This is a genomic window from Affinundibacterium nitidum (genome assembly GCF_014284155.1).
In the GTDB taxonomy this organism is placed as follows: Bacteria; Pseudomonadota; Gammaproteobacteria; order Burkholderiales; family Burkholderiaceae_D; genus Undibacterium; species Undibacterium nitidum.
In genome coordinates, this window is record NZ_JACOFZ010000001.1 from 762,545 (window position 1) to 877,887 (window position 115,343).

The window sequence follows — 115,343 nt, forward strand, 5'->3', positions numbered from 1 at the left end:
GAGCTTTTCAACATCTTAGACTGAATACGCCATGCCTCGTGTCGATTTTCATAGTCAGGTCAACGACAAATATAACTACACCTGCCGTCTTGTGCGCAAGGCACGGGCGGCGAACTGCCAAATCATTATATTCGATTCTAAATTGATCGAGCTTTTCAACATCTTAGACTGAATACGCCATGCCTCGTGTCGATTTTCATAGTCAGGTCAACGACAAATATAACTACACCTGCCGTCTTGTGCGCAAGGCACGGGCGGCGAACTGCCAAATCATTATTCTTGTCAAAGACGAAGATCAGCTCCGTCTACTTGATGAGGAGCTTTGGCAATTTTCCACGACCGACTTCTTACCTCATGTCAGCTTGAATGATGCACTAGCTCCAGTCACGCCGATTCTGCTGACTACGCATTTATCGAATGCGATTCCACATCGAGATCTTTTGATCAATTTACGCAATGAAGTCCCCGATAGCTTTGAACAGTTTAATCGCGTTATCGAAATCGTCTCAAGTGACACCGAAGATGCACAAGCGGGCCGTCAACGCTTTAAACAATATCAACAAAGCGGCGTCCAACCAACACATACTGTAGCAAGCACAACATGAACGATCAAATTGACTCTAGCATTCCTGTTTTGACCGAGGTCATCCTGCCACCTGGCGCGGAGCCTGTGACTCCAAAGAAAGTCACACCACCGACAACGATTCCAGCAAATACTCTCCGCACACCTGCACCCATTACACTTGCGCCGCAAGCTTTAATCCGTGAGAACACGTCGGATGGACTAGCGAGCCCAAAATCTTCTGAAGGCGATGCCACGCTGGCACCCGAACCGGGTAGTGACGATTGGAACTTGTTGGAACAGACCGTGCGCGAAAATGTGTTAAAGCAAGTACTCTCGCGTATCGATTTCGTACTCGAACACCGTGTCAGCGATAGCCTTGCTGATGTCTTGCAAAATGCGGTTGATCAGCTTGCAGATGATATCCGTGCAGGATTAAAACAGAGCATCGAAGAAGTGGTAACACGCGCAGTCAATCAAGAATTAGCGAAAGTTAAAGGGACACGATAACTATTTACGAGAAACTCGAACTGAGAGTTCGGGCGCTTTCTCGTCGAACGCAATGCGAGTCGTAAATTTAGCGCGCTTCATTGGAAAGCGTGAATGAAAATGGCGTACGTTACCCGACCCTGAAATGGCGCGCCGTACAAATTGGTAATATGCTTCCATATCAACCACATGTATCACCAAGAAATAGTCGATCTCGCCAGAGACAAAATAACACTGCATGACCTCAGGTTCATGACTCATGCATGCTTCAAAGTCACGCATATGTTCATCCGATTGGTTCGCCAATGAAATTTCAAGGAAAGCTAACATGCCATACCCAATTGAAAACGGATCGACCATTGAGACATCGGCACTAATCACACCAGCATCGCGCAGTGCCTTAATACGGCGCAAGCAAGTTGGCTGTGAAATATGTAATTTTTCTGCGAGAACACGCGTGGGCGTTTGATTATCTTTTTGTAAAAGATTAAGAAGCTTACGATCGATCTTATCGAGAGTGTGGAATTTCGCCATGGGTAATCTAACGCGATTGACTTTGAGTGAGCGCTGTTCGGGATGAAAAAAACAGACCAAAGCATAAGCAAAAATCAGCCTCCCGTCCATCCATAAAAAAAGCCCGGACACGCCGGGCTTTTCTGAATTCATCCAGTTTATTTCAAGCTTAACACCCACTTAACTAGTGTTTTGGCTTCAGCTTCGCTCACTTGCGCATTGGCTGGCATTGGAACGGCACCCCATGCGCCACTACCGCCTTTGAGTACTTTTTGTACTAACTTAGCCTCTGCAGTCTTATCACTTGCATACTTCTTCGCCACTTCTTTAAAGCCTGGACCAACGACTTTATTTTCAACACTATGGCAAGTTAAGCAGTTCTTTGACTTAGCAAGATCAGCGTTTGCCATTGCTGCTCCGGAAAAACTCATAGCGACTAATGCTAAAACGAGGGATTTTTTCATTGCGTTCTCCAAGTAAGTTTGCGATAACCTATTCTAGCGCCTTTCTTTCCATAAACCAATCAATTCCAGCCATTAAAGCCTTCATTTGATTACTTTAATCTGGGTCACCGCCCGTCAGAGAGCGGTTGACCACTGCTTGAATTGTCCCTATGATGAAGTGACAGAGTGCTGAAACTAATTTAGCGCAAAATCACTCCGACTTTACGTCCACTTAACACTTCCGACTTGCGATGATACTCATTATTATTTTAGTTTTGATCTACGGTTTAAAGTTCGCCGAAATTGGCTTTATGGAGCAAATTTCTTGGTGGTGGGTGAATGGATTTGCTTTCCTCGCTTTTCTTTGGTTCGAATTTATCGAACGTGCGCTAGGTCTCGACAAGAAGACGGAAGATATTTTGCACGAAAAGATGAAAAAAGAGAGATTAAAACGCGAGTTCAAGAGAAAATAGTTGGCCGCTCAGATATTCCATATCAATGCCATCCGACAATAAGCCATCCCGAAAACGCAAACGATGTCCATAGAAACCCGCCAGCTTCGCTATTTTGTGGCGGTCGCTGAAGAACTTCATTTCGGACAAGCAGCTCGGCGCTTGCACATGACTCAGCCACCCTTGTCCCAAGCAATTCAAGGCTTGGAAGCGCAACTCGGTGTCGAGTTGTTCCATCGCACCACACGTCAGATCAGCCTCACCCCCGCTGGCATTGCTTTACTACCTGAAGCAAAACGCTTACTGTTACAGACCGAATCTTTACCTTTATTGGCGCAACGCGCAGCAGCGGGTCAGCTAGGCCAACTAAAACTCGCCTTTGTCTCGATCGCTGATTACAGTGTACTGCCACCAAGTTTGCAGCAATTCCGTTCTGCTTATCCCCAAGTCCAAATAGAGCTGCAAGAAGCGACTTCAGATGTGCAGCTGCTAGCCTTGGAAAAGGGGCTCATCGATGTAGGCTTGTTGATCCCCCCTATTCCGGACAATTTGAGTACGATCATCACCTATCGTCGCTTACGCATCGAACCATTAATACTGGCAATTGCAGAGCATAGACGGAAACGCAAATCTGCCAGCCAGCTCAGTAGCTATAAAGATTTGCCATTAGTACTATTTCCCCGCAAAATTGCGCCTGCTTTTCATGACTGCATTTTGAGTTGCTTTCAGCAGCAAGGCTTGACCCCCAAGATCTCTCAAGAAGCGATACAGATGCAAACGATTATTGCACTGGTATCGGCGGATATGGGGATAGCCTTGGTGCCGCAATCGGTATCGAACCTCAAACGACCTGGTGTGTACTATCAGAACTTGAGCGACATCGACGCAGCAGTCGAAATCGGTGTTGCTTGGCGCAAGGATAACAACTCACCTGTACTCCAGGCTTTTTTGAATTTACTAGAAGAACAATGACATGTTAGAACATCCTAATTTTAACCCGGTAGCCTTGGATCTCGGCTTTATCAAAATTCACTGGTATGGCATCATGTACTTAGTCGCATTCGCGCAGTTCATGCTACTGGGCCGTTTGCGCCTGCGTTTGCCACATGTTAGCGCCCTTGGTTGGACCAAAGAGCATATCGATGACATGCTGTTTTATGGAGTCCTGGGTGTAGTGATTGGCGGTCGTCTCGGGGAAGTATTTTTCTACAATGCGTCATATTATCTAGCGCATCCTATTGAGATTCCGATGATCTGGCGCGGCGGTATGTCTTTCCATGGTGGATTTCTCGGTGTACTAGCGGCCATGTACCTTTGGTCACGCAAAGCAAAACTTTCGCTGCCTGTAGTTTATGATTTTATTGCGCCACTTGTGCCGCTTGGGTATGCAGCAGGCCGTATGGGGAATTTCATTAATCATGAACTCCCTGGTCGCATCGCCTCCTCTGACTTACCGTGGGCCATGATTTGGCCTGGTGTGCCTTACCCTGTGCATCCATCGCCACTGTACCAAGCCTTAGTCGATGGTGTTTTAGTCGCAATTATCATGTGGTGGTTTGCATCCAAGCGACGTCCCACGCTGGCAGTGGGTGCTTTGTATGTCACGCTGTATGGCTGCGCCCGCTTCTTCACCGAATATTTCCGTACGCCCGACTATGAAGTCGATATCTTGGGTATCACGATTTCTGCCGGTCAAATGTTGTCATTCCCCATGATCGTGGTGGGAATCATATTGATGGTTTTTGCGTATCGCGGAAGCTTTGAACCGAAAGCTGTGACCCCTAATCCAGCACCGAGTGCCAACAACAAAAAAAGCAAAAAGAAAAAAGCCTAAATCGGCTGAACAAAATCAAAAAAAATGCGCAAGGCAAAGCCGAGCGCAATAAACAAAGTGGAGACTGTTTTGGAAAATATTCGCTGCGATATCGAAGGCGTGATCGCTCACGTCACAATTTCAAATCCTGGAAAGTTGAATGCCTTAAACATGGCAATGTGGAATGCGCTCACCCAGCATTTCATCGAACTCAATGCAAGAGATGATCTGCGTTGCATCATTATTCGTGGCGCCGATAAACATTTTGCTGCAGGCGCTGATGTAGAAGAATTCAGCACTGTGCGCAATACACTCGCCGACGGCATGAAGTACCACAACCAAACTGTCGCGGCCGCGCTTAAAGCGATTAGTGAATGCCAACATCCTGTCGTAGCTGCAATTCAAGGCGTCTGCGTCGGCGGTGGATTGGAGATAGCCATTTCTAGTGATATTCGAATTGCTGATCCAGCGTCACGTTTCGGCATCCCTATCAATAAGCTAGGATTCCCTCTGGCCCCTAAAGAGTTACAAAGTCTACTCGGATTAGTCGGTCGTGCCACAGCACTCGAAATCTTGCTCGAAGGACGAATTCTAAACGCCATCGAAGCCAAACAAAAAGGTTTAGTGCACCGTCTCTCGGATGATGTTCATGCTGAAGCATTAGAAACCGCAAAACGTATTGCAGAGGGTGCCCCATTAGCAGCTCGTCTCAACAAGAAATTTATCCGTCGCTTGAGCTTCGTACCTGAGCGTTTGAACGACGATGAGCAATTAGAAGCCTTTTCTTTCTTAAATACTCGAGACTATCAAGAAGGTGTACTCGGTTTTCTTGCTAAAAAAGTACCAGAGTTCACTGGAACATAAATCGCTCTTCTTCACATCAGATGACCATGAACGCCAATCTCTATGCGCTATTTGCACAAGGTTTTCCGTCCGATCAATCGCGCTGCTGCATTGAAACTTTAGACCAAGCTTACTACTCATATCGCGATATAGAACGGGCCTCCGCCAAAATCGCGAATCTGCTGAGCAGTCTCAATCTCAGTCCTGGCGCGAGAATCGCTGTGCAGGTGGAGAAGTCACCCGAGGCATTGATCTTATATCTCGCAACACTGCGAGCGGGTTACGTCTTTCTGCCTTTAAACACCGCCTATCAACGACAAGAGATTCAATATTTTATTGAAGATGCAGAACCAGAAGTGGTTGTTTGCTCTCCTAAACATTTCGGCTGGGTATCTCAACTTGCTTTTCAAGCTGATACCAAATTTGTATTCACCTTAGATGCGACTTCAGCAGGCGCCAATCGCGGCAGCTTACTCGACCGTGCTACTCCTATGTCCGATGAGTTTGAAACCGTACATCGTGACTCGCACGATCTAGCAGCAATTCTGTACACCTCGGGAACCACTGGACGCAGCAAAGGGGCGATGCTTAGTCATGGCAATCTTTATTCCAATGCGAAAGTCTTGCATCGCGCTTGGGCTTGGCAAGAAAATGACGTCTTGATTCATGCTCTCCCTCTGTTTCACGTGCATGGTTTATTTGTTGCATCGCATGCGGTTTTGATGAGTGGTGCCCGCATGATTTTTCTGGCCAAATTCGACGCTGAACGAGTAATTCAAGAGTTACCACGCGCGACCGTGATGATGGGTGTTCCGACCTACTATGTACGCTTGCTGCAAGAAGCTCATTTAAATCGGCAAATTTGCCAATCAATGCGTCTCTTCATTTCAGGCTCAGCCCCGCTACTTTCTGAAACGTTTCATGCTTTTGCCGAGCGCACTGGCCATACTATTTTGGAGCGTTACGGCATGAGTGAGACAACCATGTTGGTATCGAATCCCTATCTCGGAAGACGCAAAGCAGGTACGGTAGGCATGGCTTTAGAAGGTATTTCGGTTCGAGTGGTTGACGAACATGGCAAAGCTTGTCGGCAAGGAGAAATCGGCGGCATCGAAGTGCATGGTCCCAATGTTTTTCAAGGCTATTGGCGTATGCCGGAAAAGACGGCAGAAGAATTTACCTTAGATGGCTATTTCCGCACGGGTGATGTCGGTAGATTTGATGAAGAAGGCTATCTCAGCATCGTCGGCCGCAGCAAAGATCTGATTATCTCGGGCGGCTACAATGTGTATCCGAAAGAGATCGAATCTATCATCGATGACATGCCTGAAGTGGACGAATGCGCGGTAATTGGAATCCCACATGCGGACTTTGGAGAAGCCGTGTGCGCTGTCGTGGTCTTGAAGCGATTTGAGACGCTAGACGGTGCAAGTATTATTCAGCGCTTAAAGTCACAGATTGCTAACTTCAAGGTACCGAAGCAAATACACATCGTGACTGAGTTACCACGCAACGCTATGGGTAAAGTGCAAAAAAATCTCTTGCGTCAACAGTATTCGACCTCGATCTAAAGCCAAGCTAACTGAGTAGCTTAAGGACGGCTTTCCATTCTTCTGCTGTGACAGGAGTAATCGAGAGCCTACTCCCTTTTTGCAACACCACCATACTCGCCAATTGTGGCAGCGTACGCATTTCTGTCAAGCTCAATAACTTCGTTTTACGTACACCTTTCACATCGACCAAGATCCAACGTGGATTCTCTCTGGTCGCTTTAGGATCAAAGTATTTACTCTTTTCATCGAATTGAGTTTCGTCAGGATATGGAGTACTGGCGACTTCCGCAATTCCTGCAATTCCTGGCTCGGCACAACTTGAATGGTAAAACAAGACTCCATCGCCGACCTGCATTTGATCTCGCATAAAATTACGCGCTTGGTAATTGCGTACGCCAAACCAAGGTGCTGCGCCGATACGAATCGCATCGTCGATACTGACATCATCGGGTTCGGATTTCATCAACCAATACTTCATATCTGCGCTTCCTTTTCGTGATCCAACTCAATCTCGATGCCTACACCGGTTTGACTTGTGAGCATGCCGTGTATTGCTTTAGTTTACACATTGCTTGCAATCGTTTCTTTGCGTCTTCATTGCCTTGTTTGATTGCTCGTTCGTACCATTGAACTGCAAGCTCCAAATCTTTAGGCTGTTTATATAGAGCCTTCTCAGCGATTAAACCAAGATCATATTGTGCTCGAACATAGGATTTATCCGCGCTCTTCTTCAAATAAGCATACCCTTTTTCAAGATCTTTTATCCCACCCAATTGACCGGTTAAATAGCTCATACCAGCGTGTCGCAATGCCACAGGTTCTCCAGCAACAGCACCTCTTTCATAATACTCCAGCGCTTTTAGTGGGTCTTTTTTCACGCCACTTCCACGCTCATACAGATAACCAAGATTATTGAGGGCCTGTTTCTCGCCACTATCCACTGCTTTTTGAGTCCATTCAAAAGCAAGTTTTTCATCTTTTTTTACACCACGTCCCATAAGAAAATCATTGGCCACGCCAAAATACATACGCGTTTTCCCCCGCTCTGCTGCCTTCAAACGATATTGATGAGCGAGTTCGGGATTCTCCAAACCTGTCTTCGGGTCTGCATATAAATCGGCCAAATGCGCAATCGCATCAAGATGGTCGGTTTGTGCAGCAGCCAACCAAGCAGACTCTGCATTTTTAAAACTCTGAACTTTATTATCGCGTCCAAAATAAGCGTCTTCACCGGCCAAAAATAAACGATCTGCATTGGTCTCTTTTGGCTTTTCTGTTTTGCCACCGACACTTTGCGAGAACGGAGAAGACTGCACCGATGGTGAATGTGTTTTCTCATTTCCGCAGCCTCGAACAATCGACAACAAGACAAAAATAACAAAGAACCAAATGCCTCCATACTGCGAAAACGAAGAAGGCTCTTTTTCAGGCTTAGTATTGACTGCCTTCGCGGCTTCTGGAACGATTTTTAGTTCGTCTGCACGTTCGCGCCAAGCTTGCAGGTTGGTCCAACTTGTCACGAGATTTAACCAATTAGGAAAAGAACTGGTCATGTGATGGATAAATTGTATATGCTCACGCAAAAAATGTTTATCCGGTAAAGTCGCTGCCCTTGCGCGACGAATCAACTGAACTTGTCGATCGGCTAGCCCACGTTCCTGCTGATTAAACATGCTCATTTCGACCAAGGCATGTTCCAAATAATATCCGAGCTCACCAAAACGTAACAAACGACTCTTATCTTCATTCCACTTAAAAGATTTGACTGTCGCACCAAACAAGTTGCCATTTCCTGGTTGCCAACCTTGCGCCACATGATTGGCCATCAGCCACTCAAATAGATCTGCCGCTTCAACATTGATTAGTCGGTCATCATCCAAGGCTTGCCGCAACAAGGGAACGAGATCGGCATTTTCATCATTTAAGGTCTGAATCTTCTGCAAGACCTCTTCCATTACCTGTTTCGCCACATCGATCGGTGCCGACAATTGTGGCAAGTCCTCAACCGCAACTTTGGTCGCGGCCTTATCAATATGAGCAGCATTTGTAATTGCGAGCTCACTCGAATTTTCTGTTGCGGCTGTCTCACCATCCAATGACATCAAAGACTGAGACTGTGTATGCTCACCCTTAAATTCTTGTTCTGGCTCCTCAAGACTCAGACTCATCAAAGCAGGTGCGCTGCCATTCGTTTGTTCAACACTACCCTGCAATATCGGGGAAGAGACAATATGTTCTGAAGGTACATCCTGATTTTTCGACGGGATTGTTTCATCAACGATAGGAGCATCATCAGCTTTTGTGCCTGACAATGGGGCTTCTGGAGCAACTACCACAGGCAGATCATGGGATTCAGACTCTTGCAAGGCAAGCCAATCACGATGACGAGCCCAGCTCAAAGCATACTCGTATGATTCTCGTAAATCTTGAAAACCGGTCAGATCGTTTTCCTGATCAATTTGTTTTAATGCCTTGGCATAGGCGCGCTTAATCGTGCGCTCGTCTGCACTTTGTTCAAGTCGCTGGTCAATAAAAAAAGAAGGTAGATCCTGCATCTCTTGCATATACTCCGTGCCTTGCATCACTCGTCGCCTTATTCTGTAAAGTCAGGATGCAAAACGACATCACGTTCAATTTCATCAAGAATCTCAGAAAATTTCTTCTGTGCAGGGGTAATCAATTTCACATTCTGAGTTTCGACAACGCGTTCGAACTCTGCAATTTGCGCCGTCAACCAAGCGCGAGAATCGCCTTTCAGTTGTTGGTAGACACGATCTGCACGGGCCATCAAAGTTCGATTTTCTAAAGTGTCACGCGGGTGCATCTTAATTTTTTCAAGTTCAGTAAAGCGTGCCGCGATCTGTTCGTCACTTAACAAACCAGGATTGCCTTGAATCACCATAGCATGTTTCTTTTGAGTTCGTAACACCGTTGCTTGCACCTCAAGCAAACCATTCACATCATAAGTAAAACGAAGGTCAACCCCATTCTCCTCACTTGGCAACGGATCTAACGGGAATTCCATTTTCCCTAGAAAAATATTGTCTTTAACGAGGCGTGACTCGCCTTGAAAAATATTAAAGATCAATTTATCTTGCTTATCTTCGAGGGGGAAATATCGTTTCACTCGGCTCACCGGCACAGTGCTATTGCGCTCGATGATGGGAGAGAAATGTCCACCAACGCTCTTGTTATCCGACAGCATGATGGTCGTGTCAACGCCCAAAGAATAAGGTGCAACATCAGTCATCACCACCTCGTCGAGTGCTGCGTCTTTCATTTTCAAACCCGCTTGCACCGCGGCCCCCATCGCTACCACTTCATCGGGGTTTATTTCACTTTGAGGGAACCGACCAAACATCATTGTCACCAATCGTTTAACGATAGGCATGCGAGTTGCACCGCCCGCCAGTACAATACTATCGAGCTGATTACTGCGTAGATTTGTGTCGCGCAAAGCGCGTTCAACAGGCTCACGTAAACGTTTGATCAACGGTGCTGTAATTTTACTGAGCAATTCTTCGTTAAACTCTAATTGTAAAAGCTGATCCGTGGTTTGCACTTCCATCAAGGTTCTGTCAGACGATGTCAAATCACGTTTTGCTTTCTCAGCGGCGGCAAATAACTGCTGCATAAAACGTGCATCATTCTTAATTTTGGATGGAAATTGATGTTTATCGATAAAGGCGTCGACCATCACCTTGGTGATATCTTCCCCTCCCAAATAATTATCGCCAGCCGAAGCGCGCACTTCCATCACACCATCAAACATCTCGAGAATTGAAACGTCGAAAGTACCGCCACCCAAATCGAACACTAAAAATTTGCACTCATCACTAAATTGATGCATACCATAAGCTAAGGCCGCTGCTGTTGGCTCATTCACCAAACGATCAACTTTTAAGTTAGCCAATTGCCCCGCCACCTTGGTCGCTTTGCGTTGCGCATCAGAAAAATAAGCAGGAACAGTAATCACAGCTTCCGTCACTGTTTCGCCAAGGAAGGCTTCAGCATCGGCTTTAAGGCTCTTCAAAACAAAGGAGGACAATTCTTCAGCGCGAAATTCACGATCACCGAGGCGAATTTTCTTATCACTTCCCATGTAACGTTTGAATACTGCAGCGGTTCGTTCAGGATGCGTTTGCAAACGCTCACGTGCGGCTCGCCCCACTAGGATACTGCCATCTTCATCGAGACTGACGCACGAAGGTGTCAATATCTCACCTAAACTATTTGGAATTAACTGCGCCTTCCCATCTCGCCAAATTGCCACCAAACTATTTGTAGTTCCTAAATCGATCCCGATGATCATGCTTCAACTCTCCAAAAGCACAAAAACACACCCCCAAATTAAGGGCGAAAGCCATGAAAACTTCTCTCAAGTAACGAAAGAAAATGATCATGGCATTGTAGGGGGATTCGGAAAAATTGACAATTTTTACATGCGAGTGCGCGCACAAGGGAATCGGTTTGAAAGCGATAAAGCAAAATTTTGTTTGATAGAAAATAGGTCAAAGAGACTAACAAAAAACAAATTTGTTCGCCAAATCCATCAAAAACCCCGGTTGAAAATAGGCCCAAAGCGCGATAATCAGAGACAGTAAGAAAGCGAGAATGAGTGCTATTTCTTTTGAAATTTTCATTTACTGGTTCCCATCACCTTCTTTGCCACTAGCGCAGCTAAACAGTGGAAGCTGTTGACTGTTCACGCTCAATCGCCTTCTCATCAATCGGTAAATTGATCAGTGTCGCGAATAAACCGAGACCAATTACGATGATCCATACAGCATCATAGTTGCCGTTCTTGGTGTACATATAGCCGCCCAACCAGGCGCCAATAAAACTTCCGAGTTGGTGTGAAAAGAATACGAAGCCCGATAACATCGACAAATACTTCACGCCGAAAATACCTGCGATCACACCATTCGTTAATGGTACGGTGGAGAGCCACAATAAACCCATTGCGGCTGCGAAGACGTACACACTATATTGGCTCAATGGTGCCAGAATAAATAAGGCGATCACGATACTACGTGAGAGATAAATCGACGATAGCAAATAACGCTTAGGGAACATACCTCCCAGTTTGCCTGCAAAATACGAACCGAAAATATTGAATAAGCCAATCAGTGATAAAGCAATCACCGCAACTGAAGGATCGACAATTCCTTTGTCTTTCAAATACGCTGGCATATTCACACCAATAAAGACGAGTTGGAATCCACATACAAAATAACCTGCTAACAGCAGCAAGAACGGCTTATGACCAAAGGCCTCGCGCACAGCCTCCATCGTGCTTTGTTGAGGACCAGTGGCTGCGACTACGGGTGGTTCGCGAAGGCGCCAAGCCATCGGCAACATGAACGCGAGAATAACGATCGCCAAAACATACAGAGCGTTTTGCCATCCTGCATGTTGAATCAATTGTTGATCGACCGGCATCATCACAAACTGACCAAAAGAACTGGCCGCCGAAGACATCCCAAAAGCCCAGGAACGTTTGGCCTCAGGTGCGGTGCGACCGATAATTCCGCTGACTGCGCCAAACGTAGTACAAGCCAAGGCAGCGCCAATCAACAAGCCGGATCCGCCAATAAATAAAACCGGCTGCGTTGCCATGGCCATCCAAATCAAGCCCAAAGCATATAAAACTGCACCCAGCACGATAACTTTGGCCGTGCCTAGCTTATCTGCTGCCATACCAGCAAATGGGCCAAACACTCCCCACATCAGATTTTGGACAGCAATCGCCATCGAAAATGTTTCACGTGTCCAGTTGTTGCCTTGCGAGATAGGTTGTAACCAAAAGCCGAATCCATGACGGACACCCATGGCCAAGGTCAGCACGCAGCCAGTCGCGAGTAAAACAGTTTTCAGATCAGGCGCAGTGCGAATAGAGGTGGTCGACATAAAAAATCCAACATTAATATATCTTCAAAGTGTAGCCGAAATCCTCAACTGAGGTTAGCGAAGTCAAAATTTTTGATACTTATGCTTGTCTTTTTCACTAAACCTCGATCACTTGAGACAACACTTATCACTGGCGCGATATCAAGAACTGGCGCTCACGTTCAACGAAACTTTCGAGCTGCGGAAAGAACTCAAAGAATAAAGCACTTAACTGGGTATAGTGCAATTCCAAGTCTTGTAAACCATCTCTCAATAAATGACCATTTCGACTCAAACGATGAGACATGCGTTGAATCGCGATTTGTACACCCTCAAATTCTGTATATGAACTAATCCAGTCTTGCTCCACCATTTTTGGCGCAGCATATTGCAGGTTATCGGGAAAGAATTCAGATCTTTGCATTAAACCTGCATAAAAGCTCTGAACAAAATGCTCAAATTGTTGATCCGAATAATGATGCCAATGCTTAGCCAACACATGATCATAGAAAACATCGAGCAATATGCCTGCATATCGTCGACGGCCATCTTGAAAAAGTCTGCGCGCTTCTAAATTGAGTACATGCGCATCGGTGAAGCTATCAACTTTACGATGAAGGACGATCTCGCGTTGTACTTCAAGCCCCAAATGCGTATCTTGCCCGGGCTTGACAAAGTCTCCAAGCAAAGCACCAAACTGAGCGTCAGCACTTTGCCTCGCCAGGTAAATATGGGCTAGATAATTCATCTTTTCGTCGTAAACTAAAACTTGATTGATGCAAGCAAAGGTTAATCGAAATTAGCGCTAAAAATAAAAAAGCACTCATCACCTTCGCGACGAGTGCTTCTTTATCTGAATAAGTTCCCACCTGTGCCGCTGGCCGGCATCCTGAACCTGGCGGTTCAAGTTGGTCAAGGTCAGTTCAAATCGGGTTCATCGGACATAAGCGACGCTCACGCCATTGAACAATTTCCTCAGCCTATGCACATAAATGGTTCAAGGAATATATGGCCTGGCGAACACGGTAGGAGACTGTAGTTTACTCCTTTCCCAGAAAAAACTCATCATTTTTTCAAGGCGGATTGATTGTTTTAAGTAATGTGAACCGAATTTAAAATAGATTCTCTTGTGGGGTCAGTGCTTGATCAATAACATCATTCATGCCTTGAATTTTTTGCTTCACTTCACCCAAGCTAAGGCCAGACATGGGGCCATCATGCGATTTGGTTGATAATAAATCTGCCGCCATACTTAAAGCCGCCATCACTGCGATACGGTCTGTGCCTTTAATTTTGGATTGATCGCGAATACCACACATTTTTCCATCGAGATAAGACGCCGCTTCCTGCAAAGCTCGATCTTCCCCTTCTTTACAGGCAAGCTTATAAGTCTGCCCCATGATGCTAACGTCAATCTGTATCGATTTTGCTTCGCTCATGCTGCATCCTTTCCATCATCTTCAGGCAGTTGTGCCAAAATTGCTTCAACTCGTCCATGTGCCTCTTGCACACGTTCACGCAATTCTTTGTTTTCCGACGCCAATTCCACCGCCGTACGACGCAATGCCGCGTTTTCTGAGCGTAGCGTTTGTGTCAGTTCCGCGAGGCGGCTGACTTTATCAGCGAGCTGTTCAAATTCAGAAATCATCTTCACACTTCTTCTCAAAATCGATGTGGTCGACACGGTCGACGTGAATTACTAACTTCCCTTTCAACTCTCCAGCACGTAATTGCCTTAGGTTTACGGCTAGGCGCGGCTCCTAAATTGCTTGAGCTTGCGCTGGAAGGGCCTTCATTATAAAGGGGAATTTCAGAGAATAACACGCCTTCCGGCTTTAGGACCTGTTAACATTTAAATCGGGAGTGCGAATGCGGAAAAACGGGCACAGGGCTAGGGATCAAGGCGCTCTGCAGTGCGAGCACTGTAGGGGACTTGCAACAACGCCATGCCATCGTTTTACCCTTTCTCGAAGAGTTCAAGCCGAAACGCACGATGCACAGCGTTGTAGCTATTGCCAAGGCACCAACCGCGGCGGCGAACTATGCCTTTCCATCCCACCCGCACCTATCGATTCAAACAGTGACAGGCCTTAATTGAGGGCTTTGATCTTCCAGCCATGTTTATATCCAGACAAACAACATCATAATCTCACACAGGCATTTGCAGTGCCAAACTACCATCTGCCAAAATCAAAGCTGATCGCACCACCCGATTCGGATAAATAGCAGCAACCGCTTGTCGATAGGTCTGCATTTGCTGCTGGTATTCGACACGTTCTGATTCCAACAAGCGACGTTTGTAATCGAGCACCCACACTTCATCGGCGCATTTGCTCGCTTGACTCTGAAACACCACTAAACGATCAAGGCGCATAAGTACCCCTTCATGCATGATATCCATCTCATTGCGCGCAAAACTATGTTGAGTCGCATCGTAGAAATGCGCCAACTCGGTATTTTGTAAAATACTTAAGGCTTGTTCACGAACAGTTTTAGCAATACTTAATGCGCACGGCAACCAATTAGAAATGACCTCGGCATGAGGAACGGCATTCGCCCACGACTTTCCAACACGCGGCAATTGCGTAAGACGCTCCATCAATGCGTGTAATGCAACGCCCTCCACTTGCTCATCCGACATTGGCGCTACCAGCTCTGGAAAAGGAAGACTCAAATCTGGGGGCGTGAACAATTGCATTACGAAAGTCTGTGCTGGCGCAAGACTTTGATTTGGTGCCTGCACTTGGAATACAGTTTCAGGCAAATGGGCGAATCGTTGATACCAACTGCCCTCTGCCACCCCAGGAAGCGTTGCATCTTGCGATGCCTTTTTGTCGCTGGCAATGCCGCTCACAAGCAAAATTTCCTTGGCGCGAGTTACCGCCACATAAAGTAAGTTCCAATTTTCTTGGGCTGCTTGAATTGCCTCTGCTTGAAATAAGGCATCACGCGCGGCACCGCGTTCATTGGTTTTACCAAATACAGAAAAATGTTTTTGCTCACCCGCTTTCAAGGGCCAAGCACATAAAACGCCCACGCTATCTTTGCTCGCCTCACTGTGATTGCAATCTAACATCACCACAACTTTCGCTTCCAAGCCCTTGGCACTGTGAATTGTTAAAATTTGCACGGCATCGAGACCGCTCGCGACGTTCGATTCGTCTGGCGATTCTGTTTCAGCACCTTTGTCGTACTCGTTCAAACTGGCAATAAACTTCGGCAAGCTCGGGTAACGTCCTCCGTCAAGATTCAAAGCCAACTCGGTAAATGCCGTGAGATTACCGATTAACTGCTCGCGTTCCCCAAAGGAGACAGATTGCGCATAGCGCGCCACAAGATCACCTTGATGCAAGATGCGATCAATCAAATCATGTACCGGCAAATCATGAGCCGCTTGCATCCAATGTTGCAGCAGTCGATAGGCTCGCACAAAAACACTGTCATTCGCCGCTTCTTGTTCAGCGATACGCTGCAGACGTTTCCACCATTGACCATCTTCCCCTTGTGCTAAAACAATCAAGTCTTGATCTTGAGCTGAGAACATTGGTGACTTCAGCACATGCGCCAAGGAGCGATTATCGCCAGGTGTCATCAAAAAATTGAGCAAGGCTGTTAGGTCAGAAATTTCTAAGGTCTGAAGCAAACCACCACGGCGATTCGAGACAAAGGGTATTCCCGCTTCACGCAGTGCACGCTCGTAGGAGCTTAAATGACTACGTCGACGGACCAATAACATGACTTCGGACCAAGCCAAGTCTCTTCCTGCAGAGCGTTCACGCTGACGCAAGTCGAGTAAGCTATACGCAACTTGCTGTCCCTCTTGATAGCGACGCAAATCCTCTTCCTCTTCATCGGCAGCTATCAGAGGATCACGTAAAGGAAATGGACTCTTCTCGGTTGCCTTCGAGCTAGTTTCTCCATCCTCGGTAAGCGCATTTTCCTCTTGCATAGCATCAGGGCTAGCACCGATCTGAATGGTATCTAACGCATGCTGAATCAAAGGCAAGCGAAATACTTCGCCAGCCTTATTCGATAAGGTTGTTTGCGGCGAATACATACCATTACCTTGCATCGCTTGATTCAATACTTCCACCACGCGGGGCGCATTGCGACGTGTTTGATTGGTCTTGAGGATCGCCGCCCCCTGTTGCGCAAGTAACTCTTGCGCGGCAAGAAAGACTCGTGGATCAGCACGACGAAAACGATAAATAGATTGTTTTGGGTCACCCACAACGAATACCGATGGTCGTTCATGATCGGCCCCATAGGCATCTAACCATGCGCTCACGATATTCCATTGCAGGGGATTGGTATCCTGAAACTCATCGAGCAAAATGTGTTTATAGCGAGAGTCCAATCGTCCCAATAGATAAGCAGCATATTCTTCATTTCGCAACAAACGATAAGCTTGCCATTCCAAGTCGGCGAAATCTAACATACGCTGTGAAGACTTCAACTCTTGATAACATTCCAAATAATATTGTCCAACCCGGAACAAAGCCTGATTCACGCGTAAAACGTCAAGCTCCTGGCTACGGCGTGAATATTCTTTTAGTGCTTCCGCGATTGCATTGCATTCGTCATCGAATGCATGTTCGTTATTGGCGCCCATCCATGCCTCAATCGCTTTCAGCAACTCCTTGGTATGGCGATTTTTACGATAACTACCGTCGTTCGCATAAAATTCTGTTGCAAGTGCTTCGAAATGAGAAGGTTCTATTTGCCCTCGTTGGCGTGAAATTTCTCTAGCTGTCGTCAGCGCTGTTTCTATCTTCTGCGCACGCGTTTGATTGATCTTGCTACCCTTACCTAAACAAGCGGCGATCTGTGCGATTCGCTCAAGCAAAGTTTCATTTGACCACAACTGCAAACGCGCATCACGTTCACCATCCTCACCCATCAAACCGCGAAGCTGAGATAACGGCAGTTCTGGGTCGACCGCGTTACCATCTTCACAGCTCACCGCCCACCATTCAGCCCGTTTTTCAAGAAAAGCATCTAGCATATTTTGGGTATTGAAATCACCCAAAGTTTCAAATAGGTAGCGTAATTCGCGTTTGATTTGGCCTCGTTCCGAGACCTGTTCATGTTCATTCTCATCGACTTGTACGCCTAAGCCTAGCATCATTTGACCCCAAGCTTCTCTTTGCAAGCCACTAGTCGACTCCAGCAAAGAAAAACCATGCGGCACACCTGACGCCAGCGGTGCCAGTTGCAATAAGCGTCCGAACCAGCTATGGAAAGTATCCATCGCCAATCCTTGAGGATGACTCAAAAGATTTTCGTATAGCGTCCGTGCCCTTGGCAGGGCTTTACTCAACTCTTGCTCCGCAACCCCGCGTTCAAGCAAAATTACTCGCGCGTGATCTTCATCAGCGAGGGCTAATTCTCGTAGCAATTCCATCAACCGATGACGCATTTCTTGCGCCGCCTTACGGGTAAAGGTGATGGCTAACAATTCTGATGGCTCGGCGCCAGCCAATAGCAATCGTAGCATGCGAGCTACCAGCAACCAGGTTTTTCCACTACCAGCGCAGGCTTCGACCACCACCGATTGATAAGGATCACAGGCTGCCTGCGTAAAACTCGTCGCATCGACGGCGTGACCATTACACTCATATGCTTGTGCTTGCATTACCAAGCTCCCTTACGGCACAAGCCGCGCATTTCACAATACTGACAGGCACTTTCCACGCCATTTGCAGGCAATGCGTGGCCCCGTTGAATTGCGTGCATATTCGTTTCTATCGTTTTCTTCAACTCATTCTTCCATTGTTGATAGTTACCCGCTTCCACATCACCTGTCTTATCTTTTTCCAACTCCAAGGCAACATAGTTGGCGGTATCGACGGGGTCAAGATATTGTTTCTCATCGTTTTTATTTTCAGAGGGTATGACCGGTAATAACAAACCGTAAAACGCCAGTTGGTGATCTTCGAAACTCTTAACGCGTTTATCCAAAGATCGCTTATTCTTAGTCTTGTAATCGAGGACAGCTAACTCTTGATCACCGTTATCTAAAAGTCGTTGATCAATACGATCCAAACGACCTCGCAGCAAAATTTCGCCCTCGCCCCAACTCAGTTTTTGTTCCGCCCAAACTTCACCAAAGATGTACTGCCATCCATCCGCCTCACGTTGATTAGCCCAATCGACATAAGCAGGAATCACCTTCTCCCAGCGCATACTGTAGCCAAGTGCCGCGGGACTGTGCTTTAACACGCGCTTAAACCAGGTCGCCGAAATATCGCGCAAAATACTCACACGATCGGCTTGCAAGGCGATTTGATGTTGCGTTAAGTGATCATGATAATTTTTGAGAATCGCATGCAACCAATCGCCATAGTCTCGCTTTTCAGGCATATCGTTCAATTCATCAAGCGCTGCCAATTTCAGCATACGGCTAGCGAAGAATTGGTACGGACATGCAATCAAACTACTAAGCCCGCTCGCCGACAAAGTTTGTGGCAATAACTCGGCAGCCGTTGGCAAAGGCTGAGCGACAGGCGTATAACTCAAGTGTCGAGCCGTGAGCTCTTGTTTTTTAAGATGTAATTGGGGCTCACCACGGCGCGCTAAATCTAAGTTAATTTGCTCAATCCAAGGACTGACCGCATTCAACTCGCCATTATTTTGCGACTGCCACGACAAGACTACTTCATCATTGGTGAGTAAGACTTCTGCGAAGTCTCGCAACTGCTGCAATTGACGTTCTTCACGACTGACCAAACCACACTCGCGCCGAACCGCATTGGTGAAGAATAATGTTTCTTGCGGCTTTGATGGAAGATGTCGGGCATCGCCACCGATCAAATAAACGGCATCGAATCGTCGTAACCGCGCCCCATTCAATGGCAACATCAACACTCGTTGATCATGATGAGAAAACTTGAACGCCGTGTTCTCCATTTGTAGCTGAATAAAGGCACGCCACTCGCTAAAATTAAACTGTAAGGTGATCGATTCGCATTCACTGGCCAATGCCTGCAACATCTGTATCAACTGAGCACCGGCTATATCGCTTTGCAAATTACCTAGCAAGCCAAGTTCTTCAAAGGTTTGCAGACTCAGGCTTGTCCAATCCTTGAGATTACGTCGCGATGCTGAAGCGCTAGCGCCATAGCTATGGGCTAAGCGTGCGATTTTTGCGATCCATTGACGTGCTGCTGGGTGCGTTTCTAACGCTGACAAAACCGCATCCCAAGCACCGACCACATTATGCCGACGCAACACTAACTCGATCTCCATTACCAAATCGGCTTTATCGGCTTCGGCCAAAACTTTGCCATCCGTCGCAATCAGATCAGATTCAAACACACTGAGGAAGGGAGACTTCAGAAAATCTAATAACACTAAGCTGTCAGCACGCGTCGCGACCACATCAAACCAAGAAGCAACACCAGCAGCAGCACGTGTGGTCGACAATTTCCAGCCAGTTTCATCGGCAACAAAAACACCAGCGCGCTCGAGCAAAGCACGTAAACGACGCGAAACGACTCGATCTTGCGCAATCACAGCGATTTCCTGCTTACCTGCCTGCAACCACTCGATTATCGTTTGCGCCGCCTGCACCGCTTCATCTTCGAGGCTAGCTGCATCACATAAACGTAGGCGTGACCAGCAAAATTCTGGAGATACAGAATTCGAATCCGTCGATCTCGAACTCAATTTTTCATCCGTAGGTTCACCCGTAATCCTCGGCCAAGCACTGAGCACCTGCCTCGGCAAGGCCTTAGCATTCCAATCAATACTCATCACGTGTACGGTTCTTTTATAGGCTTGCAGAAAAGCCTCTTCCATCGCATTTGGCATGGTCGGGGAGATCCAAAACAACTCTTCCTCCGCCTGTGCCGCAATCACCAACATTTTCTGTAAAAGTTGCACGTTATGATCATGTTGATCTAGCTGCCCCTGCCACAATGTCCAGACCAATTGACTCTCATCTGAAACCATTTTTTGGACTGGCAAGGGTAACTGTGCAAGCGCTTGTTGCCAGGTATCGACCATTTTTTCTGGCGAAATCGTGCCGTTCGCATCGAGTACCTTTGGCAACCAAACTTGCGTCAGTTCATCAGACAAATTTAAGAGTGTTTGCGCCAAGGGCAGTAAATCGGTGTTACTGCGCGCACCAAATAGTTTTTTTAACCATTCGTGCTGACGTAATTCACCATATAAGCTCATCAGTCGTTGACTGTCTCCCGAGACGTTCACCGCCAATGGAGCCTGCTGACCAGTCCAGGCGAACATGGTCAAAATGCGTGGTGGAATGAAATGCGTGCCTATTGCCTGCTGTAGTGCCTTCAAAAAAACTTGAGCATGTTCAAAGGTCGGTACAACGACGCGCAAATGCGCGTAGTCATGAACGATTCGAGAATTGGTTGTCGACTCATCTGCTGGAGCAAACAAATCAGCTTGCATACGCTTAGCTGTGGCCTGCGCGATCGCATTCTTATTTGCTTTTTCAAGGAAGGCAGAGGCAACTTGCTGCCAGAAACTGGCCGAAACGGGAATTAACTGCAAAGTTCTTGTCATGAGTTTATCTTTTTATAGCCACGATCTTAGCGATATTGGTGCTCGAACACTTTTAAGATATTCCTAAAGTAGCCATGAATTAAGCCAAATGAGGTATCAGATGCTGACGATCTTGCATTTTAAGTCAGCCACGCGACATTAGGCGTCGCGGGTGGCGAAAAATCAGGTTTTACGCCACTTTTTAAAAAATAGGGTATGATTTCTCCAAGATAGTTCAAAAATCGTTAAATTCACCGGTACATTCATTAAAATTACAAATGAAAACTAGGGCTAACGAGAACAAATTGAGCGAACAAATCGCTTGAATTTAAAGAGAACATCCCCACTTTCTGGAAACACCTAATTTTACTCACCTCCTTCTCATCAATTGATGCGATAGAGATTAACCACAATAACGAGAACTTCATGAGCGACAATATCATTTATGTAAGCGATGCTTCTTTCGAAGCGGATGTATTGAAATCCGACAAACCAGTCTTGGTTGACTTCTGGGCAGAATGGTGCGGCCCTTGCAAAATGATCGCTCCAATTTTGGAAGACGTGGCTAAAGAATATGCTGGCAAAATTGTGATCGCCAAGATGGACGTTGACGCCAACCAAGCTGTACCTGCGAAATTTGGTATCCGTGGTATCCCAACTTTGATTTTGTTCAAAGATGGCGCCGCGGCTGCACAAAAAGTGGGTGCTTTAGCAAAAGGTCAATTGACTGCTTTTATTGACGCTAACGTTTAATTCAAAAAACGTTCGTATTGAATCAGACGTTTTGCCGGAAACTACATGTAAAAGCAGCGCGAGCTACCCTCAACATGAGAGATTCCGGCAAATATCAGTCCCAAAGCGGTAAAAGTCTGCAGTCTATCGCCTGAAATACAAAGTTTTTGTAGAAAATCACTAAAGTTTTGTTTTACAATAGCGAAACTAATTGCATCTCACTCATCGTCATTAAAGATGAATTATCGTTTGCAGTAGTCAATTTAAAATAAGCTTAGAAACCTAGAGACATTATTACGAAATACTTCTTGGTCTAAATCTGAGAAGAGTTCATAATCATTTGTAGTTCATTTCTTTTTTTCACCTCTGTTCACTCCCCCACCTCACATTCCCATCTCGGGACACTCACAACTATGCATTTATCTGAATTAAAGGCCTTACACGTCTCTGCGTTGTTAGAAATGGCCATCGGACTCGATATCGATAATGCTGCGCGTATGCGTAAGCAAGAATTGATGTTTGCGATCTTGAAAAAACGCGCCAAAGCTGGCGAACAAATTTTCGGCGACGGCGCCCTCGAAGTTTTGCCTGATGGCTTTGGCTTCTTGCGCTCACCTGATGCGAGCTACATGGCATCAACTGACGACATCTATATTTCGCCATCACAGATCCGCCGATTCAATTTGCATACGGGTGATTCGATCGAAGGTGAAGTACGTACACCCAAAGATGGTGAACGTTATTTCGCTTTGGTCAAAGTGGACAAGGTTAATGGCGAACCGCCAGAAATGTCTAAGCACCGCATTCTGTTTGAAAACTTAACGCCACTGCACCCAAGCAAGCTCCTACACTTAGAGCGCGATATGCGCGGTGAAGAAAACACGACAGGCCGTATCATCGATTTGATCGCCCCTATCGGTAAAGGTCAACGTGGATTGTTAGTGGCATCACCAAAATCGGGTAAGTCCGTGATGTTGCAGCACATCGCTCACGCGATTACGACTAATCACCCTGACGTCACGATGATCGTCTTGTTGATTGACGAACGCCCAGAAGAAGTTACCGAGATGCAGCGTTCCGTGCGTGGTGAAGTTGTGGCTTCGACGTTTGATGAACCAGCAACCCGTCACGTACAAGTGGCTGAAATGGTCTTGGAAAAAGCCAAGCGTTTAGTCGAAATGAAAAAAGACGTGGTGATCTTGTTAGACTCCATCACCCGTTTGGCACGTGCGTACAACACGGTTATTCCAGCATCCGGCAAAGTCTTGACCGGTGGTGTTGACGCGAATGCTTTGCAACGCCCAAAACGCTTCTTCGGTGCGGCACGTAATGTCGAAGAAGGTGGCTCCTTAACGATTATCGCAACAGCTCTGATCGAAACTGGTAGCCGTATGGATGACGTGATCTACGAAGAATTCAAAGGCACCGGTAACATGGAAGTGCATTTGGAACGTCGCCTCGCAGAGAAACGTACCTACCCAGCGATCAACCTCAACAAGTCTGGCACACGCCGTGAAGAATTGTTGATTAAACCTGATCAACTGCAAAAAATCTGGATCTTGCGCAAGCTCTTGTATAGCATGGACGAGATCGAAGCGATGGAGTTCATCCTCGACAAAATGAAGGCCACCAAAAACAACGCAGAGTTCTTTGAAATGATGCGTCGCGGCGGGTAATTCAATTATTCGTTGTTGGTGAACTTCAAATGAAAAGCCAGACCATGTGTCTGGCTTTTTTGTATATGCGATCTGATTTTGATTTTTTTGTAGGTGCGACTAGCGCAGCGTAATCACACGTATGTGAGTCGATACAGGCCATAGCTTGGATAAAACAAAAAAACCTATTCGAATACACACATTTACAAATGCAGTGACTTCCCAAATATTTCATGCGTGCGATTACGCTGCACGAATCGGACTGATGAGCTTAATTCGCCTTCGGCGGCTCAATATACTTTATTCCATACTCAGCGAATGACTCTCTATTTGAGGGTGGAGATTGTGGCTGACACCCACCGCTAAATGTGAACGGATAACCAGACTCACTCAACCTGAGCCATTTTCTTTCAGCAGAAAAAACCTTATAAGAAAGAACTAGCTCACCGTTTTTTTCATCAACATATCGCCACTGTGCTGATCGCATTCTCATCCAGTCGTTGTCAATATTTTCTCGAATAACCTTTTCCAAATAGACCGTCCGTCCAATAGCTGTTTTCTTATCAAAATGTACCGTCGAATTTTCTGCACACAGTTTATCAAACTGCCATTTCCCGATAATTTCGTCGACCAATGGCAATGGAAGCAGTATGAAAAAGATCGCTATCGCAATGAAAAACTGCGACATCGGTCTTGCAATTTTTGGGGTTACATAAATAATGATGCTAAAGACAATCGTCAACCAGAACCCAAATATAAAAACCAAAAACAATCCACTCATACAGCTCCTGTGCTTTAGAGACCAACCATCTATTTTAGCCGGTAGGTGCGATTAGCGCAGCGTAATCGCACGTATGTAAAAGTCGATACAGGCCACAGTTTGGATAAAACATAAAACCAATTCAAATACACACAAATTAAAAATTCTGTGATTTACCCAATATTTCATACGTGCGATTATGCTGCGTTAATCGCAGCTACTTTACTGACGAGACTGTTTAGTCTCGATATTGAATTTGTTGGCATAATTTCGTTTGACCTTAGTTGAATATAAGTTTCGATTTTTCTTTACCCTTTAGCAAAGTGGGGCAAGAGACGCTTGAAGGAGCATTTAACAAAGTTCTGCTCTGCTCAAACTGTCCATACACAAAAACTGTATAGTTGAATATCACTTCACCTGTTTTTGCTGATAGCACTTTAACTTCACTTTTTCCAAGGCGAACCTCGTCAGGCATCATTTCGTTCACGTATCTCAACCGATATTTCACCTCTTTTGATTCATCGACTGGCTTAAAGACATAGTCTGGCTCATAGTATCCAGGTTCTTTTCGGACGCCGTAGACATCAAATTTTTCACCTTTTTCATTTTCATAACGCACGAAGCCGACTTTACCCAAGAAGAAAGGTGATCTGTAACCTTGTGGGTCTTTGCTATCCGCCAACCAACCTTGATCTGGTAAGACCTTCCCATTGACGTTTAAGCCCCCGTACTTTTGACAATACCCTTAAAAAACAAAATATCCCCAAATATTGGAAGAAAACCAAAGCAATGTGACGCCAACTATACTCACTAGATAAATCAAGAACTTACGCATCAACATTTCCTTTGATAGCTTTTCAAGCGACACCTTGTACGTGTATTCGCCAATTGTAAAAACAGCAATTTAACACAATCTCATGAAACTCCAAAAAATGGATTCACCCATAAAAAAACCGAACCCACAGGTTCGGTTTTTCGTTGAGGTCAACTCAAGCAAACCAACTACATCTTCCAACCACCGCCAACGGCTTTATACACATTGACAATCGCTGACAAATGGGCGCGTTTCGCATCGATGATTGCCGTCTCTGCCGCCAATAGATCACGCTGTGCGTTGAGCACTTCGAGGTAGCTGCTGTAGCCATTTTGGTAGCGCAACTCAGATAAGCGTAATGCCTCTTTCAATGCACTCACGCGGCGTTGTGATGCCGCTTCGATCTGTTGGTTGGCTTCGCTTGTCGCTAATGCATCGTGCACGTCTTTGAATGCGCCCTGCACGCTTTGTACGTATTGTCCTAAGGCGATACGTTTGCGGGCTTCAGCACCTTCAACTAATGAGCCCACTGCACCAGCGCGGAAGATGGGTTGTACCAAACTACTACCAACATTCCACAACAATGAACTTGGGCTGAACAAATCTGATAAATCACGCGACTCGCGTCCTAAGCCAGTGGTTAATTTCAAGCTCGGGAAGTAAGACGATTTTGCTTGCCCGATATCGGCATTTGCCGCGATCAAATTTTGTTCGGCGGCGATCAAATCCGGGCGACGGTTAAGCAAGTCTGATGGTAATTCAGCTGGCATACTCATTTGCTTGTACAGCGCATCAATACTCGCACCGCGTGCAATATCGGTGGTGGTGATCGCTTTTGCGGAACGCCCCAACAATACTGCCAAAGCAGATTCGACATTACTCAAAGCTAGCTTCGCTTGTGTTTGTGAGATTTCACTTGCGGCTAATTCCGCTTCCGCAAGACGTAAATCCGCTTCGCCAATGGAGCCAGCAGTAAAACGCTTTTGTTGCAATCGAAGATTCTCTTGACGTGTTTTCAAACTCGCATCTGCTAAAGATAATTGCGAATCGAAAGCACGTAGAGAAAAGTAGGTTTGTGCAACGTTCGCTATCAAACTCGTTTGCACCACACCGCGACTGCCCTCTTGCGCCAATAAGCGTGCTTTGGCCGCTTCATCGGCGCGACTGAGTTTACCGAACAAATCCAACTCATATCCAGCACTCAAACCAAATTGAAAGTCTTTGGCAAAGGGGGCAGCGCCGGCTGGCAACTTCCCTGAGTTTTCGCTAGTACGCGAACGCGTCGCGACCAGGTTTGCATCAACAGTAGGAAAACGATTTGATAAGGCGATGCCTGCAGTCGCTTTTGCGTCATCGATCCGTGCAATCGCAATCTGCAAATCTTGATTGTTCGCTAGGGCCTCTTCTAACAATTGATTGAGTACCGGGTCGTTAAACGACTTCCACCAACTCAACCATTGCACGGCTTCTGTACTTGCATTTGCGTTTGCGTTCGAATCAAGCGATTTGGCCGAAAGCGATTTCGGCACATCGAGATTTGGACGCTTGTAGTCTGGCCCAACAGCGCAAGCACTGAGCAAAGTCGCGCCCATCAGTGCCACAACAATCGCGCGTGGAGCATTAGTAAAGCGCATCATGATTTCACCTCATTATTGCTGTCAGTCGCCGCTTCATTTTTGTGCTCGACGTTTTTAGATGGACTCTTAGTTGGTCCCTTAAACGGACTGTCGTATGGATCATTGGCATATTGATGTTCTGGATGATCAAAATCCGTATCTAAAGTCTTGAAGCGACGGTCGTAGATTAATTTGAAGAATAAAGGCACCAAGAAGATCGCCAAGAATGTTGCGGCGATCATGCCACCCAAAACGCCAGTTCCCAAAGATTGACGAGCTGCTGCACCTGCACCGTGCGAGAACGCCAATGGCACCACACCCAAAATGAATGCGAGCGACGTCATCAAGATGGGACGGAAACGCAAGCGTGCTGCTTCTAAGGCTGCTGCTACTGGCGCATAACCCTCATGCACTTTCATGACCGCAAACTCGACGATCAGAATCGCATTCTTGGCCGACAAGCCTAGCAAGGTAACGAGACCAATTTGGAAATACACGTCGTTATTGAAGTGGCGCAAATACACCGCGAGCAAAGCGCCGAAGATACCGAATGGCATCGCCAACAATACCGAGAATGGCAAAGACCATTTTTCATACTGGGCAGCGAGGATCAAGAAAATCATCAAGACACCAGCACCCAGTGCCAAACCGCCCGCATTACTGCTCCGTTTTTCTTGGAAAGAGGCACCGCCCCAGTCATAGGTAACATCGGCTGGCAACACCGCTTTTGCCGCGCGCTCCATTGCCGCGATCGCTTGACCAGAACTAAAGCCTGGTTTCGCATCGCCGAGCAATTTAATCGCTGGTAGAGCGTTAAAACGTGGCACCGAGTCTGGACCAGTAATGAACTTGACCGATGCAAATGCACGAATCGGTATCATTTGCCCGCTCGTTGAACGCACATACAAGTTACCAATGTCTTCAGGCTTAGCACGATACTGCCCTTCAGCCTGCAATTGCACCGTATACACGCGACCATTTTTATTGAAGTCGTTGATGTAATAACTACCGAGAGTTGCAGCGAGCGTGTTGTAGACATCCGATAACACGACGCCCATAGAGCGCGCTTTTTCATTATCGACGTCAACAAAAAGTTGTGGCGAATTCGCTTGCCACAGGGTTTTCACACCAGCTAATTCTGGTTGTTTATTGGCTTCTGCGATCAATGCAGGCAGCAAACCGGCCAAACGTTTAACGCCGCCCTCGCCTTTATTTTGCAAATAAAATTCAAAGCCACCCGTCTGGCCCAAGCCTTGAATCGCTGGTGGGCTAAAGAACAAAGGCAAACCTTCTTTGATATTGCCCGTGCGCATAAACGCTTCACCGACCAATTCTTTCGCTGATTTATCGCGCTCGTCCCAAGGACGCAATGGGAAGAACATGGTAGCAGCCGAAGATTTCAAACCGCCGCCACCGAGGAAGTCTAAGCCGATCAAAGCAAAACGGGTGTCGATATTTTTATTGCCTTCGAGTGCGCTTTCCATTTGTTTCACCATCATATTCGTGCGTTCAAGCGAAGCGCCTTCAGGCAAGATCGCGGCACCGATGAAGTAGCCTTGATCTTCATCAGGCACCAAACCACCTGGCACGGTATTCCACAGCAAACCAGCCAAGGCGATCATGCCTGCGAACAAACTCACCCCTAACACTGCGCGCTTCAAGAAGAAAGTAACACCGGAGGTATAACGTTTGGTCAAACGGGCAAACGCATGATTAAACCAAGTGAAGAAACGATTGTGATTCTCTGCGCCGGGTTTTAACAAGATCGCGCACAATGCAGGAGTCAAAGTCAATGCCACGACACCAGACAAAATCACTGCAATCGAAATCGTCACCGAGAATTGGCGATACAACTCACCTGCCAAACCACCCAAGAATGCGATAGGGCCGAAGGCAGCTACCAGTACCAATACAATCGCAATGACTGGGCCTGTCACTTCATTCATCGCCTCGATTGCAGCCTCTTTGGGTGACATGCCTTCTTCATTCATCAAACGCTCAACGTTTTCCAAAACCACGATGGCATCATCAACCACGATACCAATTGCCAGTACCATACCGAACAAGGTTAAGGTGTTAATGCTATAGCCGAGTAGATGCAAACCCGCCATGGTACCGATTAACGATACAGGCACTGCAAGCGTCGGAATAATCGTTGCGCGCCAGCTTTGCAAGAAGACGTACACGACGATAAATACCAAGACCATCGCTTCTGCAAGAGTTTTCAACACTTCAGCGATAGACTCAGTTACAAACGGTGTGGTGTCATATGGCGTCGCGTAAGTCATCCCTTCAGGGAATTTCGCCTTCAACTCTTGCATGGTTTTTTCAACCGCTTTTCGTGTATCTAAAGCGTTGGCACCTGTCTGCAAGAAGATACCTATGTTGGCTGATGGATGACCGTTGATACGACCGTAGAGGTTGTAATCTTTCGAGCCAAGTTCAACCCGCGCTACATCTTTCAAACGTATGGTGCTACCGCCTTTTGCAGCCTTCACGATGATGTTTTCAAACTCAGTTGGCTCCAACAAACGGCCACGCGCCGTTACCGTCATCGTCAGCTCTTCAGTGTTGTTCGGTGGTGCGCCAATCTTACCGGCGGCATATTGCGCATTTTGTTCGCCGACCGCACTGGCAATATCGTTGACGGTAATACCTAATTGCGCCATGCGATCAGGACGCATCCAAATACGCATCGCATAATCCTTGGCACCAAACACTTGCACATTGGTCGTACCCGGAATACGTTTGATCGCATCCAACACGTTTTGGGTCACATAGTTCGACAAGAACAAACTGTCGTAACGATTATCTTCTGAATAAATCGCAGAGACCACTAAGAAGTTCGACGAACTCTTGGACACTGTTACACCTTGGCGACGCACTTCTTGCGGTAATTTCGCTTCAGCTTGTCGCACGCGATTGTTGACGTTGACCGCTGCAATATCTAAGTTCGTCCCCACTTCAAAAGTGATGTTGATAGAGACACGGCCATCGGCAGATGAAACCGAATCCATGTACAACATATTTTCGACACCGTTGATTTGCTCTTCGATCGGCGCTGCAACCGTGCGCTCTAATACTTCAGCCGATGCGCCTGGATAAAATGCCACCACGTTGACGACCGGTGGTGAGATATCTGGATAACGTGAGATGGGCAAGATGCGCAATGCAGCCAGCCCGGCGATGACGATAATCAACGACAACACAGTCGCGAAAATCGGTCGATTAATAAAAAATTTGGAAAACATGAGATGTCCTTAATTCTGTCTATTCAGGGCGAGTTCTAGTGACACAATTAGTGCGCACTTTTAGCCGCTGAAGCCGCTGCTGGATTTGCGCTCGGTGCGGCAGCTTTGGCGCCTGCGCTTCCCAATGGAACTGGCGTTACTGTCATCCCCGGATCATGGGCCTTAATGAAACCATCGACTAACACGCGCTCACCTGATTGCAGGCCTTTCGTTACCACCCACTCACCACGAGACCAACCATCCAATTCCACTGGATGTGGCACGAGTTTATTATCTGGGCTCACCGCGAACACCATCTTGCCCATTGGGCTATCGATCACTGCGCGCTGTGGTACCGATATCGCACTGCTGCGGCTACCACCTTGCAACATGACGCGAACAAATTGACCAGGACGCAAAGCGCCATCTGGGTTCGCGATCTCTGCACGGGCATCAAAACCACCGGTGTTGGGGTTCACTTTTTCGCTGGTGAAAATCATCTTGCCGGCAGTCGGGAAAATGCTGCCATCGGCTTGCTTTACATGCACTTCAAAAGCAAGGCTGCCGTTATTGCTTCGTTTGCCTGGCAGTTTTAGTTTGCCGTTGGCGACATCAGCATTCATCTTCAAGAAATCAGCTTCAGTCACACTAAAGTTCACATACAGTGGATCTGTTTGAACGATGGTCGTCAACAAACTATCAGATGGCGTCACCAAGCTGCCATTTGGTTTAGCCGCAATGCCAGTGACACCAGAGATTGGCGCCACTACTCGCGTGTAACTCAAATTGAGCTTGGCTTCATTGACTTGTGCTCGTACTTGTTTGTAGTTCGCTTCGGCCATTTCCAAATTCGACTTGGCGTCGTCATATTCGCGCTGACTAATCGCTTTTTCTGCAGCCAAGGGCGCTAATCGAGCAAACTCACGTTTCGCTTGATTGAGCTTTGCCTCAGCAACACCTGCCGCTGCTTCTGCTGAGGCTAATTGTGTTTGATAGCTACCTGGATCAATTTGAAATAAAACTTGGCCAGCTTTGACCTTTGCGCCTTCTTCGTAAACACGTTTCTCTAAGATCCCGCTAATACGTGCGCGAACTTCGGTTTCGCGAATACCCGCGGTCTGACCTACATATTCGTAATCGATCGGCAGATCACGGGCCTGTACAGTCACCACACTAACCTCTGGTGGCGGAATGCCGTTGGGCCCGCCTTGGGCCCCTGCCCCTTGTTTCCCGCACGCACTGATCAACAAAACAGGCGCGCACAATAACAAACTTGTCGCCAAAACACTGATTTTTGGCTTCAACATACTGTAACTCTCACTAAAAACATGTTTCTTATCCATAAGCGTGCGCATATTTACCTCTTTAAATGATGATCGTAGTCTGCTATTATATACATACACGAATGTTTGTATAGTTCTTGCGTAAAAAATTTCTTAAAATGAATTTTTTAAGTGATTTTTTATTAATCTGAAATAAGCTTGCTCTAATTACTGGATGTACATGAAGCGCGGCGAATGTAACAATACTGGCCGTCACAATGAATAAGGCAACAAAATCAATCGACAGACTTAACATTTCCACAAGAACTCAAAACGAGTCTCGTCGATGAGGAGTAACACTATGGTCAGAAAAACGAAAGAAGATACCCAGCAAACCTATGATGCCCTGCTCGATGCAGCGGAAATCGTGTTTTGTGAAAAAGGGGTTTCCAATACTACGCTCAATGATGTCGCTAGTGCCGCGGGGATGACGCGTGGCGCTATTTACTGGCACTTCAAAGACAAAAAAGAATTATTCCACGCGCTTTGCGATCGAGCCTTCTTGCCGATTGAGATTCTTCTCAATGAAATTACCAGTACGCCGATTGAAGATCCGATGGCGGCTATTCGTCAACTGTACGTCCATTTTATTCAACAAGCAACTGGCAACCCTCGTCAGACTAAGGTCTTCGACATTATTTTTCATCGATGCGAAAAAACTGCTGAAATGGAAACCTTCATTGAAGAACGTGAAGGCAAACGAGAATGTTTATGCAAAGTACAAGAAATCTTTGAACTAGCGGTGGCACAAGGCGTTCTACCCATCGACACCGACACTTGGATAGCAGTGCAAATCACACATAGTTTTTTGATTGGACTGGTGCATGAATGGCTGATTGATACCAATGCCTACGATCTGGGTGCTCATGGCGAAGCGATGATTGACGTGATGCTAGCAGGCTTAAGCGCAAAGCCACCGCGCAAAAAAATCTAACCCGGTAACTTCCAATCAAAACGCACTGCCAATAGACGCAACACCACAGTCATGGCAATGCCGGCCAACACTGCGGGCAACTCTGTAAATTGCAGCAATGCCATTGCTAGGTAGGTCCAGCATCCGAGGAATGCACAAGTCGCATACAGTTGACCGCGCCGAAATACCATGGGAATCTCGTTACAGATCATATCGCGCAAAACACCGCCAAAGATGCCCGTAATGACTCCCATCATCACGCACACAAATAAAGGCATTTTCATTTCAAACGCTAAAGACGCACCACCGACACTAAAAAGGCCCAAGCCCAAGGCATCGGCATACACAATTACTTTCTCAGTGACCACCTGCCGTAACTGCCTGAAAAACGGTGACACCAAAAGACAAAATAGGAAGATGAGCGTCGGATATTCGTAGTTTTCTATCCAAAATAGAGGACGTCGATCAAGCAAGATATCGCGCACGGTGCCGCCACCAAATGCCGTAATGAAGGCAACCGTAAAAACCCCTACTAAGTCCATCTTTTTGCGCCGTGCCTCGACTAGACCTGAGCTAGCAAAGACAAAAACACCAATCACTTCAATCACATGCAACAAACTGCTCATATTGACGTGCATATTGCTAGACATGCAATTTCCCTTCTTTTTTTGCCAATGCTGGATCTCATTGAGCCCCAAATTAATGCATCGCTGCCATTTTATTGTATAATCTTGGGCTTGGTTGAATCTATTCAGTCAAAGTATTTTAACCCTGGCAAGTGATAAGCAATCGGGTCAAGAAGCAAGACGACCGACGAAGTGACTATTGGCTACCAATTTATTTTTGAGGCAAGCATGAAAGACGGTATCCACCCAAATTATCGTGAAGTTGTATTCCACGACGTATCTAACGATTTCAAATTTATCACACGTTCCACTATCGGCACGAAAGATAAGATCGAATTCGAAGGCAAAGAATATCCATTGGTAAAGATTGAGGTTTCTGCAGAATCTCATCCTTTCTACACTGGCAAACACAAAATCGTGGATACAGCTGGTCGCGTTGATAAATTCCGTAAGAAATTCGGCACTGTTGGTTCTAAAACAGCCGTTTCTGCGCAATAATTCGCAAATCGCTTACTATTTCTGCTAGTAGTCGAAAAAACGACTAAACAGCATATAAGCAGCAAATAGTTAGAGAAATACGCAACAGCAGTACGCGAAGTAAGAAAAAACAAGGCAGCTACGGCTGCCTTTTTTGTATCATCGAGTTTTATCGAAAAAAAATCTATGAAGCCAGTTCGCCTACCTGCCGCTGCGACTATCGCCTTACCCCGTTGGGCTATTCTCACCCTCTGCCTTTTATATATTTTGCCAGGCCTGATTGGCCGAGATCCGTGGAAGGGACCAGACGCTGCAAGCTTTGGGGTGATGTGGACCATGGCACATGGCAGTCTCAATGACTGGTTATGGCCACACGTGGTCGGTTTACCAATGCCAGAGGAAGGACCGCTCGCCTATTGGTTAGGCGCGCTTTGCATCAAGATCTTTGGCGGAATCATTGGTGATCCGATGGCTGCACGCATCTCGACCGGCTTAGCTTTCTTGCTCGGCGCAATTTCCGTTTGGTACACAACGTATTTACTCGGTCGACGTACTGAAGCGCAACCACTCAAGCTTCCATTTGGCGGGCAACCGGAGCCAAAAGATTTTGGCCGGACACTGGCTGATGGTGCCTTACTGTTTTATCTGGGATGTTTAGGCTTACTCATTCCAAGTCATATGACCAGTGCGGGTCCACTGTTCATCGCTTTAATTGCTTACGCTATTTATCAAGCAGCGCGTTACTTTGAGCATCCTAAGAAACTCACTGCGCTCAAACTAGGATTGATTTTAGGCCTACTGACGCTAACTCATGGCTGGGTAACACCTGCAGCGATGCTATTCACGTTATTGGTACTTTGCTTCTATCGCAAACAAAACCTATATCTCGGCTTGACAGTCATCACGACACCGGCAGCAACACTCCTCGTCATAGCATGGCTTATGTTTATCGAAAAGGTCCAGCCCTATAACAGTAGTCCCTATCAAGCTTGGATGGAATGGAACTACTTGCAAATCGCCAAACCGAGCTTGGACAATATCCTGCATTTCTTCAAATACGGGATTTGGTTCACATGGCCAGCATGGCCATTTGCGGCATGGGCGATTTACGCTTGGCGCAAACAAGAAAAAACCTTACACATCTCATTAGCCGCTGGTTTCGTCATATGCTTCACGATACTCGCCATGCTTAACCCGAACCGTGAAGAGAGTTACCTGCTCCCGTTACTACCTCCACTTGCCATCTTAGCGGCCTTCGGATTGCCGACAATGAAGCGCTCCGCAATCAACGCCGTTGATTGGTTTGCTGTAATGGTAATGACCGGTGCTGCTGGTTTATTTTGGTTTGCATGGATCGCCGCTCAAACTGGTTGGCCCATCAAAATCAGCCAAAAGGTTCTGAAGTGGGCACCTGGATATGTGCCTGAATTTAATGCATTTACGCTCATGATTGCTTTGGCAGTCACGGCGATCTGGTTCCGTATTGTGTACTGGCGCATTTCTCGCCAACCATCGGTGTTGTGGCGAGCGGTCGTGCTATCTACTGGCGGAGTAATCCTTGGCTGGTTCTTGCTGATGTCCCTGTGCTTGCCCTTAATCAATCATCGCGTTAGCTATTCCTTAGTAGCAAAAGATATGGCGCAGAAAATCAATATGCCTTATCGCTGCATTGATAGCAAACTCGGCCCAGCGCAACGAGCCTCTTTTGCATATTTTAGCCAAGTGCATTTCGCAGGATTTAACGAACAAAACTGCGATCTCTTACTCACTCAAGGCAACCGCAGTAAGGCGAAATCGAAGATTGTGACCGACCCCGACTTCCCCGGCAAATGGGAATTAATTTGGGAAGGACAGCGTGCAGCGGATAACGATGAGTTCTTTACCTTGTACAAAAAACGCGAAGCGAAAATAAGGGAGAGTAATGCTCAAACGGCACCGAGTAAAAACGATACTGACAATAAAGAAATAGAAGAAGGAAAAGAGTAAGGAAAGGCTAATGAGCGAGAGGAGAAAAAACGGTGAAATGCCCTGCCCAAATTTTAAGCACGCCGCTGTTTTGAACAAGGAAACCATAAAATATAACAGCAATTTCGCTAAGCCGCTTGCAAAAATCGCGGCACCCTGTCATAATTCTTCTCATGCGTTGCCGAGATGGCGGAACTGGTAGACGCACTGGACTCAAAATCCAGCGCCGCAAGGCGTGCCGGTTCGATTCCGGCTCTCGGCACCAAAAGTATTCAAGCCTCTTGAGAAATCAAGAGGCTTTTTGCTTTTACAGCACATAAATTGTGCTAGATCAGATAGATTCCCCCTCTCCCTCCCTTCCATTCGATTGTCATTCCCTCGTTTTTAATGGATACTATTGCTCCAAGGGAAGTTCTATAAGTAAGAGTATTTTCATTTTTACATCTCAAGAAACATCCACTCTTCCTTAATCAATTAAGGATGCTCCCCCATGCTGTATCGTTTTTTGCCTTTGGTTTTGGCAACACCGCTTATCAAGTTTCCGTAGTACGAATTTGTTTTAGTTTGTCGTTGATTTTTACAGGACCTGTGAATCACTATGGCTAATCCCTTCTTAAGTTCTAACGCGGCACCGATTTCTTTTACTGATCGTAAAATTCTCGTTCTTGATGATATGCCTGACATGCGCACCACCATGCGCAACCAGATGCAGGCCTTGGGCATTACCAATGTGAGCCTGGCATCCAATGTAAAAGAAGCGCTCAATTATTTGGCTCAACGTACTTATGATGTAATTCTGTGCGATTACTATCTTGGTGGCTCTACCGATGGCCAACAGTTTCTTGAGTATTTGCGCACCACCAACAAAATTAGCCGCGCCACACTGTTCATCATGATCACGGCGGAAACTGGTTTCAATAGTGTGATTACTGCAGCGGAATGCCTTCCCGACGACTATCTCTTGAAACCATTCACTGGTGAGACCCTAAAGATCCGCTTAGAACGACTACTGGAACGTAAAGCGCGGCTCGCGAATATCGACAGACTGCAAGACAAAGGCGACTGGCCTGCTATCATCAAAGCTTGCGACGATATCATTGCCAGCCGTGACAAGTACATGGTTGATGCAATGCGTATTAAAGGAAACGCACTACTCACCCTCGACAAAGTCGACGCCGCCATCAGCTTCTACCAAGATGCCATTAAAATGCGTGACATGCCTTGGGCTAAGCTTGGTTTGGCTCGAGCGTTAAAGAGTAAAGGGCAAGGACAACAAGCAGGACAACTATTAGAGGGAATTATTCAAGATAATCCTAAGCTCCTCGCCGCCTATGATCTGCTCGGCAAAATCCACACTGAATCCGGCGATAGCGAGAAAGCTTTGAACGTTCTTGATAATGCCTGCAAAATTGCGCCGCATTCCTTGGCACGCCAACGTTCGATCGCCAACCTTGCCGAAGAAACTGGTGACTACGCTCGCGTCGACAAAGCTCTCAGTGTCGTCGTCAAACAAACCAAAAATTCACCGCTACGTGACGCCAAGGACTTCGTTAAATTAACCAATGCCTTAACAGAAACAGGCGAACTTGAACGTGCGGTCGGTGTGATTAAGGATGCCAAAGAGAGTTTCAAAGAAGGCCCCGAAGTCAAACTTCTAGCGGCAGTTGAAGCAGTCACTCAACAAAAAGCAGGGAATAAAGATGCGGCACAGAAAGCCTTGATGGTTGCATTGGAACCGGACGAAAACAATCTAACGGAAGATACCAAACTCGCGATTGCCAATGCTTGCCTCGTCAACGGACGTAAAGATGAAGCCATGCAAATGCTTAAGTCAGTGGTACAAAACAATCCAGACTCGAGCAAACTGCAAGCGCAAATCGCGCATATCTTCAAAGATCATGGTGGTGCCGATGTGGCGAAACAACTAATCGATAGTTCGGTAAAAGAAGTGATCAACCTCAACAATGACGCGGTTCAGAAAGCGAAATCAGGTGCCTACGCCGAAGCGTCAGAAATGCTGACGGAGGCCGCATTGCGTCTACCCAACAATTTGCAGATTGTTTCAAATGCGTCCTTATCGATTTTAATGGACGTCTTCATGAATGGTTACGACAGCGCCAAAACGCAACAAGCGAAGCAGTTCCAGGAAGCGGTCACGGCGCAGAACAGTCAGTATCCGAAGCTCGCCGAGATCATGGCATTTCAAGTGAAGATTCAACAAAAATATAAGCAAGAGATGGCGTCCTAATTCATGGATAACACCAACGATAAGCAAGATTTATTTGCACATATTGCTGCTCTCACCATTCATGATGTCAAAAACAATTTGACACAATTGGCGAACGATGCAGAAACGCGTGGTGATCTCGCGAGCATGAAGGTCGCTCTGCATGCCTCTGAAACGCTGACTGGGCTTTTGTGTTTTTATCGTTCCGAAACGCATCATCTCGACTTACAAATCGATAGCCACGATCCTGTTGAAATGCTACAAGATTTGTTGGGCAACTTACCACACAGCTTACGCGACGAGTCGCGCATCCAAATTTCACTACACACCGATCACGCACCAGCGATCGCTTTCTATGACAAAACCTTGATCGAAATGGTACTGAACAATGCCTTACAAAATGCCTTACGCTTTGCGCGAAATAACATCGAGTTGGGTGTACGAACGCATGCCGACAAGATAGAGTTCTATGTTCAAGACGACGGTGATGGATATCCCCAAGCCGTATTAGACGACAAAGACGTCAACAGTCCAGTGAGCCGAAATGGCACAGGCTTAGGCCTACGCCTCGCACAACGCGTAGTTGGTATGCATGAGAGCTCTGGTCAGCACGGTGAGATAGTGCTTTCTAATTCGCCAGGCGCTCTATTCCAACTATTCTTGCCCTGAGCTATCCCAAGAGCGAAATTATCGATTATTTTAGGCGAGTAAGAATCTGTGTTAATGCCTTGGCGGCGCCGATTGGAATAGAGATGTCTTGAGGGCGCGCCACCTGTGGCTCACCTGAATTAATTCGAACTAAGGCGCCTTTCTGGGATGCTATCAAAGACGCGCCGAAACGTCGCGCACTGGGAATTGCAGTACCCGCGCCGATTTCCAATACAACCAAACGTTCGCTGCGCGCCGCCCATGTCAACAGAAAGTCTTGCGAACGCGCATAACGATCACCTTCAAAATCCCAATCTCCGAACATCAAAATATTCGGTCGCGCTAAACCTGCACAGATTGGACAAATCGGCAAATCAGACAACAACTGACAAGCGCGCTCATCTATCTCTGGGTGAAAATCTTTGGCCAACCACGCACTTTGACCGCATTGATTCATGCACTGTAAATAATGTATCGAGCCATGACACTCAGTGACATGATGATCGTCAAATCCAGATTTTTGAAACTGCCCATCGACATTACTAGTGAAGTGTCGCATACCAAGTGGCATTTTCGCAGATAGCGTCAGCAAACTTTGGAAACCAGCATGCGGCAGAGTTGCTCGATACAAGTTCAAACGGTGTCCATAGAATCCCCATGCCAAGCGTGGATGTTGTTTGAAAGCCTTAGGATTAGCTATTTCTACAAACGAGATTCCGAGCTCACCCAGAGCAGGGTAAGCACGCCAGAATCCATTCTCACCACGAAAATCTGGCAGACCAGAATCTATCCCTATCCCAGCTCCGGAAGTTACCAACACGGCATCAGCCTCGGCGATTAAATCAGCGGCAGCATCGAGCGCATATTCAATATCGGAATCCATGTTCTTCAGTAGGTGATTTATATCTCAATTCGTTGATAGATCCTATTGGTGCTAAGAGAGTTCATCGAATTCTAACAACATCCAAACGGGGCAAGCATTATGTCCAGTATTTCCTAGCGCTTGGTCAATATACCGAAACCCCATTTTCTGATACAGGGCTTGAGCAGCGAGCATATTGGGCAGAGTCTCAAGATAGCATTGTGTATAACCAAAAGAACGCGCCCTTTCGACGCATAAACGTACCAGTTTTTGGCCAATTCCCAATCCTCGGCAAGCGGGTCGTAAGTACATCTTCTGTAACTCACATAAGTGATCGCCTTCACCGGGCAAAGGGCCGAAGCCACAGCCTGCGATCACTTCACCTTCGAGCTCTGCCACGAAATAACTGGCGCGTGCTTGCTGCGCATAGTGTTCAGTCATGGTATCCAAAGAGGGATCTGCATAAGCGGAACCCACCCGCGGCGCATCCATCTCGATTAATACACTACGTATCACTTCCGCAATTTTGGCATTATCTGTGTGCCGAATTTCACGCAACTTCAGTGTCGCCAATGAAACCTCGTGTCGATTTGATGCATCCATACTTTTTAAGTCCACGACAAAATGGGGAAACAAGGTCTCAAAATAGAAAAGGTGAAGACAACTTCATCTTCACCTTTTGCATTGTTTTAAACCTCAGAGTTACTGCACAGGTACGTAATTCACTGGCACCCACACATAACCTTTACCTTCAGCACGAATATAGCCAAGACCCGGGAAGGACAAATGCGTCGCGCCTACCATATAGCCCTCTTTTGCCGCTTCTGCATAGGCTTTCTTACGTTGCGCTTTTGCTGCTTTGCTGTCGCTGTCAAAACCTATGGTCACCTCTGGGTTTTCAAACTGGACGGCAGCCACGTGCATTAAGTCACCCCACAAAATCAATTTTTGGCCTTTGCTTTCAGCCATGTAAATGCTGTGACCTGGCGTATGACCGCGCGCGGCGATTGCTTTTACACCTGGCACCAGTTCAGTATCGCCATCGAAAGTCTTGAACTTTCCTGCTTTCACATAGGGGTTCAGAGAAGCCATCGCACCTTGGAAACCACCTTTTCCATCAGCCGGTGCTTTGTCCATGTTCGCTTGGCTCAGCCAAAAATCTGCATCGTGTTTATCCGCGCGAATGATTGCATTCGGAAATGCCAACTGATCGCCATTCATTAAGCCGCCCACATGGTCGCCATGCATATGCGTGATATACACTTCATCGACTTGGTCTGGCGTGTAACCCGCTGCTTTCAAGCTATTAGCGAGGCGCCCTAAAGTTGGGCCAAACAAACCAGCAGCACCTGTATCGATCAATACCAGCTTACTGCCCGTATTAATCAAATAGCCATTCACTGAAGTTTGTAAAGGTGTGGTCAAATGATTCTTTGTCAGCGCCTTCAAAGTCTTGTCCGGCGTCGTATTCGTCAACAGTTTATCCACTGGCAACGCGACCGTACCATCAGACAAGGCTGTGACTTCGAAATCACCAAGCATCACGCGGTAATAGCCTGGCGCAGCGGCTTTCACCATCGGTGCGCCAGCATATGCAGGGGCGGTGCCGAGAGAACTCAATATACCAACCGTCAAGACCATCGCTGTTGCGCGCGGTGCGACTTTTGTAATAGATTCTAGGGTAGTACGAATACGAGATTTCATCACTGACGGTCTCCAAAAGTGAAATGAAAAAAGCTGAAACATGGCCCTAATAGCCAACAACTATTATGACGACATTTCAATTTTTCTGCTGCGTCACGCTTAATTTATCAATTTGCACAAAAAATAAGCAGAATGTCATTTCAATCTGATCGAAAATAACTGATAGTAGATCAATCAACTCACTCTTTATCTTGCACCGAGATCAACATGGCAATCAACAGCGTCAATACGATTAATAATCTATTTAAAAGCGACACCATAACGAGCAGCGCACCTGCAAATAAAGCGCTTGAGAACCTGTATGGTGTGAGTCCATCCACGTCCAGTACGACGACTAATGCGATTACGAATAGCTCTGGAAATAGCCTATCTAGCGCCGTGCAACAAGCCTTAGTCCAATTAAATGCTGGCAAAGATATTTCTGCTTTCTTTAACGACGATAATGGAAACCAATCGAGCAGCAATTTCAGCAATAACTTACTCGCTAGCTTACCGGGTATCAGCGGAGATACAAACGGCAATACGGCCAAAAATCAGGCAACAAGCACACCGATCAAATTAGATCCAAATAGCAGCAGCATCCAATTACAAAGTGCAATTCAAAAACTCATTACTCAACTCGACAATGGCAACAGCAGCAGTGAAGCAGCTGGCTTGGGAAGTTTGCAAACTGCATTCAACTCATTAGTGAGTAAGAGTGGTGGAGACCCAAGCGCGCAGAACCTGCAATCTTTCCTTAAACTGGTAGCAGTCAATATTCAGGGCAGCACATCAATTGGCAGTATCTTTAGCACGAGTGCTTAACATAGAGGACATGAATCCCCGTTCATCCTTTGGTGTTAATGCAAAGGGCTCACTAAGCAGTGAGCCCTTTTTCATTAGCGAAATCGTAGATTGAATTTTTGGCTTAGTTACCAAATAAATTTTTAAGTAAATCCGTCGCCTTGTTCTTCTTGTCTTCTTTCGGTTTCTGCTTTGGCCCCGCTTCACCGACGCCACCCAGAATCGAGGTAAAGGTTGACTTGTTTCTCAATTTCAGTTGCCAGTCGGGTTCCCATGCGATCTTCGGATCCGTAGGGCGAGGCGGATAGGCGAAATAGGACTCTGAACCGTAGGCAATCATCCGCAGCATACCCGTTCCTTGTTCACCAAAGATACCTTTAGGTACTTCGCATTTCGTTGTAGTTGCGGGTAAGATTACTCTCTCATTGATCCAATTATCAATGTCTTTATTCGATTGATAGTCCATCAAACCAAAACCAAAATCTGGTAACTCGCTTGATGTCCACAATACCATTTCACCACTGTCACGATCACCACCGCGTTCGCGGCCTGACATACCGCCCATCACAGCGATAAAGTAACCACGTGCTTGATTCAGGCTTTTCCATTCAAGACTGACACTCCCCTCTTTTTTTGTCTGCATTAATTCAATAGCCGGCATCAGATCTTGGGCTGCAGCCAACTCAAATTTGAAGGAATCTGGAATACCATTACCGACAAAATGATGAGTACCGACTAAAGATGCGTTCTCAGGTACTTTTCTATCGTCAACCTTATTTGGCCACGCTGGATGACCTGGCTCTGAGCGCGCGCCCTTGGTCGTCTTGCCGCGCATCACAAAAAATTTTGCATAGTCATCGATTGATGCAGTTGCGACATCGAGCGTGCGCGGTTGTCCTGCTCTCACCGTTTCACCACACCCCCAATATATCGAGATTTTTCCTTTCGGTTTTTCGTAGCTTGTTTCTCGCGGGCTTTCGTCCACTACCATAGGTGGTGTGGGTGCCGTTTTTTCTGGCACGGGTGCATTGAGTTGCAAACTTTCGCCCAATAACATGCTCGATGGCAACGTCTGTTTTGCTTCACTGAGCCCAGGGTTTTTCGAAGTATGTACGGAAATATCCAAAAATTTTCCCATGCCAAAACCCATATTATGGGTGCTACCAAAAATATTACCCCTATCATTCGGTGTCGCAGCGCCCTTCGCCATCCCCTTTAAGGCGCCAAAAAGCCCCCCTCCAGCCTGAGATCCTTGCATGGCAGCACCCATCATATTCATCCCGGGCATGTCACTTGTACTGGTAGCCGCATCGATATATGCCAACGCAATCGGCGGTTTTACCACTTGTACCATCGGCATCTCTTTCGCTGCTGTGCTTGGTTGCTTTACAGGATTTTTACTTTTACTTGCCGTCTGTGCCATCGCATTTAAATGCAATGCCCCAATTGAAATCAGCGCCACTGAAACTGTTCTTAATGCCAATTGCTTCGTTGAATCAAAACTCGTTACGTTCGATAACATCGTCATTGTTTGCTTCATTTCCCGCTCCTTCAAGATGAGATACAAGACTGCAACTGAATATTTCCGCTGGAATCATAGCCCAATTCAACATCAAAAAAGACATCCGCGTTCATCTCAAGACAAGATACAACAACTGGATTTATTAGACATCCTCCGCATTAATTGATCTAGCTCAAACCAAAACTGATAGGCACCACCTTTCCTTGACCTATAATGGGATTGCATGCTTATTTGCGCATTTACTCAAATAAGAAGAACTACCTTTACGTATTTTATCTAGGCAACAAATTTAAGGAGAAAGTCATGTTGAAATGCAATGTTGGCGGAATTGACCGCGTTTTACGTATTCTTGTCGGTCTTGCCTTGATCGGAGCAACCCTAATGGGCTGGATTAATGTGCTGGGGTGGATTGGCGTAGTGCCCTTGTTGACTGGTGTATTTGGCTTTTGCCCTGCGTACACTTTGCTGGGAATAAAGACTTGCAAAGTCAACTAAGTGTGAACCAAGAAAGTCTGCCGAACGTGTGCAAAGATTAGCGCGACATTACCAATGTCTGTCACCGTATCACTTTCACCACTTCAAAGTGAAACGCCAGACATGATGAAAGCGTTTTCGGCTCTCGCCCAAACCGGCAGAAAAGACGGCACGTTGGATAAAGAACCGAAAAAAATCATCACACATGCCTTAAGGATCGCGGCACATTGCGAAGGCTGAATTGCGAGTATCGGCTGGTATGCTATGGAACACCAGCTTACTGCAATTTTGCGCAGGTTCCATATTGATTTGAGGCTGAACTTCTTTGCTCGTTGGGCAGCGATGATGGTGCCCATCTATTTACGTCCACGAGTTGATGAACGGCTGCTAAAGAACACAGCTGATGACTAGCTACTATCATCTCGCCAGTACTATTTCATGGTAAGGTTATAGGATTGATTTGATGATCCTATTCTATGAAACTATCCGAGCTCGAACTGCAAACGGTACGTTCCGAATTTCCCGTTTTTGCACAACACAATCCAACGCTCTTTCTCGACAATGCGGGTGGCTCCCAAGTGTTGGGACGCGTCGCCAATCGCATCAGCACCTACCTATTAACGACCAGCGTGCAACTCGGTGCGAGTTACTCAACGTCACAACAAGCAAGTGAACGAGTGTTGCAAGCACGGCGTGACGTCGCGGAGCTAATTAATGCACCAGATGATCGCGAAGTGGTGATGGGCGGTTCGACTACGGGCTTAATGTTTCTATTGATTCAGGCGATTATGCCCAGCATTCAAGCAGGTGACGAAGTCATCATTACCAACACTGACCATGAAGCGAATATTGGTGCTTGGAAGCGATTACAAGCCGCTGGAGCCATCATCAAAGTCTGGGAAGTCAATCCGAATAACATGCTGTTAGAACTTTCTAGTTTGCAGCAATTGTTGAATTCGCGCACCAAGTGGGTGGCGATGACGCATGCCTCAAACGTCTTAGGTACGATTAATCCTGTCGCTGAAGTTGCTCGCGTTGCGCACGCGGTAGGTGCTCGCCTTTGTGTTGACGGTGTCGCATACGCGCCGCATCGTTTAGTCGACGTACAAGCAAGTGGCGCCGACATATACGTATTTAGTTTCTATAAAGTGTTTGGCCCACACTACGCAGTGCTGTGGGGCCACTTCGAACTTTTAGAGAAGCTCGCAGGCTTAAATCACTTTTTCATTGGGTCGGAAAATCTACCGTACAAACTTCAACCTGGTAACGTTAACTTTGAACTGTCTTATGGCTGCGCGGGTATTCGTGAGTATTTAATCGCTATCGGTGAAAGCTTTGGAGGCAAGGGCTCCACACGTGAACTCATGCAGCACGCATTTGATCGTTTTGAAGCACACGAAAATTCACTTGCAGAGCAATTGCTTTCATTCTTACGCAGTCGCCCTCAAGTTCGCATTATTGGTTTATCGGAAGTGGCGCAAGATGCATGCAAGCGTGTGCCAACGATAAGCTTTGTCGTCGAAGGAAAGGATTCCGAGAGTATCGTTCACCATATTGATCAATACGGCATCGGCATCCGCTACGGTGATTTTTACGCCAAGCATTTAATACATGCTTTAGACGTAGAAAAGCATGGTGGTGTGGTGAGGGTTTCAATCGCTCATTACAATTCCAGCCAAGAGATTGATCGTTTAATTGAACATCTGAGCGAGATCATTTAAGTATGCCATTTTCTCTCGACAATTTACTGGTGATAGGCATTTCCTCGCGGGCGCTTTTTGATTTAGAAGCAGAAGAAAAAATTTATCAAGAACAGGGCCTTGACGCTTATCGTCTCCATCAATTACAACATGAAAACGAAATTCTACGCCCTGGTGCTGGCTTCCCTTTGGTGAAAGCCCTGCTTCGTTTAAATCAAATGACACCTGGAAAACGTTTAGTCGAAGTCGTAATTATGTCGCGCAATTCATCGGAAACCTCATTGCGCATCTTTAATTCAATTGCACATTATGGTTTAGACATTAGCCGCGCTGCGCTGGCTGGAGGGGCACCACTGGCACCGTATCTCAAGGCCTTCAATGTCAGCCTATTCTTGTCATTACATGAAGATGATGTGCAGGCTGCCATCAACTCTGGGACGGCTGCAGCGATGCTATATCGCTCCCCCTTATCCGCTGCGGATCCCGAACAAATTCGTATCGCCTTTGACGGCGATGCGGTAATTTTCTCCGACGAAGCAGAACGTATCTATCAATCTGGTGGTATAGAGGCGTTTGAACAGCATGAACGTGAGAACGCAAAAAAACCGTTACCCGAAGGACCATTCGCCAGACTCTTACTTGCGATCTCCTATTTACAAAATAATTTCAAAACAGATGATCCAAATGCTTTGCCCCTACGAACAGCCTTGGTCACAGCACGTTCCTCGCCCGCGCATGAACGGGTAATTCGCACACTACGCGCGTGGGATATTCGTATCGACGAAACCTTCTTTATGGGTGGGGTTAGTAAAGCTGCAGTTTTGGCGGCATTCCAGCCCCATATGTTTTTTGATGATCAACATGGGCACTGCATTAGCGCAGCAGATGTGGTACCCACAGGGCGCGTACCCTACAAACAGTAAATAAGCAAAAAAAGGGATTGTATCTATGGACATTCGTGCAGACGACTTGAGTGGCGAAAAAATTGTCGCTCTGATTCAACTACATCTCAACAATATGGCATCCATATCACCTCCCGAGAGCTGTCATGCTCTTGCGATCGACTCACTGAGGCGTCCGAACATTCAAGTATGGAGTGCTTGGGAAGAAGATGACTTAATGGGATGCGGGGCATTGATGCGCCTCGACGATATGCATGGAGAAATCAAATCGATGCGCACAGCAGCGCAACATTTACAGAAAGGTGTCGGCGCGGCGATCCTAAAACACATCATCCAGGTAGCCCAAGAGCAAGGCCTGAAACGATTAAGTTTAGAAACCGGTTCGCAGGTCGAATTTATTCCAGCGCGAAAAATGTATGAAAAATTCGGCTTTATTGAATGCCCGCCTTTTGGCGACTACGTGCTTGATCCATTGAGCGTGTTTATGACAAAGACCCTGGAGTGATAATCCAAACTTCAATCGCAGACAAGTTACTGCGGATCATTGTTCATGCTAATTCGAAGCCGGTTGCAGTAGCGCCAACCGCCAATAACAGTTATGCAGTTTAGAACAACCACTATTGATTAATATATTTATAGTATACTTAAGCTTTTTTAAGCGAAGCCATCAAGAACGTACTAGTACATCCCAATGGTGGCTGGTCGCTCAACATGATCAAAGTTGCTCAAATTTTGCGCATAATAGCCCCCTATGCTGAATCTCAATGCCGCCGACGCCCTAATATTAGTCCAACAACATTGGCAAATCACTGGCCTTATTAGCGAACTTCCCTCTTATGCGGACCGTAACTTTAAGATTAGTAGCCCAGATGGCACCTATGTGTTCAAGATTGCGAATCCAAATTGGTCATATGCAGACCTCGATATAGAAAATGCAGCGCTTTTACATCTCGAGAAAACTTGTCCAGATCTGGCACTTCCTCAGGTCATAATCAGCCAACAAGGTTTGCATATCATCCCGTTACTGCTACCTACGTCGGACGATATCAGCATTGCAGAACCCAAAAACCAATTGTGTCACATGCGCTTGCTGACCTTCGTGGAAGGCGAAGTGTACGCCAAGGTCGCTCAAGACCCGACAGTCAATCTCCATGAGCTAGAGACGAGTTTAGGTGTCGCCATAGGCAAACTCGATCGTGGCCTCAAGGACTTTGAACATACTGCCATGAACCGCTTTGTCGATTGGAGCATTAGCAATCTTCCGACTCTCGAAAACGAAATTGAACATATTGAGGACCTGCATTTACGTCAACTCGTCGCTCACCATACGAAACATTTTGCGCAACATGAAGCGACATGGAAAAGCCAATTGCCCATGGCGGTTATTCATAATGATGCCAACGATTTCAACGTGATTGTTGCGCGCGAAGCGATGCCTATATCGCGTACTAACACAAACAAAGTCGAGGTCAATGCCATCATCGATTTTGGCGATATGTGCCGTCATTTGCGCGTGGTAGACCTCGCGATTACGATCGTCTATGCGTTACAACATGCGGACGAGCCGAAGCGCATTCAAGAATGTATCTTATCCATTTTACGCGGCTATCAAGCAGTTCATCCCTTAACGCAAGCTGAGCTGCTCGCCTTACCCGCTTTGATTTTGGCGCGACTCAGTCAAAGCGTACTGATGGCAACACGCGCCTATCGTAAGAACCCAGAAAATACTTACATCATGGTGTCGCAAGTGGGCGTCCGTCGCCTACTCAAACAATTTGACACCATGGGGCAAGCGCCATTGCAAGCACTAATCTTAAGCGTCCTCTGAAACCATTTACTGCATTACCAATTATGACTACCACTGCTCAAGCCATTCCTCAACGCAGCCCGCAAGAAATCATCGATTTACGCCGTCGCCATTTGAATCCGAGTCTGAGTATGTCGTATCGCGAGCCGATTAAAATGATACGTGGTGAAGGTGCTTATTTGTTCGACCAAGATGGTCACGCCTACTTAGATATGGTGAATAATGTTTGCCACGTTGGCCACTGCCATCCTGCAGTGGTGGCTGCTGGCCAAGCGCAGATGGCGCAGCTCAATACCAACACCCGCTATTTGCACGACAATATCGTTGAGTATGCAAAACGTTTAAGCGCGACAATGCCCACAGAACTTTCCGTCGTGTTTCTAACCAACTCGGGTACTGAAGCCAACGATCTCGCTTTACGCCTAGCAAGAACCTATACCAAAGCAAATGACATAATCGTGGTCGATCACGCCTATCATGGCAATTCGCCAACCATGATAGAACTGTCGCCGTATAAATTTGATGGTAAAGGTGGTCAAGGACGCCCTGCACATATACAAGTTGCTGAAATTCCTGATGACTATCGAGGCCGATTCCGTCGCGACGACCCCGAAGCTGGCGCCAAATACGCACACGATCTGCATCGCGCGATTGCTGCTATTCGCCAGCGCGGTGAAGCGCCTGCCGCATTTTTCTGCGAATCGATACTTGGGTGTGGTGGACAGGTGGTGTTACCTGAAGGCTATCTCAAGCATGCCTATGCCATCGCCCATGAGGCTGGCGCTGTTTGCATTGCAGACGAGGTACAGGTCGGTTTCGGGCGCGCTGGATCGCATTTCTGGGCCTTCGAAGATCAATGTGTGGTGCCAGACATTGTCACCATGGGAAAACCGATTTGCAACGGACATCCTATGGGGGCAGTAGTCACTCGTCCTGAAATTGCGCAAGCATTTATGAATGGCATGGAATACTTCAATACCTTTGCCGGCAACCCAGTTTCGTGCGCAATGGGCCTTGCGGTACTGGATGTGATCGAACAAGAAAAGCTGCAAGCCAACGCAGCATCAGTAGGAGAACATATCTTGCAAGGCTTGCGTGCCCTGCAGTCAGAGTTCAAGTTGATTGGCGATGTGCGTGGTACAGGTTTATTTATTGGTGTCGAACTGGTGAGAGATCACCATGCGCTCACACCTGCGACAGACGAAGCAAATGCCGTCATCGAATATCTCAAGGCACATCGTATCTTACTTTCGACAGACGGCCCTTATGACAATGTACTAAAGCTGAAACCGCCTATCGTGTTCAGCCATGAAAACGCAGAGGAATTCTTGCAGCGACTGCGAGAAGCGCTGACTACGCTTCAGTAATAAAAGCGATTAAACAGGATAACAGACCAAGTTGCGACCGCGATCAAAAACGTCAGCAGCACCGCCGCGCTACCAAAATCCTTAGCGTTTTTGGACAGCGCATGCCGTTCTAAGGAGACACGATCGACCACGGCCTCAATCGCCGAATTCAGCAGCTCCACGACCAGCACTAATACCAAGACCGCGATCATCATCAGCTTCTCAAAAGCAGAGACTGGCAAGAACAAAGCGACCACAATACCCAAAATTACTAGCACTAATTCTTGGCGAAAAGCATGCTCTTGTCGCCACGCAGCTCGCAGGCCATCAATGGAATAAAAGAAGGCCGAGAAAATACGTTTAATACCGCTTTTACTTTTGAATTCACTCACCGCCTGTTCACTCGTCTGCTGGAGTTCATTCACTTTAGGTTCTGTCACTTAGGTTTCCTTCAAATAAGAGAAATAGATTCTTCTTCATTTTATCAGCTTAAAAAAACATAAAGATGACATTACGGTTGCAATCAGGACAAACCGTGAGTACGCGCCGTCATCGCTGCCGCGAAAGATACTTAGGATTGTCTAAACATTAATTTTATGGCATTATTTACATCATTAAGATCAAACAACATTTACCCCACATTATGCGCATCCTCTTCAGTTGTCTGCTCACCTTCGCCCTAAGCGCATGTGTGACGGTTAAATCCATCTACCCAGAAACCGTAAAGCTCAATGAACAACAACAAAAGGCATTTAAGAGCTACGAAGATGTGAAAGGCAACAAAGCCTTCCTCGCTTCGGAAAATGGCGCCTACGCAACCTTCAGTAGTGACGTCGCAAACTCTGGACTGCTTCGCTATACGTTTTCCGAATGCCAGAAAAAAGCATCCGCACCGTGTCAAATAATTGGCTTGAATGGTACGGATTACCTCAAAGAATATGCCAAATTTTCTAACGCCTCGGCCAATGCAATTTCACGTATGAAAATACGTTCTGAACAATATCGTTTGGTCGAACAGCAAGATTGGTTGATGCCCGAACCCGATGGTCCAAGAATAATCGATGAAGGCGTTCATTTTGCTACGCCCACACAAGTCAAGGCTGCGAAAACCATCGATACTGCAAGCTTGGTTGAACTGATTAAGGCAGAGAAAATCGTCTTAATTCATGCAACCATGCTGGCCGACTCGGACTCCGAGACAATCCCAAATGCGCATGTGTTTGATAGTGCAGGCATTGTCTACGGCCAACAAAGTAATAAGCACCAGCTTGATGACTCAAGCATCAAGAATTTGGAAATCATCATGAGGAAAATCGCACCAGAAAAGAACCAAGCGATTGCTGTATTCTGTGCATCACCAGAGTGCTGGATGAGCTTAAATACCATTATGAGACTTCATGATTTGGGCTATACGAATTTGCATTGGTATCGAGGCGGGCTGACAGCATGGATGGTCGCTCAACTCCCAACTGTTAAAGCCGTTCCATTTGCAACAGTTTGGGCGAAACAATAGTCTTATTTTTCCACAAGCATCAACAATGTTTTTCATTTCTTGGGATTTAGTCTAAGCTCTCTCGGTAGAAGCCAATCAAGCTTGTTTTCGTTGGGAGAGCTGACATGAAAAACCGCTTAGAACGTCTCGAAGCCGTGCAGGCGATGGTACTCGAGATCGGTCGTCTCTCTTCACATACCTCCGATATACGTGAATTCATTCAAGCAATTCACCTTGCCTTGTCGCGCATCATGTATGCCGCCAACTTCTATATTGCTCTCTACGACAGAGATGAAAATGCCGTGCGCTTCGCCTATTTTGTCGACGAAGTCGATGACGCTCCCGACCCTGAAGAAAGATTCAAACTCGATGAATCAGGCTATTCATTTACGAAGTGGGTAATTCTAAATAAGAAAGAAATGATCGTCACTGCAGAAGAGGACGAACAACTCACTTCGCTACCAGAACTTAAGGGCGTCACTGGAACACGCTCTGAGCATTGGATGGGTTATCCTTTGATCGATCATCAGAAAGATTGCCTTGGTGCGATGGTGATTCAAAGTTATGATCAACGCCATCTCTACACACATGAAGATCAAGCACTGTTTCAATTGATCGCTGGGCATGTTTCAAACGCCTTACAACAGTTCCAAAGTGTTGATCGATTGGAGAAGGCAGTATCAGAAAGAACGGCGCTTCTAAAATATGAAATTAGTGAACGGCGACGCTCTGAACAAATCCAAAAAGCGCTCTACTCGATCGCTGAGCTATCATTCTCAGTTGCGGACGCGGATGAACTATATGGCAATATCCACGCCATCGTCGACAGCCTCATTACTGCAAAAAATTTCATGGTTGCGCTCTACCACGCAGAGACCGAGGAGATTAGCGTACAGTATTTCATCGATGAAAAAGATGAACTTCCGGCGATGCATCGCTTCCCCCTTGGCATGGGCATGACATCCTTCGTAATACATAGCGGAAAGGCTCAACTCATCGATCAATCTCGCTTACAAGATCTCATCGCACAAGGTGACATTAAACAGGTGCTCGGTGGCGCAGATACCCAAAGCTGGATAGGTGTTCCGATATTAATCAACGAGCTCATCTACGGTGTCATCATCGTTCAAAGCTATGATGCAAAAAATAAATATTCTGAGAATGATATGGAGTTACTGGTGTATGTCGCTAGCCATATCGCCGTGGCCATTGATCGATTAAATTCAGAACGCAATCTACTCGAAACCAAAGCAGACTTAGAACAGCAGAACAACGCACTCAATAGCGCGTTACTTGCCTTGCGTGAAGCTCAATCTGAGTTGGTTCGCAAGGAGAAAATGGCCTCACTCGGCGGGCTTGTCGCAGGCGTCGCCCATGAGATCAATACACCGCTCGGGATCTGTGTCACTGCCACAACGCATTTGATTGAAGAGCTTCGACTCACACGTCGCGATATTGATGCAGAAAAATTCGACGACCGCCATAGAGCTCAATTCCTCGACGTGCTTGAACAATCCTTGCGCATTTTGAATGCCAATACAAAACGTGCGGCCTCGTTAGTGAGAAGCTTCAAACAGGTTGCCGTTGACCAAACGTCGGACGACAAACGAGAGTTTTACTTAGAGTCTTATCTGAATGAAATCATGGTCTCACTACAACCAAAACTCAAAGGAAAAAACGTAGAAATTCATATTGATTGTCCCAACGACCTCAAGATTAACAGCCATCCAGGCGCGCTCTCACAGATCGTTACTAATTTTGTAGTCAATTCGCTCAACCATGGCTTCGAGCAAACTAAAGAGGGACAAATTCATTTACGTTTGCAGAGACTTGATAGTCACCTTCTTTTTGAATATGAAGACAATGGCAAAGGGATGGAACAAGAGGAGCTGGAAAAATTATTTGATCCGTTTTACACAACCAAACGAGGTCAAGGTGGTAGCGGCTTGGGGGCTCACATCGTCTTCAACTTAGTCACGGGCCTACTTCACGGTAGCATTAGAGCCTCAAGTCAGCCTGGAAAAGGTTTGCTCTACCAAATACGCATTCCGATCGAGACATGAGCAAATAAATCTAGTCTGGGAAGCGCTCGTTAATCTCGACGGCGCGATCGACATTTTGAACCAAGAGTTCCACAAATCTCGGATCAAGATGGCTACCACTGACATTCTTTAGATGAGCCACAACTTCGTCGATTGGCCACGCTGGTTTGTAACAGCGGCTATGCATCAATGCATCAAACACATCGGCCACTGCCACAATACGGGCATAAATATGAATTTCCTCCCCTGCCAAGCCTTGAGGATATCCGCTTCCATCGTATTTTTCGTGGTGTTGATGCGCGATGATCGATGCTGCTTTCAAAATTGGGCGATGCGAGCCATGCAGAATAGACATACCCACTTGCGGATGCAAACGCATAATGTCCCACTCCCCTGCATCGAGCTTGCCTGGCTTGAGCAAAACAGAATCTGGTGTGGCAATCTTCCCGATGTCATGCATAGGAGCAGCCTGTTTCAAGACGGCGGCTTCGTCAGCATCCATGCCTGAGGCAATCGCTAGCAAATGACAAACTTCCGCCATACGGCGAACATGATTACCAGCCTCGGGGGATCGTGATTCAACCACATCACCAAGACGCATAATTAACTCGCCTTGGGTATCGCTAATCTCTTGGTTCAATAGGATGTTATCGAACGCAATGGCAACACCTGATGAAAACACTTCCAGCAATTTCGAATCAATTTCGCTAACCTTATCCACTCCCTGCAACACCAACAATGAAGCTTTTCCGCTTTGATTCGGGAAGTAACCAACATAGGTATCGCCATATAAACGAGAGATACGGTTGACGGTTGCCTCATTTAAATGCCGCAATAGTTCGGAACTGAACAACTGATGATCGTCATCAAAATTTCCAATCTTTGCTAAGACCTCATAACGATTTTCACCAGAGACACCACTTGCTCCCCGTAAGCGCAGCAACATACTCTTTTCTAAGCGCAGTAAGGCAACGACTTGCTGCAGCAAGCCATTGGCAAAATCATGCATATTGCGTTGTTGGTATATGTGAGCGGAAGCCTCAATCACCCGTTCAAGACCTTCGCGATAAGTCACTTGAAAACGCCTAGCCTCTTCTACAGTAAAGATGTCGCGATAGGCGCGCAACGCAGCGAAAGTCGTAGTGAAAAGTTTGGTGCGATCTAATTCTGTTTTTTCTTTGTAGTCATTGATATCGTAGTCAACGATAACACTTTCCTCTGGGGCCTGGCCGGGTTGGCCTGTGCGAAGCACGATACGCGTAAATTGGTTTTTCAAGTCTTGGCGCATCCATCGCGCAACTTCGAGCCCAGCATCTTCTGTCTCCATCACAACATCGAGAAACACCAAAGCGATGTCAGGTTCGCGACTCAAAATTGCTTTCGCCTCTGGTCCACTATAGGCATCAAAGAACTGCAGCCCTCGTCCATCAAGTTCGAAGCGATGCAGTGTGAGTTTGGTGACATCATGTATATCAGGCTCATCATCCACCAAGAGAATTTTCCATGGTGAAGAACGAAACGAGGTTGACATCACAGCAGTATTAGTCATAGCGTACACTTCCCTAATTCTCAAAGAGTAAGGCAAAAGCAAACTGAAACCTGCAAATTAACGAGCGAAGCTTTTTGCATATTACACCCAAGCAATGATGCTGGGGTGAAATCATCAGAAATTTCCAGGGGAGACACAAACTAGAGTTTTTTCCCAACACATGCCAACTCTTTCCGATCTTTTGCTGCATATCTTTCTCATATTCCATAATAATCGGAGAAAAAAATCGATGACTAGAGTCGAATTCCTAGGCATTTGATTTCACAATGTGGTATAACATTGTTTAATTATTGCATTGCACCATCCACATCATGAAAAATGACGCTCCCGTAAGTGATAAAACTTCGATTCAAGTAATCGAGCGCATGGTCTCTTTGTTAGATGCGCTCTCTCGTTATCAAGACCCTGTCAGCCTGAAAGAGTTGGCAAGCGTGACAGGCTTACACCCTTCTACAACCCACCGTATTTTGAATGACCTAGTGATCACGCGATTTGTCGACCGTGCAGATACTGGCACCTATCGACTAGGTATGCGGCTGTTGGAATTAGGTAATATTGTCAAGAGCCGTCTGGATGTCCGTGAAGCGGCACTCGAATTCATGCGTAACTTACATCGCATTACAAACCAAACGATTAATCTCTCGGTAAGGCAAGGTGATGAAATTGTTTATATTGACCGTGCGTTTTCGGAACGTTCGGGCATGCAGGTTGTGCGCGCGATTGGTGGCCGTGCGCCCTTACATCTGACCTCTACTGGAAAGCTCTTTCTTTCCATCGATGAACCCAAAGCTTTGCGTGCCTATATCACCCGCACAGGCCTTGCTGGACACAACAAAAATTCGATTACCGATGTTTCCAAATTAGAGCGTGAGTTAGCCTCTGTGCGAGCCAACGGCTATGCCCGTGACAATGAAGAACTGGAACTTGGAGTGCGATGCATGGCAGCGGGCATACACGACGATACTGGAAAAATGATTGCAGGGCTATCGATTTCAGCACCTGCAGATCGGCTACAAGAGGCATGGCTTGGTGATTTGATGAGTACTGCGGCACAAATCTCAGCTGCACTTGGTTACGTCCCCAAAATCAGTAAATAGCCCCCCTGAAATACAAAAGGCTGCCATTGAAACAGGCAGCCTTTTATATTTGGTCGATCGCTATTTATTGTGCGACTCGCGCACCGATACGGTCAAATCGCGGCATGTAGTTGTTTTCATAATCAAGTGAGAACATCAGGCGACTGACGCGACCGGTAATCAACTCGCGTTTCACGAAATGAAAATAACGTGAATCGCGGCTGTTATCGCGATTATCACCGAGCATCACATACTGACCTTCTGGGATCGTCGTCGGTGCAAACGATTGTATGGACTGATAGACTTCAGGCATGACAATGATGTTGTGATGTAAGTCGCCAAGTGTTTCGGTGAAAACACGTTGGCTGAGTTCATATTTTGGTGTCAGATAATCACGTGGCACGTCAGGCACTTCTTGATAGTGTGCCTCGTCACCATTGATAATGAGCTTGCGATCGCGCATTTCTATCGTATCGCCAGGCAAGCCGATGACCCGCTTGACCAATCTAGTACCATCTTCCGGTGAGAAAAACGTGACGATGTCACCACGTTGAGGATTGCCCACTTGCTTAATAACGATATCGGTAAACGGTACACGAATATCATAAGCAATGCGATTAGCAATCACGCGATCTCCTTCAAGCAAATGCGGATACATCGAACTCGAAGGCACGACATACCAGTCAGCCAAGGCACTACGCATAAAAATCATGCCAAAAACTAAAATCAAGAATCCTTTGTTTTCACGCACCAATTGACGAATATGTAAAGTCATAACAAACCTTTATGAAAAAACTGCTAGCGATGCTTACCGAACCCAAGTTACGACAAAACTCCGCCAAACTTAACGTCGCACAGTATAGACAAAAAAAAGCCCCGATAGTTCGGGGCTTTTCTCTAAAACTACTCAAAAATTCAATTTCGGGGATGCAGCGCTAGGCGCCAATCCTGCAAATTCGACATCAATACTCAAGTATTGCGAGGACCGCCGTTGCAGCACCTACAACGCGATGCGCCCCACAATTGGATTTTCTTATTTAGCGTGCATCAGAGCTACAGTCGTATCTAACATACGGTTAGAGAAACCCCACTCATTGTCATACCAAGAAGATACTTTAACCAAACGACCGTTCACTTTAGTCAATGTTTCGTCGTAAGTAGAAGATGCCGGGTTGTGGTTGAAGTCAACAGACACCAACGGTGCTTTGTTGTAATCCAAAATGCCTTTCAAGGCACCTTCAGATGCTTCTTTCAATACTTTGTTGATTTCTTCGACTGTGGTGTCGCGCTTAGCGATGAAAGTCAAATCGACAACAGAAACATTGATGGTTGGTACGCGCATCGCGTAACCGTCCAATTTGCCATTCAACTCTGGCAATACCAAACCTACGGCTGCAGCTGCACCTGTTTTAGTTGGGATCATGCTCATGGTTGCAGAACGCGCACGGCGCAAGTCTTCGTGCATCACGTCTGTCAAAACTTGGTCATTCGTGTACGCGTGAATAGTCGTCATCAAACCACTTTCGATACCGATCGCATCGTTCAATGGTTTTGCTAATGGTGCTAAGCAGTTTGTTGTGCAAGATGCATTAGAGATAACGGTATCTGTTGCTTTCAACACGCCGTGGTTAACGCCATACACCACTGTTGCATCAACATCTTTACCGCCTGGTGCAGAAATGATGACTTTCTTCGCGCCGCCGGCCAAGTGGGCAGATGCTTTCTCTTTTGTTGTGAAGAAGCCTGTGCATTCCAACACAACGTCAACATTCAATTCACCCCAAGGGATATTCGCTGGATTACGTTCTGCGAATACTTTGATTTTGTCGCCATTAACGATCATTGTGTCACCTTCAACACTGACTGTGCCTGGGAACTTACCGTGGGCTGTGTCGTAACGTGTCAAATGCGCGTTAGATTCCGCGTTACCCAAATCGTTAATTGCAACGATTTGAATTTCATTCTTAAACTTACCACCTTCGTAATGTGCACGCAGGATGTTACGGCCGATACGGCCATAGCCGTTAATTGCAACGCGAATCGTCATGGTTCAATCTCCAAAAAGACAAACAGCAATAAAAAAATAAAACAAAAAAAATTCTGAACATCTGGCAACAAACCTGTTTTGACCTGCCACCACAGCTTACTTAAATCAACAACAGTTTATTGAAGTGCGTTCGGAAACGGCAAGGCATCTGCCGCCGCTAACAGCACACTTAAGTCATTCCAGCCATAACCGACTTCCGTCAGGTCTAAGCCGTCCCAGCTAAAATCTTGCTCGATGAGGATCTCACCACCGAGCTCTTCATAAAAGTTGCGTGCTGGAGAATTGCCATCAATCACCCAAATCACACAACCATGGCAACCCATCTCTTGTAAAGAACGAGCCGCCTTGTGCATCATGCGTTTTCCGATACCGCAACGCTGCCATTGTGGGCGGATATAAATCGCGTTGATTTCACCGTCCTTGCCTAACTTAGGTTCTGGCAATTTAATCACTGAGACGAAACCAATCACTTCGTCATCACTGATCGCGACGTACACACGCAAACTATCTTCTTTGGCAGGCAAGGCCTGCAAAATCGTCCGCCATTGCAACACATTTTCTTCCATCTGCATATTGTCCAAATAGGTATCTGGAATCATGCCGCGGTAAGTGGTACGCCAGGCTTCAATGCGAATTGCGGCAATGGCTTCGGCGTCTGCCAAATTCGCTTTTCGCAATTGAATTTCCTTAATCTTACTCATATTCGTTATCGACTTATTAGTTAACGTCAAGTTAAGCTCAGTTTGCCAACGTTTAAGCTAACACAGCTTTAACTGTGGCAACGACGTTGTCGACCGTGAAGCCAAAGTGCTTGAATAACACGCCTGCTGGAGCAGATTCACCGAAAGTATCGATACCGACAACCGCACCTTCCAAGCCCACATACTTATGCCAGAATGCTGTCACACCCGCTTCGATCGCCACACGTGGCAGGCCTTTACCCAAGACGCTTAATTGGTAAGCTTTGTCTTGACGATCAAACACATCAGTCGAAGGCATAGACACGACGCGTGCTGGAATACCTTGTGCGGCCAATTCTGCAGCGGACTTCACCGCCAATTCGATTTCAGAACCTGTCGCGATCAACACCACTTTCGCGTCAGCCGCATCTTGCAGAATATAACCACCACGCGCGATATCAGCGACTTGTTGCGCTGTACGCTCTTGGAATGGCAAATTTTGACGAGAGAAAATTAAAGTGGATGGGCCATCATTGCGTTTGATCGCTTCAGCCCATGCAACGGTGGATTCAGTCGTATCGCATGGACGCCAGTTATCCAAATTCGGAATCAAACGCATGCTAGAGATATGTTCAACGGATTGATGCGTAGGACCATCTTCACCCAAACCGATGGAGTCGTGCGTGAACACAAACAAACTACGAATCTTCATTAAGGCCGCCATACGAATCGCATTGCGGCTGTAATCAGAGAAGGTCAAAAAGGTTGCGCCGAATGGCAAATAACCACCATGTAAAGCGATACCGTTCATGATCGCGCTCATACCAAACTCACGCACGCCATAGTTGATATGATTACCCGCTTGGTTTGCACGTACCGCCACGCATTCTTTCCAATTCGTTAAATTCGAACCAGTCAAATCAGCAGAGCCGCCCAAGAATTCTGGCAGACTTGGTGCGAAAGCTTGAATTGCATTTTGACTGGCCTTACGTGTAGCAATTGTCTCTTTCTTCTCAACTACGTTTGCAACCGCTGCTTTGACAACATCGTCAAAGTTCGCTGGCAAGACACTATTCATACGACGTGTCAAATCAGCGGCTTTAGCTGGATAAGCTGCGGTATAAGCGGCAAACGTCGCATTCCATTCTGCTTCCGCTTTCGCGCCATCAGCTTTTGCATCCCATGCGCTATACACATCTGCTGGTACTTCAAATGGTGGATAGTTCCAATCGATATTCGCGCGCACGGCTGCAACTTCTTTGTCACCCAATGCGGCACCATGCACATTGTGTGTGCCTTCCATATTCGGAGAACCCTTACCAATTACAGTACGGCAGCAAATCAAGGTCGGCTTTTCAGAGGCTTTTGCAGCGATAATTGCTTGATTAACTGCTGCAACATTGTGTCCATCCACACCACGAATCACATTCCAACCATAGGCTTCAAAACGCGCAGGTGTGTCGTCGGTGAACCAGCCTTCGACATGGCCGTCGATGGAAATACCGTTGTCATCCCAGAATGCAGTTAATTTATTCAGCTTCCATGTACCAGCCAAAGAACAAGCTTCGTGCGAAATGCCTTCCATCAAACAGCCGTCGCCCATGAACACCCAAGTGCGGTGGTCGACGATGTTCGCGCCATCGACATTGAATTCCGCTGCCAATAATTTTTCGGCGAGCGCCATACCCACCGCGTTGGTGATACCTTGACCTAACGGTCCTGTGGTTGTTTCCACGCCTGGTGTGATATGCACTTCAGGATGACCCGCTGTTTTGGAATGCAACTGACGGAAGTTACTAATCTCAGACATAGGCAAGTCATAACCTGTCAAATGTAACAATGAGTAATGCAACATGGAGCCGTGGCCATTCGACAAAACGAAACGATCACGATTCACCCATTTTGGATTTGTTGGGTTATGACGATAGTGACCAGCCCACAAGGCAACTGCAATCTCTGCCATCCCCATTGGAGCGCCAGGATGACCAGAGTTGGCTTTTTGAACAGCGTCCATAGACAATGCGCGGATCGCATTGGCCATCTTAGAAGTGATTTCAGGCTGGAAAGTGGATGTCATAGCGGCAGAGAATAAAGTTAAGAAATCGGTTGTAGCAGTCGCTAATCGAATGAAACACTTCGAGCAGACCACGTTTCGGTGAAATGTTGCTCAAAATCATTCATTTAATTAACAAAGTCCGTTATTTTACCAGAGCAGCTCGCTGCAGAATACAATTGCGACTTTCGCATCATTTAAGAATAAAAATATGGAAGGCTTACATCTCACTGCCGACTGCTTCGAATGCCAAGCTAACGAGCTCCTTTTGACGAATCATCAACATTGCGCTCCTCTATTACGTAAAATCACGGAAGACGCCGGTCTGACCATCGTTGGAGAAAAGTTCTACCCCTTCGTTCATGAAGACGGTAAAGCAGCTGGATTCACGGGCACACTGCTTCTTGCAGAATCTCATATAGCCATCCATACATGGCCAGAAAAAGCAGCCGCAACCCTAGACGTTTATGTCTGTAATTTTGAAAATGATAATAGCGAGAAAGCCAGAACAATCGTTGACCTAATCATTCAACTACTTCAGCCCAAGCGGACATTGCGACAAGAATTACTGCGTGGTGTTCCAAGTGAAGTTCCTCAGACAAAAATAACTGAAAGACTGAGCCCTTTCACGTCGATGCAAACGGCGGCGACACAAAGCCTTGTCGCAAAACAAAGCGAATTTCAGCAAATTGAAATTGCTGAGACTCCAGAATTTGGCAAAATAATGCGCATCGACGGCGCCTTGATGACATCGGAAAAGGATGAGTTTTTCTATCACGAAGCACTGGTCCACCCGGCATCTATATGCATAGGAGGTCCAGAATCTGCGCTCATTATTGGCGGTGGGGATGGCGGATCAACTGAAGAGTTGTTGAAATATGATTCGATCAAGAACATTCTCTTATGTGAAATCGATGCCCAGGTTGTTGAGATCGCACGTCAACATTTATGTTCAATCCATCACAACGCATTCGATGATGGCAGAGTCAACATTCAGCATAGAGATGGCTTCGCATTTATCGAAGAATGCACGCAAAAATTCGACTTGATATTGCTGGATCTAACAGACCCGATCGCTCCAAACGGCAGCAATTTAGCGGAATCATGTTTCAGTGGCAATTTCTTCGACGCTTGCTATGAAAAGCTCAATGATGCTGGGGCACTTGTACTCCACTTGGGCAGCAGGTTTTATCATCCAAATCGATACCTTTCTAGCCTAGAGAAACTCAACGCTCGTTTCGACCTTGTGCGCCCCTATTCGGTATTTATACCTTTATATGGCGCTCTATGGGGGATGGCGGTCGCCCTCAAAGATGTTCGAAAATCCACCATTCAAGATCCACTCAACATGAGCGAAGACGAAATCAATCTTGCACTGCAACAGCACCAACTTAAAGCACTTCAGTACTACTCAGCGCAAACCCACGTTGCGATGTTCAGAATTTAGTTCAGGATGCGGCCGAATAAAAATTGATGCATAACAACGACAACGGTAAAACATTTAATTTAAGACCAATGTCTTGGTTATGCCTAAGTATTACAATCAAGCGCTTCAATATCGAGAAAAACAAAAAGGACGAAGTATGAGTCAACAATTCAAGCGCAGGGCATCAAAAACATTGCCCCTATTGTTGGTAACATCCGCAGCGGTGGTCAACCTAACTGGATGCGGAGATGACGAGCCTAACTCCAATCTTGCCACTGTTCGGGATGAATACAAAAGTCTCGAAGATTGTGTGCAAGATTGGGGTAGTAGCGTTCCTTGTGAGCCCCAAAAAGCTCCAGAAGGAAGCTCCTCGCTTTCGAACACTGGCAATACTAGTGGCAGTCATATCTATTCTGGGCACTACTTCGGCCCATCTTACTATGATGGCCATCGTGATGTCGCTCAACGCAGTTTTCTAGGCAGCAAATTTGATAGCTCAACCGCACACGTTAGCGATAGAGCGGTAAGTCGAAGCGTGACTCGCTCTGTGAGCAGAGGCGGCTTTGGCTCGAGCTCTCGCGGTTTCTCGGGCGGAGGTTAAGCATGATTCGTGAGTCTTTACAGCCACGAAAAGATTGGCAACAACAATTCGAAGATCTTGGTTTTTCATATCATTCGATTGATGGTCTATATTGGGATGAGCGTTATGCATATCGATTCAATGCCCAACAGATCGATGTTCTAGAACAAGCAACGATAGATTTACACCAAATGTGCTTGCAGGCCGTTGATCATGTTGTACGCCACGGGCAAATTGAAAAATTTGCGGTGCCACGTTCGTTCTGGTCCGAAGTTGAAGAGAGCTGGCGCGACAAAGAGTTCTCATTGTATGGCCGCTTCGATTTGAGTTGGAATGGCAGCGGTGCGCCGAAAATGTTGGAATACAATGCCGACACGCCAACGGGTTTAGTCGAATCTTCAGTCGCACAATGGTATTGGCTACAAGATGTTCATCCGAACGCCGATCAATTTAATTCCTTACACGAAAAATTAATCGAGCAATGGAAAAAATTTGATGGCAAAGGTGTCATACATTTCGCCTCCGCAGACAGTGAAGAGGATATAGGCAACCTTTCCTACCTAAGGGATACGGCTATCCAAGCTGGATTTGCAACCAAACAAAACTTGATCAGCGATATTGGTTGGGATGAGGCGAATGCCGAACTGGTCGACGCAAATGACACCAAAATCGAGAATCTTTTCAAGCTATATCCATGGGAATGGTTAAGTCGCGAGCAATTTGCAAATCATCTATTGTCTCGGCCCGCTCGCATTATTGAACCTGCATGGAAGATGATTTTATCGAATAAGGCCATTCTTCCAGTACTATGGGAGATGTTTCCAAATCATCCAAATTTACTTCCTGCATTCGCTGAGTCTTGGCGCATTAGTGGCAATTTCGTAAAAAAACCTCTACTTTCTCGCGAGGGTGAAAATATTTCGATATACGCCGATGGCGAAGTAATGCACACACCCGGCGAATATGGAGATGAGGGATACATTTACCAAGCATTTGCGCCACAACCGAAATTTGATGATGGCATTACGCCCGCCTACACTTCAATCGGCTCCTGGATTGTCGGCGACGAAGCCGCCGGTATCGGCATCCGCGAAGACGAAACTCTGATTACGAAAAATACGAGCCGTTTCGTTCCCCATTACTTTGTTGAATAACACACTCGACGAAATCAATAATTGAATCTATCAAGAGAGCACAACATGAATATGCAATTTTTTTCCGAAGGCTTAATCGCGTTTGCAAGTCACTTTGCTTCTTCACTTGCATTTTTATTTCTATTCATCGCGGTATATATCAGAATCACACCCTACAAAGAGATTGCCCTTATTCGCGAAGGCAATACCGCTGCCGCAGCAAGTCTTTCAGGAGCAGTTCTCGGCTACTGTGTTGCGCTTGCGTCGTCGGTTGCCCATAGCATTGACTTACTTGATATGTTGGTTTGGGGAAGTATCGCCTTGTTCGTTCAGCTTCTCGCTTTTTTCGCAACTCGACTCATGCTTCCAGATCTCATGAAAGACGTTCCTCAAAACAAACTCGCATCGGGAATTTTCTTGGGCGCTATCAGCCTTGGCATGGGAATACTCAATGCTGCTTGTCAAAGCTATTGAGATGCAATTGGAAAAATTATCCATCACATTATTTTTTTAAACTAAAGATATGCCACGTTTTTACTGCGCTTTGCCGCTCCATGTTGGTGCGACCATTGATCTGCCCGAAGAGATCGCCCATCACTTGTTCGTTTTACGCCTTCAAGTCGGAGACAAAATTGAACTATTTAATGGCGAAGGTGGTTCGTATGTATCTGTACTCAATGAGATAGGAAAAAAACGCGCAAATGCTGAAATTAAGCTGCATCTAACTCAAGAGTGCGAATTGCCTTTTGGCCTCAGTCTAGCTCAAGCGCTACCGGAAGGTTCGAAGATGGATTGGATTATCGAAAAAGCAGTTGAACTCGGCGTTGGGTCGATTCAACCCCTTGCTGCACAACGCAGTGTGGTCAAACTCAATGCGGAACGTGCTGAGAAGAAAGCACGCCACTGGCAAAGCATCATTACAGCTGCAAGCGAGCAATGTGGACGGAATCGAATAGCACAGCTTGGTGAGCTTATTGATGTACAAAAATGGTTGCAGCAGCAAGACATGCATAAGCGTATTTTATTGACACCCCGCGCAAATCAATCACTTGCGGACTGGGCACGTCACCATCCTCCACAAGCAGTCACCATTATGGTCGGGCCGGAAGGTGGATTTTCAGAGGCGGAAGAAGATTTTGCAGTTCAACATGGTGCGATGGCGCTCAGTATGGGCCCCCGAATTCTCCGCACTGAAACCGCTGGCCTAAGTGCCATCGCGATACTCAGTTCTGCTTGGGGTGGCATGTAAGAAATATTTCGAGCATCAGTTCGAATTGCACGGCAATGGTGCATCAATATCAGATTATTTCCGAATAAAAACAAATTACTTACTTTGTTACGAATCGAAACAATTAATTAACATATCTTGTTGCTTCCACTCCGCGTTCACCCGTGTAGTTCTGTGAGACATCGCTATAATGTTGAATAGTCTCTATCTTTAATCCACGCATACTCGACGGGTTCACAGTGAATTACATTGCTCAATCAAAAATTATTCTTAGTAGTCTCATCTTTGGCCTTGCACTAACTCTTAGCGCGTGTGGCGGTAATGCCGACACCAACGCGAAGACCTCATCAGTTGTTGCAATGAGCGGTCCACCAGCTGCAGCGCCAGCGAGTTCAATTGCAACTTTTACCGATCCTCGAAACAATTACTCAATTAAACGGACGGCCTCCAGTTTTACGTTGACCAATAGAGGATTCGCAGGTGGTGTAACGACATTATTGCCTAGCCAAACTACAGTCCAATTTTCAGACTTTTCCGTGAATCTTCTTATTGGAGATAAATCAAAAACAATTTCTGCTTCGACATTAAACAGCATCATCGAGCTCTATATTGCCTTTTTCAACCGTGTACCTGATGCTAACGGATTAGCATACTGGATTGACCAATCCAAAGCTGGAATGTCGTCCGATGCCATGGCTAACAATTTTTATGCCGCAGCCATCATCTATAGCGACCTCACCAATTACACGAGCTCGATGAGCAATGCTGATTTTGTAAAGGTCATTTACAAAAACGTCCTCGGTAGAAATGAAGTCGATGCAGATGGTTTAGCTTACTGGACAGCAGCACTTGAAAAACCTGCTGGAACGTCAGGTGCTGAGACGCGTGGAACTCTTATTCGTACGATAGTCGGAACAGCGCACAATTTTAAAGGTGATCCGCAGTATGGTTGGGTTGCAGATTTATTAGACAATAAAATAGCGGTAGGCACGTATTTTGCTGTCCAGCAAGGACTAAACTACCTTAGCGATACCGAATCTATCACCAACGGTATGGCAATCGCAGCAGCAGTAACCCCGACAGATATCAATGCGGCTAAAACTAGAATTGGCGTGAACGATCCAACCTTGGATTTGCGAACCGCAGCACCCGCCCCTCAAGTCACTATGAAAACATCGATGGGCGACATCGTGATCGAACTGAATCCAGCAAAAGCACCAATTACGTCAGCAAATTTCTTGCGCTATGTTGATGTTGGCTTCTACTCGAACAAGATTTTCCATCGTGTCATTAGTAATTTCATGATCCAAGGCGGTGGCTTTACACCGGATTTAGTACAGGCAAGCACCTACCCACCAATCAAGCTTGAAGTCAATAATGGACTAAGTAACGTCAGAGGAACCATCGCGATGGCGCGCACTAGCGTGTTGGATTCTGCCACATCACAATTCTTCATCAATGTCGTTGACAATACGTTTTTAGATACGAGTGGTGGTGGCTATGCCGTCTTCGGTCAAGTCGTATCAGGTATGGACGTTGTCGATAAAATCAAAGGTGTACCAACCTCAACTCGCGGCTCCTATGCAGATGTGCCGGTCACCACAGTCAGCATACTATCGGCTGAAAGATCAAATTAATAACAGCTCCAAAGAATCAGAAAAGAGAAGAATAGAGGAAGCGTGAGCTTCCTCTATTGCTTTATAGCGCGCTACATAGTTCTATACTTTAGCCTAAGGGGTGACTAGAGTTTGGTACACTGGCGATTCCTAGCTCTTGTTTTCAGCATGAGCTGCTTTAATTCAAATCAAATGAGTATCAAAATCACATGACACATATTGAGTCAGACATTTCCTGGACAGAGGCGAATGAAACTCACACCGCTGTTTGGCATTCCGAAAATAACGCTTCTGCTCCGAAGCGTATTCAAATTGCGGATGACACCATCACAGCCGACCACGCCTTTAAATTGGCATGTGAAGGGACGGCATTATTGTGGCGTGGGGACTTTCATAACGCCAAACAATTATTACAAGCAATCACACGAAGAATCGAACACAAGAAGGCTAAGAAAAAAGTTGATCTCGACAAAGCAGCTGTAGAAAAGGATGTGGCGACAGCATTTCACTTGCACCGAAAAGAGCAAGTGCATAAAGCACGAATCCTCGGCATGCTGCTAGTTTGTATTGAACCAGACCTAACACTGGCACTCCGCCGAGCACCGAATATCAAAGAGGCGTGCCTAGAGGTCTACGGGACCACAAAAAAACAAACAGTCATCAGTCTCAGAGAGTTATTGGGTGTCATAGGCGCACACGAATGGCGCAAGAATGGCATCGAAGTCCAAGCGCTTGGTGGCAAAATACATCCTCACTACGGCGTATTCTCGCCAGTACGCGGTGAGTACCTCGATCTAATCGCAAAAGCCCCACTGCCATCGACTGAACTCGCTTTTGACATAGGCACTGGCAGCGGCGTGATTGCGGCCCTCCTCGCCAAACGTGGCATAAAGAAAGTTATTGCCACCGACCTTGATCAAAGAGCCTTGTCCTGCGCATCTCAAAATATCGAACATCTAGGGCTAAGTGCGCAGGTCGAACTTCGGCAACAAGATCTGTTTCCCGATGGAGTGGCTCCACTGATTGTTTGCAACCCACCGTGGATACCAGTAAAACCCAGTTCCTCAATCGAATATGCAATCTATGACCCAGACAGTCAAATGTTAAAGAAGTTTCTGGCAGGGGTTGGCGTACATTTATCACCGGGTGGCGAGGCTTGGCTTATCATGTCGGACTTCGCAGAACATCTCGGTTTACGTTCAAAAGAGGAATTTTGGACATGGATTGATGAAGCTGGGTTGCAAGTGATCGGCAAGCTCGATATCCGTCCTCGTCACGGCAAAGCAACTGATACAAGTGACCCACTTTACCAAGCACGCGCTGCGGAAATTACCTCACTCTGGCGACTAAGAGTGAAATAAATAGATGTGCTATACAAAGTTCTAAAGCAAATACAAAACGATCTTCTTGCTTCCATCTTCGTATACCACCTGCATCAGCATCAAAGAATCATTAAAGAAAAGAGCCGTCAAGACACTAACGGCTCTTCTCTTCATTCAAAGATCCACCTCGCGATGCAAAGTGGATTTCACACTGACATTACTGGACTGTCGCTGTCAGACTTGCACCGGACACTGCAGCGTAGGCGTTTACCAAGACGTAGTAAGTACCTGTAGCTGGAGCGCTGTAAGTGATTGTTTCTGTATTGGTAGCGCCATCTGACTTCTTATCGTAAGTCGTCGTTGTTGGTGTCGCGCCCAACTTAGCATAGATATCACCATCACCAGAACCGCCACTCAACTTGATCGTCAAGCTTGTCTTACCGGCAGGCACGGAGATTGTGTACACTTTTGATGTGTTCAATGCCAAAGCGATAGATACTGGAACACCACTCGTCAGGACATTACCGGTAGAACCAGTTTGGTAGGTTGCAACGATAGATGCACCGCTAACCGTAGCATAAGCATTGGCCAACAAATAGTATGTACCTGCTGTTGGTGAAGCGATTAAGATCGATTCTGTATTCGTAGAACCATCTGACTTCGCCAGATAAGATGAAGTCGTAGGCGCAGAACCTAACTTAGTGTAAATATCACCGTCACCAGTACCGCCAGACATCTTGAAGCTCAAATTCGATGCTCCACTCGGCACCACAAAGGTGTATGACGCAGTGGTACCTGTTGCGCCAGCGAAGCTCACAGCAACATCCTTCGTCAATACACCGCCGCCTGGAGGAGGTGTGGTTCCGCAACCGCCAGTGACTCCCACTGCGGAGAACGCAGCAGTGACATCGGCAACCGTATAGTTACGATTAGTCGCTGCTTTTTCAACACCACAAGCACCTTGATTAAATGTACTATTGGCTGTCCAGTATAAGCGATTCGCATCCGCAAACACTTCAAATGCCTTACGAGTATTCCAACCCGCTTTCGTTGCTAACAAATAGAATGCTTTGTTAAATACACCACTGGAAAAGTGTACGTCAAGTCCACTTGTATAGTTCGCAGCGTTATCGATAGAGCGACCGTCTTGCGGTGGATTATCCATATAACGTAAAGCGCCAGATCCTTTAAAAATGTCTGCGCCAACTTTGAAGTCGTTTGTACCTAAAACATAGTATTTAGCTGCTTCACCAGCAATATCAGAGAAAGCCTCGTTCATACCACCAGACATGCCAGAATAGACGAGACCAGAGTTTTGTTCAGTAAAACCATGGCTCACTTCATGCGAAGTCACATCAAGCGACACCAAAGGATAGAATGTCGTTGCGCCATCACCATAGCTCATCGCGGAACCATCCCAGAACGCATTTTCGTAGCTGCTACCATAATGCACTTTCATGACCAATTTTTGACTAATTGGACGCACGCCCAAATAGTCTTGGTACATGTTAAATACTTTATTGCCAAAGTAATGAGCATCGTTCATTGGTGAGTAACCACCATTGATTGTTTTCACTGTATTGCGTGGGCAAGTGAAAGAATGCAGCGTACCAGAACCAGAGGTCGCTCCGTTCATGTTGTAGGTATCAACGTTCGTGCTGCTCAAGCTGCAAGTAGAACCACTTACGGTCACATCAAGGTAACCATATCCTGCTGTCGTACCATACTCGCGTTGCCCTGTTTTGGCATTACCGCCAGGACCTGTACCTGTCAGAGAATGGGTCAAGCCTTCCCATTTTTCTAACACCGCGCCACTGTTCGCGTCGATCAAGAAATGCGGACGGCTTGGTGCGCCATTGACTGTTGTCAGGTAGGAGGTCAAATACACCAATTTCGCTGGTCCATTTCCATCCTGTTTTACAAACAGTTTTGATTGTTCATTGCTAGTCGCACCGACTGTACGAGCTGCAACTTTCGCTGCGTTCAACGCCTGCGTGGTTGACAAAGCTGGCTTCACAGTTGGAATGTCTTTTGCCAAATTACTCAACATCGCACCGTGGAAACTACGTTCGCCAGCACCCGCAACGAGGCCATTCCCAGTATCAAGATGTTCAACAATAGCTTCGCCCCATACTGGAACGCCTTGATACAATTGCTCATAGCGACGTACTGTACGCCCGCCTGGATACTGTTTGCTACGTAGTTCGCGCAATTCGGCGGCTGCTAGGCCTAAGGCTTGACTTGCAGAAGTCGCGCCACCTGCGATGGACTTAACTTGATTACCGTTGATCGTAGAAAGATCAATACGATCTGCTGCTGCGGCACCAAATGATGCTGCAATCAAAGTTGCCAACAAAGTTGGACGTAAAACTGCTTGAAATTTTTGATGTGTCATCTTTACTTCCCTCTGATTCTGATTACTCCCTAATAACAGATCAGATCCAAACTTTTGGTCTGGATCCCCCATTGTGTCTTTACCTGTTTTCTACTGCACCCTTAGACACAGTTTGGTAAAACGCTCTATTACAAAACTCTCCAAAAATCTACGTTTATGGATCAATTTCGTTCGGCATCAATGAGTAAAACAGAAGGATCTTTAACTGAAAACTATCAAAAATAACTAGACAAGTCTACAAAGAAATTGTCAAACATTCTATTCCAAATCTAATTTGGTTTTTCTTAAATCACGGTGAAACAAACTATCATTTGAACCAAAGATTTATGGTTTCTTTTCGCATTACATCCATTTTTATATCAGGTATATTTACAAAAAGTAGATGAAATAAAATACAACAACAGTTTCTAACTTCCACAAAAATTCGGCAAAAGCATTTCCTCGCAGAATTTTATGAAAAATCCCCTTCATTTCCCCTACTTTATTTGCAAGAGTGGAGCAGAAGGCCAACGATTCTAGGACGCGAATAAAAAAAACCGCGAAACAAAGTTCGCGGTTTTTTTGGGCAAAGGGAGTTTAACGCTGAGCGACCGCATCCACTACACACAATGCCGTCATATTAACGATACGACGAACAGTCGCTGATGGCGTCAAGATATGGACTGGTTTTGCGCATCCCAAAAGGATAGGACCAATCGCGATGTTATTGCCTGCTGCTGTCTTCAACAAATTGTAGGCAATATTCGCAGCGTCGATATTTGGCATCACCAAGAGATTCGCATCACCCTTCAATGTTGAAAATGGCATGGTCTTCGCACGATAGTCGCTATCGAGCGCGGTATCTCCATGCATTTCACCATCAATTTCAAGTTCCGGTGCGTCACGACGAATAATTTCCAAAGCTGCACGCATTTTCTTCGCGGAATCACTATTGGCAGATCCAAAATTCGAATGCGAGAGCAAAGCTGCTTTCGGAGCTAGGCCAAAACGACGCATTTCTTCTGCCGCTAAAATTGTGATTTCAGCGATCTGTTCAGCGTTCGGATTTTCATTGATATGTGTATCGACCAATACCAATTGACGATCTGGCAGCACCAAGCCGTTCATCGCCGCATACACGTTGACGCCTGGACGTTTGCCTAATACTTGATTGACATAGAACAGATGGAGACTGCCGATGCCGAAGGTTCCGCAGATCATACCGTCAGCATCACCTTTGTGGACCATCATGGAGCCAATCAAAGTATGGCGACGACGCATCTCTAGTTTTGCATACTGCTCTGTAATTCCTTGACGACAAGTCATCTGGTGATAGGTTTGCCAGTAATCACGATATCGCGGATCCATCTCTGGATTGATCATTTCGAAATCAACGCCAGCACGCAAACGCAGACCGAATTTCTGAATACGTTGTTCCAAAATGTGCGGACGTCCGACCAAAATCGGACGCGCCAAATTTTCATCGACCACCACTTGCACGGCACGCAAAACACGCTCTTCTTCGCCTTCTGCATAGACGATACGCTTACGTTCCAACGGCGCTTTTTTCGCGATTTGAAACAGTGGTTTCATGAAGGTGCCGCTGTGATAGACGAATTGTTGCAAGCGATCGATGTACGCTTGCATGTCTTGAATCGGACGTGCCGCCACGCCGCATTCTTCCGCCGCGCGCGCCACCGCAGGGGCGATCTTGATCATCAATCGAGGATCAAATGGCTTAGGAATCAAATACTCAGGGCCAAACGATAAGTTGGAAATGCCGTACGCCGAAGCCACCACATCTGACTGTTCTGCTTGCGCTAAATCAGCAATCGCATGCACCACCGCAATTTCCATTTCACGTGTAATAGTTGTCGCGCCCGAATCTAAAGCGCCACGGAAAATATACGGGAAACACAATACGTTGTTGACCTGATTCGGGAAGTCAGAACGACCTGTCGCCATCACCGCATCATCGCGTACAGCTTTAACTTCTTCAGGTAAAATTTCGGGGGTCGGATTAGCCAATGCCAAAATCAATGGTTTCGCTGCCATTACCTTGACCATGTCTTGCTTCAGCACGCCACCAGCCGACAGGCCCAAGAAAATGTCGGCGCCATCAATCACTTCGCGCAAACTACGCGCGGTAGTCTCTTGTGCAAAGCGCTCTTTGTCTGGGTCCATCAATTCGGTACGGCCTTTATAGACAACACCAGCTAGGTCGGTGACAAAAATATTCTCGATCGGGAAGCCCAAATCGACGATTAAATCTAAGCATGCTAGAGCTGCTGCACCTGCACCAGATACGACGAGTTTACAATTTTTGATGTCCTTACCGACAACCTTCAAACCGTTCAAAATTGCCGCGCCGACGATAATGGCCGTGCCATGTTGATCATCATGGAAGACGGGAATCTTCATCCGTTCGCGCAATTTACGCTCGATGTAAAAGCACTCAGGTGCTTTGATATCTTCCAGATTGATACCGCCGAAAGTCGGCTCGAGGGCAGCAATTACTTCGACCAGTTTATCTGGATCCGATTCATTGATTTCAATATCAAAGACGTCGATACCCGCAAATTTCTTAAATAATACGCCCTTACCTTCCATCACCGGCTTTGACGCCAAAGGTCCAATATTTCCCAAGCCGAGTACCGCGGTGCCGTTGGTAATCACGCCCACCAGATTTCCACGGGCGGTGTACTTAAACGCAGCAGCGGGATCAGCCACGATCTCTTCGCATGGTGAAGCCACACCTGGCGAATAAGCCAAAGCCAGATCGCGTTGATTAGTTAATTGTTTTGTTGGCGTAACGCTGATTTTGCCTGGGGTTGGAAACTCATGGTATTCCAAGGCTGCTTGGCGTAATTGTTGTCTAAGTAGTTCTTTTTGTTCTGGCGAATCCATGTGGGGCTGTCCTTTGTTCTAACGAATGGGTGCAGGTGCGATAGGAAGTTGGTCTCTATGGTTGGTAGGTTTCACATTATCGCTGAAGTTGTACGACAACCTCTATTATGGCGCTTGTGGCACTTTTGCGTAAGCCTTCGGTGGCTTGATTCTAGCAGACAGGCAACTTTTGCTTCATACGTATTTATACGGGTTTCATGATTTTTTTGCATAAAGTTAGCGAATTCTAGCCCTAGCTCACAGAAAATAGATTTAAGCTATCAATTAAATAAAATCAATTGTTTTTACTTATCAACACACTTCCTCTAAGATTCAACTCAAGCAGATGACTGACATGTCGGTAAAAACCAAGTTAGCCATCGCATACTTTTTAGCTGATTTTAAAGGAGACTTTTATGAGCACCCCATCTATCACAATTCAAAATCTTGAAGCTGCTTTTGCCGGAGAGTCAATGGCACATATCAAATATCGATATTTTGCAAAGCTCGCGCGCGCCGCAGGTGCAGAAGACATCGCCTTAGCGTTTGAGGCCACAGCTGAACAAGAAGTCATGCACGCTTTCGGCCATTTAGACTTGCTCTATCCCAAAGCGGAAATGACGCCACAACGCGCCCTCGAAATCGCGATTGAAGGTGAAACTTATGAGTACACCGAAATGTATCCAAAGTTTCGTCATCTTGCGATTGAAGAAGGTAACCATGCAGCAGTGGCGGAATATGACGAGCAAATTGCCGAGTCTAAAGAACATGCCGAACAATTTAAACGCACTCTAGAGATCGCTGCAAAACGATTTGCAGCATTGGCAAAAGTGGAAGAGCGGCATGCTAAGCACTACCAAGATGTGTTAGATGCCCATCGCGCCTGATTCGGTAACACGCTTAAACGGCGCCTAGCACATACCTATATTAAGAAGCCACACAATTTAGAAACAAAAGATAAACGGAGTAAATTATGAAAACCTATCAATGCATCGTATGCGGATTTATTTACGAACAAGCACTTGGTCTCCCTGCCGAAGGCATCGCACCTGGCACGGCATGGGAAGATGTACCCGAATCATGGACTTGCCCTGATTGCGGCGTCGCCAAATCAGATTTTGAAATGGTCGAAATCTAACCACCATTAAAATAGTTTGCATCAATCAAACAGCGCGTCGTTTCGAATCATTTGCGGAAAATCCCAATGAAACCCATCATTATCATCGGCAGTGGCATGGCAGGCATTAGTCTTGTCCGTGAATTTAGAAAGCTCGACGGCAACTCGCCCGTCATGATAATTACTGCCGATGAAGGTGGCTTCTATGCTAAGCCCAATCTCTCCAATGCCTTTGCCCAGAAGAAGCTAGCATCCCAACTCAGAGCGCAAACCGCAAGTGAGGTGGCAGAACAATTAAGAGTCAGCGTTATACAAAACGCGAAGGTCCTTTCGATTGATGCAGAACGTCAAACGATTACTACATCAGTTGGCGCCTTCGAATATCGTCGTTTAGTACTGGCGGTCGGTGCTAATGCCATCCAACTACCTATCGCTGGCAATGCGAAAGAGAAAATCTTATCGATAAATCATATCGATGATTATCAAGTTTTTCGCAATCAACTCGGGGCCATAGTTTCTGAACATAAGAGCGCCCGTATTGCAATTCTTGGCGCTGGCTTGATCGGATGTGAGTTTGCCGATGATTTGATCGGCGCAGGATTCGAGGTCGATCTAATTGACCCTAACCAACGCCCCTTAGCAGCATTGCTACCCGAAGCGATCTCTTCGCATTTACAGAATGCCTTCGTTAACAAAGGGGTAAAGATGCATTTGGGTACCACTGCTGTCGACATCAATACAGTCGATGGTCACACCAGTATCCGCCTAGCCAATCAAGAAATGATCAACTGCGATATCGTTTTATCAGCGGTTGGCTTACGCCCGAACCTTCAACTCGCGCAACTTTGCACACCAAGACCAATCGAAGTTGATCGCGGAATACTTGTCGATGCTTTTGGAGAAACCAGCGCCAAACATATCTTCGCTTTAGGCGATTGCGCACAATATACAATCAACGCAGACGGCTCAAGTGCAGTAATGCCCTATATTGCACCGATCCTGAGCGCAGCAAGATCCATAGCAAAAACACTCAATGGAGACGCGACTCCGATTGACATTAAACCATCTGCTGTTATCGTCAAAACGCCGAGCTGCCCCATCGCCTTGATTGTCCCAAGCACTCAAGACTTGAACGGAGGAAGCTGGTCATACGAGCTTCAAGCCGATCAGATCCACGTCAGTCGATTCATTAACAAAGCAGGTAAATTACGTGGCTTTGCTATGACACCGCAAGATGCAAAATTGCGTACGAAGCTTATTAATGAAATTAGTGACTAGACAATGACTTTTACACGTAAAAAGTATCAGTCGCCACGATTCTTAAAAATTTACAACACTCTCTGATTTGTATCTGCAGATTCCTCTGATTTTTGTTTGCCTATTTCCCTCATTTCCAGTATTTTTTCGGAAACTAAAAATTCGGGCACGCCCGTTCTAAAAATACTAAGTCGGTGTAGTGAATTTCAGTACACTGGTCTTGAGGGAATTTCATGTTTGCTTTTAGCACTGCTTTCGGCCTGTGCGCTTTGCGCTCGTTTATCGTCAATGGTTTCACGGTCAAACCAACTTTCTATACACAAATTAGTTACGTATCACTGACCAAGGCCTGTCACTGATCGCTATGGCCAAAATCTATAAAGACAATTTTAGTCTCGAATCGTTTATCGCGACCAGCGCAGACGATGCAGTAGTGGCGAACATGCTCCACAACTCCACTTGGCGATTAGGTGAAGAAGAATCATGGCACCTCGACCAAAATACCGGTCAACTCTTGCTAACCTTTGATGATGGCAGTTTTGCTTTGGCACCAGCACAAATCATCGGCACTTTCCATCACCAAGATTCCAGTTTTCTGTGGGCCTGGCAACATCCATCCGTACTGCCAGCACTCAAACGAAATGCAGCATTGGTGCGCGATTTTGGTAAAGAACAAAAGTCTTACGAACTCACGAAAGCACGCTTCACATGCACTGAACAAAGAGCGTGGGAACTGACCGCACTGGCCATGCGTTTAAATCAAGCCAAAGGTTCTTATCGCGTGATGATTAAGCCCGATGTCAGTATGTTTCTGAATTTCGGCGAAGTACAGATTGCCCATGAAGCCGGCACCAAGGCAGGTTAAAACCGCTAAATCACCGCTTCACCCTCGCCGTTGATGAATTGCTTCGCTAGTCTGATTCGTTTCGGTACAATGCGACATGCTCTCTGAATTCGATCTCATCAAACAATATTTCGTCACACCAGCTTCCAAGGATCCGCGTATCGCCCTGGGGATTGGTGACGATTGCGCCTTGCTTAACCCTAGCCCGGGTAAACAACTCGCTATTTCCAGCGACATGTTAGTTTCAGGCCGCCATTTCTTTCCTGATGCAGATCCATTTGGCTTAGGACACAAATGCCTCGCGGTTAATCTCTCAGACTTGGCTGCGATGGGTGCAAAACCATTGGCATTTACTTTAGCCTTGTCTTTGCCTGAAGCGAATCGCGAATGGCTAGATCGTTTTTCAAAAGGACTATTGACCCTCGCTGCAGAACACAACTGCACACTGATTGGTGGCGACACGACCAAAGGTCCCTTAAACATTTGCATCACCATTTTTGGTGAAATCACTCCCGGACAGGCCTTAAGGCGCGATACGGCACAAGTTGGTGATGATATTTGGATCTCGGGCGATATCGGTGATGCCAGACTTGCTCTAGCGGGATATTGGAAAGAACTCGAACTCAGTCCAGAGCAGCATCAACAAGCAGCGGTACGCATGCACAGACCGACACCGCGCATTGCTCTCGGTATGGAACTGTGCGGAATTGCCCATGCGGCTTTAGATATTTCTGACGGCTTGATTGGCGATCTCGGACACATCTTAGAACGCTCAAAAGTCGGTGCATCGCTTGAAGTAGACAAACTACCCGCTGGCCTCATGTTACAGTCGCAGCCACAAGAACTTCGACGTCGCTTCACGCTTGCTGGTGGTGATGACTACGAACTGTGCTTCACTGCCCCTATTCAACAACGCGAACAAGTAATAGCAGCGGGCCTGCGTACAGGCACGGCAGTCACCCGCGTTGGCAAGATTGAACACAAACTCGGTTTGCGTTTGCTTGACCAAGATGGACAGCACCTGGCACTCGAACTCAAGTCGTTTGATCATTTCGTTTCGGACTAAGCCATGAATGCAAGTACTCACAGTCTCCCCAACACGGCGCCGATCCTAAAGCCTGGCCCCCAATTCATGTTGCGGCATCCTGCACATGTTTTGGCGCAAGGATTTGGCAGCGGGCTTTCACCTATCGTGCCGGGCACGACTGGCACCCTCTTCGCTTGGTTAAGCTTTGTCGTCTTGAGTACACGCTGGCCAAGTCTTTTCACACCAATGAATTGGGGCATCATCATTGTCGTCGGTTACTTTATTGGCGTATGGGCCTGCGAAGTCACTGGAAAAAATTTAGGTGTCGCTGACCACGGCAGTATGGTGTGGGATGAAATCATCGCATTTTGGATGGTGCTATTATTGGTAACCCCTGCGCCGCTCATGACACAGTTCTGGGCCTTCATCGCCTTCCGTTTTTTCGACATGGTAAAACCGCCGCCAATTGGCTATTTCGATCGTAAATTCAAAGGCGGATTTGGTGTGATGTTCGACGACATTGTTGCTGCTTTTTTCGCACTCTTGGTATTTGCCTTGTGGCGAATCTGGTAAATCGCTAGGAAAGAATTTCTACTCCCTGCACGGAAAAATTACGCAAGCTTAAATTGAAGTGGTAAAGTAATCCTGCATTTGATCACGGCCAAGCATCACAATTACAGGAGACGAAACCATGACCAACATGATAGACCTCGCTCAACAAGTCGGCGAAGCATTAAAGGCGCGCAAACTGCTTCTCACAGTCGCTGAATCCTGTACTGGCGGCGGCGTCTGCTGCGCCCTCACAGAAATCCCAGGCTCTTCAGAATGGTTCGACTGTGGATTCATTTCCTATTCCAATTCGTCTAAAACCGAGATGCTCAATATCTCAGCTTCTCTGATTGCACAACATGGTGCAGTCAGTGAGGAAATCGCAGCGGCGATGGCTGAAGGCGCACTAGCTAATTCCGAAGCCCATGTTTCACTATCAACGACAGGCATTGCTGGCCCAGGTGGAGCGGTACCGGGGAAACCAGTTGGTACCGTTTGTTTTGGCTGGAAAGTTGGCGGCGTTACTTTTACTGAGCGCAAGGTTTTTCAAGGTGACCGACACGCGGTGCGCGAGCAAACGGTTGCGCATGCACTCAACAAGCTCTTGCGCTATATTGAGGAAATTTAATCGAAAATTAATCGAATTTGAATCATATCGAATACGCATAAAAAACGCCGGCATGCCGGCGTTTTTTACGACTATCATTCCTAAATTGACCGACGATCGATACTATTTATCGGTACAAATTAACGATACAAATTGATTGCATCACGCGTTTCCAAAGCCACGCGTCGTGCCGCTTGCGCATAGGATTCATCGCCATTTGCTTTGGCGTATAGAATCGCGCGAGAAGAGTTAATCATCATCCCCGTACCATTTGCAGTGCGACCAGCTTTAACAGTTGATTCAACATCCCCCCCCTGCGCACCCACACCAGGGATCAATAAAGGCATATCACCTATCAATGCACGTACTTGTGCGATCTCATTCGGGAAGGTGGCACCAACCACCAAAGCACATTGGCCATTGCTATTCCATTTATCAGCGACCAAGTGCGCGACGTGTTGATACAAAGGCTTGCCACCGACATCTAAAAACTGCAAATCTGAACCACCTGCATTTGAAGTACGACACAACACGATCGCGCCGCGATCTTTCCATTCAAGATAAGGTGCAACCGAATCAAAACCCATGTAAGGATTGACCGTCACCGCATCGGCATCATAGCGTTCAAAAGCTTCGCGAGCATACTGTTCAGCAGTCGCACCAATATCACCGCGCTTTGCATCCAATACAATCGGAATCTGCGGGTAAGTCGTTTTGATGTAACGGCAAATCGCTTCTAACTGATCTTCGGCGCGCAAGGCAGCGAAGTAGGCAATTTGCGGTTTAAAACTACAGGCTAGGTCGGCAGTCGCATCGACAATCGCTTTACAAAATGCATAAATCGCGTCGGGCTGCTGCGCTAATTCAGCCGGAAACTTCTTAATATCAGGATCAAGCCCTACGCACAATAAAGAATTGTTGGCGGTCCAAGCTTGGGAAAGTTTTTGTATGAAAGTCACGGCGATTCTCTATCGTCTCAAGACGGTTTAGCAAAAAGAAAAAGGGAGAGCAGCCGTAGCCGCCATCCCTCTATTATAAACCATGCTAAGGCCTAGCTTTCACGCCAGCGCTAGGCCATCTGCTAGATTAGAATGCCGCAATGCCAGTTTGGGCGCGGCCGAGAATCAAAGCGTGAATGTCATGCGTACCCTCATAAGTGTTGACCACTTCTAAGTTCACCAAATGACGAGCAATGCCAAATTCATCAGAAATACCATTGCCACCGAGCATATCGCGCGCAGTACGTGCAATATCCAAAGACTTACCGCAGGAATTGCGCTTCATGATGGAAGTAATCTCCACTGCTGCCGTACCTTCATCCTTCATTCGTCCCAAACGCAAGCAACCCTGCAAGGCCAAAGTGATTTCTGTTTGCATATCGGCTAACTTCTTTTGCACCAATTGATTGGCCGCCAACGGCTTACCAAATTGCAAACGATCCATCGTGTACTGACGCGCTGTGTGCCAGCAGAACTCAGCTGCACCCAATGCACCCCAAGCAATACCATAACGCGCAGAGTTCAAGCAGGTAAATGGGCCTTTCAAACCTTCTACGTGCGGCATCAAGTTTTCTTCTGGTACGAAGACTTCATCCATCACGATTTCACCCGTGATCGAAGCACGCAAACCAACTTTGCCGTGAATAGCTGGTGCAGTTAAACCTTCCCAGCCTTTTTCTAAAATGAAACCGCGAATACGGCCATCATCTGTCTTGGCCCACACCACGAATACATCAGCGATAGGGCTATTGGTGATCCACATTTTGGATCCACTCAACAAGTAACCGCCATCCACCGTTTTTGCACGTGTCACCATGCTGCCGGGGTCAGAACCGTGGTTCGGTTCAGTCAAACCGAAGCAACCGATCCACTCACCTGTCGCCAATTTTGGCAAATATTTTTTCTTCTGCGCTTCGCTACCAAATTCATTGATTGGCACCATCACCAACGAAGACTGCACACTCATCATAGAACGGTAGCCCGAGTCGATACGCTCGACTTCACGCGCGACCAAACCGTAACAAACATAGTTCAAGCCAGCGCCACCGTATTCGGTTGGAATCATAGAACCAAGCAAGCCCAAATCACCCATTTCGCGAAAAATCGCTGGGTCGGTGCGCTCATGGCGGAAGGCATCCAAAATACGCGGCGCCAATTTCTCTTCGCAGTACACACGTGCCGCTTCTTGCACCATGCGTTCATCTTCTGTTAATTGGGAGCTGAGTAAGAGCGGGTCTTCCCATTGAAAAGCTGCTTTTGCCATAATATTCTCTCGGTGATTTTGTAATAGTTTTTGAACTAATTCTTAATTTATTTTGACTTAAATTGGAAATTTGAAAATCAAGGGCGAATTATGCCAACTTCGCCTCAATGCCTCTTGATACAACGCAAAGAGTAAATATCACTTTGTCATTTCTATCATGAATGCAGAGCTGTCATTTAACTTTCAACTTAGACCAACATCCTACCCGAATTAGCCATCACAAGAAACGCCAAAGCAGAGTCAATTGCATAGAAAGCACAGAATTTGACGAGGGCTTTACAAAAACAAAGATCAACACTCAAAGAAGATTAAAGGCAAAAACCTGCTTTAAGGCAATTTTATAATGTGCGGAGTGCCGCTGTGGAAGGTGGAGAGTCTCTGGTCCCTCCGACAAGAATCGAACTTGTATCCCACGCTTAGGAGGCATGTGCACTATCCATTGTGCTACGGAGAGACTCGGTGGAAGGCTTGCTGTTCAAGAATGAAGCAAGTATCCAAAAGATCGTTGACGCTAGGGTCGAACGAAGCTCGCCATCTTACCTGAGGGCAGGATAACAATCAATCAGCGGGCGTTCTCGCGTACAATAGCGCCTTTCCGCATTTTTCATTCTTTTACCCGCATCGGCTCTCTTTAGCTCGACAGAAGTATCTTATGGCAGTCATCTCTCTTAGTAACGCGCAACTGGCCTTTGGCCACGTGGCTCTCCTTGATCATGCTGAGTTTTCTTTGGAAACGTCAGAACGCGTCGGCTTGATCGGTCGCAATGGCACGGGTAAATCCTCTTTACTCAAGATCATCGCAGGTCGTTTTAAACTCGACGATGGCCTATTGGTCATGCAACAAAATATTAAGATCGCTTACGTTGAACAAGAACCGCAATTCGATCCTGATATGACGGTGTTTGATGCTGTCGCGTCTGGCCTTGGTGAATTACCTAAGCTGCTACAAGAATACGAAGCTTTGACGGGACAGTTTGGTGGCGACAATGATGAAGCCTTGATGGAGCGCATGCACGATATTCAAGTGCAGCTCGACGCCGCTAACGCTTGGAGTTTGGGTAATACGGTTGAAACCACGCTGGATAAATTGAATCTATCCAAAGATGCGGTGATGAGTACCTTGTCCGGTGGTATGAAAAAACGCGTCGCCCTCGCCTGCGCTTTGGTCAGTACACCAGACGTTTTATTGCTCGATGAACCGACCAACCATTTGGATTTCTCATCGATCAAATGGCTAGAAGGCTTGCTCAAAGATTTCAAAGGCAGCGTTTTATTTATTACGCATGATCGTAGCTTCCTAGATAATGTAACAACGCGCATTATTGAATTGGATCGCGGCAAGATTACATCCTTCCCAGGCAACTTCACGACTTACCAAGTGCGTAAGGAAGAACAATTAGAAATCGAAGAAGTCGAAGCCGCGAAATTTGATAAGTTTTTGGCGCAAGAAGAAATTTGGATACGTAAAGGTGTGAAAGCACGTCGTGTGCGTGATGAAGGTCGCGTGAAACGCCTTGAACAATTGCGCCTTCAACGCGCCGCGCGTCGTGAACAGCAAGGTCAAGTGCGCCTCGATGTCACCACGGGTGAACGCTCAGGAAAAATCGTGGCAGAGCTCGAGAATATCTACAAGAGCTTTGGTCCTAAAGAGATCGTTAAAGACTTCTCAAGCATTATTCTGCGTGGCGACAAGATTGGCCTCATCGGTCAAAACGGTGCTGGTAAAACGACCTTGCTTAAACTCATTTTGGGTGAAGATCAACCAGACAGCGGTACGGTCAAAAAAGGTAGCAAGTTGCAGATCGCCTATTTCGATCAGATGCGTACGCAATTGAACGAAGAAGTGAGTTTGGCCGAAACGATTTCACCAGGCAGTGACTTCGTTGAAATTAATGGTCAACGTAAGCATGTGATGTCTTACCTTGGTGATTTCTTGTTCGCACCAGAGCGCGCGCGCTCACCAGTGAAGACCTTGTCAGGTGGCGAACGAAATCGTTTGTTGTTAGCGCGCTTGTTTGCAAAGCCAGCGAATGTCTTGGTACTCGACGAACCGACCAATGATCTGGACATCGATACCCTCGAGCTTTTAGAAGAACTCTTGGAAGACTACGAAGGTACTGTTTTCTTGGTCAGCCATGATCGCACTTTCCTCGACAATGTGGTGACACAAGTAATTGCATCTGAAGGCGATGGCGTCTGGAAAGAGTACATTGGTGGCTATACTGATTGGGAAACTTATAAAAACTCTCCTGCAGGAAAAGCAGCTGCTGCACCAGCCAAAGCCAAACTAGAAAACAAGGCAGCGGCACCTGTCAGCACGATGGTGGCCCCAACACCAAAAGCGGAAGCAAAACCAAAGAAACTCAGCTATAAAGAGCAAAAAGAGCTTGAGGAGTTGCCAGGCAGAATCAGCAGCCTCGAAGCCGAACAAGGATCAATTTCGGCTAAATTAGCCGACAGTGAATTCTATAAAAAAGCGACGCCAGAAGACGTCAAAATGCTGAACGATCGCTTTGCCGAGATCGATGAATTGTTATTAGTTGCCTTAGAGCGCTGGGAAGAAATCGGCGGTTAAGCGATTGCCACAGCCGTGAAGCTAAAAAGCCGCTCGGAAATGAGCGGCTTTTTTTATCTACAAGCGTTTCGAGTCATCTCAAATTTAATTGTGGCTTAACCTGAAACTTTACGGAAATCGCGCAAACGAAAACCGAGTGCAGACAATGTGCCAAAGTAAAGCAGCATACACGCAATAATAATGCCGCCCATCATCGCTGCGCGCAGCAAACGATGACTCTGCATCGCCAGCCAGTCTACTTGCATTGACAAAACGAAGGCTAAACCACCCATCAAAACAAGCGCCACTACCAGCTTCAAGAAGAAGCTCAGCCACCCTGCTTTCGGTGTATATAGTCCACGTTTACGCAGACCAAAGTAAAGCATTGCCGCATTCACACACGCCCCCAAACCGACCGACAAAGCAAGGCCTGCTTGATGGATGAATGGTACGAAGACTGCATTCAATACTTGCGTCACAAAGAGCACGATCATCGCGATTTTGACAGGGGTACGAATGTCCTGCTGCGCATAAAAACCTGGCGCCAAAATTTTGACGAGAATCAAACCTGTCAAACCAACACCATAAGCCGCCACGGCTTTCGCGGTTTCGTGTACCGCGTGCGCATCAAATTTACCACCATGAAATAGAGTGGCGGTTAAGGCATCAGACAAGGTCAACAAACCGACTGCTGCTGGCAAGGCCAGCAAACAAGTCAAACGCAAACCCCAGTCGAGCAAATCAGAATACTCTTTTTGGTCACCGTTCGCTTTAGCGGAAGAAAGACTAGGCAAAAGCACCGTTCCCAGAGCTACACCTAACATGGCGGAGGGAAACTCCATTAAGCGATCTGCAAAATTAAGCTGCGATGCGCTTCCATCAGGCAGGAAAGAGGCCCAAGTCGAATTGATCATAATGCTGATCTGTGTCGCAGAAACAGCTAACACCGCAGGCGCCATTTGGCGCAACACACGGCGTACCTTAGGATCACGCAAGGCGAATGCCGGATTCATTGAAATTCGCGGCAGCATGCCGATTTGAATCAAAGATGGAATCTGTATCGCCAATTGCAAAAGCCCACCGACAAAAACCGCACAAGCTAACGCGTAGATCTGCTTCTCTATACCAAACCAAGTTAACGAGAAATACGCCGCAAAGATAAAGCAAAGATTCAATAGCACAGGAGTAAATGCGGGGATTTTGAAACAGCGCCAGGTATTGAGCACTCCACTCGACAATGCGACCAGCGACATGAAGCCGATATACGGGAACATGATGCGAGTGAGGTTGACGGTTAAATCAAATTTCGAAGTCCCCCAAAACCCCGAAGAAAACATGAAGACCAGCACTGGTGCTCCGACCACACCAACTATGCAGGTCAACAGCAATGCCCACACCAAGACAGTCGCCACGTGATCCACCAACTCTTTTACTTCACTGTCAGAATTGGCGTTCCGATACTCTGCCAAAATGGGCACAAAGGCCTGTGAGAAAGCACCTTCCGCAAATAAGCGACGAAAGAAATTAGGAATTTTAAATGCCTGCACATAGGCATCCATGGTCGCGGTCGCACCAAAGAAGGCACCAAACATCATGTCACGAACCAAGCCAGTGATGCGCGACAACATGGTCATACTGCTAATTGCAGCTAAAGTTTTGAGTAAATTCATAGCGCGCAATTATAGCCTTTGCAGTTTGCAATTACGCATTTACGGTCCAAAAGCGGTCGAGAACAAGCAGAAAACTAGAGATTTCGCTCTCCGTTTCCCATTTCAAGGCCAAAATTGCATTTACCCCGCGATTTTTATCTGTTATACTTTCGAGCTTCCCAAATGACAGGTTTATACTTGTTATTCAGTGGACACGGAGAGGTGGATGAGTGGTTTAAGTCACACGCCTGGAAAGCGTGCGTAGGTTAATCGCCTACCGGGGGTTCGAATCCCCCCTTCTCCGCCAAGAACATGTTTCAAGACGTTCAATAACGTACACCGAACCCGCTTCAGGCCCAGTGCTGATGCGGGTTTTTTGTTTCTTAAGCGTTAATGGGAAACTCAAATTCTGGACACTGGGGAGACAAAGCAAAATGCGAGAGCCGCCCCGCTATCGACATACGACGATTAGCGCGTGAAGATTCCTTAAAGCGTTGCAATGCGTTTATATGGCGTTGGTCTGATGGTTCTATGGTATCGGCAACGGTACACCAAGAAGCCTTGGAACTGAGCTATACAACCAACCTTAAGCCAATGCAAAGCTACCGCTTCGAGATCACGCAAACCCGCTGCAACTATGGCGGCGCACGTTCATGGCTTACTTGCCCAAACTGCCAAAAGCAATGCGCAAAAATCTTTGAACGTAACGGGTGTTTTGCTTGCCGATCATGCCAGCGATTACGCTACCAGTAGCAAGCACTCGACCGCATCGCGCGGCATCAATGGTCTTACACCAAATTGCAAACCCGCTTGCGTGACGGTGAATTAAAACCCAAAGGCATGCACTGGAAAACCTACGACCACATAATTTACCGCCTAGCTGACATCGACACAAAAGTATCGGAAGCGTTTAACTTCTTAGCGGCACGATTCATGAAAGTATCATAAGCACTCAAAAGCTTAAGTCGACTCGTACATCCTACAGATGTACACCAAGAATGTTTCAAATTAAAATACCAATTATTCAATAAACAGAAAAGCAATTCCCAAATGATCAAGTTCTTCAAGATTTTTCTTGCTGCCGCTATCCTTATTCAAACGACCCAAGCAAACGCGAACCACCAACAAACTTTTGCTAATGACATGAGGATTTTTGGGGCATCTCACTCTTTGCTCTTAAATTCAGAAAAAATGGTAAGAGGATTGATGAATTTTTGCGAAAAAAATCACAAAGAGCATGGCTTACAAATGGGTGATTCTCTGGAAAAATGGCTAAATCGTAATCAGAGATATTTCATCCTTTATGAAAGTCTTAGAGAGGAACTTGACGAGTCAATCAAGAATGACAAGAACAGCAAGACTACTATCGAAGAATATGAAACGGAAATAAACGCACAATTTTTGCAACGAACTCTTGTCTCATTCGAAAATAAACATAATGCGATGACAGCGAAAGAACAAGTTGCATCTTGCCAAGATGTGGCAATGCGTATCATGAACGGAGACCTTGACATCGCACGCAATCCTCAAGTGAAGGCATTTCTCGAACAGCGCCTCTTGGATGATGCTGCACCAAACCTAAGTGCAGAGATAGAAGTACCTGTTCCATCGAGTGAAACCGCAGAATCGATCGAAGCCAAAGTCCAAGTGGATCTCAAGTCAATTGGGAAATATTCTATAAGCTCAAAACAATCCCAAAACGAAAGTACTAAATTCAGACTTATTCGAATTACGTTTGAGCGCCACTTTCCACGCAAAGAAGCAAAATCTATAGCTGATCAACTCTTCAAAACACTTTACGAAAATTTACCTGCCAATTTAGGTTTGCGCGTTTACTTAAAGTTCGGAATGGATAATCAATTACAAGTACGCCACCTCACCCCAAATTAAGGGCAATAGGTTAAATGTGTCGCTAGTCTACAAAAAAAGAGAGAGAAATTTTCTGTTGAGTGTTTTGGTCAATATTGCCCTTGTTTCTCTTCCAACAATTAGATTTTTTTGACTTCGTAAAGTTACGTAGCAAATCTTTTTGGGCGCATTTTTTGGGGGGGGCACGAACAAAATTCGAATTATCAAAACCCTTTATTTATAAGGCTTACAGAGAACTATACGACGGCCCCGCCTTCCGCCAAGAATACAAATGCCCGCAATCGCCGGCATTTTTTATTTATAGCGAGAAAGGGGATATTCCTCGTAATTTTGAATTCGCGGCCGGAAAAGTAAGTCGCTTTAAGCAATAAGTCGCTCAATGAAACAAGTGCATCAACTCATCCATGCGCGCTAGCTTTCCTATATGTTTGCCATCGCGTTTAGCAATCCCAAGCGCGAACGACAGTTCGTCTTCACTAGGCTCTAGGATTTTAAGGGCCTTCGCAATTCGCGGATAGATCGCGTTACGAATATAACGGCGTGGTGCGGTTTTCCATTGCCATCCTAATATCGCACTAAAAATCAGCGCCAAAACCAGTGAGACAGTACTTTGATTCTCTGCCAAACTAGATGACAGGAGTCCTAGGTAAGAAGGTAATACGAATATGGCGAGCAAGCCCAATACAGCAACAATGAGCATTTGCGTATCGAGATAAAAGTGTGACATTCGACGCTCAACTATAGGCGCCAAGGTTTCAAAGCTTTCAGCGACTAACTCGACCCTCAATTTCTCTTCTATCGTATGTGGACTTTGGCGTATGAGTTTCTCAAGTTGTAGCCGTTTGCCGTGATATTTATATGCACGCGGAAATGTTGCTTCAGCCAAAGTCTTGATTGCTGCCGTACGACTGCGATTGGCGAACGCAGCGTAGCGAATGGGGTCAGCATGCATGAAAGTCTGACAATCAACACATTCTCGTAAATAGCCGACAGTCGCCCCAGTCGCGAGAGGAATGCCATAACTCAAATCCGGATCATTGATTTTGCTTAGCTTAAACTCAGTCAACTCGCGACAAATTGGACAAAAATCAACGACGTAACCCATCGCTTTTTCTTGCCTTCGTTTGCCTAGATAAATCAGCATAGCTTACCTAACCTCAGAAATACGGTTAATGATAGAAGAAGTTCATTCCCAAATTGAAGCACCTATTCTATGCAAGATTACGTGTAAAACAAAGAAACAACACCAAGTTCAAGCAGCAAGATACAAAACAACAACACCACACTTGTCTGCTATCTCCACAATAGACGCATACACCAACAACCTGGTGCGTGCTTTTGCGATTCTTGCAAACATAGCTTGCTTGCCGCGGTCGAGAGCATTTTGGGAACGATATAGGTCTGATGTATACCTCGGATACAGCGCATATAGAAACGTCCAAAGAGATTTCGATATGCCACACGGTTACTCAGACTAATCGCAATCCCCTCCTCCCTGACTTCAACCATCACTACACTTCGGAATTGCAAATGTTTATCGTCTGCACCCAAGACTACCTGCGCGATAGTATTGTTTTCATTGACCTGATACGCCCATACTGGAAAGCGATTTAAGAAGTATTCCTGAGCTTGGTCTGACATTAGAGAAGATACGGGGCATCCAACGTTCGAAGTACGTAAGCCAAAGGGTTTCACCAGCGCATTTCGGACTTGCATCAAACAAGTCACTCCTGCAGGTGAATCTTTGATAAAGGCTTGCAGTAAATCACTCATATAAGCAGTAGCATTTGGCATACTAAACGAACGCAGTTCTTGATGGTGAATGACTAATTCAAAGTGATCGAGATGGAAGGATGCCTTCTCGACCAACTGATCCCAGACGAGTGAATACGACGGCACAGTTCCTTGGCGCGTACGTGAGAACAAACTTCCTTTTACTTGATTTGTATACGACATGTAATGATGATGCAGCCGAGAGAATAATTTTTGATACAAAAAATTAGGCAGGGTTCGATGGCTTGTGCCTCTTGTATGACGTGATACCGAATTCGCTTGATGAAGCTGTAGTTGTTGAACATTGTCACAACGCGCAGCAAAGTCATGTTCAGAAACTAATCGGGAGAGTTGTTCAGGTAAAACCTCTGTCAACATAGGAATACTTGCTTCCCCTCCAAGGATACGATTTCTGAGATGTTGATCTTGAATTCCATGCATATCATCTGGATGAAACGAGACTGCAAATAGCGCAGGACAAGTCGAATTGACTTTCGCTGGCACAAATTGATGCCAGACTCCTCTAGAAAAACGCACTGTGAACAAGCTATCGGCAGGGATTTGTATGCAATATGCCTGTTCAAAGAAGGCCTCCAAATTCAATTCATTTTCGTTGTGTTTCGCGGTAGAGAATCGCAATTGCGTACCATCTCCGCCAGAGACTGCGGTGAACATTCGCGGACTTGCATGTCGATGAAACGGATGTCCTTGGCTTTCGACCAAGAACGTATATAGGCTACTGTGATCTACATCGCTTTGCATTAATTCGCCAATGCAAGTCGAAGGCTCGTCCAATGCATCGACAAAACGTGGATGCCGCTGCTGCAAATCTGCGGCTTGCTGCACCATTGCATTACCCCGCCCTCGCCCTACCTCTGCAATCAAATGAACTTCGATATACATACCCCCTACATCTTTGTGTATACAGACATTGGGAAAACTTGGTTTGCTTAGGTGTGGGTTCGGCATCTTAGGCTCCTATCGTTATCAATGCGTTGACCAAGGTCGATTGCAACAATGATTCATCATACACCACATTTAACTAATTAGCTAATTACCTCATAAAAATATAAGCTTTTTGTATGGCTGCAAGGTGAATTGCCTTGGTCGATTTCTATCCATATGATCGGATTAGGCCAGAAGTAGTAAACGATGTAGCTTTTTTACAATCATCACCAACCATCTCAACACAGACTTAACCAAACTGTGGTTTCACATCAAACTCTACGGAACTTATCTGCATGCTCCCAATCAAACACAGTGTTGAAAATAATCCTCATTAAGCGACTTAAGTGACCTCATCAGGTGTGACTCGATCGCTTTTACACTCGTTGACAGTGTTTAGGAAAATCTTCATGCTCTCACTTTTGTTGCGCTAGGCTGAGATATCACCTAGTCTCAAGGTCAAATTCGAGAAACATCCTGCAACCCTACTTAATCAAGCTGAATAATGAAAAAAATCCTGCTTCCTTCTATAGCACTTGCGTGCACTTTAGGTTCCGCAACGGCACATGCTGATGTGAACTACCAAATCAAAATCACTAACGCGGCGCAACATTTGGCTGAAGTCAGTATTGATTTTCCTGCAGCTAAAGGAAATACCTTAGATGTGCAAATGCCGATCTGGCGCACTGGTCGCTATGAGGTTCTCAACCTAGGCAAGAATGTGCGTCAATTCAAAGCGACGAACAGCAAAGGTCAGCCACTAACATTTGCTAAAACCGACAAAGGTACATGGCAAGTTAAGACCAAAGCTGGCGAAGCAGTAAAGGTCAGCTACGAGGTGTACGCCAATGCACTCGGTGAACGTACACAGCACATTGATGACACGCATGCCTATTTAGATGCCAGCGGCATCTTGATGTATGCAGCGCCGTTCCGCTCCCAAGCGATCACAGTGAAACTAGATACGCCTACAAATTGGGTATCACGTTCTGGCATGGATAAAGGAAATTGCGACCATTGTTTCGTGGCGCCGAATTACGATGTGTTAATCGATTCACCGATTGAAACAGGTGAGCATGAATTCCATCAATTTGAAGTTGACGGCCGCAGTATTGAATTGGCGATCTGGGGTCGTGGCAATTACGATGGCAAGAAGATGGCAGAAGATTTGAAAAAAATCGTCATCGAAACTAAAAAGACCTTGGGCGAGTTTCCGTTCAAGAAACGTTACTTGTTCATCGTACATGCAACGGATGGCGCAGGCGGTGCAACAGAACATTTGAACTCTACGGTTATTCAAAAACCTCGTTGGACTTACTTTCCTCGCAAAGAATATTTAGGTTTCTTGAAAACTGCAGCACATGAATTCGTCCACACGTGGAACGTCAAGGCCTACCGCCCGAAAGAAATGGTGCCTTATGAATACCAAAAAGAAAATTACACACGCCTGCTATGGATTGCCGAGGGGAATACGTCTTACTTGGAAGAATTGGTGACTTTACGTGCAGGAATCCAAACACGTGACGAATTCCTCGATGACTTATCCAAAGCATTGCTCGCTTATGAACATCAACCGGGCCGCTTCCAGCAAAGTGCTGCGGAATCAAGTTTTGACTCTTGGATCGATGCGGGTGGAGAACGTGCACGCAATGCCTCAGTTAACATTTATAGCAAAGGGATGTTACTTGGCAATGCGATCGACATCGAAGTTCGTCGTCAGACTAATGGCGCTAAAGGCTTAGAACACGTGCATCAATATCTGTACGCCCACCATACGGTCGACAAAGGCGGATTCGGTGAGGCGGATGTTCGTACTGCGTTGAAATCCGTCACTGGTAATGACTGGTCTGATTGGTGGGCAATGTATGTCGATGGCATTGGTGAAATTCCATTCCCAGAATTACTGAAAAATGTGGGGCTTAAATACATCATCGAAGCTGGTAAAGATGACGAACAAAAAGAGGAATGGTTCACGGGTCTGCGTACTCGCGAGGCAGGTGATTTCCCACTCGTGACCGAAGTTGAACGCGATAGCCCGGCTTGGAAAGCCGGCATCGTTGCGGGCGATACTTTGATCGCAGCAAATGGTCTGCGCTTGACCAATAAAGACTTGAATGACCGTTTGTGGTTAATGCAGCAAACGCCAATGAAGTTATCGGTATTCCGCCGCGACGAGTTGAAAGAACTCGCCTTCGTACCAGCAAAACAAGTCAAGGGCAAAGCCAAAGTCAAAGCACTTGATGATGCCAATGACCAACAAAAAGCACTCAATAGCAAATGGTTAGGCGTGGAATGGCCAAGCAAGCCAGCAGCTGACAAAACTAAGGATGCTGAAAAAATAGCCAAATAACTCCTTACAGAGTTTAGCTTGTCAGCATTTGTAACAAGCGTACGAACAACAATGGCAGTCGAGTAAAATCTCCACTGCCATTTTTGTTGCCCGATCGAAAAACTAACGCCAGTTTTCTTGCGGCGCACCAAAAAAAGAAAGAAATTCGTGAATTATTGTGACATCCAAATACTCTACTCGCGCGTTATATACTGACAGGTATGGTCGTAATTGCATTCAATTCGTTTATTCCATGCGAAAGAACAATATGAAATTCATCAAGAAAACTTCTGGCATGCTTGGCGCTGCCACTTTAACTTTAGCGAGTCTGCTACTTGTTGCACCAGCAATGGCACAAAATGACCCTCCGGGTCGCGTGGCCCGTGTTGGATATTCTTACGGACAAATCAATTTTGCCGACGCGGGAAGCAATCAATGGACCGAGTTGATTCCTAATCGCCCAATCTCCACCGGCGATAGCATTTTTGTCGCAGAACAAGGGCGTGCTGAACTCCACGTAGGCAATAGTGCTTTACGTTTAAATGAAAACACACGCCTAAGCTTCATTAATCTCACCGATGACGTTAGTCAGATCCAATTAACACAAGGCACAATCGTTGTACGAGTAAGAGCGTTATCTGAGCGTGAAGTATTCGAAATTAATACACCGAATTTGAATTTCGGCATCCAAGAACCTGGCGAATATAGAATCAATATCAACCCAGATAACACCACGACCGTCGTGGTGAGACGCGGTGTTGGTGTGGCCCAAGGTGACCGCGACGTGATTACGTTGCGTGAAGGAGAGCAGACACGTTTTTCAGGAACCAATCTGAATCACACGATGATTGCGCGCGCTCCTGCCTTTGATACATTTGATCAGTGGGCATATGACCGTGATCGTGCTGAAGAAAACTCGGTTTCTGCTCGCTATGTGCCTCGCGACATGGTTGGCTATCAGCAGCTCGACGAATATGGCAACTGGGAAACCCATGTTGAATATGGCGCGATTTGGTACCCACGTGGTATTTCCGCCGGTTGGGCGCCCTATCGTGATGGTCGCTGGGTGTGGGTTGCTCCATGGGGCTGGACATGGGTTGATCGCTCACCATGGGGCTTCGCTCCGTATCACTATGGACGTTGGGCCTATGTTGGACGTCGCTGGGGTTGGGTACCTGGAAGATATGAACACCATCATCGCCCTGTGTACGCACCAGCCCTCGTTGCATTTGTTGGCGCCACCAACCATGGCGTTAGCGTAGGCGTCAGTGTCGGAAGCAGACATGTTAGCGGCCCTGCGGTTTCTTGGTATCCCCTAGGACCGGGAGAATCATATCGTCCTCATTACACTCAAAACCCACGCTATATTCAAAACATCAATCAAACGATTATCAACAACACCGTCGTGATCAATCGCGGCAAAGGTGTTTATGTAAATCGTGATGTACCAAATAGTGTGACTTCTGTCCCATCACAAACTTTTGTTCGTGGTGAACACGTTTTTCCTGCTTCGAAGTCTATCCTAACGAATCAAATCAAGAAGCTAGAGGTCTTGAACGAAGGTCCAAATTTAACACCAGCGAACAATAATCGTTTTGGTGAAGGACGTCCTCGCACTTGGCAGGAGAACGATCAATACCATAGCCGGGCCACAATTAATTCGGTCAACAACAATAGCCAGGGTAGTACGAATAACAATTTCGATAACCGAGGCCGTGACAGAACGAATACGGCAAATGGTATGACAAATAATCGCAGTGGCGTGACCACACAAACTCCGAATGGTGGAACAGCAGGTCTCAATGTGCAGACAAACCCAAATACGCCAGTAGGAAGTAACGCCCCTTCTGCGCAACCGAATATTGTCGTTCAATATCCACAAATGCCGGCACGGAATGATCGCCCGCAACCTGCGAACACAAACAATGCGAGCATCAACACGACTGCCGTAACGCCACCGCAGATAAACAACAAGTCGTATGACGAAATTCAAGCCGAACGCGGACGAGCAACACGCGGTGACGATTACCGAGGAAATAACACGCGCATTGAAAATCGTCGGGATGTGACAGTTCAAAGTAGCATGCCAAGTCCTCAAATGCCTGTCATAAACAACCCGACACCCGTCGCTGCACCAAATCGCACCGTTGATCGGCCTATCGAACGCAATGAGCGTCCGGTTGAACGCATGCAGGAACGCCTCATTGAACGCGGAAATGAACGTCCGATCGAACGTCCGCAGGCAAGTTTCGCACCTCGCCAAGAATCAAGACCTGAACCAAGGCCGGTGGAAGTCAGACAAGCGATGCCAGTTGTGACAGCACCGGTTTCTACACCACCAGTTTCGGCTCCCGCTGCGAAAACCGAAAAGGTCGAGAAACCCAAAGACAAATATGAAGAGTCCAAATTAAAAAGAGAACGCTAATAACCCTCAGAAACACAGGAACAAATGGCACCCAAGCGGTGCCATTTTGCCAAGATCGGGGCAAAAAAATACTAACTAGGTGTGTCTTACGCGGAAGAAACAACAAATCAAGACAAAATCGTAACAATTAAGTTCTTTTAACAATTTAAAGCGGTTTTCTTCTGGAAATTCTTACCCATAAGGCTATAATTTCCCCAGGGTATTATTTCAAAACAGTATTGGGGCCTTTCAATATGAATTCACCCGCAATTTCCTGCCCAGAATTTCTCGCCATGGAGCGTTCCATCATCGATGACTTCGTCTCGTGCACGAGAGAAAGTTGCGATGAAACTGAAACCTGCATTAAGGCTCTCAACAATCACGGTGGACCTGAGTTTGTGCATCGCCTATTTCGCGCCCTGCACTCACTCAAAGGCAATTGCCTCATGGTGGGATTAACTCCCTTTACCGAACCCCTACATCGTATCGAAGATATTGTTGCCAAAGTTAGAGCGAATCAAATTCCTTATCATCCTGTGATCGGCGAATTTTTGCTGCTTGCGACCGATGAGATTGAAGATCTGCTAGCCGAACTAATTACCAGCAAACAATGTAATAACGATAAACGTCTCCTACTTTGCAAAGTTGCCGAACAGCTGCTGGCATCTCTCAATGCAAGTAATGTTGAATCGGAAGTACGTAACGCTATTAATTTATTAGATAAAAAAGACCGCAGTATTGCGCAAGAAGTTAAAGCAAAAAAAGTCTTACTCGAAGTTCCACCTGATCTAGAACTGATGCGCGAATTGTCGAATCACATCGACAACCTCAGTATTTATCGTAAAAATCGCAGCGATCAAGTAGTACAGATGACAGAACAACTCAATGAGGCAATGGGCTTCCCTGTCGATCCCAAACAGCTTCAAGCAGCATCACTCATGCATGACGTAGGCATGAGTTTCATTCCACATAATATCTTCAACAAAGAAGGCTCACTCTCCAGAGAAGAACTACGTAAGATTCAAGAACATGTGGTGATTGGCAGTCAATTCCTATTACGATTTGGCGGTTGGGAAGAAGCAGCGCGGATGGTGTTAGATCATCACGAGCGCTTCGATGGAACAGGATATCCGAATGGCGCCAAAGGAGACGAAATTCACATTGGTGGCCGCATGTTATCGATTGTAGATACCTTCTGTTCAATCACGACAGAACGATCTGACCGCACATTTAAGAAAAGCCTACTCAGCGCGATTTCCGAAATCAACGCTAATAGTGATACTCAATTTGATCCCGCAATGGTGCAAGTCTTTAACGAGGTTGTTCGAAAAATTATGATGCGTCCGAGCACCTAAGAGTCAATCCAAGCAAATGAAAAAAAGCCCTGACTGAATAAATCAATCAGGGCTTTTTTCATTCAACTCGGATTTAGTATTTGGCAGCCTGCCCAGAAGCAGGCAATGATTTCTTAATGAATTCACGAATATGTTCATTGGACGTCGCCAAATCTTCAGCTCTTAAATACATCATATGACCACTACGATAGCCTTTAAATTCCATGCGATCTTTCATCTTGCCGCTTGGATCAATCTGCCACATCGTGTACTTAGCGTCGAAGTAATTCGTCGCCCCATCGTAGTAGCCTGACTGCACCATCAAATGCATGTACGGATTTTCTGCCATCGCAAGACGTAAATTCTCGCCTGTTTTATCATTACTATTATCCCAAGGATGAACCGGCCCAAACATGTTGTACTTAACATCCGTTTTGTATTTCAACACATCACGTAGATAGTAATTGATCGCAGGCGTGAATGAATGCAACCAAGAAGTTAATTCTGCATTGTAATCAGGCGCTATGCCAGCATCACTACGATCGATTCCCAAATAACGTGAATCAAGACGTCCGACTGTTTTTCCTTTTTCGCGCAGTAAGTCTTTCCAAAAAAATGCTGGTGCAATAGTGAGATTATTCTGCAGCACAGTCTTCTCAGACAAGCCTGAGTAACGCGCTACCTTCGCTGCAATTTCCTGACGCTTTGTCGGATCAATAAAGCCACCACGACTGAGTGCTGGAATAAATTCATCTAAGGTGAACGCTTCAACTTCAGGCAGCAAAGCATTCAAATCTCGTTGCTGCAAATCGGCTGGAAGCGCCTTGTGGTACCAAGCGGTTGCAGCGTAATAAGGTAGAGAAAGTGCTGCATCAACGGGGCCGTCACGTTTGATTCCAAGTTCGGTTGGAGAAACTAAGATCACACCATTCAGATACATCCAATGATTGTTTTGCAGTTCTTTCGCGAGTCCAGAAACACGTGTCGTGCCATAGCTTTCACCAATCAAATACTTCGGTGAATTCCAACGACTTTGACGAGAAACGAATGTATTAAGCCACTCGGCGAGATAGGCGATGTCAGCATTGACTCCAAAAAACTGGGCACGATCGGCCTTCGGGTCTAGTATCCTCGAAAACCCTGTATTGATAGGATCAATATAGACAATATCTGCAACATCCAAAATCGAGTGCGGGTTATCACGAACTCCATAGGGTTGTACTGGGTATCCCTCATCATCAATATTCAACATTTTGGGACCAGTATAAGCAACGTGCATCCACACCGAAGCCGAACCAGGCCCGCCATTAAAAGAAAAAATGAGAGGACGTTTTTCTCGGTTCGACACATCACTTCTTTGGTAGTAGGTATAAAACAAAGACGCAATCACCTTGCCGTCTTTATCCCAAACTGGCTGGGTACCCGCGGTTGCTTTGTAGGGAACAATTTTAGACTTGATGGTCACCGTCCCGCTTGAATGCACGGCAGACTCGGCAGGTAGCAACCGTTCATTTGCAATAGTGCTCGGTTTGTTTGCGCTAACGGCTGGAGGCACATTACTCGTCGCATCTTGTGCACTTGCAGAGGTCGCAAGTACCAGTGCACTAGAGATAACAAGGGAAGAAATTTTCATTTAATTTGTCTCCGGAAATTTGAATGTAGTCGCGTGAAATAAAACTAAGACAGTGAATTAATTTATGGCCAATTAGAGAGAAATTTCATCACAAAGTTCCCTCGCCAATCGAACCACTCATTGAAATTTAATAACAATTAGCTCACGATATGCTCGAAAACACCGAAATAAAAAACGGCGCTCAATATGAGCGCCGCTTCTGTCGCAAGTCGAGACTCTACGACTTCATGTTGGATCAACAACACCTTTGGCGATCATGCGCAAAGCGGTCAAGCTCGGTACGAAGAAGTATTCGCCACCCCGAGTTTCGACTAAACGAGGAATCTTACTTAGGAAGTATGGTGCCTCGTCGCTATTTGGATCAACCTGCAACACCGCTTTACTTGGTGTTTTCTCATCGGCGCTATGGTTGCCCAGCAAGATTTCTTTGTCACTTCCCGCTTGAAAATCATTGCCATAATTAATCCACTGCTGCTGCACAAACTCAAACTGTCGATTGATGTCGGCGTTGATCATCATGATGATAATGCCGTGATTACCAGCATTACTGCTACGATCTTTCACCTCGCCATAGGGCAAACCACGTCTTAAAATACGGCGACGATTCGCCAACGCGCCGGGCGTATCAAAGGCATCTTTGTTATAAATCATCGAGCCTGGACAAGCCCCCTTCACCATCTGTAAAGACGCTCTCGGATTAATACGACGTATGTGGGCACTAAATGGGCACTTCGCACCACTCATATCATCGTCATAGGTGAAGTCGCTTAAGAGCTTATCTTTACCTTGTTGATCCGCTCCCATGAATTGCATATCAAACTTGGCTTTGCTTGCTGGGTCAGGAGCCTTCACCAATGGTGCACCGTTATCGCGCCAACGCCCAACAAACTTCGCTGCAAGTAATTCGCGTGCATCGTCTAAGGGTAAATCTTTATGCGCGGCAAAACTATGCGCATGCTTTTCCAAATATTGATCGAAGCTCGCAACATTTTCATGCAACTTGCGATAGACCATATATGTACCATTGCGAGACAACAGAATCGGCTGCGGTGCTGGTGGATATTCGTGGGCTTCATCAACGTGACCAAGCAAAAATTCGCCAGTTGCCAAAGGCGCCCACGTGCCATCATCCATCTGTTTCCCACGACCTTGCACATTCAAGTCGTAGTTAGGTGCACCTTCAAAAACAGGATCGCCTATGCCATCGGTATAACCAAAGTGCTCTTTCGAGGTTGGATGTCCGTTTTCCATCACGACTTTCACGTCTTGGTAATCTAGGATTGCGCCATCATCACCACGATGACCACCAAGAATCACCACACCTTCTGCATGTGCATTAACCACGCCTCGCAACCATTGGTATGACTCTTCCAAGAATTGCGGTAATCGTGCGTTAAGTGAAATAAAGATATGGACGTCTTGCTCACGCGTTTCACGGTTACCTTGCCAGATGGGATCCCAATTTTCTGGAGAACTAGGACCGTCATCACCCAAAATATCGCGACGATGTTTCATGCCTTGCACAAACTCCGGTGAAAAACCATTGAGCGAAGAGCGTGGCAATTCCAATTCCTTTAAACCTTGGTAAGCAAAAGCGATATTCACGGTCCAATTTGGCTGTGCGATCTGCCCAGCACCATTACCCCACTCTACTGACGATGTCACACGCTTGGTCACAGCAGCCACAAAATCACGTGCAATAGCAGAATGACGAATATTTAAAAACACATAACGCGCTACAGGATATCCAAACCGTCCATACGCACGAATGACATTCCCTTGAATGTCTGTTAAATCTAATTGTTTAGTCACACTCGACCTCTTTATTGGAATATTTATAGACGGTACTTACCGGCAGACCATGTTGGCGCTGTCAGATTATTCGGCGCAACACGTTGCATGAAGGCTTGCATATTCACCTTAATAGCCGCGGCATCGAGTCCTTGGTTATCGATCACAAACTTAGCAAACTCTTGTTTGAGGTAGAGCGCTTTCAATTGTTCTGCCAAGGGTTCGTCGTTAGAACCATCAAAAAACAAAGATGCAGTCAGCTGACATTTCTTCATATAAACAATAAAGCTATCGGCATCACTCACCTGATCAAAACCATAGCAATACGACCAAATTTCTTTGATCCGATCGTTTATCGCTTGCCACATTCCACGCAAATAAGCATCGAGATCCGCCTTCGGTCCGCCATAGAAATTACAAGAAAACACGAGGTAGCGCGACTGTAAATGGTCCTCTTTTGGCACCGCTGCGCGACGCATTGGATCGGTCACAAATGGCGATAAATCCCGCACCGTATCAAGTCCACCGCCAGTGGGTTGTGACTCAGTGTACACATCGTCGAGCACAAAGAAACGGCAAAGATAAGTGTTGGGCACTTTCGCCATGGGACTGTTATTTTCGAAATTCCATCCCTGCAAACGATCACGAATCAAATCGGCGTAAGCGATTTCGTCTGCTGTATAAGCACTCTTAATCGGCGATAGTATGGTTAAAGCATAAGCGTTTCCGTTGATATTACCGGCCATGTTGATCTCCTGTTGTACCCGCATCGGCCAAGGCTTGTGCCGCGATCTCTTTTTTCAAGGAACCATCATGCCAACGCTGACGGCGCTGAACTTGGTAAGCAGACATACTAATAATAGGGGTTGGATGCATATCACCGAGGTCATGCTGCAAGCCACGCACCAGAGCGTTATAGCGCTTCATAAAATCAGCATCACTGGCATCCAAATCGTGCTTTTGAAACGCGATCAAAGCATCCTTAATTGCCTTGGCGCTTTTCACATCATTCGAGGCCGCCAACGGATAGGCATTGTAATAATGAATGGTTTCAATCTGGTTGTAACGAATGTAGTTATGGAATGGCGTCAATGGTACCGACTTTGGGTAACGGATATTCCACTTCCAAAAGAGATCAAGACCACCAGGAATCGCAAACGTGAACGAATCTACATATTGGTCCCAGCTACCGTTGAAATTACTGAAGAACATCATGTAGGAATATTTCAGTTTTTCTTTCGGCTGTTTAGGGTCAAGATGAGGAAATTGATCGCGCCCAATAATTACCCAACGGGCATAGTGAATGAGTGAGAGTGTCATCAAGCCCTTCAGAGTTGAAGGCACTTTTAATGCAAACCAAAAATAGAATTTATTGAGCCAAGCGGTGTACCACCGTATAGGGGTAATCACATTCATGGCATACGCTTTACCTGCGATATTCGACATCCTGATACCTCGTCGTGAGAAACGGTTTTGGAGTATTAAGGCACAAAATCCTGTGTCTTTTTTTCATGTGAATCGGGCAAAAGTGTGGCGGCTAGAGTATTGAATGTCAATTAAAAAGAACAATATTTGATCGAGCTGTTGTGTTTCGATTTCAGAGAGAAACAGGCAGGATTGCTGTGCGCCTGCCACAGGTAAATTCACGATCGTTGTATATTTTTGATTTATTTTTCGATTTTTTTGTAAAGGACGCTTGACATTGCATTTTCAGGCGACTAATATGTAAAACATGCTTTACACATCAAGCAGCGAAAAAAAACCCCGCTGCTTATTTTTTAGAATCAGATGTCAAGTTCACTTGACTCGCAACACTAAGCAGGCTGTTCATACATCTTGCTTTTTTTATCGAAACAGATGTCAAACAAACTTTACAAACGTAATGTGGAGAACAAAATGGAACAAGATAAATATTCAAAAAAAGACCGCGCAGATGCCAAAACCTATAGCAAAGAACTGCGTTTATCTATTGTGCTGTACGTGATCGTTCTATTTGCTTCCATCTTCGTCGCCAAGTCTTTAGAAGCTGGTGCATTGCAAACAGCCGTTGTACTGACACCTGTCTTACCGGGGTTATTAACGATGCGAGCCATCATTCGCCACCTGAATCGTCAAGATGAATTCATGCGCATCTACATGTTAGAGATGATCGCTATAGCGGGTGGTGTCACTGCTTTTTTAAGTTTCAGTTATGGCTTTGCCGAAGGTGTAGGCTTCCCCAAACTGAATGGCTTCGTACACTACGGCGTGTTTATGGCGACCTGGCTGGTGGTCGTGATCATTCGCAAATTCCAGGAGCGCTAACATGAGAAACATCGTGAAAGAACTTCGAACCGAACGCGAACTAAGCCAAGCCGCTCTCGCTGATATGCTAGAAGTCTCGCGACAGACGGTCAATGCGATCGAGACCGGACGTTATGACCCTAGCCTGCCACTCGCGTTTACCATCAGTAAATTGTTTGGAATGCCGATTGAAAAGATATTCTTTGTTGACGAATGATGAGCATGAATCGAAGTGGAAGACCGCCAGTCTTCCCTTCCTAGAACCCAAGTAGCTTCGTTTTTTTTGAAATCAATGTTAGTAAAAATTCTTCGTAAATTAAAAAGGAAAAATTATGAAATTCCCAAACTTCTGCAAAACATCACGCCTCAATATCGCTGTAATCGTCGCTTTGGTCGCAGCTATCAGTGCGGGTCAAAGCCATGCCAGCACTTCAATGCTTTCTGCGGACTCAGCCACAACAAGCGTTAGCAAATTAGCCCCAAAAGAATACCAAGTCGGCAGTATGTACGTCCAAGAATACAAAAATCCAAAAGCCAAAGGTGCGCCTTTGATTTTGATCCCTGGCCTCTCGAGCGGTGCATACGTGTGGGACGATACCGTCAAAGCCATGCAAGCAGACCATGACTTATACGTCATCACCTTGGCCGGCTTCGATGGTAAACCTGCGATGCCTGGTCTAAAGTTTATCAAGGCGAAGGAGTCCTTACTTGAACTCATCCAAACACAGAAAATCAATAAGCCTGTCGTTATCGGTCATAGTTTGGGTTCTGCCCTATCGATCTGGTTTGCCCAAGATCATTCGAATTTAATTCGTGGCGTATTTGCAGTCGATGGGCTTCCAGTGCTACCACGATCAGAAAATATGACGCCTGAGCAGCGTAAAGCAACCGTGGATAATATGCGTGGCCAGATGGGAAATCTAAGCCAAGCGGTTTTTGAACAACAGCAAGTCAACTACATGAAGTTTATGGGCGTGATCGACGACAAAGTCGCTGAATCTCTCGGCAAACGCAGCGCTACCAGTGATCGTACTGCCTATATCGAATACATGTCGGAGATGTTTGGCAACGATATGCGCAAAGATATGCCAAAGATTAGCGTCCCCGTAGGGATGGTTTCACCGTACTATGCCAAAGACATGGTTGCCATCAATATGTCGGAAGATCAAAAAACGGCGTACTACGCAAGCTTGATGGCTGGCACACCCAAATTACAAATGATTTCTATTAATGAAGCGCGCCACTTTGTGATGATCGACCAACCGAAAATCTTCAACGAAAAACTCGCTACATTCCTTAAATCTGTCGAGTAATTGCAAGATTGGGAAGCGCAGTTCGAAACAAAAAAGCCATGCACGAATTTGTGCATGGCTTTTTTCAATATCGAAATAATTTACCTATCGACTTACTTCTTTGGCAGTTTATCGACATGCTGGGTGATCTCAGTCGGCCTTGCCTGCCACTCTGCAACAAAACTATTGGCAGCGATCTTCTGCTCATCATTCAAAGCCGAAGCCATTTTATCGACATAGACTTGAAACGCTTCCTCGGCTTTCTGCTCTCGTTCTGTTTTCACGGTTAAGGCTGCACGTTTCGCCATGATTTGTTGGCCCGCGATCTGAATATAGGCGTAGGCCATGACAGGGTCAGCATTCGGATGTTTTTTCACATCGTTTAACTCCACAAATCGCAACATGGCGTCGACATGTCCTTGGTCGGCTGCTTCACGCCACAGCTTCAATGCGGATTGATGCTCCCCTTTTTTCTCAAGGTAACGCGCATATTCGACTTGCGCTTGCAAATAACCTGCGTTCGACGCCTTCGCCAAGTACTCATAGCCAAGCTCTGGATTGACGCGATGACCTTTACCCCAATTTCCCAAGTAGTAATCGGCTAATCGATATTGTGCAAGTGGATACGTCGTAGCCGACTTTTCCAATAGTGGAATAGCATGTGCCCAATCTGGTTTTTTTCGTTTACCAGTGCGGGTATAACTCATCGCTTGTTGAAATTGCGCTTCAGGTGCGAGAGCTAAATCGTGAGCGGAAACTGCAGCACGAGCTTCAGCACGTTCTGATTTAAGCTGAGCTTTTTTCCCTTTCGCTGAGGTTTTAGTATGTCGACTCTCTTTTTTGCGGTCGTGCGCCTTGCTTCCATGCTTAACTTTTGTATTCGCCTTGTCGTTTTTTTTCGGCGCGCTCTTAGCTTTGGCTTTAGTTGGCACTGCTTTTTTCGCTGTTGCCGCATCGCTGGCTGGTGACAATATTAATGCCGCTACGATAATGACAGGAGTAAGAAAACGAATCAGACCCATGTGAGATTTTCCCTCTTCAATTCAAACAGGCGCTATCATCTCCGATAAGGACGGGTTTCGTCAAAGTTTGTCATGAAGTAGTAATGCCTAGGCTGATGTGGCTCATATGACAGTACATCACCCACAAATAAAAACAGGCCACGTCACCATAGCCTGTTTCGTTTTGATTTCCCTAGATGACTAACTGATTAGAGACCTGTACGCTCCGTGATAAAGGCTTTCATCTGTTCTACATCTGCCTTCATCACTTCAAATCGTTGGGGCAACGTCTCGATATTTTCAAAGCCTGCTGGTCGTTCAGCATCGCGCCCCAGTGCTTCTTGAATAGTCTCGTTAAACTTTGCAGGCAATGCAGTTTCCAGCACAATCATCGTTTCATCCGCACGCCAGTGTTCAAGTGCCACCTTGATACCATCGGCAGTATGCGTATCGACCGTAATACCAAAATCTTTCTCTACCTGACGAATCGTATTTAAACGATCAGCATGTACTGACTTGCCTGAAACGAATCCGAACTGAGACACTTTCGCAAACTCGTCACCATCGCTGCCAGGCTTGCCCGACAAATCAAAACCACCAGCGGTTTCGACTTTCGCAAACAAGGCTTTGACACGTGCGGCATCACCACCAAGCAAGTCGAATACGAAACGTTCGAAATTGGATGCCTTGGAAATATCCATCGAAGGGCTAGTCGTATGATAAGTCTCAGCTGATTTACGCACACGGTAAACACCCGTACGGAAGAATTCGTCGAGTACATCATTCTCGTTAGTTGCCACCACTAATTGGGCGATAGGCAGACCCATCATGCGTGCAATATGGCCTGCACAGATATTCCCGAAGTTACCGGATGGAACAGTGAAAGACACCTTCTGATCATTGCTGGTCGTCGCCGACAAATAGCCACGGAAGTAATACACGACTTGGGCGACAACACGAGCCCAGTTAATCGAATTGACCGTGCCGATCTTCTGACGACTCTTAAATTCCAAATCATTCGAAACCGCCTTGACCATATCTTGGCAATCATCGAACACACCTTCAACAGCGATATTGAAAATATTCGGATCTTGCAAGCTAAACATTTGCGCCGTTTGGAAGGCACTCATTTTTTGATGCGGTGACAGCATGAAAACGCGAATACCCTTCTTACCACGCATCGCATACTCAGCAGCACTACCGGTATCGCCTGAAGTCGCCCCAAAAATATTGAGCTCTGCACCGTTCTTGGCCAAGGCGTATTCAAACAAATTGCCGAGCAATTGCATCGCCATATCTTTAAAAGCCAAGGTTGGGCCATTCGACAAGGCTTGCAATACTAACTTGCGCCCCTCTTTCTCAACCACCGTATGCAAAGGCGTGATGTCTTGTGCGGACTCACCAGCACGCGCATTCTTGTACACGTTGGCGGTGTATGTTTTGCGAGTAATCGCCTTCAAATCCGCTTCTGGAATATCAGTCGCAAACTTGCGTAACACTTCAAAAGCGAGATCGGCATAGCTGAGTTGGCGCCAAGCGTTCAACTCCTCTGCCGTGACTTGAGGGTATTGCTTAGGCAAATACAAACCGCCATCAGGAGCTAAACCACCGAGAAGAATTTCAGAAAAACCAACGGAAGAATCAGAATTTGCGGCGTAACCACGTGTGGATTGGTAATGCATGATGAATTGAAGATAAATAAGCGAAAGAGGAATTTCACTTGATTATATCTTGCAATGCAGCAGAAAACTCAGGGCAGGCTGAATTTTTATCTCGAATTGGGCAAATTTTCTAAGGAAAATCCGCTAGACAAGTTGCAGCTCTGGCCTGCACGCCAGAGCCTAAGTATTTGTCCAACTCTGCCATTAGCGATGAATCACCACCATCAATGCCTTCGCCTCGGTCTTGCCGATATTGCGAATGGCATGGGCACAATCGGCCTCATAGCGGGCTGTCCCGCCGACTTTGAGCTTCTTTTTGCTGCCTTCTATTTCGACCTCAACGCTACCACCTAGGAGCGTTAGATGCTCGGAAGTACCTGGATCATGGGCGTTCGACACCAAAGCGCCACCCGGTGCTAACAGAAGTTCATACCATTCAAAGCGCCCTGCTAACTCCATCGGCCCTAAGATCTTCAAGACATAACCTGAATGCTCTCCAGGCAAGGTCGGTGTCTCGTGCGGCTCCAACATACGAATCGGATCTACCTTGGGAACTTCAGCCGTTAGCAACTCGGCCATACCTATGCCCAAGGCATTGGCCAAGCGCCAAGCGACCGCAATCGTTGGATTAGCCTTTTCTCGCTCAATCTGCGACAGCATGGATTTTGACACTCCCGCAGTGCGGGATAAGTCTTCCAAAGTTAAGCCTCTTTCCAGCCGTAAACGCTGTAGAGTTGCTCCAACCTCCGGTGGCGCTGCTGGCGTTGCCGAACTTGCCTTAGTTGCAATCACTTTTTTCATAGTTTCACTTGCCAAATCAAATAAGCATAGATAACATTCGCTATATTGAATTTATGTTCGATATATCGAATATTTTTAAATTTAGTAAATTTTTCAGGATTTCTGTGCAAACACTGCAAATCCTCTTGTTTTCGATCATAACAGAACACTGCCGATAAACCGTAAATACTCTGCACTAGGAGACATACTCATGAGCACAAACACTAAGAAAAGCGCATTCTTTACTGAATTAGCCGGCAAACTCGATGGATTGCGCGAGCAAGGCTTGTACAAACCAGAGCGCGTTATCTCCTCTCGCCAAGGCTCCTTAGTGCAGTGTGATGACGGCCGTCAATTGATCAATTTGTGCGCCAATAATTACCTCGGTTTATCGGGTGATGAAGAAACAGTGCAAGCGTCTATCAAAGCGACTGAGCAATATGGTTATGGCCTGTCTTCCGTTCGTTTCATTTGCGGTACACAAACCGTGCATAAACAATTAGAGCGCGCCATCGCTGACTTCTTAGGCATGGAAGATACGATTTTGTACGCTGCTGCATTTGATGCCAATGGTGGTGTATTCGAGCCTTTGTTTGATGAAAATGATGCGATTATCTCCGACGCCTTAAACCACGCTTCGATTATTGACGGTATTCGCCTGTGCAAAGCGGCTCGCTTCCGTTACACCCATAACGATATGGCCGACTTAGAAAAACAATTGCAAGCAGCGGCCGACAAACGTCACCGCATTATCGTCACCGACGGTGCTTTCTCGATGGACGGCACGATTGCTCAGCTCGACAAGATTTGTGATTTAGCAGATAAGTACGATGCCTTGGTCATGATCGACGAATGCCACGCGTCTGGCTTCCTCGGCAAAACAGGTCGCGGCACTCACGAACACCACAATGTCATGGGTCGTATCGACATCATTACCGGCACTTTGGGCAAAGCCTTGGGCGGCGCAATGGGTGGCTTTACTGCGGCCCGTAAAGAAGTGATCGATACCTTGCGTCAAAAATCGCGTCCTTATTTGTTTTCAAATACCTTAGCACCATCGATCGCCGGTGCTTCCTTAGCGGTATTGGATCGTCTCTCGAAATCGACAGAATTGCGTGATCGTCTGCATGAAAACACCGCTTTCTTCCGTAAGGAAATTGCAGAATTAGGTTTCACGATTAAACCAGGCACACACCCTGTGATACCGGTCATGTTGTTCGATGCGCCAGTTGCACAAAAATTTGCAGCACGCATGTATGAACTCGGCGTTTTAGTGACTGGTTTCTTTTACCCTGTGGTACCGATGGGCCAAGCGCGCGTACGTGTACAACTGTCTGCCGCCCATACCAAAGAACAATTACAGACCGCCTTGGCTGCTTTTGCGCAAGCAGGTCGTGAGTTGGGACTCATTAAATAAATCCCCCAACGACCTAAATAAACGAATTTTAGAAAATCAGGAAGCAATATGGAACGTATTTTAGTCATCGGTGCCAATGGTCAAATCGGTAGCGAATTGGTCGACGCTTTAGCGGCCAAACATGGCGCAGACAATGTAATTGCGGCAGACATCAGCCCAACAAGTTTGTATGGTGCCAAGGTTTATGAAGTAGTCGACGTGTTGAGCGCAGAGCGTTTGGCTGAAATTCATGAGCAATATGAGATCACACAAGTGTATCAATTGGCGGCGCTGTTATCGGCGACGGGTGAAAAAGCCCCTTTGAAGGCCTGGACATTGAACATGGATGGTTTGCTCAATATCTTGGAACTGGCACGCATACGCGGCGAAGCTGGCAAGCCTTTGAAAGTATTCTGGCCATCTTCTATCGCGGCTTTCGGCCCGAATACTGAAGCCGTGAATACGCCACAATATACAGTCATGGATCCAAACACGATCTACGGCATCAGTAAGTTGGCTGGTGAGCGTCTTTGTGAATACTACTTCCAGAAATACAATGTCGATGTGCGCAGTATTCGCTACCCTGGCATCATCAGCTACAAATCGCCTCCAGGCGGCGGCACCACCGACTATGCAATTGCGATTTTCCATTCCGCATTGAAAGGTGAAGCCTATTCCTGCTTCCTCGAAGCACAGCAAAGTTTGCCAATGATTTACATGCCAGACGCCATTCGTGCCACGATTAGTTTGATGGAAGCGCCAGCAGAAAACATCAAGATTCGCTCTTCCTACAATGTCAGTGGTATGAGCTTTAACCCACAAGAACTCACAGCTGAAATTACAAAAAATGTACCAAACTTTCAGGTACACTACGCGCCTGACAGCCGTCAGGCAATTGCAGCGAGTTGGCCTCAAAGTTTGAACGATGAGGCCGCGTTCAAAGACTGGGGCTGGAAAGCAGAAATCGACCTCGCTTCCTTGGTGAAAGACATGCTCAAGAACGTGCGTATCACCAACTGAACACGGCATACTCTGGCTGTTCAGTGAGGTCGAAAAAATATAACAGCTTTAACTTTTACCATCGTCGTCACAAGGCTCGATGGTAGAAGCCAAAGCAGATCTCAAGAAAAAGGACACTAGTATGGACATGCGCGTTTTTGATTTGTTTAAGATCGGTGTTGGGCCCTCAAGCTCACATACGGTTGGCCCCATGATTGCGGCTCGCCGTTTTCTTCAAGAATGTCACGATCTACAAAACGCGCAACAAGTTCAAGTCGCCCTTTATGGCTCCTTAGCACTAACAGGATTAGGCCATGCCACAGACAAAGCCGTGCTGCTTGGTCTGATGGGAGAAACTCCACAAGACGTCGCTCCTGACACGGTCGATCAAAAATTAGAAGACTTAGCGCGTTCGGGCGTAATGCTTTTGCTCGGTGAAGTCAAAGTTGATTTTGATATTCTCAACGACGTACTGTGGCACAAACAAGAAGTTTTACCTGGCCACCCTAACGGTCTGCGTTTTACGTTGACACGCAAAGACGGCAGCAGCTATAGCAATACCTATTACTCGACGGGTGGCGGCTTCATCTACTCCGAAGCAGAGCTCGCACACAACGCCAATGTCGTCAGCACCCCCGCCGTTACCTTGCCCTACCCGTTTGCCACCATGGCAGATCTACTCGCCCATGGCAAACGCACTGGCCTCTCCTTAGCCGCCCTATTACGCGCCAATGAGCTGTGTCATTGCAGTGAAGAAGAACTTGACGCAGGCCTCGATAAGATTTGGTCGGTCATGAATCAGTGCATACAGCGTGGCCTTAAGATTACGGGCGAGTTGCCGGGCGGCCTGCACGTGCAACGTCGTGCTGCCAAGCTCTGGCTGACAGCCAACGAAACGCACAATAGTTTGCCGCATGATGGCATGCATAAAGTGAGTTTGTATGCGATGGCAGTCAACGAAGAAAACGCCGCTGGTGGCCGAGTTGTGACTGCCCCAACCAATGGTGCAGCTGGCATCATTCCCGCCATCATCAAATACTATTCACAAGATTGCCACCCTAGTGATCCGGTCAAAGGCATACGCGAATTCTTATTGGTGGCGGCGGCCGTCGGCATGCTGTGCAAAAAGAATGCGTCCATCTCTGGCGCAGAAATTGGTTGCCAAGGCGAAGTGGGTGTTGCTTGTGCGATGGCGGCGGCTGGTTTGACCGCGGCTTTAGGTGGAACCAACGAACAAATTGAATCTGCGGCGGAAATTGGTATCGAACATCATTTGGGCATGACTTGCGACCCCATTGGTGGCTTGGTACAAATCCCGTGTATCGAGCGCAATGGCATGGGTGCAGTGAAGGCGATTACTGCAGCTTCATTAGCTTTAAAAAGCGATGGAACGCATCACGTCAGTCTTGATCAAGTCATCGAAACTATGCGCGTGACTGGCTATGACATGCAGGCGAAATACAAGGAAACATCTTTGGGCGGCTTGGCGATTCACGTGGTTACCGTGAATCACGCTGCTTGTTAATCGACTAAAAAATAAAGCAGATTAAACTGACCGCTGCTCAACGGGCGCGGTCAGCGGTATCTCTATGATAAATTCCGTCCCCTGTCCGAGCTCGCTGTGCACTTCGAGCCGCCCACCGAGCATCACCGTCACAATATTGTAGGCAATACTGAGACCTAATCCCGACCCACCTTGACCCAACTTGGTAGTGAAAAATGGGTCGAAAATACGCTGAATATGTTGAGCTGGAATTCCTTTGCCATTATCACTAAAGGAAATTTTGACTTCGTCGGGGCTAGATAACTCTGCACTCATACGCATGATGCCGAAGTCTTCCTCGTCAAAAGCATGGCGCAAGGAATTATTAACCATATTCATGATGACTTGCTCTAGCGGCCCGGGAAAACTATTGAGCTTAATCCCTTGCGGAATCTCATTGCGAAGAATGTGCTTGGTCTTACGTAAGCTAGGGCTGAGCGTCACCAAGACTTCATGAGCCACTTCTTGCAAGTCAAAGTCGCGACGCTGCTCACTCGTTTGATCAACAGCGATTTGTTTAAAGCTATTAATTAAGTCTGCCGTTCGACGGAGATTGCGGTCGAGGATATCGCCTGAATCTCGAATATTAAAGAGAAATTGATTGAGGGTATTGCGCGATAAGCCATTCACCAATCCAGCTTCGAACTGTTTTTCTTGATCAAGCAAAGTCGAGGCCACCATCAAGGCATTGCCCACTGGTGTGTTCAATTCATGTGCAATACCCGCCACCATAGAACCAAGTGACGCTAGCTTCTCCGCTTGTACTAGATCGCTTTGCGTGCGCCTTAAATTTTGCAAAGCATCGCTCAATTCCGCTGTACGTTTAGCAACGCGCTGTTCGAGTTCTACCGTCAATATATGCTGTGCTTTCTCGGCCGCTAAGCGATCTGTTTGATCTAAAAACAAAGCCACAAAACGCCATCCACCTGAAAGCTCAAAAGCGGATGTACTAATCAGATAATGCCGCTTTTCTCCGTTCGATAAACGCATGGTTACAGGATAACCCACCACACCTTGCCTGAGCGTAAACTTCGCCACTAAGCGACGCTCTTCTTCGTGTGCAAATAGCCCGATTTCCTGCACAGATTTACCGATTAATTGCGAGGGATCAAAACCGAAAGCGGTGACGAAGGCGTTGTTGACATCAATCATATGCCCTTGCATATCGCCCGAAATGGCTGGCAATGGATTGGCTAAGAAGAGGCTGGAAAAAGAGGCTTCCGAACGTTTCAATTCTTCCGCCTTCCCTTGCAAAGAGTTGGCTAACTGGCGAACGTGTTCGAACTCAGAGCGCAATGCCCTCACACCAACCAAGCCCAGCAGTAATGCGACGATGATTACACCAATCAGGATGACTACACGAACAGAAACGTCGGGTTCAACAGGTACAATTTGCTGGGTCCGGATCAAAACGAAAAAAACAAAACAAGCGACTATCACCGACACAGTCATGGCAACGGCGTGTCGAATCGAAAGCGCCCAACTAGCAGCCATGATAGACAGGGGTACAAACACGATTCCTGGCGCGCCAAAACCAAATGTGCGCAAGCCAAACACGATGGGCACAAGGGCGAAGCCCCACAAAATTAGCGCGAGTGCACGCCGAACTTGACCGCGATACAGAAAGTATAAGATTAATGCCGCAACCGATAAACCTGCTAAGGCCCCACCATTCCCTAATCCACGGTTCTTGTAGTCATTGAGAATGAGGGCGATACCGCAGGCAAAAAAGGCAGTCAGTGCGATGCCATATAGCAAACGCACGCCAAGCGCGTTGATCTGAATCCGATCTCGGCTTTCTTGTATGCTCAACTCATTTGCTTTTTCCAAATCGTCGGACATGCTTCGCTCGCTTCCAAGCAAAAGATGATGCAGATAAAGAATAAAACCTACTGTAACGCTTACAGCTTCCCCATATTACTCAGGGGTTAATGCTATCTAACTAGATTCTTGATCACCGACCACTGACGACGCGATATCGGCAAACGTTCATTCGAATCACGCACGATCACTTGCCAAGAGTCTGTGGCGCGTTCATGCTCAGAGTCAGCATCGACCATATGGGTTGCACGTTCAACTCCCAAAATCGCATCGCGAGCCACTAAAGCATTTCTGTGTACGCGCACAAAAACACTACTCATTTCCGACTCAATTGAAACTAGACTTTCTTCAGTCAGGTAGGCACGATGTAAGGTTTGAATCGTGACGTATTTCTGTTCTGCTTTCAAAAACAAGACATCGCGCACAGGTATCAACAAGACGCGATTTTTTTCCAAAACTGAGAAGTTCTGCCGCAATTTGGGTAAGGCCTGCACTGACTCGCTGAGTTTTTCGGCTGACGTTTGCGTACTTGGTTGGGCCTTGAACAGTTGAATGCGTTGAATCGCCTCTTGTAAACGTTGAGCTCGAACTGGTTTGAGTAGGTAGTCCATTGCATGAACTTCAAACGCCTTCAGTGCGTACTCGTCGTAGGCAGTCACAAACACGATCGCAGGTGCGGCCGCTAAGTTCGCCGCTGCGATATGCTGGGCTAATTCGATCCCGGTCATCCCTGGCATTTGCACATCCAACAGCAAAATGTCTGGTTTTTGTTCAACCAAAATATCGAGCGCGGTTTGACCATCATTTGCCTCGCCAATCAATTCGCAAGGGCAATCTAGCTGAATATCTTCAATCAAGCTGCGCATACGCGAACGCGCTGGCGCTTCATCATCAACAATTAAAATCCGTGGCTTAGTCATGCTTCGTCTTTTGCTTTTTCTTTTTAATACTTCTCTGGAAACACCAAATGCACCTCAAACTGCTCACCAACTATGTCAGCCTTGAGTTGCGCTTCGATATCGTAGAGCAACTTTAAACGTTGCCGAATGTTTTCTAACGCCATTTGATTTCCCGAAGGTAACTGTGCTTGTCGATGATAATGATTGCTCACACGAATTTCAATCTTATCAAGCGTTTTTGCAATTTTGATGACGATCGGTGTTGGATTTGCGGACGGTTCTATACCGTAATGCACGGCATTTTCAATCAAAGGTTGCAAAAGCAGAGATGGTATTTTGGCCGAACTTAAGGCCTGGGCACTTAATTCCTTCAGATCCCATTGCACCACTAAGCGTTCACCAAGCCGAATTTGCTCTATTGCCAAGTATTGTTTGCATAAGCCGATTTCATCGTTGAGAGTACTCAAGTCGCGTGTATCACGCATCAAGACGCGAAATAAATCCGCTAAATCTTCCAATGCAGTTTCTGCGCGTCGCGGTTCACTGCGAATCAATGACAGTACCGCATTGAGACTATTGAATAAGAAATGAGGACGGATACGCGCTTGCAAGGCCTGCAAACGTGCTTCACCCAGCGCAGGAGAAAAGGCCCTAGTACGCAATTCAAAATAATGCTGCATGCCCAGACCCATTAAAAAGCATAAGAGTGTCGCAAAACCGTAGTGCAAATGCGGGAAGCTGAAAGCAAACCATTCAATTTGCGATAGCAACTGCAAGACTAAAAAACAGACTATGCCCGGCACTGTGCCACAGACGACTCTTTGCATCCATGCTTCAGTCGGATTTTTCTCGACCAAACGTCGAAAGGCACACAAGCTTAGCAAGGAGAGCAAGGTGATCAGTTCGATGAGCATTGAGGTCTCAATAAACTCTTGAAAGTTGATCGCCCAACCTTGGCCTCGAGCCAACAATGCCATTAACACGACCAAGTTCACTAGCACCAAGACCCGAATAACAATACCGATATTGCAGCAATCTGGGATTAACACCTCAGTTTTGCTGACACTTTCGCCATCTTTTTGTACTTGTTGTGTCATGCCCTATTTTTATCCTATTTTGTGTGTGCATTTGCGTGAATATCTTGGGAATGAGGCCGACGTTCCTTTAAAAAGCAGTCGATCTCAGGGTTTTACGCCCTCTTAACCTTCTTCCACAATGCGAGTCGCGGTATAATCTGCCACGCTTTTACGTCAGCTTAAACCCTTGCGGTACGTCAGTTATCGGCAGCGACAGCCGAGACTACCTGAAATGATGTCTCCACAAGAACATCCCTCTGCGCAGGTTTTACATTCTTTGGCTCGCACACCGTTCGTTCATTCACTAAAGCTACTATGACATCACAATTTTCTAAAAAAAGCGAGGCTTGGTCAGCACGCTTCTCCGAACCTGTCTCTGATTTGGTCAAACGTTATACCGCTTCCGTATTTTTTGACAATCGTATGGCATCGGTTGATATTCAAGGTTCGCTCGCCCACGCCGAAATGCTGCAAGCACAAAACATCATCAGTGCCCAAGACTATGCCGACATTCAACGTGGTATGGCACAGATCAGTGCAGAGATCGAAAGTGGTCAATTTACATGGTTGCTTGACTTGGAAGACGTTCACCTAAATATCGAAAAACGCCTGACAGAGTTGGTGGGCGATGCGGGTAAACGCCTGCATACTGGCCGTTCACGTAATGATCAAGTTGCGACAGATATTCGTCTTTATATGCGAAATGCCATCGATCAAATTTTGGAACTAATCGCGCAATTCCGCCTTGCTTTACTCGATTTAGCGGAAAAGCACAGCGACACCATCTTGCCGGGTTTTACCCATATGCAAGTGGCGCAACCAATTACTTTCGGTCACCACATCCTTGCTTATGTCGAAATGTTTGGGCGTGATGCTGAACGTTTGACTGACTGCCGTAAGCGCGTTAACCGTTTGCCGTTAGGTGCAGCAGCATTGGCCGGGACAACCTTCCCGATCGATCGCTTGCGGGTTGCCAAGACGCTTGGTTTCGATGATGTCTGCCACAACTCCCTTGACGCCGTTTCGGACCGCGATTTCGCCATCGAGTTTTGTGGCGCAGCTTCACTCATCATGACGCATATTTCTCGTATGTCTGAAGAGCTGATTATTTGGATGAGCCCACGCGTTGGCTTTATCGATATCGCCGATCGTTTCTGCACTGGCTCGTCTATCATGCCACAAAAGAAAAACCCAGATGTACCGGAGTTGGCCCGCGGTAAAACAGGACGCGTTAACGGCAACTTAATTTCTTTATTGACTTTGATGAAGGGCCAACCTCTGGCCTATAACAAAGACAATCAAGAAGACAAAGAACCCTTATTTGATACGGTCGATACCTTGGTCGATACGCTGCGTATTTTCGCCGACATGGCGACAGGTATTAGTGTTAAACCAGAGGCCATGCGTGCCGCGGCATTGCAAGGGTATGCAACTGCGACGGATTTAGCTGATTATTTAGTAAAGAAAGGCTTGCCTTTCCGTGACGCCCATGAAGCAGTCGCTTTAGCTGTTCGTACCTGCGTCGAGAAAAACTGTGATCTGAGTGAAATGAGCCTCGTCGAATTGCAAAGCTTCTCTAGCTTAATCACTGATGATGTATTCGCGGTTTTGACCTTAGAAGGCTCAGTAGCAGCGCGCGACCATATTGGAGGCACAGCGCCAAATCAAGTGCGCACCGCAATTTCACGTCTGCGCCAACAATTGATAAAATGAAGCATTAATTGCAATAAAACGATCAACATCAACTTGGCTAGCGTACTACTAGCACGCTAGCCAAGTCGAAACTCTAATAAAAAGTGATCGATCACCAGGGGACACCATGCATTTTCTAATTCAATGCGCGCGTTGGATCGACCGCGTTAATGAAAAAATTGCCAACGCCATTAGTTGGGCTTTAATGGTCGCAGTATTAGTTTGTGCTGGCAGCGCGCTCGCCAGTTATTTTTTCAAGCTTGGCTCAAACGCTTGGTATGAAATTCAATGGTACTTGT

At 46.5% G+C, this 115,343-nt stretch carries 97 protein-coding genes, 3 tRNA genes, 1 other RNA gene and 1 pseudogene (1 of these 102 cut by a window edge); 56 read left to right on the plus strand and 46 right to left on the minus strand.

Annotated elements, in window-relative coordinates; all coding sequences use genetic code 11:
- Nucleotides 1-179 precede the first annotated feature (179 nt).
- Nucleotides 180-605 carry a DNA polymerase III subunit chi gene (locus H8K36_RS03315; protein WP_186915093.1) on the plus strand — a complete coding sequence of 142 codons (426 nt, stop codon included), beginning with the start codon at nucleotides 180-182 and terminating at the stop codon, nucleotides 603-605.
- Nucleotides 602-1,072 carry a hypothetical protein gene (locus H8K36_RS03320; protein WP_186915092.1) on the plus strand — a complete coding sequence of 157 codons (471 nt, stop codon included), beginning with the start codon at nucleotides 602-604 and terminating at the stop codon, nucleotides 1,070-1,072. Before H8K36_RS03315 ends, H8K36_RS03320 begins: the two co-directional genes overlap by 4 nt.
- Here H8K36_RS03320 and H8K36_RS03325 read toward each other — a convergent pair whose 3' ends face one another.
- Both H8K36_RS03325 and H8K36_RS03330 read right to left on the minus strand, forming a co-directional pair.
- On the minus strand, nucleotides 1,073-1,585 hold the full coding sequence (locus H8K36_RS03325; protein WP_186915091.1) for an Lrp/AsnC family transcriptional regulator: 513 nt from the start codon (nucleotides 1,583-1,585) through the stop codon (nucleotides 1,073-1,075). It abuts the gene before it with no gap.
- Between the two features lie 137 nt (nucleotides 1,586-1,722).
- Nucleotides 1,723-2,028, minus strand: coding sequence for a c-type cytochrome (locus H8K36_RS03330; protein ID WP_186915090.1), 306 nt, complete (start codon nucleotides 2,026-2,028; stop codon nucleotides 1,723-1,725).
- Between the two features lie 230 nt (nucleotides 2,029-2,258).
- Between H8K36_RS03330 and H8K36_RS03335 the strand changes: the two genes are divergently transcribed.
- The 5 genes from H8K36_RS03335 (at nucleotide 2,259) to H8K36_RS03355 (ending at nucleotide 6,686) form a co-directional block, all read left to right on the plus strand.
- On the plus strand, nucleotides 2,259-2,480 hold the full coding sequence (locus tag H8K36_RS03335) for a TIGR04438 family Trp-rich protein (protein WP_186915089.1): 222 nt from the start codon (nucleotides 2,259-2,261) through the stop codon (nucleotides 2,478-2,480).
- Nucleotides 2,481-2,543: 63 nt separating this feature from the next.
- Nucleotides 2,544-3,431, plus strand: a complete 888-nt coding sequence (locus H8K36_RS03340; protein WP_186915088.1) for a LysR family transcriptional regulator — start codon at nucleotides 2,544-2,546, stop codon at nucleotides 3,429-3,431.
- Nucleotide 3,432: 1 nt separating this feature from the next.
- Nucleotides 3,433-4,293, plus strand: coding sequence for a prolipoprotein diacylglyceryl transferase (gene lgt, locus H8K36_RS03345; RefSeq protein ID WP_186915087.1), 861 nt, complete (start codon nucleotides 3,433-3,435; stop codon nucleotides 4,291-4,293).
- A gap of 69 nt (nucleotides 4,294-4,362) precedes the next feature.
- Complete coding sequence (locus H8K36_RS03350; protein ID WP_230404277.1) at nucleotides 4,363-5,136, plus strand: enoyl-CoA hydratase/isomerase family protein; 774 nt, start codon at nucleotides 4,363-4,365, stop codon at nucleotides 5,134-5,136.
- A 26-nt stretch (nucleotides 5,137-5,162) separates the two neighbouring features.
- Complete coding sequence (locus H8K36_RS03355; protein WP_186915085.1) at nucleotides 5,163-6,686, plus strand: malonate--CoA ligase; 1,524 nt, start codon at nucleotides 5,163-5,165, stop codon at nucleotides 6,684-6,686.
- 7 nt (nucleotides 6,687-6,693) lie between these two features.
- Here the strand turns inward: H8K36_RS03355 and H8K36_RS03360 are convergent, their stop codons facing one another.
- The 10 genes from H8K36_RS03360 to H8K36_RS03405 all read right to left on the minus strand — a co-directional run bounded on the left by H8K36_RS03360 (nucleotide 6,694) and on the right by H8K36_RS03405 (nucleotide 21,089).
- Complete coding sequence (locus H8K36_RS03360; protein WP_186915084.1) at nucleotides 6,694-7,146, minus strand: EVE domain-containing protein; 453 nt, start codon at nucleotides 7,144-7,146, stop codon at nucleotides 6,694-6,696.
- Nucleotides 7,147-7,186: 40 nt separating this feature from the next.
- Complete coding sequence (locus H8K36_RS03365; RefSeq protein ID WP_186915083.1) at nucleotides 7,187-9,250, minus strand: tetratricopeptide repeat protein; 2,064 nt, start codon at nucleotides 9,248-9,250, stop codon at nucleotides 7,187-7,189.
- Nucleotides 9,251-9,261: 11 nt separating this feature from the next.
- Nucleotides 9,262-10,980 carry a molecular chaperone HscC gene (locus H8K36_RS03370; RefSeq protein WP_186915082.1) on the minus strand — a complete coding sequence of 573 codons (1,719 nt, stop codon included), beginning with the start codon at nucleotides 10,978-10,980 and terminating at the stop codon, nucleotides 9,262-9,264.
- A 368-nt stretch (nucleotides 10,981-11,348) separates the two neighbouring features.
- The gene (locus tag H8K36_RS03375) at nucleotides 11,349-12,578 is read right to left on the minus strand and encodes an MFS transporter (RefSeq protein ID WP_186915081.1); all 1,230 of its coding nucleotides are present in this window, start codon (nucleotides 12,576-12,578) and stop codon (nucleotides 11,349-11,351) included.
- A gap of 127 nt (nucleotides 12,579-12,705) precedes the next feature.
- Nucleotides 12,706-13,305 (minus strand): acyl carrier protein phosphodiesterase, encoded by a 600-nt coding sequence (locus H8K36_RS03380; protein WP_186915080.1) that lies wholly within the window; start codon nucleotides 13,303-13,305, stop codon nucleotides 12,706-12,708.
- Nucleotides 13,306-13,415: 110 nt separating this feature from the next.
- Nucleotides 13,416-13,592: non-coding RNA, 6S RNA (gene ssrS, locus H8K36_RS03385), on the minus strand.
- 77 nt (nucleotides 13,593-13,669) lie between these two features.
- The gene (locus H8K36_RS03390) at nucleotides 13,670-13,996 is read right to left on the minus strand and encodes a cell division protein ZapA (RefSeq protein ID WP_186915079.1); all 327 of its coding nucleotides are present in this window, start codon (nucleotides 13,994-13,996) and stop codon (nucleotides 13,670-13,672) included.
- Entirely contained in the window at nucleotides 13,993-14,205 is a 213-nt protein-coding gene (locus tag H8K36_RS03395; protein ID WP_186915078.1) for a DUF904 domain-containing protein, read from the minus strand. The genes H8K36_RS03390 and H8K36_RS03395 overlap by 4 nt, the downstream gene beginning before the upstream one ends.
- Nucleotides 14,206-14,706: 501 nt before the next feature.
- On the minus strand, nucleotides 14,707-18,192 hold the full coding sequence (locus H8K36_RS03400; protein ID WP_186915077.1) for a UvrD-helicase domain-containing protein: 3,486 nt from the start codon (nucleotides 18,190-18,192) through the stop codon (nucleotides 14,707-14,709).
- Nucleotides 18,192-21,089 (minus strand): PD-(D/E)XK nuclease family protein, encoded by a 2,898-nt coding sequence (locus H8K36_RS03405; RefSeq protein WP_186915076.1) that lies wholly within the window; start codon nucleotides 21,087-21,089, stop codon nucleotides 18,192-18,194. The genes H8K36_RS03400 and H8K36_RS03405 overlap by 1 nt, the downstream gene beginning before the upstream one ends.
- A 405-nt stretch (nucleotides 21,090-21,494) precedes the next feature.
- Between H8K36_RS03405 and trxA the strand changes: the two genes are divergently transcribed.
- Nucleotides 21,495-21,821, plus strand: a complete 327-nt coding sequence (gene trxA / locus H8K36_RS03410; protein WP_186915075.1) for a thioredoxin TrxA — start codon at nucleotides 21,495-21,497, stop codon at nucleotides 21,819-21,821.
- A 392-nt stretch (nucleotides 21,822-22,213) separates the two neighbouring features.
- Nucleotides 22,214-23,476 carry a transcription termination factor Rho gene (rho, locus tag H8K36_RS03415; RefSeq protein ID WP_186915074.1) on the plus strand — a complete coding sequence of 421 codons (1,263 nt, stop codon included), beginning with the start codon at nucleotides 22,214-22,216 and terminating at the stop codon, nucleotides 23,474-23,476.
- A gap of 250 nt (nucleotides 23,477-23,726) precedes the next feature.
- Here the strand turns inward: rho and H8K36_RS03420 are convergent, their stop codons facing one another.
- The 5 genes from H8K36_RS03420 to H8K36_RS03440 form a co-directional block, all read right to left on the minus strand.
- A complete protein-coding gene (locus tag H8K36_RS03420) occupies nucleotides 23,727-24,236 on the minus strand; it encodes a hypothetical protein (RefSeq protein ID WP_186915073.1) in 510 nt (169 codons plus the stop codon).
- Nucleotides 24,237-24,495: 259 nt separating this feature from the next.
- Nucleotides 24,496-24,897: a hypothetical protein gene (locus H8K36_RS03425; protein WP_186915072.1), complete on the minus strand. Its 402-nt coding sequence runs from the start codon at nucleotides 24,895-24,897 to the stop codon at nucleotides 24,496-24,498.
- Between the two features lie 320 nt (nucleotides 24,898-25,217).
- The gene (locus tag H8K36_RS03430) at nucleotides 25,218-26,666 is read right to left on the minus strand and encodes an efflux transporter outer membrane subunit (protein WP_186915071.1); all 1,449 of its coding nucleotides are present in this window, start codon (nucleotides 26,664-26,666) and stop codon (nucleotides 25,218-25,220) included.
- Nucleotides 26,663-29,896, minus strand: coding sequence for an efflux RND transporter permease subunit (locus H8K36_RS03435; RefSeq protein ID WP_186915070.1), 3,234 nt, complete (start codon nucleotides 29,894-29,896; stop codon nucleotides 26,663-26,665). The genes H8K36_RS03430 and H8K36_RS03435 overlap by 4 nt, the downstream gene beginning before the upstream one ends.
- Nucleotides 29,897-29,943: 47 nt before the next feature.
- A complete protein-coding gene (locus H8K36_RS03440) occupies nucleotides 29,944-31,230 on the minus strand; it encodes an efflux RND transporter periplasmic adaptor subunit (RefSeq protein WP_186915069.1) in 1,287 nt (428 codons plus the stop codon).
- Nucleotides 31,231-31,498: 268 nt separating this feature from the next.
- On the opposite strand from H8K36_RS03440, the gene H8K36_RS03445 reads away from it, so the two are divergent.
- Complete coding sequence (locus H8K36_RS03445) at nucleotides 31,499-32,131, plus strand: TetR family transcriptional regulator (protein ID WP_186915068.1); 633 nt, start codon at nucleotides 31,499-31,501, stop codon at nucleotides 32,129-32,131.
- Here H8K36_RS03445 and H8K36_RS03450 read toward each other — a convergent pair.
- Nucleotides 32,128-32,760, minus strand: coding sequence for a trimeric intracellular cation channel family protein (locus H8K36_RS03450; protein WP_230404278.1), 633 nt, complete (start codon nucleotides 32,758-32,760; stop codon nucleotides 32,128-32,130). The genes H8K36_RS03445 and H8K36_RS03450 overlap by 4 nt on opposite strands.
- 204 nt (nucleotides 32,761-32,964) lie before the next feature.
- On the opposite strand from H8K36_RS03450, the gene H8K36_RS03455 reads away from it, so the two are divergent.
- The 5 genes from H8K36_RS03455 to H8K36_RS03475 all read left to right on the plus strand — a co-directional run bounded on the left by H8K36_RS03455 (nucleotide 32,965) and on the right by H8K36_RS03475 (nucleotide 38,074).
- Nucleotides 32,965-33,234, plus strand: coding sequence for a type B 50S ribosomal protein L31 (locus tag H8K36_RS03455; protein ID WP_186915067.1), 270 nt, complete (start codon nucleotides 32,965-32,967; stop codon nucleotides 33,232-33,234).
- 165 nt (nucleotides 33,235-33,399) lie between these two features.
- Nucleotides 33,400-35,199 carry an ArnT family glycosyltransferase gene (locus H8K36_RS03460; protein WP_230404279.1) on the plus strand — a complete coding sequence of 600 codons (1,800 nt, stop codon included), beginning with the start codon at nucleotides 33,400-33,402 and terminating at the stop codon, nucleotides 35,197-35,199.
- 159 nt (nucleotides 35,200-35,358) lie between these two features.
- Nucleotides 35,359-35,443, plus strand: a tRNA-Leu gene (locus H8K36_RS03465).
- Nucleotides 35,444-35,776: 333 nt separating this feature from the next.
- Nucleotides 35,777-37,426, plus strand: a complete 1,650-nt coding sequence (locus H8K36_RS03470; RefSeq protein ID WP_186915066.1) for a response regulator — start codon at nucleotides 35,777-35,779, stop codon at nucleotides 37,424-37,426.
- A gap of 3 nt (nucleotides 37,427-37,429) precedes the next feature.
- The gene (locus tag H8K36_RS03475) at nucleotides 37,430-38,074 is read left to right on the plus strand and encodes a sensor histidine kinase (protein ID WP_186915065.1); all 645 of its coding nucleotides are present in this window, start codon (nucleotides 37,430-37,432) and stop codon (nucleotides 38,072-38,074) included.
- 25 nt (nucleotides 38,075-38,099) lie between these two features.
- Here the strand turns inward: H8K36_RS03475 and H8K36_RS03480 are convergent, their stop codons facing one another.
- The 3 genes from H8K36_RS03480 to H8K36_RS03490 form a co-directional block, all read right to left on the minus strand.
- Nucleotides 38,100-38,936, minus strand: a complete 837-nt coding sequence (locus H8K36_RS03480; protein ID WP_186915064.1) for an SIR2 family NAD-dependent protein deacylase — start codon at nucleotides 38,934-38,936, stop codon at nucleotides 38,100-38,102.
- 51 nt (nucleotides 38,937-38,987) lie between these two features.
- Nucleotides 38,988-39,518 (minus strand): GNAT family N-acetyltransferase, encoded by a 531-nt coding sequence (locus H8K36_RS03485; RefSeq protein WP_186915063.1) that lies wholly within the window; start codon nucleotides 39,516-39,518, stop codon nucleotides 38,988-38,990.
- 99 nt (nucleotides 39,519-39,617) lie between these two features.
- Nucleotides 39,618-40,556, minus strand: a complete 939-nt coding sequence (locus H8K36_RS03490; protein ID WP_230404338.1) for an MBL fold metallo-hydrolase — start codon at nucleotides 40,554-40,556, stop codon at nucleotides 39,618-39,620.
- 270 nt (nucleotides 40,557-40,826) lie between these two features.
- Here H8K36_RS03490 and H8K36_RS03495 point away from each other — a divergent pair, with 270 nt between their 5' ends.
- Nucleotides 40,827-41,423 carry a hypothetical protein gene (locus H8K36_RS03495; RefSeq protein ID WP_186915062.1) on the plus strand — a complete coding sequence of 199 codons (597 nt, stop codon included), beginning with the start codon at nucleotides 40,827-40,829 and terminating at the stop codon, nucleotides 41,421-41,423.
- Nucleotides 41,424-41,526: 103 nt separating this feature from the next.
- Here the strand turns inward: H8K36_RS03495 and H8K36_RS03500 are convergent, their stop codons facing one another.
- A complete protein-coding gene (locus H8K36_RS03500) occupies nucleotides 41,527-42,942 on the minus strand; it encodes a hypothetical protein (RefSeq protein WP_186915061.1) in 1,416 nt (471 codons plus the stop codon).
- Nucleotides 42,943-43,230: 288 nt separating this feature from the next.
- Here H8K36_RS03500 and H8K36_RS03505 point away from each other — a divergent pair, with 288 nt between their 5' ends.
- The 6 genes from H8K36_RS03505 (at nucleotide 43,231) to H8K36_RS03530 (ending at nucleotide 49,174) form a co-directional block, all read left to right on the plus strand.
- Nucleotides 43,231-43,419 carry a YgaP family membrane protein gene (locus tag H8K36_RS03505; RefSeq protein ID WP_186915750.1) on the plus strand — a complete coding sequence of 63 codons (189 nt, stop codon included), beginning with the start codon at nucleotides 43,231-43,233 and terminating at the stop codon, nucleotides 43,417-43,419.
- 455 nt (nucleotides 43,420-43,874) lie between these two features.
- Complete coding sequence (locus H8K36_RS03510; RefSeq protein ID WP_186915060.1) at nucleotides 43,875-45,119, plus strand: cysteine desulfurase-like protein; 1,245 nt, start codon at nucleotides 43,875-43,877, stop codon at nucleotides 45,117-45,119.
- Between the two features lie 2 nt (nucleotides 45,120-45,121).
- Complete coding sequence (locus tag H8K36_RS03515) at nucleotides 45,122-46,021, plus strand: 5'-nucleotidase (RefSeq protein WP_186915059.1); 900 nt, start codon at nucleotides 45,122-45,124, stop codon at nucleotides 46,019-46,021.
- A 25-nt stretch (nucleotides 46,022-46,046) separates the two neighbouring features.
- The gene (locus H8K36_RS03520) at nucleotides 46,047-46,505 is read left to right on the plus strand and encodes a GNAT family N-acetyltransferase (protein ID WP_186915058.1); all 459 of its coding nucleotides are present in this window, start codon (nucleotides 46,047-46,049) and stop codon (nucleotides 46,503-46,505) included.
- A 246-nt stretch (nucleotides 46,506-46,751) separates the two neighbouring features.
- Nucleotides 46,752-47,828, plus strand: a complete 1,077-nt coding sequence (locus H8K36_RS03525; protein ID WP_186915057.1) for a phosphotransferase — start codon at nucleotides 46,752-46,754, stop codon at nucleotides 47,826-47,828.
- A gap of 23 nt (nucleotides 47,829-47,851) precedes the next feature.
- Nucleotides 47,852-49,174, plus strand: coding sequence for an aminotransferase class III-fold pyridoxal phosphate-dependent enzyme (locus tag H8K36_RS03530; RefSeq protein WP_186915056.1), 1,323 nt, complete (start codon nucleotides 47,852-47,854; stop codon nucleotides 49,172-49,174).
- On the opposite strand, the gene H8K36_RS03535 is transcribed toward H8K36_RS03530, so the two are convergent.
- The gene (locus H8K36_RS03535) at nucleotides 49,168-49,593 is read right to left on the minus strand and encodes a diacylglycerol kinase (RefSeq protein WP_329604199.1); all 426 of its coding nucleotides are present in this window, start codon (nucleotides 49,591-49,593) and stop codon (nucleotides 49,168-49,170) included. The genes H8K36_RS03530 and H8K36_RS03535 overlap by 7 nt on opposite strands.
- Before the next feature lie 251 nt (nucleotides 49,594-49,844).
- Between H8K36_RS03535 and H8K36_RS19580 the strand changes: the two genes are divergently transcribed.
- Together H8K36_RS19580 and H8K36_RS03545 are read left to right on the plus strand one after the other, a co-directional pair.
- A complete protein-coding gene (locus H8K36_RS19580; RefSeq protein WP_186915055.1) occupies nucleotides 49,845-50,666 on the plus strand; it encodes a rhodanese-like domain-containing protein in 822 nt (273 codons plus the stop codon).
- A 104-nt stretch (nucleotides 50,667-50,770) separates the two neighbouring features.
- Complete coding sequence (locus H8K36_RS03545; RefSeq protein WP_186915054.1) at nucleotides 50,771-52,708, plus strand: GAF domain-containing sensor histidine kinase; 1,938 nt, start codon at nucleotides 50,771-50,773, stop codon at nucleotides 52,706-52,708.
- 10 nt (nucleotides 52,709-52,718) lie between these two features.
- Here H8K36_RS03545 and H8K36_RS03550 read toward each other — a convergent pair whose 3' ends face one another.
- Complete coding sequence (locus H8K36_RS03550) at nucleotides 52,719-54,236, minus strand: response regulator (RefSeq protein WP_186915053.1); 1,518 nt, start codon at nucleotides 54,234-54,236, stop codon at nucleotides 52,719-52,721.
- Nucleotides 54,237-54,547: 311 nt separating this feature from the next.
- On the opposite strand from H8K36_RS03550, the gene H8K36_RS03555 reads away from it, so the two are divergent.
- Nucleotides 54,548-55,333, plus strand: coding sequence for an IclR family transcriptional regulator (locus H8K36_RS03555; protein ID WP_186915052.1), 786 nt, complete (start codon nucleotides 54,548-54,550; stop codon nucleotides 55,331-55,333).
- A 64-nt stretch (nucleotides 55,334-55,397) separates the two neighbouring features.
- On the opposite strand, the gene lepB is transcribed toward H8K36_RS03555, so the two are convergent.
- The 4 genes from lepB to tkt form a co-directional block, all read right to left on the minus strand.
- Entirely contained in the window at nucleotides 55,398-56,087 is a 690-nt protein-coding gene (lepB, locus tag H8K36_RS03560; RefSeq protein ID WP_186915051.1) for a signal peptidase I, read from the minus strand.
- 258 nt (nucleotides 56,088-56,345) lie between these two features.
- Nucleotides 56,346-57,359: a type I glyceraldehyde-3-phosphate dehydrogenase gene (gene gap, locus H8K36_RS03565; protein WP_186915050.1), complete on the minus strand. Its 1,014-nt coding sequence runs from the start codon at nucleotides 57,357-57,359 to the stop codon at nucleotides 56,346-56,348.
- A 116-nt stretch (nucleotides 57,360-57,475) separates the two neighbouring features.
- Nucleotides 57,476-58,060, minus strand: coding sequence for a GNAT family N-acetyltransferase (locus H8K36_RS03570; RefSeq protein WP_222611103.1), 585 nt, complete (start codon nucleotides 58,058-58,060; stop codon nucleotides 57,476-57,478).
- 52 nt (nucleotides 58,061-58,112) lie between these two features.
- Nucleotides 58,113-60,116, minus strand: a complete 2,004-nt coding sequence (gene tkt / locus H8K36_RS03575) for a transketolase (protein ID WP_186915049.1) — start codon at nucleotides 60,114-60,116, stop codon at nucleotides 58,113-58,115.
- 187 nt (nucleotides 60,117-60,303) lie between these two features.
- Here tkt and speE point away from each other — a divergent pair, with 187 nt between their 5' ends.
- The 8 genes and pseudogenes from speE (at nucleotide 60,304) to H8K36_RS03610 (ending at nucleotide 67,436) form a co-directional block, all read left to right on the plus strand.
- Nucleotides 60,304-61,539, plus strand: coding sequence for a polyamine aminopropyltransferase (gene speE, locus H8K36_RS03580; RefSeq protein WP_186915048.1), 1,236 nt, complete (start codon nucleotides 60,304-60,306; stop codon nucleotides 61,537-61,539).
- 136 nt (nucleotides 61,540-61,675) lie between these two features.
- Nucleotides 61,676-62,119: a hypothetical protein gene (locus H8K36_RS03585; protein WP_186915047.1), complete on the plus strand. Its 444-nt coding sequence runs from the start codon at nucleotides 61,676-61,678 to the stop codon at nucleotides 62,117-62,119.
- A 2-nt stretch (nucleotides 62,120-62,121) separates the two neighbouring features.
- Nucleotides 62,122-63,252, plus strand: coding sequence for a glutathionylspermidine synthase family protein (locus H8K36_RS03590; protein ID WP_186915046.1), 1,131 nt, complete (start codon nucleotides 62,122-62,124; stop codon nucleotides 63,250-63,252).
- A 45-nt stretch (nucleotides 63,253-63,297) separates the two neighbouring features.
- A complete protein-coding gene (locus H8K36_RS03595; RefSeq protein ID WP_222611104.1) occupies nucleotides 63,298-63,705 on the plus strand; it encodes a DUF350 domain-containing protein in 408 nt (135 codons plus the stop codon).
- Nucleotides 63,706-63,754: 49 nt separating this feature from the next.
- Nucleotides 63,755-64,480: a 16S rRNA (uracil(1498)-N(3))-methyltransferase gene (locus H8K36_RS03600; RefSeq protein ID WP_186915045.1), complete on the plus strand. Its 726-nt coding sequence runs from the start codon at nucleotides 63,755-63,757 to the stop codon at nucleotides 64,478-64,480.
- Nucleotides 64,481-65,151: 671 nt separating this feature from the next.
- A pseudogene (locus H8K36_RS19465) lies at nucleotides 65,152-65,352 on the plus strand (DUF4214 domain-containing protein); the annotation flags it as partial.
- Nucleotides 65,353-65,511: 159 nt separating this feature from the next.
- A complete protein-coding gene (locus H8K36_RS19260) occupies nucleotides 65,512-66,096 on the plus strand; it encodes a peptidylprolyl isomerase (RefSeq protein ID WP_370587132.1) in 585 nt (194 codons plus the stop codon).
- 188 nt (nucleotides 66,097-66,284) lie between these two features.
- Nucleotides 66,285-67,436, plus strand: a complete 1,152-nt coding sequence (locus tag H8K36_RS03610) for a methyltransferase (RefSeq protein ID WP_186915043.1) — start codon at nucleotides 66,285-66,287, stop codon at nucleotides 67,434-67,436.
- A gap of 178 nt (nucleotides 67,437-67,614) precedes the next feature.
- On the opposite strand, the gene H8K36_RS03615 is transcribed toward H8K36_RS03610, so the two are convergent.
- Together H8K36_RS03615 and H8K36_RS03620 are read right to left on the minus strand one after the other, a co-directional pair.
- Nucleotides 67,615-69,792, minus strand: coding sequence for a M4 family metallopeptidase (locus tag H8K36_RS03615; RefSeq protein ID WP_186915042.1), 2,178 nt, complete (start codon nucleotides 69,790-69,792; stop codon nucleotides 67,615-67,617).
- 576 nt (nucleotides 69,793-70,368) lie between these two features.
- Nucleotides 70,369-72,678: an NADP-dependent malic enzyme gene (locus tag H8K36_RS03620; RefSeq protein WP_186915041.1), complete on the minus strand. Its 2,310-nt coding sequence runs from the start codon at nucleotides 72,676-72,678 to the stop codon at nucleotides 70,369-70,371.
- A gap of 395 nt (nucleotides 72,679-73,073) precedes the next feature.
- On the opposite strand from H8K36_RS03620, the gene H8K36_RS03625 reads away from it, so the two are divergent.
- From H8K36_RS03625 to H8K36_RS03655, 8 genes are all read left to right on the plus strand, one after another.
- Entirely contained in the window at nucleotides 73,074-73,544 is a 471-nt protein-coding gene (locus tag H8K36_RS03625; protein ID WP_186915040.1) for a rubrerythrin family protein, read from the plus strand.
- 86 nt (nucleotides 73,545-73,630) lie between these two features.
- A complete protein-coding gene (locus H8K36_RS03630; RefSeq protein ID WP_186915039.1) occupies nucleotides 73,631-73,795 on the plus strand; it encodes a rubredoxin in 165 nt (54 codons plus the stop codon).
- A gap of 66 nt (nucleotides 73,796-73,861) precedes the next feature.
- Nucleotides 73,862-75,052 carry an FAD-dependent oxidoreductase gene (locus tag H8K36_RS03635; RefSeq protein ID WP_186915038.1) on the plus strand — a complete coding sequence of 397 codons (1,191 nt, stop codon included), beginning with the start codon at nucleotides 73,862-73,864 and terminating at the stop codon, nucleotides 75,050-75,052.
- 212 nt (nucleotides 75,053-75,264) lie between these two features.
- The gene (locus H8K36_RS19470; RefSeq protein ID WP_255423099.1) at nucleotides 75,265-75,390 is read left to right on the plus strand and encodes a hypothetical protein; all 126 of its coding nucleotides are present in this window, start codon (nucleotides 75,265-75,267) and stop codon (nucleotides 75,388-75,390) included.
- A gap of 5 nt (nucleotides 75,391-75,395) precedes the next feature.
- Entirely contained in the window at nucleotides 75,396-75,896 is a 501-nt protein-coding gene (locus H8K36_RS03640) for a DUF6882 domain-containing protein (RefSeq protein ID WP_186915037.1), read from the plus strand.
- Nucleotides 75,897-75,972: 76 nt separating this feature from the next.
- On the plus strand, nucleotides 75,973-76,941 hold the full coding sequence (gene thiL, locus H8K36_RS03645; protein ID WP_186915036.1) for a thiamine-phosphate kinase: 969 nt from the start codon (nucleotides 75,973-75,975) through the stop codon (nucleotides 76,939-76,941).
- Nucleotides 76,942-76,944: 3 nt separating this feature from the next.
- Nucleotides 76,945-77,475 carry a phosphatidylglycerophosphatase A family protein gene (locus H8K36_RS03650; RefSeq protein ID WP_230404281.1) on the plus strand — a complete coding sequence of 177 codons (531 nt, stop codon included), beginning with the start codon at nucleotides 76,945-76,947 and terminating at the stop codon, nucleotides 77,473-77,475.
- Between the two features lie 118 nt (nucleotides 77,476-77,593).
- Complete coding sequence (locus H8K36_RS03655; protein ID WP_186915035.1) at nucleotides 77,594-78,079, plus strand: CinA family protein; 486 nt, start codon at nucleotides 77,594-77,596, stop codon at nucleotides 78,077-78,079.
- A gap of 119 nt (nucleotides 78,080-78,198) precedes the next feature.
- Here the strand turns inward: H8K36_RS03655 and pyrF are convergent, their stop codons facing one another.
- From pyrF to H8K36_RS03670, 3 genes are all read right to left on the minus strand, one after another.
- On the minus strand, nucleotides 78,199-79,017 hold the full coding sequence (gene pyrF, locus H8K36_RS03660; protein WP_186915034.1) for an orotidine-5'-phosphate decarboxylase: 819 nt from the start codon (nucleotides 79,015-79,017) through the stop codon (nucleotides 78,199-78,201).
- A gap of 127 nt (nucleotides 79,018-79,144) precedes the next feature.
- Nucleotides 79,145-80,320, minus strand: a complete 1,176-nt coding sequence (locus H8K36_RS03665) for an acyl-CoA dehydrogenase (protein ID WP_222611105.1) — start codon at nucleotides 80,318-80,320, stop codon at nucleotides 79,145-79,147.
- Between the two features lie 379 nt (nucleotides 80,321-80,699).
- Nucleotides 80,700-80,774, minus strand: a tRNA-Arg gene (locus tag H8K36_RS03670).
- Nucleotides 80,775-80,972: 198 nt separating this feature from the next.
- Here H8K36_RS03670 and H8K36_RS03675 point away from each other — a divergent pair.
- Nucleotides 80,973-82,895 carry an ATP-binding cassette domain-containing protein gene (locus H8K36_RS03675; protein WP_186915033.1) on the plus strand — a complete coding sequence of 641 codons (1,923 nt, stop codon included), beginning with the start codon at nucleotides 80,973-80,975 and terminating at the stop codon, nucleotides 82,893-82,895.
- Nucleotides 82,896-82,990: 95 nt separating this feature from the next.
- On the opposite strand, the gene murJ is transcribed toward H8K36_RS03675, so the two are convergent.
- On the minus strand, nucleotides 82,991-84,544 hold the full coding sequence (murJ, locus tag H8K36_RS03680) for a murein biosynthesis integral membrane protein MurJ (protein WP_186915032.1): 1,554 nt from the start codon (nucleotides 84,542-84,544) through the stop codon (nucleotides 82,991-82,993).
- A 195-nt stretch (nucleotides 84,545-84,739) separates the two neighbouring features.
- Here murJ and H8K36_RS03685 point away from each other — a divergent pair.
- The 3 genes from H8K36_RS03685 to H8K36_RS03695 all read left to right on the plus strand — a co-directional run bounded on the left by H8K36_RS03685 (nucleotide 84,740) and on the right by H8K36_RS03695 (nucleotide 86,413).
- Nucleotides 84,740-84,830: transfer RNA gene (locus H8K36_RS03685), tRNA-Ser, on the plus strand.
- 330 nt (nucleotides 84,831-85,160) lie between these two features.
- Nucleotides 85,161-85,352 carry a hypothetical protein gene (locus H8K36_RS03690; protein ID WP_186915031.1) on the plus strand — a complete coding sequence of 64 codons (192 nt, stop codon included), beginning with the start codon at nucleotides 85,161-85,163 and terminating at the stop codon, nucleotides 85,350-85,352.
- A gap of 221 nt (nucleotides 85,353-85,573) precedes the next feature.
- Nucleotides 85,574-86,413 carry a hypothetical protein gene (locus H8K36_RS03695; protein WP_186915030.1) on the plus strand — a complete coding sequence of 280 codons (840 nt, stop codon included), beginning with the start codon at nucleotides 85,574-85,576 and terminating at the stop codon, nucleotides 86,411-86,413.
- Nucleotides 86,414-86,768: 355 nt separating this feature from the next.
- Here H8K36_RS03695 and H8K36_RS03700 read toward each other — a convergent pair whose 3' ends face one another.
- Together H8K36_RS03700 and H8K36_RS03705 are read right to left on the minus strand one after the other, a co-directional pair.
- Nucleotides 86,769-87,536, minus strand: a complete 768-nt coding sequence (locus H8K36_RS03700; RefSeq protein ID WP_186915029.1) for a hypothetical protein — start codon at nucleotides 87,534-87,536, stop codon at nucleotides 86,769-86,771.
- A gap of 149 nt (nucleotides 87,537-87,685) precedes the next feature.
- Nucleotides 87,686-89,134 carry a DUF2867 domain-containing protein gene (locus tag H8K36_RS03705; RefSeq protein ID WP_186915028.1) on the minus strand — a complete coding sequence of 483 codons (1,449 nt, stop codon included), beginning with the start codon at nucleotides 89,132-89,134 and terminating at the stop codon, nucleotides 87,686-87,688.
- 481 nt (nucleotides 89,135-89,615) lie between these two features.
- Here H8K36_RS03705 and H8K36_RS03710 point away from each other — a divergent pair, with 481 nt between their 5' ends.
- The 3 genes from H8K36_RS03710 to H8K36_RS03720 all read left to right on the plus strand — a co-directional run bounded on the left by H8K36_RS03710 (nucleotide 89,616) and on the right by H8K36_RS03720 (nucleotide 95,198).
- On the plus strand, nucleotides 89,616-91,460 hold the full coding sequence (locus tag H8K36_RS03710; protein ID WP_186915027.1) for a M61 family metallopeptidase: 1,845 nt from the start codon (nucleotides 89,616-89,618) through the stop codon (nucleotides 91,458-91,460).
- A 247-nt stretch (nucleotides 91,461-91,707) separates the two neighbouring features.
- Nucleotides 91,708-93,864 carry a DUF6600 domain-containing protein gene (locus H8K36_RS03715; protein WP_186915026.1) on the plus strand — a complete coding sequence of 719 codons (2,157 nt, stop codon included), beginning with the start codon at nucleotides 91,708-91,710 and terminating at the stop codon, nucleotides 93,862-93,864.
- Nucleotides 93,865-94,097: 233 nt separating this feature from the next.
- Nucleotides 94,098-95,198, plus strand: coding sequence for an HD-GYP domain-containing protein (locus H8K36_RS03720; protein ID WP_186915025.1), 1,101 nt, complete (start codon nucleotides 94,098-94,100; stop codon nucleotides 95,196-95,198).
- 73 nt (nucleotides 95,199-95,271) lie between these two features.
- On the opposite strand, the gene H8K36_RS03725 is transcribed toward H8K36_RS03720, so the two are convergent.
- The 4 genes from H8K36_RS03725 to H8K36_RS03740 form a co-directional block, all read right to left on the minus strand.
- Complete coding sequence (locus H8K36_RS03725) at nucleotides 95,272-96,810, minus strand: S10 family peptidase (protein ID WP_186915024.1); 1,539 nt, start codon at nucleotides 96,808-96,810, stop codon at nucleotides 95,272-95,274.
- Between the two features lie 225 nt (nucleotides 96,811-97,035).
- Complete coding sequence (locus H8K36_RS03730; protein WP_186915023.1) at nucleotides 97,036-98,622, minus strand: Dyp-type peroxidase; 1,587 nt, start codon at nucleotides 98,620-98,622, stop codon at nucleotides 97,036-97,038.
- A 23-nt stretch (nucleotides 98,623-98,645) separates the two neighbouring features.
- Complete coding sequence (locus H8K36_RS03735) at nucleotides 98,646-99,347, minus strand: hypothetical protein (RefSeq protein ID WP_186915022.1); 702 nt, start codon at nucleotides 99,345-99,347, stop codon at nucleotides 98,646-98,648.
- Nucleotides 99,337-100,047, minus strand: coding sequence for a hypothetical protein (locus H8K36_RS03740; RefSeq protein ID WP_222611106.1), 711 nt, complete (start codon nucleotides 100,045-100,047; stop codon nucleotides 99,337-99,339). Before H8K36_RS03740 ends, H8K36_RS03735 begins: the two co-directional genes overlap by 11 nt.
- Nucleotides 100,048-100,497: 450 nt before the next feature.
- Here H8K36_RS03740 and H8K36_RS03745 point away from each other — a divergent pair, with 450 nt between their 5' ends.
- From H8K36_RS03745 to H8K36_RS03755, 3 genes are all read left to right on the plus strand, one after another.
- Entirely contained in the window at nucleotides 100,498-100,905 is a 408-nt protein-coding gene (locus H8K36_RS03745; protein WP_186915021.1) for a hypothetical protein, read from the plus strand.
- Nucleotide 100,906: 1 nt separating this feature from the next.
- A complete protein-coding gene (locus tag H8K36_RS03750) occupies nucleotides 100,907-101,101 on the plus strand; it encodes a helix-turn-helix transcriptional regulator (RefSeq protein ID WP_186915020.1) in 195 nt (64 codons plus the stop codon).
- A 115-nt stretch (nucleotides 101,102-101,216) separates the two neighbouring features.
- On the plus strand, nucleotides 101,217-102,197 hold the full coding sequence (locus H8K36_RS03755) for an alpha/beta fold hydrolase (RefSeq protein WP_186915019.1): 981 nt from the start codon (nucleotides 101,217-101,219) through the stop codon (nucleotides 102,195-102,197).
- A 92-nt stretch (nucleotides 102,198-102,289) separates the two neighbouring features.
- Here H8K36_RS03755 and H8K36_RS03760 read toward each other — a convergent pair whose 3' ends face one another.
- The 3 genes from H8K36_RS03760 to H8K36_RS03770 form a co-directional block, all read right to left on the minus strand.
- Nucleotides 102,290-103,198: a tetratricopeptide repeat protein gene (locus H8K36_RS03760; protein WP_186915018.1), complete on the minus strand. Its 909-nt coding sequence runs from the start codon at nucleotides 103,196-103,198 to the stop codon at nucleotides 102,290-102,292.
- Between the two features lie 188 nt (nucleotides 103,199-103,386).
- On the minus strand, nucleotides 103,387-104,859 hold the full coding sequence (gene thrC, locus H8K36_RS03765; RefSeq protein WP_186915017.1) for a threonine synthase: 1,473 nt from the start codon (nucleotides 104,857-104,859) through the stop codon (nucleotides 103,387-103,389).
- A 183-nt stretch (nucleotides 104,860-105,042) separates the two neighbouring features.
- On the minus strand, nucleotides 105,043-105,654 hold the full coding sequence (locus tag H8K36_RS03770) for a helix-turn-helix domain-containing protein (RefSeq protein WP_370587122.1): 612 nt from the start codon (nucleotides 105,652-105,654) through the stop codon (nucleotides 105,043-105,045).
- A 175-nt stretch (nucleotides 105,655-105,829) separates the two neighbouring features.
- Between H8K36_RS03770 and kbl the strand changes: the two genes are divergently transcribed.
- The 3 genes from kbl to H8K36_RS03785 all read left to right on the plus strand — a co-directional run bounded on the left by kbl (nucleotide 105,830) and on the right by H8K36_RS03785 (nucleotide 109,538).
- Nucleotides 105,830-107,035, plus strand: coding sequence for a glycine C-acetyltransferase (gene kbl, locus H8K36_RS03775; RefSeq protein ID WP_186915015.1), 1,206 nt, complete (start codon nucleotides 105,830-105,832; stop codon nucleotides 107,033-107,035).
- Between the two features lie 48 nt (nucleotides 107,036-107,083).
- Nucleotides 107,084-108,034 carry an NAD-dependent epimerase/dehydratase family protein gene (locus H8K36_RS03780; protein ID WP_186915014.1) on the plus strand — a complete coding sequence of 317 codons (951 nt, stop codon included), beginning with the start codon at nucleotides 107,084-107,086 and terminating at the stop codon, nucleotides 108,032-108,034.
- A 121-nt stretch (nucleotides 108,035-108,155) separates the two neighbouring features.
- Nucleotides 108,156-109,538 (plus strand): L-serine ammonia-lyase, encoded by a 1,383-nt coding sequence (locus H8K36_RS03785; RefSeq protein WP_186915013.1) that lies wholly within the window; start codon nucleotides 108,156-108,158, stop codon nucleotides 109,536-109,538.
- A gap of 21 nt (nucleotides 109,539-109,559) precedes the next feature.
- On the opposite strand, the gene H8K36_RS03790 is transcribed toward H8K36_RS03785, so the two are convergent.
- The 3 genes from H8K36_RS03790 to H8K36_RS03800 form a co-directional block, all read right to left on the minus strand.
- The gene (locus H8K36_RS03790; RefSeq protein WP_186915012.1) at nucleotides 109,560-111,398 is read right to left on the minus strand and encodes a PAS domain-containing sensor histidine kinase; all 1,839 of its coding nucleotides are present in this window, start codon (nucleotides 111,396-111,398) and stop codon (nucleotides 109,560-109,562) included.
- Between the two features lie 92 nt (nucleotides 111,399-111,490).
- Nucleotides 111,491-112,297 carry a LytR/AlgR family response regulator transcription factor gene (locus H8K36_RS03795; protein ID WP_186915011.1) on the minus strand — a complete coding sequence of 269 codons (807 nt, stop codon included), beginning with the start codon at nucleotides 112,295-112,297 and terminating at the stop codon, nucleotides 111,491-111,493.
- Between the two features lie 23 nt (nucleotides 112,298-112,320).
- Entirely contained in the window at nucleotides 112,321-113,373 is a 1,053-nt protein-coding gene (locus H8K36_RS03800; RefSeq protein WP_186915010.1) for a sensor histidine kinase, read from the minus strand.
- 294 nt (nucleotides 113,374-113,667) lie between these two features.
- Between H8K36_RS03800 and argH the strand changes: the two genes are divergently transcribed.
- Nucleotides 113,668-115,065, plus strand: coding sequence for an argininosuccinate lyase (argH, locus tag H8K36_RS03805; RefSeq protein ID WP_186915009.1), 1,398 nt, complete (start codon nucleotides 113,668-113,670; stop codon nucleotides 115,063-115,065).
- A 106-nt stretch (nucleotides 115,066-115,171) separates the two neighbouring features.
- Nucleotides 115,172-115,343 carry the beginning of a TRAP transporter small permease subunit gene (locus H8K36_RS03810; RefSeq protein WP_186915008.1) on the plus strand. 434 nt of this gene lie beyond the right edge of the window, so the window shows 172 of its 606 coding nt (coding positions 1-172); it begins with the start codon at nucleotides 115,172-115,174; its stop codon lies off the right edge, out of view.

Excerpts from the sequence above, each read along its gene's own strand:
- H8K36_RS03595 (WP_222611104.1), top strand. The coding sequence starts at position 63,298 with ATGAATATGCAATTTTTTTCCGAAGGCTTAATCGCGTTTGCAAGTCAC.
- thrC (WP_186915017.1), bottom strand. The coding sequence starts at position 104,859 with ATGCATTACCAATCCACACGTGGTTACGCCGCAAATTCTGATTCTTCC.
- H8K36_RS03740 (WP_222611106.1), bottom strand. The coding sequence starts at position 100,047 with ATGTCGAATATCGCAGGTAAAGCGTATGCCATGAATGTGATTACCCCT.
- H8K36_RS03555 (WP_186915052.1), top strand. The coding sequence starts at position 54,548 with ATGAAAAATGACGCTCCCGTAAGTGATAAAACTTCGATTCAAGTAATC.
- H8K36_RS03340 (WP_186915088.1), top strand. The coding sequence starts at position 2,544 with ATGTCCATAGAAACCCGCCAGCTTCGCTATTTTGTGGCGGTCGCTGAA.
- H8K36_RS03735 (WP_186915022.1), bottom strand. The coding sequence starts at position 99,347 with ATGGCCGGTAATATCAACGGAAACGCTTATGCTTTAACCATACTATCG.
- H8K36_RS03690 (WP_186915031.1), top strand. The coding sequence starts at position 85,161 with ATGGCGGCGCACGTTCATGGCTTACTTGCCCAAACTGCCAAAAGCAAT.
- H8K36_RS03405 (WP_186915076.1), bottom strand. The coding sequence starts at position 21,089 with ATGACAAGAACTTTGCAGTTAATTCCCGTTTCGGCCAGTTTCTGGCAG.
- H8K36_RS03755 (WP_186915019.1), top strand. The coding sequence starts at position 101,217 with ATGAAATTCCCAAACTTCTGCAAAACATCACGCCTCAATATCGCTGTA.
- H8K36_RS03480 (WP_186915064.1), bottom strand. The coding sequence starts at position 38,936 with ATGGATTCCGATATTGAATATGCGCTCGATGCTGCCGCTGATTTAATC.
- H8K36_RS03335 (WP_186915089.1), top strand. The coding sequence starts at position 2,259 with ATGATACTCATTATTATTTTAGTTTTGATCTACGGTTTAAAGTTCGCC.
- H8K36_RS03745 (WP_186915021.1), top strand. The coding sequence starts at position 100,498 with ATGGAACAAGATAAATATTCAAAAAAAGACCGCGCAGATGCCAAAACC.
- thiL (WP_186915036.1), top strand. The coding sequence starts at position 75,973 with ATGCTCTCTGAATTCGATCTCATCAAACAATATTTCGTCACACCAGCT.
- H8K36_RS03520 (WP_186915058.1), top strand. The coding sequence starts at position 46,047 with ATGGACATTCGTGCAGACGACTTGAGTGGCGAAAAAATTGTCGCTCTG.
- H8K36_RS03440 (WP_186915069.1), bottom strand. The coding sequence starts at position 31,230 with ATGCGCACGCTTATGGATAAGAAACATGTTTTTAGTGAGAGTTACAGT.
- H8K36_RS03530 (WP_186915056.1), top strand. The coding sequence starts at position 47,852 with ATGACTACCACTGCTCAAGCCATTCCTCAACGCAGCCCGCAAGAAATC.
- H8K36_RS03590 (WP_186915046.1), top strand. The coding sequence starts at position 62,122 with ATGATTCGTGAGTCTTTACAGCCACGAAAAGATTGGCAACAACAATTC.
- H8K36_RS03570 (WP_222611103.1), bottom strand. The coding sequence starts at position 58,060 with ATGAGTAAGATTAAGGAAATTCAATTGCGAAAAGCGAATTTGGCAGAC.
- H8K36_RS03375 (WP_186915081.1), bottom strand. The coding sequence starts at position 12,578 with ATGTCGACCACCTCTATTCGCACTGCGCCTGATCTGAAAACTGTTTTA.
- H8K36_RS03490 (WP_230404338.1), bottom strand. The coding sequence starts at position 40,556 with ATGGTCTTGACGGTTGGTATATTGAGTTCTCTCGGCACCGCCCCTGCA.
- H8K36_RS03400 (WP_186915077.1), bottom strand. The coding sequence starts at position 18,192 with ATGCAAGCACAAGCATATGAGTGTAATGGTCACGCCGTCGATGCGACG.
- H8K36_RS03430 (WP_186915071.1), bottom strand. The coding sequence starts at position 26,666 with ATGATGCGCTTTACTAATGCTCCACGCGCGATTGTTGTGGCACTGATG.
- murJ (WP_186915032.1), bottom strand. The coding sequence starts at position 84,544 with ATGAATTTACTCAAAACTTTAGCTGCAATTAGCAGTATGACCATGTTG.
- H8K36_RS03390 (WP_186915079.1), bottom strand. The coding sequence starts at position 13,996 with ATGAGCGAAGCAAAATCGATACAGATTGACGTTAGCATCATGGGGCAG.
- H8K36_RS03710 (WP_186915027.1), top strand. The coding sequence starts at position 89,616 with ATGAAAAAAATCCTGCTTCCTTCTATAGCACTTGCGTGCACTTTAGGT.
- H8K36_RS03485 (WP_186915063.1), bottom strand. The coding sequence starts at position 39,518 with ATGGATGCATCAAATCGACACGAGGTTTCATTGGCGACACTGAAGTTG.
- tkt (WP_186915049.1), bottom strand. The coding sequence starts at position 60,116 with ATGACATCCACTTTCCAGCCTGAAATCACTTCTAAGATGGCCAATGCG.
- H8K36_RS03780 (WP_186915014.1), top strand. The coding sequence starts at position 107,084 with ATGGAACGTATTTTAGTCATCGGTGCCAATGGTCAAATCGGTAGCGAA.
- H8K36_RS03725 (WP_186915024.1), bottom strand. The coding sequence starts at position 96,810 with ATGAAAATTTCTTCCCTTGTTATCTCTAGTGCACTGGTACTTGCGACC.
- H8K36_RS03325 (WP_186915091.1), bottom strand. The coding sequence starts at position 1,585 with ATGGCGAAATTCCACACTCTCGATAAGATCGATCGTAAGCTTCTTAAT.
- H8K36_RS03380 (WP_186915080.1), bottom strand. The coding sequence starts at position 13,305 with ATGAATTATCTAGCCCATATTTACCTGGCGAGGCAAAGTGCTGACGCT.
- kbl (WP_186915015.1), top strand. The coding sequence starts at position 105,830 with ATGAGCACAAACACTAAGAAAAGCGCATTCTTTACTGAATTAGCCGGC.
- H8K36_RS03320 (WP_186915092.1), top strand. The coding sequence starts at position 602 with ATGAACGATCAAATTGACTCTAGCATTCCTGTTTTGACCGAGGTCATC.
- H8K36_RS03620 (WP_186915041.1), bottom strand. The coding sequence starts at position 72,678 with ATGGATTCGCCAGAACAAAAAGAACTACTTAGACAACAATTACGCCAA.
- H8K36_RS03330 (WP_186915090.1), bottom strand. The coding sequence starts at position 2,028 with ATGAAAAAATCCCTCGTTTTAGCATTAGTCGCTATGAGTTTTTCCGGA.
- lepB (WP_186915051.1), bottom strand. The coding sequence starts at position 56,087 with ATGACTTTACATATTCGTCAATTGGTGCGTGAAAACAAAGGATTCTTG.
- H8K36_RS03585 (WP_186915047.1), top strand. The coding sequence starts at position 61,676 with ATGAGTCAACAATTCAAGCGCAGGGCATCAAAAACATTGCCCCTATTG.
- H8K36_RS03610 (WP_186915043.1), top strand. The coding sequence starts at position 66,285 with ATGACACATATTGAGTCAGACATTTCCTGGACAGAGGCGAATGAAACT.
- H8K36_RS03715 (WP_186915026.1), top strand. The coding sequence starts at position 91,708 with ATGAAATTCATCAAGAAAACTTCTGGCATGCTTGGCGCTGCCACTTTA.
- H8K36_RS19260 (WP_370587132.1), top strand. The coding sequence starts at position 65,512 with ATGGCAATCGCAGCAGCAGTAACCCCGACAGATATCAATGCGGCTAAA.
- H8K36_RS03635 (WP_186915038.1), top strand. The coding sequence starts at position 73,862 with ATGAAACCCATCATTATCATCGGCAGTGGCATGGCAGGCATTAGTCTT.
- H8K36_RS03800 (WP_186915010.1), bottom strand. The coding sequence starts at position 113,373 with ATGACACAACAAGTACAAAAAGATGGCGAAAGTGTCAGCAAAACTGAG.
- H8K36_RS03675 (WP_186915033.1), top strand. The coding sequence starts at position 80,973 with ATGGCAGTCATCTCTCTTAGTAACGCGCAACTGGCCTTTGGCCACGTG.
- H8K36_RS03650 (WP_230404281.1), top strand. The coding sequence starts at position 76,945 with ATGAATGCAAGTACTCACAGTCTCCCCAACACGGCGCCGATCCTAAAG.
- H8K36_RS03550 (WP_186915053.1), bottom strand. The coding sequence starts at position 54,236 with ATGACTAATACTGCTGTGATGTCAACCTCGTTTCGTTCTTCACCATGG.
- gap (WP_186915050.1), bottom strand. The coding sequence starts at position 57,359 with ATGACGATTCGCGTTGCAATTAACGGCTATGGCCGTATCGGCCGTAAC.
- H8K36_RS03445 (WP_186915068.1), top strand. The coding sequence starts at position 31,499 with ATGGTCAGAAAAACGAAAGAAGATACCCAGCAAACCTATGATGCCCTG.
- H8K36_RS03720 (WP_186915025.1), top strand. The coding sequence starts at position 94,098 with ATGAATTCACCCGCAATTTCCTGCCCAGAATTTCTCGCCATGGAGCGT.
- H8K36_RS03695 (WP_186915030.1), top strand. The coding sequence starts at position 85,574 with ATGATCAAGTTCTTCAAGATTTTTCTTGCTGCCGCTATCCTTATTCAA.
- H8K36_RS03525 (WP_186915057.1), top strand. The coding sequence starts at position 46,752 with ATGCTGAATCTCAATGCCGCCGACGCCCTAATATTAGTCCAACAACAT.
- H8K36_RS03355 (WP_186915085.1), top strand. The coding sequence starts at position 5,163 with ATGAACGCCAATCTCTATGCGCTATTTGCACAAGGTTTTCCGTCCGAT.
- H8K36_RS03360 (WP_186915084.1), bottom strand. The coding sequence starts at position 7,146 with ATGAAGTATTGGTTGATGAAATCCGAACCCGATGATGTCAGTATCGAC.
- H8K36_RS03370 (WP_186915082.1), bottom strand. The coding sequence starts at position 10,980 with ATGATCATCGGGATCGATTTAGGAACTACAAATAGTTTGGTGGCAATT.
- rho (WP_186915074.1), top strand. The coding sequence starts at position 22,214 with ATGCATTTATCTGAATTAAAGGCCTTACACGTCTCTGCGTTGTTAGAA.
- H8K36_RS03495 (WP_186915062.1), top strand. The coding sequence starts at position 40,827 with ATGGCAATCAACAGCGTCAATACGATTAATAATCTATTTAAAAGCGAC.
- H8K36_RS03760 (WP_186915018.1), bottom strand. The coding sequence starts at position 103,198 with ATGGGTCTGATTCGTTTTCTTACTCCTGTCATTATCGTAGCGGCATTA.
- H8K36_RS03615 (WP_186915042.1), bottom strand. The coding sequence starts at position 69,792 with ATGACACATCAAAAATTTCAAGCAGTTTTACGTCCAACTTTGTTGGCA.
- H8K36_RS03795 (WP_186915011.1), bottom strand. The coding sequence starts at position 112,297 with ATGACTAAGCCACGGATTTTAATTGTTGATGATGAAGCGCCAGCGCGT.
- H8K36_RS19470 (WP_255423099.1), top strand. The coding sequence starts at position 75,265 with ATGTTTGCTTTTAGCACTGCTTTCGGCCTGTGCGCTTTGCGCTCGTTT.
- H8K36_RS03545 (WP_186915054.1), top strand. The coding sequence starts at position 50,771 with ATGAAAAACCGCTTAGAACGTCTCGAAGCCGTGCAGGCGATGGTACTC.
- H8K36_RS03625 (WP_186915040.1), top strand. The coding sequence starts at position 73,074 with ATGAGCACCCCATCTATCACAATTCAAAATCTTGAAGCTGCTTTTGCC.
- H8K36_RS03470 (WP_186915066.1), top strand. The coding sequence starts at position 35,777 with ATGGCTAATCCCTTCTTAAGTTCTAACGCGGCACCGATTTCTTTTACT.
- H8K36_RS03700 (WP_186915029.1), bottom strand. The coding sequence starts at position 87,536 with ATGCTGATTTATCTAGGCAAACGAAGGCAAGAAAAAGCGATGGGTTAC.
- H8K36_RS03455 (WP_186915067.1), top strand. The coding sequence starts at position 32,965 with ATGAAAGACGGTATCCACCCAAATTATCGTGAAGTTGTATTCCACGAC.
- H8K36_RS03600 (WP_186915045.1), top strand. The coding sequence starts at position 63,755 with ATGCCACGTTTTTACTGCGCTTTGCCGCTCCATGTTGGTGCGACCATT.
- H8K36_RS03630 (WP_186915039.1), top strand. The coding sequence starts at position 73,631 with ATGAAAACCTATCAATGCATCGTATGCGGATTTATTTACGAACAAGCA.
- H8K36_RS03450 (WP_230404278.1), bottom strand. The coding sequence starts at position 32,760 with ATGTCTAGCAATATGCACGTCAATATGAGCAGTTTGTTGCATGTGATT.
- H8K36_RS03420 (WP_186915073.1), bottom strand. The coding sequence starts at position 24,236 with ATGAGTGGATTGTTTTTGGTTTTTATATTTGGGTTCTGGTTGACGATT.
- trxA (WP_186915075.1), top strand. The coding sequence starts at position 21,495 with ATGAGCGACAATATCATTTATGTAAGCGATGCTTCTTTCGAAGCGGAT.
- H8K36_RS03365 (WP_186915083.1), bottom strand. The coding sequence starts at position 9,250 with ATGCAAGGCACGGAGTATATGCAAGAGATGCAGGATCTACCTTCTTTT.
- H8K36_RS03435 (WP_186915070.1), bottom strand. The coding sequence starts at position 29,896 with ATGTTTTCCAAATTTTTTATTAATCGACCGATTTTCGCGACTGTGTTG.
- argH (WP_186915009.1), top strand. The coding sequence starts at position 113,668 with ATGACATCACAATTTTCTAAAAAAAGCGAGGCTTGGTCAGCACGCTTC.
- H8K36_RS03515 (WP_186915059.1), top strand. The coding sequence starts at position 45,122 with ATGCCATTTTCTCTCGACAATTTACTGGTGATAGGCATTTCCTCGCGG.
- speE (WP_186915048.1), top strand. The coding sequence starts at position 60,304 with ATGGAAGGCTTACATCTCACTGCCGACTGCTTCGAATGCCAAGCTAAC.
- H8K36_RS03665 (WP_222611105.1), bottom strand. The coding sequence starts at position 80,320 with ATGGCAAAAGCAGCTTTTCAATGGGAAGACCCGCTCTTACTCAGCTCC.
- H8K36_RS03750 (WP_186915020.1), top strand. The coding sequence starts at position 100,907 with ATGAGAAACATCGTGAAAGAACTTCGAACCGAACGCGAACTAAGCCAA.
- H8K36_RS03705 (WP_186915028.1), bottom strand. The coding sequence starts at position 89,134 with ATGCCGAACCCACACCTAAGCAAACCAAGTTTTCCCAATGTCTGTATA.
- lgt (WP_186915087.1), top strand. The coding sequence starts at position 3,433 with ATGTTAGAACATCCTAATTTTAACCCGGTAGCCTTGGATCTCGGCTTT.
- H8K36_RS03640 (WP_186915037.1), top strand. The coding sequence starts at position 75,396 with ATGGCCAAAATCTATAAAGACAATTTTAGTCTCGAATCGTTTATCGCG.
- H8K36_RS03510 (WP_186915060.1), top strand. The coding sequence starts at position 43,875 with ATGAAACTATCCGAGCTCGAACTGCAAACGGTACGTTCCGAATTTCCC.
- H8K36_RS03785 (WP_186915013.1), top strand. The coding sequence starts at position 108,156 with ATGGACATGCGCGTTTTTGATTTGTTTAAGATCGGTGTTGGGCCCTCA.
- H8K36_RS03475 (WP_186915065.1), top strand. The coding sequence starts at position 37,430 with ATGGATAACACCAACGATAAGCAAGATTTATTTGCACATATTGCTGCT.
- H8K36_RS03500 (WP_186915061.1), bottom strand. The coding sequence starts at position 42,942 with ATGAAGCAAACAATGACGATGTTATCGAACGTAACGAGTTTTGATTCA.
- H8K36_RS03790 (WP_186915012.1), bottom strand. The coding sequence starts at position 111,398 with ATGTCCGACGATTTGGAAAAAGCAAATGAGTTGAGCATACAAGAAAGC.
- H8K36_RS03315 (WP_186915093.1), top strand. The coding sequence starts at position 180 with ATGCCTCGTGTCGATTTTCATAGTCAGGTCAACGACAAATATAACTAC.
- H8K36_RS03460 (WP_230404279.1), top strand. The coding sequence starts at position 33,400 with ATGAAGCCAGTTCGCCTACCTGCCGCTGCGACTATCGCCTTACCCCGT.
- H8K36_RS03655 (WP_186915035.1), top strand. The coding sequence starts at position 77,594 with ATGACCAACATGATAGACCTCGCTCAACAAGTCGGCGAAGCATTAAAG.
- H8K36_RS03395 (WP_186915078.1), bottom strand. The coding sequence starts at position 14,205 with ATGATTTCTGAATTTGAACAGCTCGCTGATAAAGTCAGCCGCCTCGCG.